General features: G+C 71.2%; 97 protein-coding genes and 7 pseudogenes (1 of these 104 only partly in view). 43 read left to right on the top strand and 61 right to left on the bottom strand.

The window, feature by feature from the left end; all coding sequences use genetic code 11:
• The 4 genes from AQJ58_RS22650 to AQJ58_RS22635 form a co-directional block, all read left to right on the top strand.
• On the top strand, positions 1-127 hold the end of the coding sequence (locus AQJ58_RS22650; RefSeq protein WP_067252837.1) for an acyl-CoA dehydrogenase family protein. Its footprint begins 1004 nt before the window's first position; 127 of the gene's 1131 nt are visible here — the last part of the coding sequence; the start codon falls outside the window, past its left edge; it ends in the stop codon at positions 125-127.
• Positions 128-181: 54 nt separating this feature from the next.
• Positions 182-661 carry a type II toxin-antitoxin system RatA family toxin gene (locus AQJ58_RS22645; RefSeq protein ID WP_067252836.1) on the top strand — a complete coding sequence of 160 codons (480 nt, stop codon included), beginning with the start codon at positions 182-184 and terminating at the stop codon, positions 659-661.
• Positions 658-2268, top strand: a complete 1611-nt coding sequence (locus tag AQJ58_RS22640; protein ID WP_067252834.1) for an MFS transporter — start codon at positions 658-660, stop codon at positions 2266-2268. The genes AQJ58_RS22645 and AQJ58_RS22640 overlap by 4 nt, the downstream gene beginning before the upstream one ends.
• Before the next feature lie 264 nt (positions 2269-2532).
• On the top strand, positions 2533-3051 hold the full coding sequence (locus AQJ58_RS22635; protein WP_234360235.1) for a flavin reductase family protein: 519 nt from the start codon (positions 2533-2535) through the stop codon (positions 3049-3051).
• A gap of 555 nt (positions 3052-3606) precedes the next feature.
• On the opposite strand, the gene AQJ58_RS22630 is transcribed toward AQJ58_RS22635, so the two are convergent.
• A complete protein-coding gene (locus AQJ58_RS22630; RefSeq protein ID WP_067252833.1) occupies positions 3607-4503 on the bottom strand; it encodes an alpha/beta hydrolase in 897 nt (298 codons plus the stop codon).
• A 40-nt stretch (positions 4504-4543) separates the two neighbouring features.
• Positions 4544-5767 carry an FAD-dependent oxidoreductase gene (locus AQJ58_RS22625; RefSeq protein WP_067252831.1) on the bottom strand — a complete coding sequence of 408 codons (1224 nt, stop codon included), beginning with the start codon at positions 5765-5767 and terminating at the stop codon, positions 4544-4546.
• Between the two features lie 153 nt (positions 5768-5920).
• Between AQJ58_RS22625 and AQJ58_RS22620 the strand changes: the two genes are divergently transcribed.
• The 5 genes from AQJ58_RS22620 to AQJ58_RS22600 all read left to right on the top strand — a co-directional run bounded on the left by AQJ58_RS22620 (position 5921) and on the right by AQJ58_RS22600 (position 11953).
• Positions 5921-6847, top strand: a complete 927-nt coding sequence (locus AQJ58_RS22620) for a LysR family transcriptional regulator (RefSeq protein WP_067252830.1) — start codon at positions 5921-5923, stop codon at positions 6845-6847.
• A gap of 245 nt (positions 6848-7092) precedes the next feature.
• Complete coding sequence (locus AQJ58_RS22615; protein WP_067252828.1) at positions 7093-8043, top strand: helix-turn-helix domain-containing protein; 951 nt, start codon at positions 7093-7095, stop codon at positions 8041-8043.
• A gap of 159 nt (positions 8044-8202) precedes the next feature.
• Positions 8203-9993: an FAD-dependent oxidoreductase gene (locus AQJ58_RS22610; protein ID WP_067252826.1), complete on the top strand. Its 1791-nt coding sequence runs from the start codon at positions 8203-8205 to the stop codon at positions 9991-9993.
• Positions 9994-9995: 2 nt separating this feature from the next.
• A complete protein-coding gene (locus tag AQJ58_RS22605) occupies positions 9996-11051 on the top strand; it encodes a maleylacetate reductase (protein ID WP_067253392.1) in 1056 nt (351 codons plus the stop codon).
• Positions 11048-11953: a dioxygenase family protein gene (locus AQJ58_RS22600; RefSeq protein WP_067252825.1), complete on the top strand. Its 906-nt coding sequence runs from the start codon at positions 11048-11050 to the stop codon at positions 11951-11953. The genes AQJ58_RS22605 and AQJ58_RS22600 overlap by 4 nt, the downstream gene beginning before the upstream one ends.
• A gap of 503 nt (positions 11954-12456) precedes the next feature.
• Here the strand turns inward: AQJ58_RS22600 and AQJ58_RS22595 are convergent.
• Positions 12457-12888, bottom strand: coding sequence for a tautomerase family protein (locus AQJ58_RS22595; protein WP_067252823.1), 432 nt, complete (start codon positions 12886-12888; stop codon positions 12457-12459).
• 138 nt (positions 12889-13026) lie between these two features.
• Positions 13027-14610, bottom strand: a complete 1584-nt coding sequence (locus tag AQJ58_RS22590; protein WP_079079118.1) for a sigma-70 family RNA polymerase sigma factor — start codon at positions 14608-14610, stop codon at positions 13027-13029.
• A 227-nt stretch (positions 14611-14837) separates the two neighbouring features.
• Here AQJ58_RS22590 and AQJ58_RS22585 point away from each other — a divergent pair, with 227 nt between their 5' ends.
• The gene (locus AQJ58_RS22585) at positions 14838-15155 is read left to right on the top strand and encodes a hypothetical protein (protein WP_199844652.1); all 318 of its coding nucleotides are present in this window, start codon (positions 14838-14840) and stop codon (positions 15153-15155) included.
• Positions 15156-15240: 85 nt separating this feature from the next.
• Here AQJ58_RS22585 and AQJ58_RS44610 read toward each other — a convergent pair whose 3' ends face one another.
• The 3 genes from AQJ58_RS44610 to AQJ58_RS22575 form a co-directional block, all read right to left on the bottom strand.
• Positions 15241-15531: a hypothetical protein gene (locus AQJ58_RS44610; RefSeq protein ID WP_234360234.1), complete on the bottom strand. Its 291-nt coding sequence runs from the start codon at positions 15529-15531 to the stop codon at positions 15241-15243.
• A gap of 319 nt (positions 15532-15850) precedes the next feature.
• Positions 15851-15982 carry a hypothetical protein gene (locus tag AQJ58_RS45425; RefSeq protein ID WP_267892083.1) on the bottom strand — a complete coding sequence of 44 codons (132 nt, stop codon included), beginning with the start codon at positions 15980-15982 and terminating at the stop codon, positions 15851-15853.
• 59 nt (positions 15983-16041) lie between these two features.
• Positions 16042-20790 carry a cation-translocating P-type ATPase gene (locus AQJ58_RS22575; RefSeq protein WP_067252817.1) on the bottom strand — a complete coding sequence of 1583 codons (4749 nt, stop codon included), beginning with the start codon at positions 20788-20790 and terminating at the stop codon, positions 16042-16044.
• A gap of 294 nt (positions 20791-21084) precedes the next feature.
• Here AQJ58_RS22575 and AQJ58_RS22570 point away from each other — a divergent pair, with 294 nt between their 5' ends.
• Positions 21085-21429 (top strand): hypothetical protein, encoded by a 345-nt coding sequence (locus AQJ58_RS22570; RefSeq protein ID WP_159056294.1) that lies wholly within the window; start codon positions 21085-21087, stop codon positions 21427-21429.
• Between the two features lie 409 nt (positions 21430-21838).
• On the opposite strand, the gene AQJ58_RS22565 is transcribed toward AQJ58_RS22570, so the two are convergent.
• Both AQJ58_RS22565 and AQJ58_RS22560 read right to left on the bottom strand, forming a co-directional pair.
• On the bottom strand, positions 21839-23155 hold the full coding sequence (locus tag AQJ58_RS22565) for a cytochrome P450 (protein ID WP_067252813.1): 1317 nt from the start codon (positions 23153-23155) through the stop codon (positions 21839-21841).
• Positions 23156-23203: 48 nt separating this feature from the next.
• On the bottom strand, positions 23204-24559 hold the full coding sequence (locus AQJ58_RS22560) for a glutamine synthetase family protein (RefSeq protein WP_067252812.1): 1356 nt from the start codon (positions 24557-24559) through the stop codon (positions 23204-23206).
• 348 nt (positions 24560-24907) lie between these two features.
• On the opposite strand from AQJ58_RS22560, the gene AQJ58_RS22555 reads away from it, so the two are divergent.
• From AQJ58_RS22555 to AQJ58_RS45685, 11 genes and pseudogenes are all read left to right on the top strand, one after another.
• On the top strand, positions 24908-25096 hold the full coding sequence (locus AQJ58_RS22555; protein WP_067252810.1) for a ferredoxin: 189 nt from the start codon (positions 24908-24910) through the stop codon (positions 25094-25096).
• 5 nt (positions 25097-25101) lie between these two features.
• Complete coding sequence (locus tag AQJ58_RS22550) at positions 25102-26322, top strand: NAD(P)/FAD-dependent oxidoreductase (RefSeq protein ID WP_067253389.1); 1221 nt, start codon at positions 25102-25104, stop codon at positions 26320-26322.
• A gap of 11 nt (positions 26323-26333) precedes the next feature.
• Entirely contained in the window at positions 26334-27140 is an 807-nt protein-coding gene (locus AQJ58_RS22545; protein ID WP_067252809.1) for an acetoacetate decarboxylase family protein, read from the top strand.
• 35 nt (positions 27141-27175) lie between these two features.
• On the top strand, positions 27176-28642 hold the full coding sequence (locus AQJ58_RS22540; RefSeq protein WP_067252807.1) for an aldehyde dehydrogenase: 1467 nt from the start codon (positions 27176-27178) through the stop codon (positions 28640-28642).
• A complete protein-coding gene (locus AQJ58_RS22535) occupies positions 28635-29564 on the top strand; it encodes a 3,4-dihydroxyphenylacetate 2,3-dioxygenase (RefSeq protein WP_067252805.1) in 930 nt (309 codons plus the stop codon). Before AQJ58_RS22540 ends, AQJ58_RS22535 begins: the two co-directional genes overlap by 8 nt.
• Before the next feature lie 10 nt (positions 29565-29574).
• Positions 29575-30420 carry a fumarylacetoacetate hydrolase family protein gene (locus AQJ58_RS22530; RefSeq protein WP_067252803.1) on the top strand — a complete coding sequence of 282 codons (846 nt, stop codon included), beginning with the start codon at positions 29575-29577 and terminating at the stop codon, positions 30418-30420.
• 81 nt (positions 30421-30501) lie between these two features.
• Complete coding sequence (locus AQJ58_RS22525) at positions 30502-31137, top strand: TetR/AcrR family transcriptional regulator (RefSeq protein WP_067253387.1); 636 nt, start codon at positions 30502-30504, stop codon at positions 31135-31137.
• Positions 31138-31343: 206 nt separating this feature from the next.
• Positions 31344-32525, top strand: coding sequence for a cytochrome P450 (locus AQJ58_RS22520; protein ID WP_067252801.1), 1182 nt, complete (start codon positions 31344-31346; stop codon positions 32523-32525).
• Positions 32526-32748: 223 nt separating this feature from the next.
• Complete coding sequence (locus AQJ58_RS22515; protein ID WP_067252799.1) at positions 32749-34206, top strand: APC family permease; 1458 nt, start codon at positions 32749-32751, stop codon at positions 34204-34206.
• Positions 34207-34526: 320 nt separating this feature from the next.
• Positions 34527-34894: pseudogene (locus AQJ58_RS45960) on the top strand (aldehyde dehydrogenase family protein); the annotation flags it as partial.
• Positions 34895-35438: 544 nt separating this feature from the next.
• Positions 35439-35885, top strand: a complete 447-nt coding sequence (locus tag AQJ58_RS45685; RefSeq protein ID WP_067252797.1) for a hypothetical protein — start codon at positions 35439-35441, stop codon at positions 35883-35885.
• A 157-nt stretch (positions 35886-36042) separates the two neighbouring features.
• Here AQJ58_RS45685 and AQJ58_RS22500 read toward each other — a convergent pair whose 3' ends face one another.
• From AQJ58_RS22500 to AQJ58_RS22460, 10 genes and pseudogenes are all read right to left on the bottom strand, one after another.
• Positions 36043-36897 carry a bifunctional methylenetetrahydrofolate dehydrogenase/methenyltetrahydrofolate cyclohydrolase gene (locus tag AQJ58_RS22500; protein ID WP_067252796.1) on the bottom strand — a complete coding sequence of 285 codons (855 nt, stop codon included), beginning with the start codon at positions 36895-36897 and terminating at the stop codon, positions 36043-36045.
• 20 nt (positions 36898-36917) lie between these two features.
• Positions 36918-37763: a formyltetrahydrofolate deformylase gene (gene purU, locus AQJ58_RS22495; protein WP_067252794.1), complete on the bottom strand. Its 846-nt coding sequence runs from the start codon at positions 37761-37763 to the stop codon at positions 36918-36920.
• 19 nt (positions 37764-37782) lie between these two features.
• On the bottom strand, positions 37783-38904 hold the full coding sequence (locus AQJ58_RS22490) for an aminomethyl transferase family protein (protein ID WP_067252792.1): 1122 nt from the start codon (positions 38902-38904) through the stop codon (positions 37783-37785).
• A gap of 360 nt (positions 38905-39264) precedes the next feature.
• Positions 39265-39776 (bottom strand): annotated as a pseudogene (locus AQJ58_RS41220) (transposase); the annotation flags it as partial.
• A gap of 338 nt (positions 39777-40114) precedes the next feature.
• Positions 40115-40975: a PaaX family transcriptional regulator gene (locus AQJ58_RS22480; RefSeq protein WP_067252788.1), complete on the bottom strand. Its 861-nt coding sequence runs from the start codon at positions 40973-40975 to the stop codon at positions 40115-40117.
• A 52-nt stretch (positions 40976-41027) separates the two neighbouring features.
• Positions 41028-42398 (bottom strand): alpha/beta hydrolase family protein, encoded by a 1371-nt coding sequence (locus AQJ58_RS22475; RefSeq protein ID WP_067252786.1) that lies wholly within the window; start codon positions 42396-42398, stop codon positions 41028-41030.
• On the bottom strand, positions 42395-43738 hold the full coding sequence (locus tag AQJ58_RS22470) for an MFS transporter (RefSeq protein WP_067252785.1): 1344 nt from the start codon (positions 43736-43738) through the stop codon (positions 42395-42397). Before AQJ58_RS22470 ends, AQJ58_RS22475 begins: the two co-directional genes overlap by 4 nt.
• Positions 43739-43917: 179 nt before the next feature.
• Positions 43918-44040: a hypothetical protein gene (locus AQJ58_RS45420; RefSeq protein ID WP_267892082.1), complete on the bottom strand. Its 123-nt coding sequence runs from the start codon at positions 44038-44040 to the stop codon at positions 43918-43920.
• Between the two features lie 129 nt (positions 44041-44169).
• On the bottom strand, positions 44170-44412 hold the full coding sequence (locus AQJ58_RS41215) for a DUF8189 domain-containing protein (RefSeq protein ID WP_079079115.1): 243 nt from the start codon (positions 44410-44412) through the stop codon (positions 44170-44172).
• Between the two features lie 198 nt (positions 44413-44610).
• Positions 44611-45819 carry a serine hydrolase domain-containing protein gene (locus AQJ58_RS22460; RefSeq protein ID WP_067253382.1) on the bottom strand — a complete coding sequence of 403 codons (1209 nt, stop codon included), beginning with the start codon at positions 45817-45819 and terminating at the stop codon, positions 44611-44613.
• A 753-nt stretch (positions 45820-46572) separates the two neighbouring features.
• Between AQJ58_RS22460 and AQJ58_RS22455 the strand changes: the two genes are divergently transcribed.
• Entirely contained in the window at positions 46573-48594 is a 2022-nt protein-coding gene (locus AQJ58_RS22455; RefSeq protein WP_067252782.1) for a LodA/GoxA family CTQ-dependent oxidase, read from the top strand.
• Positions 48591-49793: an NAD(P)/FAD-dependent oxidoreductase gene (locus AQJ58_RS22450; protein ID WP_067252780.1), complete on the top strand. Its 1203-nt coding sequence runs from the start codon at positions 48591-48593 to the stop codon at positions 49791-49793. Before AQJ58_RS22455 ends, AQJ58_RS22450 begins: the two co-directional genes overlap by 4 nt.
• Before the next feature lie 295 nt (positions 49794-50088).
• On the opposite strand, the gene AQJ58_RS22445 is transcribed toward AQJ58_RS22450, so the two are convergent.
• From AQJ58_RS22445 to AQJ58_RS22435, 4 genes and pseudogenes are all read right to left on the bottom strand, one after another.
• The gene (locus tag AQJ58_RS22445) at positions 50089-50277 is read right to left on the bottom strand and encodes a hypothetical protein (protein ID WP_234360233.1); all 189 of its coding nucleotides are present in this window, start codon (positions 50275-50277) and stop codon (positions 50089-50091) included.
• Positions 50274-50612, bottom strand: a pseudogene (locus AQJ58_RS41210) (NUDIX domain-containing protein); the annotation flags it as partial. The gene AQJ58_RS22445 and the pseudogene AQJ58_RS41210, both read right to left, overlap by 4 nt.
• 420 nt (positions 50613-51032) lie before the next feature.
• Positions 51033-51701 (bottom strand): response regulator, encoded by a 669-nt coding sequence (locus AQJ58_RS22440; RefSeq protein WP_067252779.1) that lies wholly within the window; start codon positions 51699-51701, stop codon positions 51033-51035.
• Positions 51698-52870: a sensor histidine kinase gene (locus AQJ58_RS22435; protein WP_067253380.1), complete on the bottom strand. Its 1173-nt coding sequence runs from the start codon at positions 52868-52870 to the stop codon at positions 51698-51700. Before AQJ58_RS22435 ends, AQJ58_RS22440 begins: the two co-directional genes overlap by 4 nt.
• A gap of 375 nt (positions 52871-53245) precedes the next feature.
• On the opposite strand from AQJ58_RS22435, the gene AQJ58_RS22430 reads away from it, so the two are divergent.
• Positions 53246-53656 carry a hypothetical protein gene (locus AQJ58_RS22430; protein ID WP_159056293.1) on the top strand — a complete coding sequence of 137 codons (411 nt, stop codon included), beginning with the start codon at positions 53246-53248 and terminating at the stop codon, positions 53654-53656.
• 149 nt (positions 53657-53805) lie between these two features.
• Here AQJ58_RS22430 and AQJ58_RS42705 read toward each other — a convergent pair whose 3' ends face one another.
• The gene (locus AQJ58_RS42705) at positions 53806-54195 is read right to left on the bottom strand and encodes a hypothetical protein (RefSeq protein ID WP_067252776.1); all 390 of its coding nucleotides are present in this window, start codon (positions 54193-54195) and stop codon (positions 53806-53808) included.
• Here AQJ58_RS42705 and AQJ58_RS22420 point away from each other — a divergent pair.
• A complete protein-coding gene (locus AQJ58_RS22420) occupies positions 54194-54466 on the top strand; it encodes a hypothetical protein (RefSeq protein WP_107122117.1) in 273 nt (90 codons plus the stop codon). The genes AQJ58_RS42705 and AQJ58_RS22420 overlap by 2 nt on opposite strands.
• Positions 54467-54702: 236 nt before the next feature.
• Positions 54703-55611, top strand: coding sequence for an NADP-dependent oxidoreductase (locus tag AQJ58_RS22415; protein ID WP_067253378.1), 909 nt, complete (start codon positions 54703-54705; stop codon positions 55609-55611).
• 51 nt (positions 55612-55662) lie between these two features.
• On the opposite strand, the pseudogene AQJ58_RS41205 reads toward AQJ58_RS22415, so the two are convergent.
• Both AQJ58_RS41205 and AQJ58_RS42700 read right to left on the bottom strand, forming a co-directional pair.
• Positions 55663-55803: pseudogene (locus tag AQJ58_RS41205) on the bottom strand (transposase); the annotation flags it as partial.
• Positions 55804-56159: 356 nt separating this feature from the next.
• The gene (locus tag AQJ58_RS42700; RefSeq protein WP_067252773.1) at positions 56160-57299 is read right to left on the bottom strand and encodes a lytic polysaccharide monooxygenase auxiliary activity family 9 protein; all 1140 of its coding nucleotides are present in this window, start codon (positions 57297-57299) and stop codon (positions 56160-56162) included.
• A 318-nt stretch (positions 57300-57617) separates the two neighbouring features.
• On the opposite strand from AQJ58_RS42700, the gene AQJ58_RS42695 reads away from it, so the two are divergent.
• A complete protein-coding gene (locus AQJ58_RS42695) occupies positions 57618-57935 on the top strand; it encodes a hypothetical protein (RefSeq protein ID WP_067252772.1) in 318 nt (105 codons plus the stop codon).
• A 1076-nt stretch (positions 57936-59011) separates the two neighbouring features.
• Positions 59012-59347 carry a hypothetical protein gene (locus AQJ58_RS44600; protein ID WP_234360227.1) on the top strand — a complete coding sequence of 112 codons (336 nt, stop codon included), beginning with the start codon at positions 59012-59014 and terminating at the stop codon, positions 59345-59347.
• Between the two features lie 459 nt (positions 59348-59806).
• Here AQJ58_RS44600 and AQJ58_RS41180 read toward each other — a convergent pair.
• From AQJ58_RS41180 to AQJ58_RS22360, 9 genes and pseudogenes are all read right to left on the bottom strand, one after another.
• Positions 59807-60179 (bottom strand): annotated as a pseudogene (locus tag AQJ58_RS41180) (SpoIIE family protein phosphatase); the annotation flags it as partial.
• A gap of 114 nt (positions 60180-60293) precedes the next feature.
• A complete protein-coding gene (locus AQJ58_RS22395) occupies positions 60294-60980 on the bottom strand; it encodes a DUF2238 domain-containing protein (protein WP_067252770.1) in 687 nt (228 codons plus the stop codon).
• Positions 60981-61312: 332 nt separating this feature from the next.
• Positions 61313-62896, bottom strand: coding sequence for an NADase-type glycan-binding domain-containing protein (locus AQJ58_RS22390; RefSeq protein WP_067252768.1), 1584 nt, complete (start codon positions 62894-62896; stop codon positions 61313-61315).
• Positions 62893-63456: a phage tail protein gene (locus AQJ58_RS22385; RefSeq protein ID WP_067252766.1), complete on the bottom strand. Its 564-nt coding sequence runs from the start codon at positions 63454-63456 to the stop codon at positions 62893-62895. The genes AQJ58_RS22390 and AQJ58_RS22385 overlap by 4 nt, the downstream gene beginning before the upstream one ends.
• Positions 63453-65411, bottom strand: a complete 1959-nt coding sequence (locus AQJ58_RS22380) for a putative baseplate assembly protein (RefSeq protein WP_067252764.1) — start codon at positions 65409-65411, stop codon at positions 63453-63455. Before AQJ58_RS22380 ends, AQJ58_RS22385 begins: the two co-directional genes overlap by 4 nt.
• On the bottom strand, positions 65411-65851 hold the full coding sequence (locus AQJ58_RS22375; RefSeq protein ID WP_067252763.1) for a GPW/gp25 family protein: 441 nt from the start codon (positions 65849-65851) through the stop codon (positions 65411-65413). The genes AQJ58_RS22380 and AQJ58_RS22375 overlap by 1 nt, the downstream gene beginning before the upstream one ends.
• A 128-nt stretch (positions 65852-65979) precedes the next feature.
• A complete protein-coding gene (locus AQJ58_RS22370) occupies positions 65980-67884 on the bottom strand; it encodes a VgrG-related protein (protein ID WP_067252761.1) in 1905 nt (634 codons plus the stop codon).
• A complete protein-coding gene (locus AQJ58_RS22365; protein WP_067252760.1) occupies positions 67884-68615 on the bottom strand; it encodes a CIS tube protein in 732 nt (243 codons plus the stop codon). The genes AQJ58_RS22370 and AQJ58_RS22365 overlap by 1 nt, the downstream gene beginning before the upstream one ends.
• A 12-nt stretch (positions 68616-68627) precedes the next feature.
• Positions 68628-69053: a phage tail protein gene (locus AQJ58_RS22360; protein ID WP_067252758.1), complete on the bottom strand. Its 426-nt coding sequence runs from the start codon at positions 69051-69053 to the stop codon at positions 68628-68630.
• A 2777-nt stretch (positions 69054-71830) separates the two neighbouring features.
• Between AQJ58_RS22360 and AQJ58_RS44595 the strand changes: the two genes are divergently transcribed.
• Positions 71831-72391: a hypothetical protein gene (locus AQJ58_RS44595; RefSeq protein WP_234360225.1), complete on the top strand. Its 561-nt coding sequence runs from the start codon at positions 71831-71833 to the stop codon at positions 72389-72391.
• Between the two features lie 366 nt (positions 72392-72757).
• Here the strand turns inward: AQJ58_RS44595 and AQJ58_RS43890 are convergent, their stop codons facing one another.
• From AQJ58_RS43890 to AQJ58_RS22345, 4 genes are all read right to left on the bottom strand, one after another.
• Positions 72758-72916 (bottom strand): DUF6760 family protein, encoded by a 159-nt coding sequence (locus AQJ58_RS43890; protein WP_199844651.1) that lies wholly within the window; start codon positions 72914-72916, stop codon positions 72758-72760.
• Positions 72913-73440 carry a hypothetical protein gene (locus AQJ58_RS22355; RefSeq protein WP_067252756.1) on the bottom strand — a complete coding sequence of 176 codons (528 nt, stop codon included), beginning with the start codon at positions 73438-73440 and terminating at the stop codon, positions 72913-72915. The genes AQJ58_RS43890 and AQJ58_RS22355 overlap by 4 nt, the downstream gene beginning before the upstream one ends.
• The gene (locus AQJ58_RS22350; RefSeq protein WP_067228587.1) at positions 73440-73883 is read right to left on the bottom strand and encodes a phage tail protein; all 444 of its coding nucleotides are present in this window, start codon (positions 73881-73883) and stop codon (positions 73440-73442) included. Before AQJ58_RS22350 ends, AQJ58_RS22355 begins: the two co-directional genes overlap by 1 nt.
• A gap of 67 nt (positions 73884-73950) precedes the next feature.
• Positions 73951-75528, bottom strand: coding sequence for a phage tail sheath family protein (locus tag AQJ58_RS22345; RefSeq protein WP_067252754.1), 1578 nt, complete (start codon positions 75526-75528; stop codon positions 73951-73953).
• A gap of 249 nt (positions 75529-75777) precedes the next feature.
• Between AQJ58_RS22345 and AQJ58_RS22340 the strand changes: the two genes are divergently transcribed.
• Positions 75778-77292 (top strand): RICIN domain-containing protein, encoded by a 1515-nt coding sequence (locus AQJ58_RS22340; RefSeq protein ID WP_079079110.1) that lies wholly within the window; start codon positions 75778-75780, stop codon positions 77290-77292.
• Between the two features lie 12 nt (positions 77293-77304).
• Here the strand turns inward: AQJ58_RS22340 and AQJ58_RS22335 are convergent, their stop codons facing one another.
• From AQJ58_RS22335 to AQJ58_RS22310, 6 genes are all read right to left on the bottom strand, one after another.
• On the bottom strand, positions 77305-79350 hold the full coding sequence (locus AQJ58_RS22335) for an ATP-binding protein (protein ID WP_067252751.1): 2046 nt from the start codon (positions 79348-79350) through the stop codon (positions 77305-77307).
• Positions 79347-80072, bottom strand: coding sequence for a Pvc16 family protein (locus AQJ58_RS22330; RefSeq protein ID WP_067252749.1), 726 nt, complete (start codon positions 80070-80072; stop codon positions 79347-79349). The genes AQJ58_RS22335 and AQJ58_RS22330 overlap by 4 nt, the downstream gene beginning before the upstream one ends.
• A 169-nt stretch (positions 80073-80241) precedes the next feature.
• Entirely contained in the window at positions 80242-80916 is a 675-nt protein-coding gene (locus AQJ58_RS22325) for a helix-turn-helix transcriptional regulator (protein WP_107122132.1), read from the bottom strand.
• Positions 80917-81323: 407 nt separating this feature from the next.
• Positions 81324-82562 carry an ABC transporter permease gene (locus tag AQJ58_RS22320; RefSeq protein WP_067252745.1) on the bottom strand — a complete coding sequence of 413 codons (1239 nt, stop codon included), beginning with the start codon at positions 82560-82562 and terminating at the stop codon, positions 81324-81326.
• Complete coding sequence (locus AQJ58_RS22315; RefSeq protein WP_067253375.1) at positions 82559-83257, bottom strand: ABC transporter ATP-binding protein; 699 nt, start codon at positions 83255-83257, stop codon at positions 82559-82561. The genes AQJ58_RS22320 and AQJ58_RS22315 overlap by 4 nt, the downstream gene beginning before the upstream one ends.
• Positions 83258-83298: 41 nt before the next feature.
• Positions 83299-83868, bottom strand: a complete 570-nt coding sequence (locus AQJ58_RS22310) for an efflux RND transporter periplasmic adaptor subunit (RefSeq protein WP_067252743.1) — start codon at positions 83866-83868, stop codon at positions 83299-83301.
• 147 nt (positions 83869-84015) lie between these two features.
• Here AQJ58_RS22310 and AQJ58_RS22305 point away from each other — a divergent pair, with 147 nt between their 5' ends.
• Together AQJ58_RS22305 and AQJ58_RS22300 are read left to right on the top strand one after the other, a co-directional pair.
• Positions 84016-84768, top strand: a complete 753-nt coding sequence (locus AQJ58_RS22305) for a response regulator transcription factor (RefSeq protein WP_067252741.1) — start codon at positions 84016-84018, stop codon at positions 84766-84768.
• Positions 84765-86564, top strand: coding sequence for a sensor histidine kinase (locus AQJ58_RS22300; protein ID WP_067252740.1), 1800 nt, complete (start codon positions 84765-84767; stop codon positions 86562-86564). Before AQJ58_RS22305 ends, AQJ58_RS22300 begins: the two co-directional genes overlap by 4 nt.
• Positions 86565-86581: 17 nt before the next feature.
• Here AQJ58_RS22300 and AQJ58_RS22295 read toward each other — a convergent pair whose 3' ends face one another.
• From AQJ58_RS22295 to AQJ58_RS22285, 3 genes are all read right to left on the bottom strand, one after another.
• A complete protein-coding gene (locus AQJ58_RS22295) occupies positions 86582-87193 on the bottom strand; it encodes a hypothetical protein (RefSeq protein WP_159056291.1) in 612 nt (203 codons plus the stop codon).
• A gap of 328 nt (positions 87194-87521) precedes the next feature.
• Entirely contained in the window at positions 87522-89606 is a 2085-nt protein-coding gene (locus AQJ58_RS22290; RefSeq protein ID WP_067252736.1) for an eCIS core domain-containing protein, read from the bottom strand.
• 176 nt (positions 89607-89782) lie between these two features.
• Positions 89783-90235 (bottom strand): DUF5707 domain-containing protein, encoded by a 453-nt coding sequence (locus AQJ58_RS22285; protein WP_199844650.1) that lies wholly within the window; start codon positions 90233-90235, stop codon positions 89783-89785.
• Between the two features lie 379 nt (positions 90236-90614).
• On the opposite strand from AQJ58_RS22285, the gene AQJ58_RS22280 reads away from it, so the two are divergent.
• The gene (locus tag AQJ58_RS22280; protein WP_079079108.1) at positions 90615-91616 is read left to right on the top strand and encodes a peptidoglycan DD-metalloendopeptidase family protein; all 1002 of its coding nucleotides are present in this window, start codon (positions 90615-90617) and stop codon (positions 91614-91616) included.
• On the opposite strand, the gene AQJ58_RS45680 is transcribed toward AQJ58_RS22280, so the two are convergent.
• Complete coding sequence (locus AQJ58_RS45680; protein ID WP_324613801.1) at positions 91519-92022, bottom strand: ATP-binding protein; 504 nt, start codon at positions 92020-92022, stop codon at positions 91519-91521. The genes AQJ58_RS22280 and AQJ58_RS45680 overlap by 98 nt on opposite strands.
• A gap of 70 nt (positions 92023-92092) precedes the next feature.
• Between AQJ58_RS45680 and AQJ58_RS22275 the strand changes: the two genes are divergently transcribed.
• Entirely contained in the window at positions 92093-92764 is a 672-nt protein-coding gene (locus AQJ58_RS22275) for an RNA polymerase sigma factor (protein ID WP_067252734.1), read from the top strand.
• A complete protein-coding gene (locus AQJ58_RS22270) occupies positions 92761-92991 on the top strand; it encodes an anti-sigma factor family protein (RefSeq protein ID WP_067252732.1) in 231 nt (76 codons plus the stop codon). The genes AQJ58_RS22275 and AQJ58_RS22270 overlap by 4 nt, the downstream gene beginning before the upstream one ends.
• Here the strand turns inward: AQJ58_RS22270 and AQJ58_RS45675 are convergent.
• The 3 genes from AQJ58_RS45675 to AQJ58_RS22260 form a co-directional block, all read right to left on the bottom strand.
• Positions 92960-93223 (bottom strand): DM13 domain-containing protein, encoded by a 264-nt coding sequence (locus AQJ58_RS45675; protein WP_324613815.1) that lies wholly within the window; start codon positions 93221-93223, stop codon positions 92960-92962. The two genes, AQJ58_RS22270 and AQJ58_RS45675, sit on opposite strands and share 32 nt — an antisense overlap.
• 115 nt (positions 93224-93338) lie before the next feature.
• Entirely contained in the window at positions 93339-93551 is a 213-nt protein-coding gene (locus tag AQJ58_RS45670; RefSeq protein WP_324613816.1) for a hypothetical protein, read from the bottom strand.
• A gap of 365 nt (positions 93552-93916) precedes the next feature.
• Positions 93917-94864 (bottom strand): ADP-ribosylglycohydrolase family protein, encoded by a 948-nt coding sequence (locus tag AQJ58_RS22260; protein ID WP_067252729.1) that lies wholly within the window; start codon positions 94862-94864, stop codon positions 93917-93919.
• 230 nt (positions 94865-95094) lie between these two features.
• Between AQJ58_RS22260 and AQJ58_RS22255 the strand changes: the two genes are divergently transcribed.
• Entirely contained in the window at positions 95095-96336 is a 1242-nt protein-coding gene (locus AQJ58_RS22255; RefSeq protein WP_067252728.1) for an IS256 family transposase, read from the top strand.
• Between the two features lie 288 nt (positions 96337-96624).
• On the opposite strand, the gene AQJ58_RS22250 is transcribed toward AQJ58_RS22255, so the two are convergent.
• From AQJ58_RS22250 to AQJ58_RS22240, 3 genes are all read right to left on the bottom strand, one after another.
• On the bottom strand, positions 96625-97023 hold the full coding sequence (locus AQJ58_RS22250) for a DUF4440 domain-containing protein (protein WP_067252726.1): 399 nt from the start codon (positions 97021-97023) through the stop codon (positions 96625-96627).
• Positions 97024-97140: 117 nt separating this feature from the next.
• A complete protein-coding gene (locus AQJ58_RS22245; protein ID WP_067252725.1) occupies positions 97141-98598 on the bottom strand; it encodes a flavin-containing monooxygenase in 1458 nt (485 codons plus the stop codon).
• Positions 98595-99545 (bottom strand): patatin-like phospholipase family protein, encoded by a 951-nt coding sequence (locus AQJ58_RS22240; RefSeq protein ID WP_067252723.1) that lies wholly within the window; start codon positions 99543-99545, stop codon positions 98595-98597. Before AQJ58_RS22240 ends, AQJ58_RS22245 begins: the two co-directional genes overlap by 4 nt.
• A gap of 58 nt (positions 99546-99603) precedes the next feature.
• On the opposite strand from AQJ58_RS22240, the gene AQJ58_RS22235 reads away from it, so the two are divergent.
• Positions 99604-100197, top strand: a complete 594-nt coding sequence (locus tag AQJ58_RS22235; RefSeq protein ID WP_067252721.1) for a TetR/AcrR family transcriptional regulator — start codon at positions 99604-99606, stop codon at positions 100195-100197.
• Positions 100198-101039: 842 nt separating this feature from the next.
• Here AQJ58_RS22235 and AQJ58_RS22230 read toward each other — a convergent pair.
• The 4 genes from AQJ58_RS22230 to AQJ58_RS22215 all read right to left on the bottom strand — a co-directional run bounded on the left by AQJ58_RS22230 (position 101040) and on the right by AQJ58_RS22215 (position 104354).
• Positions 101040-101930, bottom strand: coding sequence for a hypothetical protein (locus AQJ58_RS22230; RefSeq protein WP_234360224.1), 891 nt, complete (start codon positions 101928-101930; stop codon positions 101040-101042).
• A 626-nt stretch (positions 101931-102556) separates the two neighbouring features.
• Entirely contained in the window at positions 102557-102928 is a 372-nt protein-coding gene (locus AQJ58_RS22225; protein WP_199844649.1) for a MerR family transcriptional regulator, read from the bottom strand.
• 26 nt (positions 102929-102954) lie between these two features.
• Entirely contained in the window at positions 102955-103683 is a 729-nt protein-coding gene (locus AQJ58_RS22220; protein ID WP_067252716.1) for an SDR family NAD(P)-dependent oxidoreductase, read from the bottom strand.
• Between the two features lie 86 nt (positions 103684-103769).
• Positions 103770-104354 (bottom strand): hypothetical protein, encoded by a 585-nt coding sequence (locus AQJ58_RS22215; protein ID WP_067252714.1) that lies wholly within the window; start codon positions 104352-104354, stop codon positions 103770-103772.
• A gap of 571 nt (positions 104355-104925) precedes the next feature.
• Here AQJ58_RS22215 and AQJ58_RS22210 point away from each other — a divergent pair.
• The 3 genes from AQJ58_RS22210 (at position 104926) to AQJ58_RS22200 (ending at position 108413) form a co-directional block, all read left to right on the top strand.
• Positions 104926-106107, top strand: a complete 1182-nt coding sequence (locus AQJ58_RS22210) for an FAD-dependent monooxygenase (protein WP_067252712.1) — start codon at positions 104926-104928, stop codon at positions 106105-106107.
• On the top strand, positions 106107-107645 hold the full coding sequence (locus AQJ58_RS22205; RefSeq protein WP_067252711.1) for a hypothetical protein: 1539 nt from the start codon (positions 106107-106109) through the stop codon (positions 107643-107645). The genes AQJ58_RS22210 and AQJ58_RS22205 overlap by 1 nt, the downstream gene beginning before the upstream one ends.
• 504 nt (positions 107646-108149) lie before the next feature.
• A complete protein-coding gene (locus tag AQJ58_RS22200) occupies positions 108150-108413 on the top strand; it encodes a hypothetical protein (protein WP_067252710.1) in 264 nt (87 codons plus the stop codon).
• Between the two features lie 518 nt (positions 108414-108931).
• Here AQJ58_RS22200 and AQJ58_RS22195 read toward each other — a convergent pair.
• Together AQJ58_RS22195 and AQJ58_RS22190 are read right to left on the bottom strand one after the other, a co-directional pair.
• Positions 108932-109461 (bottom strand): annotated as a pseudogene (locus AQJ58_RS22195) (IS110 family transposase); the annotation flags it as partial.
• Between the two features lie 395 nt (positions 109462-109856).
• Positions 109857-111167 (bottom strand): serine hydrolase domain-containing protein, encoded by a 1311-nt coding sequence (locus tag AQJ58_RS22190; RefSeq protein ID WP_067252709.1) that lies wholly within the window; start codon positions 111165-111167, stop codon positions 109857-109859.
• 280 nt (positions 111168-111447) lie between these two features.
• Between AQJ58_RS22190 and AQJ58_RS45955 the strand changes: the two are divergent.
• Both AQJ58_RS45955 and AQJ58_RS45950 read left to right on the top strand, forming a co-directional pair.
• Positions 111448-112939 (top strand): annotated as a pseudogene (locus AQJ58_RS45955) (IS701 family transposase); the annotation flags it as partial.
• Between the two features lie 157 nt (positions 112940-113096).
• Positions 113097-113279 (top strand): transposase (locus tag AQJ58_RS45950; RefSeq protein WP_420712175.1); only part of this gene is annotated, 183 nt, incomplete at its 3' end.

Here is a 113279-nt window from a genome sequence, read left to right as displayed (position 1 = left end):
CTCCAGTGACGAGACGTCGTACCTGGCCGCGTGCGCGGCCGCCCTGAAATTCCACCCGCCGTCGCGCGCCTGGTCCAGCCAGGCACTGTGCACGGCCTTCGCCGGCGGACCGCTGGTCCTGGGCTGACCCCGGCCGCCGCCGGCCGGGCCCCTGCTGTACGAACTCCTGGAAGGAACCCCCATGCCCTGCTTCATACGTGTCGAAGGACTGCTCTCCGGTCGGAACGCGGACGAGGTGTTCGAGCGCGTCCGAGACTTCGAGCGGTACGCCGACCACACCGACGCCGTCCGTGAGGTCACGGTGACCGCCGACGACGCCGGCACCGTCGACTCCGCCTGGGCGGTGAACTTCCGTGGCGGTGTCCTGCACTGGACCGAACGGGACGTCGTCGACGCCGCCGCGCGGACCATCACCTTCGAGCAACTCACCGGGGACTTCGCCCGGTTCGACGGCAGCTGGGACGTCCAGCAGGCCGGCGACGACGTCGTGGTGCTGTTCTCCTGCGAGTTCGACATGGGCATCCCCAGCCTGGAGCCGATCATCAACCCGGTCGCCATGCGCGCCCTCATCGACAGCATCGGACTCATCCTGCGCGGTCTGCTCGGAGAGGACATCGAGCTCACCAGCAGCCACCGAGACACTGCGGTCGTCGGCTCGTGACGGCCCGGGCGCCGCAGGGGCGCGGCCCGCGCCCGTTGCGCCTGGCCTTCATCTGCGCCGGTGTCGTCATGGTCTACCTGGACAGCACCGTCGTGGGAGTGGCTCTCCCCGACATGCAGGAGAAGATGGACATCGGGGTGTCGGACCTCCAGTGGGTCTTCGACATCTACGTCCTCACCTTCGCCTGTTTCCTGCTGACGGCCGGCACGCTCGGGGACTCCCTGGGGCGCGGCCGGGTCTTCCTGGTCGGCCTGACCGGCTTCACCGGCGCGTCGGTGGCCTGCGCGCTCGCCACCGGCATCGAGGCGCTGCTGGTGGCGAGGGCCGTGCAGGGCGTCTTCGGCGCGGTCATGATCACCGTCTCGCTGGCCCTGATCCGTCAGCTCTACACCGAGGAACGGGCGCGAGCCTCGGCGGTGGCGACCTGGGCCGGGGTCGGCGGCGTCGCCCTGGCCGCCGGCCCGATCGTCGGCGGGCTGCTCGTCGACGCGTACTCCTGGCAGAGCATCTTCTGGATCAACCTGCCGATCGGCGTCATCGCACTGGGGGCACTGGCCGCTCTGCTGCCGCTCGGCCGGACCCGGCCCGAGCCCGGCACGGCGGGGGCCGGCCGGCGGGCCGACTGGATCGGTCAGCTGCTGTTCGTCACCGGCATCGGCGCGATGGCCTACGCCCTGATCGAGGCCGGCCGCCGGGGCTGGGGATCCCCCCTGATCGTCGGGCTGCTCGCCGGCTCGGTGCTGGTGCTCGGGGGATGCCTGCGCTGGGAGAGCCGCACCCCGCACCCCATGCTGCCGCTGGCCCTGCTGCGCCACCGGGTCGTCCTGATGACCTGCTCGGTGAACTTCTTCGGCTTCTTCGGCCTGTACGGGGTCATCTTCCTGCTCACCCTGTTCCTGCAACAGGTGAACGGGCTCACCCCCGTGCAGACCGGTCTGCGCCTCCTGGCGCTCACCGCCTCCATCACGGTGGCGTCCTTGCTGGCGCCGGCCGTGGCCGCCCGCCTGGGCACCCGGCTCGCCGTCGTGGCCGGTTCCCTGGTGGCGGTCGGCGGATTCGTCGGGCTGGTCGGCATGGAGGCCGACAGCGGTTTCGGAACGTACTGGTGGCCCCTGGTCCTGATCGGTACCGGCGTGTCCGTGGTCGGGGCACCTGCCACGGTGGCGCTGCTGTCGGCGGTCCCGCCGGAACAGGCGGGCGTGGCCTCGGGGATGTCCCAGACCTGCCGCCAGGTCGGGGCCGTCTTCGGTGTGGCCCTCTCGGGCACCGTGGTCCAGCAGCGACTGCACTCACGGCTGCCGGACGTGCTGGCCACGGTTCCGCTGCCGGCCGCCGCCCGGGAGAAACTGGCCGACGCCATCGAACACGGGCAGTCGGGCGGTGCCGAGGCCCTGCCCGCCGACATCAGGCAGAGCGTTCTGCGCTCGGTGGGTGACCTGATGGCGGACGGGCTGCACACAGCGGTCCTGGTGGCTGCGGCGGGTGCGGCCCTGGGCGCGGTCGCGGCAGCCGTACTGCTGCGGGGGCAGAGCAGCGGTACGACGGTGGCACCCGGCCCCGAGCCGGAAGCCACGGCGGGCGAACTCCGCCCGGAAGCAACGTCCTAGTGCCACGGGACGCGATCCGGTGAGCCGCTCCGGCGGCGCGGGAAGGTCACGGGCACGCCCCGCGGACGTACGACGGCACGGCACGTACGACGCCGCTCGCAGCACCACACGCCCCGAATCCTGTCGTCGTACATCCGGTGGGAGTGCGACGACAGGATCCTCCCGGCCCGGTGCCGGCCGCACGGACGGTTGCCGTCGACGGCCGGCCGATGCGATCACGAAGCCCGGCGGCCAGCGGCCGCTGCGATCCCCGAGGAGTGCACGGTGAGCACCAGGCCCGTCGAGTCGGCCCAGGCGGAGGACTTCCGCTCGTTGATGTCAGGATTCCCGACCGGTGTCGTCGTCGTCACCACGTTCGACCTCGAAGGCGGACCACGAGGCATGACCTGCTCCTCGCTGAGCAGCGTAGCCCTGGATCCCCCGACCCTGCTGGTCTGCATGAGAGAGGGGAGCCCCACGCTGCGCGCGGTCGAGCAGCGCGGATCCTTCGCCGTCAACCTGCTGCACGACGGAGGGAGGCCGGTGGCAGAACGGTTCGCCTCGGGCGTACCGGACCGCTTCGAGCGGGTGCCCTGGAGAACCGGCCCCGCAGCAGCCGGTCCTCACCTGCCCGACCACGCCCGCACGGTGGCGGACTGCAAGGTGACCGCCATCAAGCCGGTGGGCGACCACAGCGTGGTGTTCGGCGAGGTCCTGGAGGTGACCGCGTACCGGGACGCCGCCGCGCCACTGATGTACGGCTTGCGGCAGTACGCCGTGTGGCCGACAGCCGCGGTGGGCTGACCCCGGCCCGTCACCCTGGCGAAAGCCCTCACTGACGACGTGCCGTCGACCGGTGTGCCGCGCCGCGCAGGCGGCTGGAGTCGGCCGGTTGTCGGCGGTGTCTTCGGCGCACGGAACAGGCAGCCGATCGCGGCGGCCGGGACGACGACGCCGACCGCGATCAGCGAGGCGCTGAGGCCGCCCACGAGGCGGCCTTGACGCCGTCCGCCGGGGTCGGCGCCCCGGTCTCCGAGCCGTTCGGCGAGCTGGAGGCCGGCGACGGGGAAGTCGCGTGCGGCTCGGCGGCTTCTCGGTCGGGGAGCCGGTCGAGGGGAGACGGGCAGGTGGAGCGGTAACGGCTGCCGTGGACCGAGCCCGTGAGGGCGAGCCGACGGCGACGCCGACGGGGTCGCCGTCGGGGGCGCCGCGATCGAGATCGCCCACGGCGACGGCCTGGCCGGCTCCACGTCACCTACCGCGTCGGCGCGCCGATGACTAACGCGCCCGGGGCACCAGCCGACCCCTGCCGGTGACGAGGCCCACAGCCCGGCACCTCCGCGCATGAGGGGGCGGGCGTCACCGCTTCAGGGTCCGGCCGAGCCATCCCGCGCTGCGGGAGACGATCTCGGGAAGGTGCTTCGAGAGGATCTCGTAGTGCTGGCCCTCGTACTCGATGAGTTCCTTGGGTTCGGGAACCCTGGCGAACATCTCGCGGGCCTCCTCGGCCGGCGCCACGGTGTCCTTGGAGGCGAGGATCATGAGCAGGGGAGCGGTGATGCGCTCGGCGTAGGCGCGCACTTCCATCTCGAACAGGTGGTCCAGGGTGGAGACGGTGATCTCGTTGCTGAAGCTGGGCAGGCCCTGGATCATGTTCTCCACGAATTCAAGACCTTCCTCGTCGCTGAACATCACCGGCCTGCCGGGCTCGGGCCTGCCGTGCAGGCGGAGGGTGGCGGCGGTTTCACCGCGCAGTTGTGCCTGGCGGTCGTCCGGGATGAGGGCGTCCAGTTCGGCCATCGTGCCGGTGGGCTGGAGCTTACGGGCGCTCCAGCCGCTGACCGGCGGGATGAGGCTCACCACGGCGGCGACCCGACGGTCCATGGCGGCGGTGAACAGGGAGTTGGCGCCGCCGATGCTGATGCCCCACAGGCCGATGCGGCCGGCGTCGATGTCGTCGCGCAGCGTCAGGTGGGTGATGACATGGCGCAGGTCGCGGCACTGCTGCCAGGGGTCGAAGAGCTGGCGGGGCTCACCGTCGCTGTACCCGGTGCAGCGGTGGTCGTAGATCAGGCAGGCCAGTCCGGCGTCGGTGAAGCCCTGGGCCATGGGGAACACGGACTCGGCGGGACCGCCGAGTCCGCCCTGCAGGACCGCGACCGGGAGGGGGGTGCCGGCGCTGCCCCCGGGGCGGAAGAGCCTGCCCCTCAGGGTCGCTCCGGGCACGGCGAACTCGACGTCTTCCTCGATGGGCATGATGAATCTCCTCGGAGTGGGATGTGCGCGGAAGCCGCGGTCAGTCGCGGCTGGGGACGGCGAGTTCGTCCGGCAGGAAGTCGGCGTCGTAGGCGCGCGGGTCGGCGGAGGCACGCAGGATGGGAAACACCTCGGCGCGCATCTCGGCCTCGTACTCCGCGACGGCCTTGAGCAGAGGGACTTCGCCGCGTACCGCCGCCGTGAGCGCCCGGGTCAGGGCGGCGGCGTCCCGCAGCGCGTTGTTGGCGCCGGCGCCGAAGGTGGGCGGCATGGCGTGGATGGCGTCGCCGAGCAGCGTGACCGTGGATGTGGCCCAGGGGTCGGCCGGCTCCAAGTGCCGTACCGCCACCGGGAAGAGAGTCGAGGGGGTGATGCGTGCGACGGCCTCGGCCAGGGCCGGATCCCAGCCCCGGACAGCCCGGCGCATCACCCTGTGACGCTCTTCGGCGGACGCCTTCCACAGGTCCGGGACCTCGCGCCCGAACGGGCTCCCCGGCATGATCCCCAGGTTCACCATGAGGTACGGGTCGACCGGGTCGATGCGGGCACCCGGCGCCAGGTCGGCGGCCGCCTCGGCGACGGGGCGGCGGGGCTGGTAGACGCCGTAGACGATCAACGCTCCGTCCGGGCCGGAGGCGGCGGCGAAACCGTCGAAGAGGGCTTCCGGCAGGGCGGCGGCCAGGTCGGCGGTGAGCGGAGCGGTCGCGTACATGCCCAGAATGTGGGTCTCCACGACGGGTACCCCGGGCAGGAGTTGACGCCGGATCACCGAGTTGATGCCGTCGGCCGCCACGAGGACGTCACCGGTGGCCGAGGAGCCGTCGTCCAGGTGGACCCGCACCTGGCCGCCGTCGTGCTCGAAGCCGGTGACGGCACGACCGAAGCGGATCACGTCCTCCAGACCGACCGCCATGATCTGCCGCAGGGTGCGCCGGTTCACCGCGGTGTGCGGCCGCACCGGGTCGTTGGGCGGGCCGATGTGCGGGCGGGCACCCAACTCGTTTCCTTGGTGGTCGAGTTGAACGAAAACCTCCCGGCGTGGAGTGGTGCGGGAAGTCTGCATGTACAGCTCGTAGAGGGTGTCGGGCAGGCACTCCCGCAGTGCCCGGCCGCCCGCGCCGTTCATGTGCAGCCGGTAGCCGGCGAGCGCGATGTCCTCGGCGGCCTCGAACAGGGTGCAGTCGATGCCGGCCTTGCGCAGGCCCTGGGCCAGACAGAGCCCGCCGATGCCTCCTCCGGCGATCAGTACGTGAAACGACGGCATGGTCGGTCCTTTTTCGGGTGAACGGGGGGACCTGTACGTCCTTCAGGTCCTCAAGGAGCCCGTACCGCCACTCTCGTCCGCCCCGCAGGTATCGGGGAAGCCGAAGTTGCCTATGCTGCACATTGGGAACACCGATACCGTGCGGAGGGGCCGATGACCCTGGACCTGAACCTCCTGGTGTCACTGGACGCCCTGTTGCAGGAACGCAGCGTGACGCGAGCGGCCCAGCGGCTCGGCCTGAGCCAGCCCACCCTGAGCACGGCTCTGGCCCGGCTGCGACGCCACTTCGGCGACGAGCTTCTGACCAGAGTGGGCAACGCCTACGAGCTGACTCCCCTGGCCGAGCGCCTCTCCGAGAACACGACGGAGGCCCTCAACTGGACGGACCGGGTCTTTCGGACACGGGCAGACTTCGATCCCGCCACCGCCGAGCACGAATTCACCCTGGTGCTGTCCGACTGCCAACTCCCCACCTTCGGACGGACTTTGGCCGACCTCGTCAGCGAAGCGGCTCCTGGGGTGCGCCTGCGGTTCCGGCACAGCACCGAGGCCTTCGTCCAGCGCGCCCACGACAATCTGCGCACGGTCGACGCCCTCGTGCTCCCCCAGGGGCTCCTGGCGCAACTGCCGTCACTCGACCTGTTCCAGGACCGCTGGGTGTGCGTCGCCGCGGCCGACACCTCAGAGGGGGGCGTCACGAGCGTGACGGAACTCGCCGGGCGGCCCTGGGTGCTGCCGTTCTTCCATCCCACGGTGATCCTTCCCTCGCTACGCCGCCTGCGCGATCACGGCATCGAGCCGCGAGTCGAGATCACGACCGAAGGCTTCCTCGCCGTACCCCATCTCATCGCGGGCACCGACCGGCTGAGCCTGGTGCCCGAACGGATCACCCATCACTTCGACAACACCAGTGGCATGGTCGTCCTGGATCTCGCCATCGAACTGGGCGTACTGGTCGAGACCCTGTGGTGGCACCCCATGCACGAACGGGACCCCGCCCACACCTGGCTGCGTCGGACCGCGGCGCTGGCAGGCCGATTGCTCGCCACCGACACCGCGAGGGCGCAGCACCCCCGCTGAGCCTGCCGCCGCACCGGCGACCGCGTCCGCAGGCACACCACGTGCCGGGCGCCCTGGTGGCCCCCGGACGGCCCTGCTACCCCCGACCGCCCCCACGGCGACGTCGACAAAGGCCACCACCCTGGTGGCGGTGGCCGAGCGAGGTGCGCCGGGCGCCGCCCGCGGCGCCGCCTTGACGCCTGCTTTCGTCGCGCTCGTGGTCTGACGGGTTGGGATCCCTCGATCGCGGACCTACTCTCTGAACCATGCACACGGCACCCCCTGCAGCGCCCCGTCCGGCGAAGGTGTTCTCGACGGCACACCTTCCGCCGGCGGAGCGGCTGCGAGCCTGGGAGGAGCACAACGCCGACGCCCTGATCGCCCTGATGTGCCGTACACCGGGCGGCGGGGACTTCCGGGCGCGCGAGGACAACCTCGACCTCGGGAGGGTGCATGTGGCGCGTGTCCGCACCACGGCCCACATGGTCGAGCGTCCCGCCGACCTCATCGAACGGCGGCCCACGGGTTCCGTCGCGATCTACGTCTCCCTGCGCGGGGAGGCGCTGTTCCAGCAGGCCGGCCGGCGGCAGGTCATCCGCCCCGGTGACGTCCTGGTCTGCGACGCGGACGGCAGTTTCGTCCGGGGGTTCGGCCGTGGTCTGGACGAACTCGCGGTGCGCGTGGACCGCGGTGCGCTGCCGGACGGCGGGCACGTCGGAGAACCGCTCATCGTCCGGCGTGACGAGAGCAGCCCGTACGGCCGCGCGCTCGCCCGCCTCGTCGGACGCGCCATCGGTGTCGAGGGCGCGACCCGGCCCGACGAGCAGGCTCTCGTCGACCTCGCCTCCGTGCTCGTGAGCGACGGGGCCACCCGCCCGCCCGTCGTCCACCGCGCGCTCGCCTGCGCCCTTGTCGAGGACCGTCTGCACGATCCGCGCCTGTCGGCCCCCGAGGTCGCCGGCGCGGTCGGCATCAGCGTCCGTCAGCTCACCCGCGTCTTCGCCGACGCCGGCACGACGTTCCCGCGTTACGTGCTCGGCCGCCGCCTCGAAGCCGCCTACGGCCTGCTGACCGGACCGGACGCCGCCGAGGTGCGCACGGCGACAGTGGCGACCAGGTGCGGATTCAGCTCGGTGGCCCACTTCTCGCAGACCTTCCACGCCCGGTTCGGCATCACCGCGGGCGAGTTGCGCCGCACAGCCGCGAGGCGGGACTGAACCGAACGGACACGCGACTGCGGGCGTCACAGCGACGAAGCACCCTCGCGACACCGCGGCATACGGATTTCGGCCGTCCTCCGCCGCGTCCCGCCCCACGCGGTCGCGGCCGGGGGCACGCTGCCTTCAGAGCACCGCGAGAAGAAGGCGAGACACCCCATGCCCGAGTTCAGCGACGGTCAGCGAGAGACCGGACTCCCGACATCGTCGTACGTCGAGACCGATGTCCTGATCGTCGGCTCCGGCCCGGCCGGCGCCTCGGCGGCGCTGTTCCTGTCGACCCTGGGGATCGACAACATCGTGATCACCAAGTACCGCTGGACCGCGAACACGCCCCGGGCGCACATCACCAACCAGCGGGCGATGGAGATCTTCCGCGACATGGGCATCGAGGACCAGGTGCTGGCCGACGCCACCGGCCACGACCTCGTCGGTGACACCGTCTTCTGCACCTCCATCGCGGGCGAGGAGATCGGCCGTATCCACACCTGGGGCACCCGGCCCGACCGGGAGGCGGACTACCGGCTGGCCTCGCCCTGCCTCACCGTCGACATCCCGCAGACCTATCTCGAACCGATCCTCGTCAGGAACGCCACCGTCCGCGGCACCCAGACCCGGTTCTCCACGGAGTACCTCTCGCACGCACAGGACGACACGGGCGTCACGGTCCGGGTCCGTGACCGGCTCACCGGCCAGGAGTACGACATCCGGGCGAAGTACCTCATCGGCGCCGACGGCGCCCGCTCCCGGGTCGCCGAGGACATCGGCCTGCCCTACGAGGGCGCCATGGACATCGCCGGGTCGATGAACATCACCTTCAAGGCCGACATCGCCTCCTACGTCGGCCACCGGCCCTCGGTCCTGTACTGGGTGATCCAGCCGGGCGCCAACGTCGGCGGCATCGGCGCCGGCCTGGTCCGGATGGTCCGCCCCTGGAACGAGTGGCTCATCGTCTGGGGCTACGACATCGACTCCGAGCCCCCCGTGGTCGACGAGGCCGAGGCGGTCCGCATCGTGCGGCAGCTGCTGGGGATCCCGGACCTGGAGGTCGAGATCACCGGTACCAGTCTCTGGGGCAACAACGAGATGTACGCCACCCACCTGCACAAGGGCCGCGTCTTCTGCGCCGGGGACGCCATCCACCGTCATCCGCCGAGCAACGGCCTGGGCTCCAACACCAGCGTCCAGGACTCCTACAACCTGGCCTGGAAGCTCGCGGCCGTGCTGCGCGGGCAGGCCGACCCGTCGCTGCTGGAGACGTACTCGGTGGAGCGGGCACCCGTGGCGAAGCGGATCGTCAGCCGCGCCAACCGGTCCAGCCGCGAGTTCGTCGACATCTTCCAGGCCCTCGGCGTCCTCGACGCCGAGGACGAGGACGAGATGCGGGACCTGATCGAGGAGCGGAAGGCCAACACCCCCGAGGGCGCGGCCAAGCGGGCCGCGCTGGTGGCGGCGATGGAGACCAAGAACTACGAGTTCAACGCGCACGGGGTCGAACTCGGTCAGTTCTACGAGTCCGCCGCCGTCATCTCCGACGGCACCCGCCCCGCCCCCAGCAGGGACGAGGACCTCTACTACGTCATGTCCACCAGCCCCGGTGCGCACCTCCCGCACGCCTGGGTGGGCGACAACGTCACCAAGCTCGCCCTGATGGACCTGGCGCCGTACACCCGCTGGACCCTGCTCACGGGTATCGCCGGCGAGGACTGGGCCGGCGCGGCCAAGAAGGTCGCGCAGGACCTCGGCATCCCGCTCGCCACCGTGGTGATCGGCCCCGGCCGCGAGGTGACGGACCTCTACTACGACTGGGCCAAGCTGCGGGAGGTGGAGGAGTCCGGCGCGATCCTGGTGCGCCCCGACAAGCACGTCGCCTGGCGCTCGACGAGCCTCGCCGACGACCCCGAGGCGGCCCTGCGCGACGCCCTTGCCCAGCTCCTCGGAAGGGTGTGACCGTGCGGTTCATCCACGAGACCCTGCCGCAGCGGGTCGTCTTCGCCCCCGGCGCGGCGCCGGCCGCGGTGGCCGCCGAGGTGGCCGCGCTGAAGGCCACGAAGGTGATGCTCATCGCCGCACCGGCGGAGGCCGCCCTCGCCGACCGCATCGGCGCCGACCTGCCGGTGGGCGTGCGTCATGACGAGGTCGTCATGCACGTCCCGGTCGACGTGGCCGACCGCGCCAGGAAGGCCGCGACGGAGGGCGCCGTGGACGCGCTGGTGTGCGTCGGCGGCGGCTCGACGACCGGCCTGGCCAAGGCGGTGGCGCTGACGACCGGACTGCCGATCGTGGCCGTGCCCACCACGTACGCCGGTTCGGAGGCGACGAACGTCTGGGGCCTGACCGAGGGCGAGGTGAAGAGAACCGGCGTCGACGCCCGGGTTCTGCCGCGTTCGATCGTCTACGACGCCTCGCTGCTGCTGAGCCTCCCGGTGGAGATGTCGGTGGCCAGCGGTCTCAACGCCCTGGCCCACTGCGTCGACTCCCTGTGGGGGCCGCGCGCCGACCCGATCGACCGGGCCCTGGCGACCGAGGGCATCCACGCTCTGGCCCGGGGCCTGCCCGCTGTGGCCGCCGACCCGACCGGGCCGGCGGGCCGTGAACAGACGCTGTACGGCGCCTACTTGGCCGCTGTCGCCTTCGCCTCGGCCGGCTCGGGCATGCACCACAAGATCTGCCATGTGCTGGGCGGCATGTTCAACCTCCCGCACGCCCAGACCCACGCCGTGGTGCTGCCGCACGTGCTCGCCTTCAACGCCCCGGCCGTACCGGAGTCCGAGCGGCGCATCGCCCGGGCCTTCGGCAGCGCGACCGCGCTGGCGGGACTCACCGCACTGCGCGAGACGCTCCACGCCCCGCGCGCGCTGCGCGACTACGGCATGCCCGAGGACGGCATCGCCCGGGCGGTCGCGCCCGTCCTCGCCGCCGTCCCCGTCGACAACCCCACTGCTGTCACCGAGGAGAACCTCACCGCGCTACTGCGCGCGGCCTGGGAAGGAAGTGACCCCGTATGACCCTCTTGTCCACTCCTGATGTCTCCCTGGAGCAGACGGCCCGCGAGGAGGAGCTGGTCGCGCGTGTGCAGCGCTCCTTCGACTCCTGCCAGGACCCCCGTCTGAAGGAGTTGATGCAGGCGATCGTCAAGCACCTCCACGCCTTCCTGCGCGACGTCCGTCTCACCGAGGAGGAGTGGAGCAAGGGCATCGAGTTCCTCACCGCCGTCGGCCGTCTGACCGACGACAGGCGCCAGGAGTTCATCCTGCTCTCCGACACGCTCGGCGCATCGATGCAGACGATCGCCATCAACAACGAGGCCTACGGCGACGCCACCGAGGCCACCGTCGTCGGCCCCTTCTTCGTCGAGGGGTCCCCGAGGATCGAGCCGGGCGGGGACATGTCGTTCGGGGCCGCCGGCGAGCCCTGCTGGGTCGAGGGGTCCGTCTCCGACATCGACGGGAACCCGGTCGCCGGGGCGAAGATCGAGGTGTGGGAGGCGGACGAGGACGGGTTCTACGACGTCCAGTACGACGACGAGCGCGTGGCCGCCCGCGGTCATGTGTTCACGGAGGCCGACGGAAGCTACCGCTTCTGGGGCGTCACGCCGACGCCGTACCCGATCCCGCACGACGGCCCCGTGGGCAGGATGCTGGCGGCGACCGGCCGCTCGCCGATGCGGGCCTCGCACCTGCACTTCATGGTCGAGGCACCCGAGTGCCGAACCCTGGTCACGCACATCTTCGTCCAGGGCGACGAACTACTCGACTCCGACACGGTCTTCGGAGTCAAGGAGTCCCTGGTCAAGGACTTCCACCGGCATCCGGCCGGCACGCCGACCCCCGACGGGCGGCTCGTCGACGGCACATGGACACAGGTCCGCTTCGACATCGTCCTCGCCCCGGCCGACGGCCGAGGCTGATTCCGGGTCCGCGGCAAGCCGGCCCGATCGCAGGGCGAGGTCGGTCGGGCCGACACCCGCGGCCTTCACCTTCACCCTGATCTGCCCCTCGCCCGGCTGGGAAAGCGCGTACCGTCTCGTCCGGAAGCCCTGTAGCCGGGACGGCACTGGCGGCGTCGCCGAGCCGGTCGCGGACGGCGCGTGCGATCCGGTGCAGGGAGACGGCGTCGCCTGCGGCGGCGATGAACCGTTCGCCGGCTGCGGCGTCCTCGGCGTCGACGCTCACCGCGACACCTTGCCGCACCCGCCGTCAGTTCCATCGGCGCCGTCCTGGCCGGCACCAATATCCCTGGCCAACACCCGCGGCTGTCGGCGCCTGCTGGACTTCGCCCGCCAGCAGGTTCCCGGCCGGCACCTGGAGCGCCTGACCGGGTGGGCGAGCCCGGCGAAACAAGTGATCAGCCGGGGAGGGGTCACTGCCGGGTCCCGAGGCGAGCCGGGTTGAAGCACGTCGGCCGATCCTGTCACTCGTCGACGCGCTGCTTCTGGGCGAGGGCCACGAGGTCGGCGTGGCGGACGATCGAGCCTCCCGCCCCCCACGTGCCGTCGGGCTGCTCGTGCACCAGTACCCAGACCCGTGGCGCATCGGCCTGGGAGAGTCCGGCAGCGGACAGTACGATCCCGGTGGCCTCCGCCACGAGGCGGTCCTTGCCCTCCTCGGAGAGCACGAACTGCGGGACCGTCACGTCGATGAGGAAGCGCGGGGTGTCGTCCGCGGCGGTGGTCTGCGCCCCCTCGGGAAGTTCGACGAGGTAACTCCACAACTGGGCCCGGAAGAAGGCCGCGTCGGGCGCTCCCTCGCAACGCAGCAGCGCATCGGCCAGGTCGCGCTGAACGGTCTTGCGGCCCTCCGGAGTGAGGGAACCCGACGGGACCGTGAGCCGGATCATCGACATGACGCAATCTCCTGTCCGCCGTACACGGCATGGACGTACGGCAAGATCTACTACGGCCATTGTGCCCGGCGTCCGGCGGTGCTCCGGCCGCGCAGGCCATCCGCGGAGCCTTCGGCCGCAGCAGCGTGACGGGTCGGGTCAGGTCGGGGGTGTCACGAGGATGAAGGAGCGGCTGGCCCGGTACGCGGCTGTGTTCTGGGCGGGGTCGAGCCACAACTGGAGGTTGGCCCGGTGGCGGAGGTAGCGGCCTGGATAGTTGTAGGACTCCAGGGAGAGCGAACCGTCGGTGGAGCCGGAACGGGGGCAGAAGGTGGCGTCCTTGCGGAAGAGGGCCGATCGGTCGTCGGGGTCCAGCCGGATACGGAAGGAGTAGTGCCGGACGTATCTGCCGGTGGTGTCCCTGAGCGAGTAGCAGCTGGGGTCGGCCAGGCCGGGCACGAAGGTGAAGGTGGCCGCCTGCCGGGTGGCCGCCGAACTGGTGGGACCGGCCTGGGCCAGGATGCCGAGCCGGCCGGACTGGCTCACATAGTCGTCGGGGTTGTCCACCGACCGCAGGGCATGCCGGCCCGGGACCAGCACCCCAGCCGTCGTCGGGGAGGATGCCGTCGGCGTCGACTTCGGTGTGGGTGTGGGTGTAGGTGTGGGGGTGGGTGAGGGTGTGGGGGACGTTGGCAGGGGCGGAGGCAGGGACGGGACGGGGGGCGACAGCGGGGCCGCGACGGCGGGCCGCGTGGTGGGTTCGTGCGGTTGGGTGGCGGTGTGCCAGGCCACACCGGCGGCCGCGAGCGTGACGGCACCCATGGCCGCCGCCGCGGCCGGCTTGGCGGCCAGCTTGGCTGTCGTCCGCGCTCTACGGCTCGCACCGCTCGCCGTACGCATGCCCGCGCCGACGCTCGCCGCGGCCGAGTGCGCCGCCAGAGCCCTGGCCAGTACCAGGTCGGCCAGGGCAAGCGGTACCGGCACCAGCGCGAGGCCGGCCAGCAGCCCCTCCGCCGGTATCAGGTCGGAGGAGTGCAACAGGCACTGCGGACAGTCGCGGACATGGCGTGCCAGCCGCTTGCGCCACAGGGCGGAGGGCCGCCCGTCCCACGAGGTGAGCACGGCGGCCAGGTCCGGGCAGCGCGGCGAGGCCGTCACGGCTCGCACCACGGTGCGCGCCGCTTGCAGTCGTTCCTTGACCCGCTGGATGCGGACCGCCGTGTGCTGCGGTGTGAGGCCGCAGGCCGCCGAGAGCTCGGCGCGGGTGAGTTCACCGGCGCTCTCCATCCACCACAGTGCGAGTACCTCGCGTTCCTCGTCCTCCAGCCAGCGGGTCGCCTCCGCCGCTTCACGCCGCTGGCCGGACAGTGCGAGCCGGAGAATCGCCAGGTCGGTGAAGTCGGCCTGCGGGTCTGTTTCGTCTGCGGACTCCTCCAGGGGGTGCGCGGTGAGCCAGGTGCGCCCCGTGCGCCACCGGTCACGGATCTGTCGCACGGTGATGGCGACGAGCCAGGACCGGAACCGGTCCGGCTGCTGTAGCCCCGGCAGCCCGTGCAGGACCCGCAGCATCGTCTCCTGGACCACGTCGTCGACGTCGCCGTGCCCGTCCAGCGCCCGCCCGACGATGTTGTAGACCAACGGCAGACAGTCCCGTATCAGCTGTTCCGAGGCCTGCCGGTCCCCGGCCCGCGCCGCCGTGACGACGGCAGCGTCCGGCCGTTCCCGCATGTCGTGTGAGCGCACCCCGCCCCGCCTGTCCTGCCGCCTGCCGATGTGTCGAGGGCGACAGTGTGTCAGGAGCTCGCCCGCGGGAGGAAACCGGCACTTGTCGATCGGTGGCATGCCCGCTCGGTGGTGGGCGGTCCGTCGGCGGACAGTCTGGCGCCGTTCGGTACGCCGCTGGTCTCGGGCCCTGCCTATGGTGGAGGGAGGGGGAACCGTGAGGCGGATCGGGAAGGGATGAGGGCGAAATGAGCGCAGCGAGCGTTGCTCCCCGGGATGTCGGTCACGTTGGGCCCGGTGCCGCGCAATCGGGTGATGCGAGGAATGGCCGTGCGGCGGCCGAGCGGGCGGTGAAGCGGGGCGCTGTCGCCGTGGATGTGCTCGGTGTCCGTGTTGAGCTGCTTCCGGTGGATCAGCTCGCCTTTCTGGCCGGTGTGGGCGTTCTGGCGGCCCTGGAGATCGTCGAGTGGCCGGTAGCGCTGGTCCTGGCGATCGGGCACCAGCTCGCCCACAATCAGCACAGTCGGGTGCTCCGCGAGTTCGGTGATGCTCTGGAGGAGGCCTGACGCCAGGGGGCGGCGTCCCTTCCGGGGGTCGGCGTCCCTTCCGGAGCCGCGCCGAGCTCGGCGGGGGTCCGCGCGGACTCGTCGCTCACACTGTCGTGGTCTCCCGCTGGGCGGCTTCTGTCCTGGCGGAGGGCTCGGGGCCGGCCTGCCGGCGTGTCTCCTCCGCCTGCCGGGCGCGCCTGCGGGTGCCCTGCTCGCGGGTGATCACTTCGGTGGCGGCGCCGACGGCGACGGCGACCGGCCATTCCAGGGCGCCGGCCACGGTCATGGCGCCGAGGACGGTGTAGTAGGCGAGTTTGCGGGGCGCGGGCAGCAGGGACGCGGCCGTGCGGGCGTTGGTGAATATGTCGCCGGGGGTCACGTAGGGGATGGGCACCGTGGGGTGCGCGGTATGCAGGTGCACCACTTTGCCGCCGGCCGGCTCGTTGCGGCGCTGCGCGGCCTCATGCGGGTGCTCTGCCGAGGCCTCGGGTGTCGGTGGTGTCTGCGCCGTGCCTGTTTCTGTCCGGGCCGTCGCACCCTGGGCTGTCGGTTGTTCGTGGGGGGTTTCTGGCTGGGTGTGCGAGGCTGTCATGTCCGTCCTCCCGGTGCTGGGAGCGTGCGGGGAAGGGGTGTTCCCTTCCAGCCTCCGACCGTGGACGGCGACAGAACACCCCATTCCCTAAAAAAGGGAAAGATTGACGTCCCGTGACGGATCACGCGTGAGCGGTGACCGGGCGGCCGGTGCCCGCGAACGTCTTCCACAGGTGCAGGGACAGGCGGATCAGGGCGGCCTCGATCAGGGCGGCGGCCGCCTTGGTCAGGATCGTGGTCAGGATCTGCGGCATCGCTCGGCCGCCTTTCGTGTGTGTCGTGCCGGGAACCGCTCCTTTGTCCGGTCTCCCGGTCACCGGGAGGTGGCATCCGTGTGAACAGCAGGTGAACTTGCCCTTTCCTTTGCCGGGGCGGGACGCTCGGTGGGCCGTCCCGGTGCCCGTTTCGGTGCCCGTCGCGGTGGCCGTCCCGGGCGGGCGGAGGGACCCGCCGCGCGCCGGACCATGGCGGGCGCCACAACGGAGCCTGCCGCCGATGCCAGCGCGATCGTCCAGCCCGCGGGCCCCAGAGGGCGGCTGCCGAAGAAGTGGCTGAGCCCTGGCACGGTGACCACCACGCCGAGCACGGCCAGGGAGCCCGCGACGGCGGCTGTGACGACGGGGTCGCGGCCTGCGTCCTGCAGCGTCTGGAGCAGCTGGGATGTCACGAGGGCGACCAGCGCGACGGTGTCGGCCCGTCTTCGGGTGCCGGTCGCCCGGGCGATCGCCCAGGCGACGGCGGCCGCTGCCGTGGTGACGGCGGCCCGCAGCCGGATGTGGCGGGTGAGGGCGGTGCCGAGGGAGGCCTCGGGTCCTTCCGCGAGGAGTTTCGTCGTGTGGTCGGCCGGCGGCCGGGCGGCGATGGCCAGGGCGGGCAGCATGTCCGTGAGGAGGTTGACCAGGAGGAGCTGGCGTGCGTTGAGTGCGCTGCGCCCGGTGAGCAGGCTGCTGGCCAGGGTGAAGGCGATCTCTCCGAGGTTGCCGCCGAGGAGGATTCCGAGGGCCTTGCGGACGGACGCCCACATGGCGCGGCCTTCGACGATGGCGTCGACGATGGTCTCGATGCGGTCGTCGGTGACCACCATGTCGGCGGCGGAGCGGGCTGCCGGGGTGGCTCTGGAGCCGAGGGCGATGCCCACGTCCGCGATCCGGATGGCGGGTGCGTCGTTGGCGCCGTCGCCGGTGACGGCCACGACACGGCCGGCCGAGCGCAGTGCGGTGACGATGCGGACCTTGTGCGCCGGGGTCACCCGGGCGAACACGGTGATGTCCGGCAGGATCCGTACCAGCGCGGCATCGTCCAGGGAGTCCAGTTCCGCGCCCGTCATCAGCTGCGGTTCCTCGCCGGGCCGCAGTTCTCTGGCGATGGCGGCGGCGGTGCTGGGGTGGTCCCCGGTGACCATGACGATCCGGACCCCGGCGGCGGCGAGCCGGTTCACGCTGTCGGCCGCGGTGGCCCGTACCGGGTCCGCGAGCCCCAGCAGGCCCAGCAGACACAGTCCGTCGAGGCTCTCGTCGCTGACGTCCGTGAGCGCGGCGTCGTCCGGCAGGGTGCCGGGGGGTAGTACCCGCTCGGCGACCGCGAGGACCCGCAGACCCTGCCGGGCCAGCCGGTCGACCTGTGCCTCGATCTCCGCCCTGTGCTGGTCGTCGAAGGGCGTGTCGGTGGCGTCCCGGCGGATCCGGTCGCAGCGGGCCAGGACGACCTCGGGCGCGCCCTTGACGACGATCCGTGCCTGGGAGTCCGACCGCCCCAGTACCAGGTGGTAGCCGCGCGCCGGCTCGAACGGCAGCTCCACCAGCCGCTCCCACCTGTCCGTGCCCAGCCCGGCGGCCCGGGCGGGAGCCTCCCCGAGCAGTTCCGCCCCGGTGGCGATGGCGCGGTCGGTGGGGTGGGCGAGCGACGCGGCGGGCCCGGAGGGACCGGCCAGGGCCGCCGTGGCGACGATCCGCCGCAGCGCCGGGGAGAGCCGGTCCGGGGGACTGCTCTCTTGCCCGTCGCAGACCTGCTGGAGGCTGATCCGGCCCTCGGTGAGGGTGCCGGTCTTGTCGAAGCACAGCACGTCGGTACGGCCCAGTGCCTCGATGGTGGAGGCGCTGCGCACGAGGGTGTCGCGGGTGGACAGCCGACGGGCCGCGGCCAGTTCGGCGACGGTGGCGACGAACGGCAGCCCCTCGGGCACAGCCGCCACGCACAGGCTGACCGCGGAGCCCAGGGCTGCGCCCAGCGGCCGCCTGCGCAGCAGGTCGAGGGCGAAGAGGGCGGCACCGGACCCGACGGACAACGGCAGGAACCAGTGGCCCAGCGCCTTCAGCCGCTGCTGCGCACCGCTCTGCGGCAGTTCGTCCGGGGGGACCGCCTCCGCCGCTCCGCCCGCCTCGGTGGCGGTCCCCGTGGCGACCACCACGGCGAGCACATGACCGGCCGCGACCGTCGTGCCCTGGTAGAGCATGGAAGTCCGGTCCGTGACCGCGCGCGCCGCGCACGGCGCTGCGGACTTGGCGACCGGCAGCGACTCGCCGGTGAGGCTGGACTCGTCCGCCTCCACGCCCTGCGCCTGGACCACCCGGCAGTCGGCCGGGACCGCGTCACCGGAGCGCAGCTCGATCACATCGCCGCGCACCAGGTGCTCGGCGGCTGTTTGCACCGTCTCGGCCCGGCTCCCGCGGCGCACCCGTACGCGCACCGAGGTCGCCTCGACGAGCCGCTCGGTCGCCTGGTCGGCGCGCTGCCGCTGCACCCCGCCGACCAGCGCGTCCACCCCCAGGGCCCCGCCGATGAGCACGGCGTCCACGACGGAGCCGAGAGCCGCCGAGATGCCGCCGCCGACGGCCAGGACGGGCGTGAGCGGGTTGGCCATCTCCTCCGCGAACCTGCCGAGCAGTGTGAGGGCGCCGGCATGCCGGTCCAGGCCCTCGGCATGTCGGCGCCGGGCGGCCTCGGCCTCGTCCAGCCCACGGGAGGAGGTACCGAGCCGCGCCATGACCTGACGTACCGTCATGGCGTGCCAGGGCGTGCGCTCGACGGCCGCCGGAGCCGGGCGGCGTCGCAGCCGCCAGCCCGCCCACAAGCCCGTCGTGAGCCCGGCGACGGTCACCGCGTCGGTCACCGCGCGGGCCCGCGCCCAGGCCCCGGAGCGGGGCCCGAGCAGGGCGAGGGCCGAGCCCGCGAGCGCGCCGGCGCTCTCGACGCGGGTGGACAGCACGTTCACCCGCCGGGCCTCGGGCAGGGCGGCCAGCAGCACAGGGACGACGTCGGGCTGGGCGGCGACATCCGCCTCCCAGGGGATGTGCCGCGGACCGGTGACCACTCCGATCCCCAGATCCGCGCGCACCAGGGCGCGCCGGGTCCGCGCCGACACGACGGCCACACCGTGGCCCTGCGACTGGAGGGAGCGGACCAGCGCGGCAGTGCGGCGGTGGCCGGTGGGAACGGCCTCGGGAAGGCCGAACCGGCGGTGCAGCCCCACCGGACCGCCGGCCAGCCGCACCTGGCCGCACTCGCCCGCGGCGCGCACCAAGTGTTGGGCGAGAGCGTGCAGTTGAGGGACCAGGCCGGCCACGGCGAGCGGCCTGCCGTCCCGCAGGACGAGCAGGACCTGCGCCCCCTCCTCGGCCCAGCGCGCCGCCCGCGCGGCGGTCTCCTCGGACACCGCGCCGCCGCCGGGAACGTCGTCGGCGCCGGTGTACGGCCGCAGCTCCCAGCCCTTGCGCCGCAGCGGCCGGGCATGGCCGCTGCCGTGCCGGTGCCGCCGGTGCCGCCGGCCCGGCGGGCCGCCGGGCTCGATCAGCTCGAGGATCCACGCGTGGATCTCGTCCTCACCCGGGCCGTCCCCGGCGGCGCCTGGGCGGTGCGCGCCGTCCGGTCCGGCTTCCCCGCTGCCCGGCGGCCCGCCGGGCGGCTCCAGACGCACCAGGCTCTCGACCGTCCATCCGCCGGTGGCCAGCACCCGGGCGTCAAGGACGACCGTGTCGATCCGGTCGAGGCGGCGCAGTGCTTCCGGGCGCAGTACCAGCGCCCCACGCTCCGAGACCGTCCGCGCCACGGAGCAGGCGAACGACTCCCGGCCGAAGCGGGGGCCTCTCGGTGTCCCGGCGGTGAGCAGCCCCAGCCCCCGGTCATGGCTGAGCGTGCCGATCGCGGTGAGGCCGTATGCGGCGAGGGCGGCCGGTACCGCCGCATTGGCGTACCGCTCGCTCGGCGCGGACGGCAACGCGGCCGGCCGCTCCTGCGCCGGCACCGCGTCGTGGCGGTAGACGCCCTCGTGCGCGGCGAGCCTGCGTGCCCAGTCCCCCCAGGCCCTGCGCCGGGCCTGCACCTCGGTGTACCGGGCGACGGCCAGCGCGGTCGTCGCGGCGGCGCCGACAGGCCGGAACGTCAGTGTCGTCAGCAGCAGGTTCGTCGCGGCCCAGAGCCGCTCCGCGGCCTTGTCGCCGAGCCGGCCGGCGAGCCCCTCGCGCAGCCGGGGCACGGCCTCGGCAAGCTGCACCGCCGACATCACCACCGGAGGGAGGCCACGCAGCCGCAGTACGTTGCCGACCGACGCCACCCCGACCGCCGCCAGGCCCGCGCCGAGGTGCACGGCCGCCTCGATGCCCTGCCCCACCGCGCCGGGGAAACCGGCCGGACGCCGTGCCCGCTGCGCGCCGGCACCCGGCTCGCCCCCGTCGCCGGGTCCCGCCTGCGGTGCGACGGCGTCCGCCGCGCCGACCAGGGCGACGACGCGCTCCAGATCCGCCTCGGGCCCGCAACCGACGTACACACAGCCCAGCGCGCCGTTCACCTCGGCGCGGTAGACCCCCGGCATCCCCCGCAGCGTGCTCTCCAGCTCACGGGCCGCGCTCGCCGTTCCGGGCCGTCCCAGGCGCAGGACCTGGATCTGCACACCGCCGGGCGTCCGCCAGAGCCGGGGCGCGTCCGGCCCCTGCAACGGCCCTACGGCCGGCAGGGCCGCCGGCGCCGAGGCCAGCCACCGCGCGGCGGAGCGGACCGAACCGAACAGAGCGGAAGCGGGCGGCAGCAGCCGGGTGAGTACGGACGGGGAACGCGCTGGCCGGATCACATGGCCTCCACCATCGGCCGACGGGGGTCGTGGCCAGCGCCCCGAAGGACACACGGCTGCATCCAGTATGGGCGGTTTGCTCCGTATCGTCCCGCGCGCCCCGCGGCGGCTGCGCTGACCGGGTTGCCGCCCGGTGGTGCGGCGCGGAAGCCGAGCCGGGCCGCGCCTGTGCCGGCCGCGTCACCGCCGCACCGGCCCGCTCGCTTCACCGCGCTCGCGCTACCGCCAAAGCCCGGCAAGCGGCAGACTTGAAAGGAAGCATTCGTCGCAATTCATATGATCCGAGTGATTCGTATGGCCTCCAGCGCAGCTCCGATGAACTCCGGCGCGACTCAGACCTCCGAACGGGGCACGACCCCTGGCGATCTCAAGGCCAGGGCGGCGGGGATGGCGTCACGGCTGCCCGCCTTCCGGGGCAGGGATCTGGTCTTCTACGGCGGACTGGGGGCACTGGCCATCGCCGGTGCGCTCGAATGGCCGGTCGCCCTCGCCGTCGGCGGGGCCACCTACGTCGTGACCGGCGGCTGGACCCGGCAGGAGACCCAGGCGCGTGCGGGCGAGACAGCCGGGGCCGGCGAAACGGCCGAGGCCGGCAGGACCGGCACGGAACAGCAGGCCGCGGCACGGCGGGCAGGCTGACAGCCGCAAGCACGGGCGGTGGCCCCGTCCCGGCCACCGGGCCGGGGCCACCGCCCGCTTCCGTCCGTGAACCGACGCAGGCCAGGGCCCAGGTCGGCCACGCTGACGGTGCCCGTCCTGCCGGGCGGGGCGTAGTCGCGGGGGTTGCCCATCACGCCGCCCGCTGCGGCGCCGGCAGACCCGTAAATCCGCGCGGCCTGCGGTCATGGTCCGGTTCTCGCTCAGGACGAGCACGCCTGCGGGCAGGTGTCTTCCCGCTCAGGACGAGCCGCATGTGGGCAGGGGGCATCGTGGCACTCGTGGCACTCGTGGCACTCGTGGCGCTCGTGGCGCTCGTGGCGGCCGGGGCGCTCGTGGCGGCCGGGGCGCCCGGGCGGCCGCAGCCGTCCGGACGGCTTGGACCCGGCGCTCAGGCGAGGGTGACCTCGACCGGCAGCTTCTTGATGCCGTTGACGAAGTTGGAGCGGACGCGGGGGACGTCGCCGGCGAGCTTGATGTCGGCGATGCGCGGGATGAGCTCCTCGAACATGATGCGGATCTCGGTGCGGGCGAGGAGGTTGCCCAGGCACAGGTGGGGGCTGCCCTTGCCGAAGGTGACGTGGTCGTTGTTCTGCCGGGTCACGTCGAAGTCGTAGGGGTCGGCGAAGACTGCCTCGTCGCGGTTGCCGGAGGCGTACCACATGACGACCTTGTCGCCCTCCTTGATCCGCTTGCCGCCGAGGTCCACGTCGCGGGTGGCGGTGCGGCGGAAGTGGTAGACGGGGGAGGCCCAGCGCAGGAACTCCTCGACCGCCGTGGGGATCAGGGACGGGTCGTCCTTCAGCTTCGCCAGCTGCTCGGGGTGCTGCAGCAGGGCGAGCATGGAGTGGGAGATGGTGTGGCGGGTCGTCTCGTTGCCCGCCACCACCAGGAGCAGGAAGTAGTTGTCGAAGTCCTGGGCCGAGAGCGGGACGCCGTCGCGCGGCGTGGTGTTGACCAGCTTCGAGACCAGGTCCGTCCCGTCGCCGCCGCGCCGCTGCCGCGCCAGCTCCCTGCCGTACTCGAAGACTTCGATCGAGGCGGGGGAGCGGAAGGGCAGGTCGCGGTACTGCTCGCTCTCCGCGCTGTGCAGCAGGACGTCCGCGTAGTCGGGGTCGGTGTTGCCGATGATGCGGTTTCCCCAGTCGATGAGCTGCTGGTTGTCCTGCGGCGGGACGTCGAGGAGCCGGGCCAGGACGTTGATGGGGAAGTCGGCGGAGACGTCGGTGACGAAGTCGAAGGTGCCCTTGGCGAGGGCCGCGTCGAGCGTCCTGGCGGTCAGGCCGCGCAGGAAGTCGCTGTAGCTGTTGATGACGCCCGCGCCGAACTGCCGCTGGATCACGCTGCGCAGGGCGCGGTGGCGGACGCCGTCCATCTCCAGGATGGAGGCGCGCTTCTTGATCTGGTCGTCGTCGAGTTCTTCGAGGTTGACGAACCTCGTGGAGGTGAAGGTCTCCGGGTCGCGGTCGACGGTGGCGATGTCGGCGTGGCGGGTCACCGACCAGAAGCCGGAGTTGGGGGCCTCTTCGGGCTGCCAGTGGACCGGGTCCTGGTGGCGCAGGGTGTGGAACATGCGCCACGGGGTGATGCCGTCGGCGAAGTTGTCGAGGTCGGCGAGGTCCACCCGGTCGAGCGGCAGGGGCTCGTCGAGGGCTGCGCGCAGCTCGGCCCGGGTGGTGGGGACAGCGGGAACGGTGGGGCTGGTCATGGGGCGGTTCCTTCGGGGAGGTTCCGGGCGAGGGTTTCGGGGGCGGGCTTACAGGTGGTAGGCGTACTCGGTGAACTCCCAGTCGGTGACGTGCCGCCCGAAGCGTTCGGTCTCGTCCCGCTTGTAGGTGAGGAAGGACGTGGTGAAGTCCTTGCCGAGCAGGTCGGTCAGGGCGGTGTCCGACTCCAGCGCGTCGAGCGCGGCCGGCAGACTCTGGGGCAGCAGGGCGGCACGGGAGGTGTCGTAGCCGTAGCCCTGAAGCGGGGCGGGCGGTTCCTCGCCGGCCCGGACGCCGAGCGAAGCGGCCGCGATCGTGCCGGCGATCAGCAGGTACGGGTTGGCGCTCGCGTCGCCCAGCCGCAGCTCCAGCCGCGCCCCGGAGCCGCGCTCCGGCGGGACGCGGACCATGGCGCTGCGGTTGTCGAGCCCCCAGTCGATCAGCCAGGGCGCGAGGGTGTCCGGGCCGAAGCGCTTGTACGAGTTCACGGTCGGGTTGGCCAGGGCTGCCAGCGCGGGCGCGTGGGCGAGTATGCCCGCGATGGCGTGCCGGGCCGTGGCGGACAGGCCGTACGAGCCCGCCGGGTCGTCGAAGGCGTTCTGACCGGCGGCGTCGTTGCACGACAGGTGGAGGTGGAAACCGGAGCCGCCCGCGTCGCCGAAGGGCTTGGCCATGAAGGTGGCGAGGTTGCCCTCCTTGCGGGCCAGTTCCTTGACGGCCGCCTTGAAGCGGAAGGCGCGGTCGGCGGCGTCGAGGGCGGCGGAGTGGGTCAGATTGATCTCGTACTGGCCGCCGTCGAACTCGTGGTTGCCGGTGACGACACCCAGCCCCAGGTCGCGCAGCGCGCGCAGGGTGCGCAGCAGGTGGTTGTCGGGGTCGGCGCGCAGGCCCGCGGTGTAGACGGCGCCGGTGGTCTCCGGTGAGCGGCGCCAGCCGGTGGGCGAGCCGGGGGCGGCCTCCAGCAGGAAGTACTCCAGCTCGGGGCCGACGACGGGGCGCAGTCCCTGCTCGGCGCAGCGGACCAGGACGGTGCGCAGCAGGTCGCGGGGGGACTCGGGGGCCGGGGCGCCGGTCGCCGGGTCGGCGACCTCGCCGAGGCAGGCGGCGACACCCGGCTCCCAGGGCAGCACGGCCAGGGTGGACAGGTCGGGGCGTACGGTCACGTCCGGCAGACCGGCGTCCAGACCGCCGGCGACCGGGACGACGTCGCCCTGCGGGGTGGTGTGGTAGACGGCGCGGCAGAAGGCCAGGCCGTGCTCGCAGGCCGACGGCAGATGGTCCAGCAGCACCTCGCGGGCGCGGTCCGTGCCGATCAGGTCGGGGTAGACCACCCGGACCACGTCGACGCCCGCGGCGGCGAGCCGCTCCATGTGCCGGCGGATGTCTGAGGTGTCGGATGCGCTCACCGGTGTCTCCTTGGCGGAAGGAAGGGACTCCCTGTGCCCGGGCACAGGGGAGGGGTGCGGAGGGAGGCCGGGGCGGGGGAGAAGCGGTCCCGGCTGGTCGTTTGATCCCGAACGATATGGAGAGGGTTGCGAGCCCGCAAGGGGCTGATGGGGAAAAGTTATCCATCTGGACAGGTATTGACCAGGGGCGGGCGGCTTCCTATCTTGTTTGAAGCCAAACGAGTGAGGGGTGCGGCATCCGCTGGATTTCGCCCCCTTTGGCCGAGGGGCCCGGCCGCACCCGGGCCGGGCCCCTCTCTTTCTCTCGGCTTCTCTGCTCCGACGCCCTCACCCCTCAGGAGGACCGCCATGAAGGTCGTCGTCGACATGAACAAGTGCCAGGACCACGGCCAGTGCGTCTTCGCCGCCCCCGACGTCTTCTCGATGGACGACGACGGACACCTGGTGTACGTGTCCGACCCCGATGACGCGCTGCGCGACGAGGTCGAAGAGGCAGCCGACGTGTGTCCGCTGCAGGCCATCCGGATCGAGGGATGACCGCCATGACCGCACCCACGACCGGACGTGTCGTCGTCGCCGGCGCCTCGATGGGCGGCCTGCGCGCCGCCGAACACCTGCGCGCGGCGGGCTGGACCGGGACGATCACGGTCATCGGCGACGAGCCCCACATGCCCTACAACCGGCCCCCGCTGTCCAAGGAGGTGCTGGCCGGCAAGGCCCCCTTCGAGTCGCTGGCCTTCACGCCGAAGGCAGCCGCCGCCGACGTGGAGTGGCGGCTGGGCACGAGGGTCGTCGCGGCCGACCTCGACCGGAGTGTCGTCGCACTCGACGACGGCTCGGCGCTCTCGTACGACGGACTGGTCATCGCCACCGGAATGCGGCCCCGGCGCCTGCGCTGCCCCGGCCCGCTCACCGGCCGCCACACCGTCCGCACCCTCGCCGACGCCCAGGGCCTGCGCGACGAGCTGACCCGCCCTGATGCCCGCGTGGTCGTGGTCGGCGCCGGGTTCATCGGCTGCGAGGTCGCCGCCACCGCCGTGGGCCTGGGCGTCCGCGAGGTGACCGTCGTCGATCCGCTCCCCCTGCCCATGGCCGGGCCGCTCGGCGAACTGCTCGGCCGCGCGCTGCTGAAGCGGCACGAGGAGCGCGGGGTGCGCTTCACGCTCGGCACCGGAGTATCCGGTTTCGAGGGCGAGGACCGGGTCACCGGCGTCGTGCTGAGCGACGGCAGTGTGCTGCCCGCCGACGTGGTCGTGGAGTCGGTCGGCTCGGTCGCCAACACCGAGTGGCTGGAGGGCAACGGCCTCGACCTGTCCGACGGCGTCCTCACCTGCGGGCAGCTGCGGGTCGGGGGGCGGCCGGAGGTCGTCGCGGTCGGCGACGTCGCCCGCTTCCCCAACGCCCGCTACGACGGCGTACCCCGGCGCGTCGAGCACTGGTCGATCCCCACCGACACAGCCAGGCATGCCGCGAAGGCCCTCGTCGCCCATCTCACCGGCGCGGAGGGGGAGCCGGCGCCCTTCGCCCCGCTGCCGACGTTCTGGAGCGACCAGCACGACTTCCGGCTGCAGTCCTTCGGCGCGCCCGTCCTGGGCAAGGACGACGTACGGATCCTGGACGGCGACCCCGACGGTGACGTCCTGGTCGGATACCACGCCGCGGACCGGCTCGTCGGCGTCGTCGCGCTCGGCGGCCAGGCCGCCGCGACGGGCGCCGCCCGCTATCGCGCCCAGTTGCTCAAGCAGCCCGCCCTCACCGCGTAAGGAACCCCTTCATGTCCCCTCTCCGTGGTTACTTCCACCCCAAGACGGCGAGCGGCGCCTCCTCGCTGATCCCGTCCCCGCCGTGGCGCTACTCCGGCGACCTGCTCACTGTCGAGTACCGCACGGATCCCGCGCGGGTGCGTGAACTGCTGCCCGAGCCGCTGGACCTGGCCGACGAGGACCCGGGCGCGGTCGCTTTGATCTGGGCCGACTGGCAGTCCTGCTCGGCTTCCGGTCAGGAGCTGCTGGACCCGGTGCTCGCCCAGTACAAGGAGGCGTTCGCGGTCGTGCGCTGCACGTACCGGGGCCAGACCTACACCCGCTGCGTGTACATCTGGGTCGACAAGGACTTCGCGATCGCGCGCGGACTGCACCAGGGTTACCCGAAGAAGCTCGGCTCGATCCACCAGACCCGTCCGCATCCGTACGGGCCCGCCCCGCGCATCGAGGCCGGCGCCCGCTTCGGGGCGACCCTCGCCGCCGCCGACCGGCGTCTGGCCCAGGCCGTGGTCACCCTGCGGGAGCCGTCCGAGACCAACGGCTTCGTCAACGGCCACCCCATGGCCCACCACCGCTGGCTGCCCTCCATCGAGAAGGGCAAGGGGCTGGCGCTGGACGAGCTGATCGAGTCCGGTGCCGCCTCCTTCGAGGGCGGGCAGGCGTGGCGCGGCGACGCGGAGCTGGAGCTGTTCGAGGCACCGACGGAGGAGCTGGCCCGGCTGGAGATCGGCGAGCCGATCGCCGCCTACTACCGGCAGGTCGGCGTCGTCTGGGACGGCGGCCGGCTGCTGGAGTCCGGCACGTCCGGCGCCGAGTGACCCCGCACCCACCACAGGACTTTTGGAGACCGGACATGACCGAGCACACCCTCACGGTGGCCGGGGTCGCCGTCGACACCCGGCACTGGATCGGCGGCGAGCGCGTCGCCTCCACCGACACCTTCACCGATCTCTCGCCGATCGACGGAAGCGTCCTCGGTGAGATCTCCCGGGGCACCGCGACCGAGGCAGCGGCCGCGGTGGCCGCGGCGAAGGCCGCCTTCCCCGCCTGGGCCGCCACCCCCCGCGCCGAACGCGCCCGTATCCTGCATGCCGTCGCCGACGGCGTGGACAAGCGCCTGGAAGAGCTCGCCATCGTCGAGACCTGCGACAACGGCGCCCTGCTCCGCTCCCACCGCCGGGGCGTCATGCCCCGCGTCGCCCACAACTTCCGCTTCTTCGCGGACTGGCTGCTGACGCTGGAGCACGAGGACTTCGAGACGCGCGGGCACACCAACCACGTCAGCTGGGACCCGGCCGGCCCCTCGGTGCTGATCACGCCGTGGAACGCGCCGCTGATGCTGGCCACCTGGAAGGTCGCCCCGGCTCTCGCGGCGGGCAACACGGTCGTCCTCAAGCCCGCCGAGTGGACCCCGCTGACCGCCTCGCTGCTCGCCGACATCGCCGCCGAAGCCGGGCTGCCCGCCGGGGTGCTCAACGTCGTCCAGGGCTACGGCTCGGAGATCGGCGACGCCCTCACCTCGCACCCCGACGTGCGCCGGATCAGCTTCACCGGCTCGGTCCCGACGGCCAAGCGGATCACCGCCTCGGCCGCCGCCAACCTCACCCCGCTCAGTCTCGAACTCGGCGGCAAATCACCCCTGCTGGTGTTCGCCGACGCCGATCTGGACCTCGCCGTGGACCTCGCCGTGGAGCAGTACGACAACGCCGGGCAGGTGTGCCTGGCCGCCACCCGGATCCTGGTCGAGGAGTCGATCGCCGAGGAGTTCACCCGCCGCTTCGTCGAGAAGGCCGGGCAGCTCAGCCAGGGCGACCCGCGCGACGAAGCCACCGACATCGGCCCCAACATCCACCCCCGGCAGTTGGAGAAGATCGACGGCTTCGTGCAGCGGGCTCTGGCGGCCGGGGCCCGCGCGGTCATCGGCGGGCACGGGAAGGACGGCCAGTACTACGCGCCGACCCTGCTCACCGCTGTCGCCCAGGACAGCGAGATCGTCCAGGAGGAGGTCTTCGGACCGGTCCTGACCCTGCAGACCTTCGCCGACGAGGACGAGGCGGTCCGGCTGGCCAACGACACCCGCTTCGGGCTGGCCGCCACGGTGGCCACCGGCTCGCGCGAGCGCGCCGACCGCGTCACCACCCGGCTCGTCGCGGGCACGGTATGGGTCAACTGCTTCTTCGTACGCGACCTGCGGGCGCCCTTCGGCGGCTCCCGGCACTCCGGCGTCGGCCGGGAGGGCGGGACCTGGAGCTTCGACTTCTACTGCGACCTGAAGAACACCGTCACCGCACCGACCGGATGGAGCCGCGACCATGGGTGAGATCGTCGGGGCGGGGCTCCTCGCCCATGTCCCCACCATCGTGCTGCCCGAGGCCGACCGGCTGGAGCTCAACGAGGGCAGGGAGATCACCCTCGTCACCGGCCTGCGGCAGCTGCGCAGGGACGTCTTCGAACGCGACGACTACGACACCGTCGTCGTGCTGGACTCCCACTGGGCCACGACGGTCGAGTTCGTCGTCACCGCGCAAGCGCGCAGGGCCGGCCTGTTCACCTCCGAGGAACTGCCGCGCGGCATGTGCCGGATGCCGTACGACTTCCCGGGCGACCCCGAACTCGCCCGGAACATCGAGAGGTTCGCCGACAAGCACGGCACCTGGATCACCGCGATCGAGGACGACTACCTGCCGATCTACTACGCCACCATCAACCTCTGGAAGTTCCTCGGCGAGGGGCTGCCGGACAAACGGTGGGTGACCATCGGGGTCTGCCAGACCGGGGACATGGAGGACCATCTGCGCCTGGGCCGCGCCCTGGCCGACGGGATCGCCGCCACTCCGGGGCGGCGCGTGCTGCTGATCGCCTCCGGGGCCCTGTCGCACACCTTCTGGCCGCTGCGTGAGCTGCGCGACCACGAATCCAGCGACCCGGCGCACATCTTCACCCCGCAGGCACGCGCGGCTGACCACGAGCGCATCGGCTGGTTCAAGGAGGGCCGGCACGACAAGGTCCTCGACACCATGGACGAGTTCTGGAAGTACAGGCCGGAGGCGAAGTTCTTCCACTACCTGATGATGGCCGGCGCCCTCGGTGAGCAGGCCTGTGTCGCCCGGGCCCGCCAGTACGGCGAGTACGAGAACTCGATCGGCACGGGCCAGGTCCACCTCTGGTTCGACCGGCCCGCCGACGGCTGGACCGGCGCCGGTCTCCCGCAGTCCCCACGCACCCCGCACAGCCGCATCTAGGAGTTCTGCCATGCCCGAGTACCGCCGCATCCTCCTCGACGGCGCGGTCGTCCAGGTCACCGTCGACGGGGACGAACTCGTCGCCGGGGACGGCCGCCGCGTCAAGACCGAGGACGCCCGGCACCTGCCGCCGGTCGTCCCCTCCAAGGTGATCGCCGTCCACCTCAACCACCGCAGCCGTGTCGACGAGTTCCGGATCGACCTGCCCGACACGCCCACGTACTTCCACAAGCCGACCTCCGCCCTCAACTCCCACCACGGCGCGATCGTGCGCCCCGAGGGCTGCAAGTGGCTCAACTACGAGGGCGAGGTCGCCATCGTCATCGGGAAGACCGCCCGGAACGTCTCCCCGGCCGAGGCGGGCGAGTACATCGCCGGCTACACGATCGCCAACGACTACGGCCTGCACGACTTCCGCGACACCGACGCCGGTTCCATGCTGCGCGTGAAGGGGGCGGACACGCTGTGCCCGCTCGGCCCGGGCCTGGTCACCGACTGGGACTTCCACGGCAAGCGGCTGCGGACCTACGTCAACGGGCAGGTGGTGCAGGACGGTTCCACGGACGAGATGAAGTGGGACATGCACTATCTCGTCGCCGACATCGCGCGCACCATCACCCTCTACCCGGGCGACGTCCTGCTGTCCGGCACCCCCGCCAACTCCCGGCCGGTCCAGCCGGGGGACGTGGTGGAGGTGGAGGTGGAGGGGCTCGGCCGACTGACGAACCACATCGTGACCGGCCCGACCCCGGTCCGTACCGACGTCGGCGCACAGCCCACCGAGTCGGAGGAGGTCCTGTCCACCGCGCTCGGCGGTGACTGGGAGTTCCGCGGCATCCGCCCGCCCAGGCGCTGACCGACGCCCGTGAACGGCGCCGCACCGGGCCTGCCGACCGAGGCGTCCGGTGCGGCCGCCCGCCCGGGTAGGGTCGCCCGCATGACCGAGTCCGCCGACGCCCCCCGGAGCCGGCCCGCCCGCAAGCGCCTGCACTACGGCGAGGGCCGGGAAGCGCTGCTGCACGCCGCCGTCCGTGTGGTGGCGCGGGGCGGCCTGCGCAGGCTCACCTACCGGGCCGTCGCGGAGGAGGCCGGGGTCACCCACGGTCTCGTGGTACACCACTTCGGGTCGCGCGACGCGCTGATCGAGGAGACCCTCGCCCACACCATCCGCACCTCGCTGAGCACCAGTGCGCTCGAACCGGGCACCGGCAGGGTCGCGGACTTCTCCGCGGGGCTGTCGCAGATGGTCACGGCGGACCCGGACATCCAGGCGTTCCAGTACGAGCTGCTGCTGGAATCGCGCCGCCGCCCGGAGCTGCTGCCCCAGATCCGCGCGTTGTACGACGAGTACTTCGACGCCACCCGGCGCGAACTGACCCGCATGCTGCCCGCCGGCGCGGACACGGCACTGACCCGGCTGGTCTTCGCCGCGCTCGACGGCCTCGTACTGCACCAGCTCGTCCTCGGTGAGCCCGAGGCCACGGATGCCGCACTGGACGAGCTGCGCTCCTTGCTGAGGCTCCTCGACGCAGACGGTGACACGGTCGGCGACCGTAGCGCCGAGGACGGCTGACCACCCCTGTGACCTGCTTGTTCCAAGGCTCCGGACGTTCCGCGTCCGGAGCCTTTCGCTGTCCGGCGCCACGATCCCGTTTGATTCCGTACGAGTAAAGAGTCGGTTACGGCCACCGGAAGCATTGACGCAGCTTTCCAGATGGATAATTCTCGCCTGCATGGCAGGGACCGCCCGCGGCCGCCATGCATCCCTAGGAGATCCCCATGACCATCGAGGCTCCCGCACCCGAGCTGCTTCCGTTCCGCGACCCCGGCTACCGGGCGGACCCCGCCCCGTACTACGCCCGGCTCCGCGCGGAGGCGCCCGTCTACCGGCATCCGGCCGGCGTGTACGTGGTGTCCCGCTACGAGGACGTCGCGAAGCTGATCCGCAATCCCACCCTCAGCGTCCGCAAGCTCGATTTCGGCGTGGCCGATCCGCTGCACGACACGGTGCTCGGCCAGGACGCCCCCGACCACACCCGGCTGCGCCGCATCACCAACCGCTGGTTCACGCCCAAGGCGGTCGAGGAGTGGTCCAAGGTGATGCAGGCCTCCGTGGACGCCGTACTCGACAAGGCGGTCGAGGCGGGCGGCACGCTCGACGCGGTGGACGACCTCGCCCTGCGCTCCACCTTCGAAACCATCTGTCACATCTTCGGTGTCGAGCCCACGAAGATGCTGGAGATCCAGAAGGCCACCTACGACATCGGCGTCAGCCTCGGGCCCGGGTCCGACGAAGACGACTGGCGGGTCACCGGTGAGGCCTTCGAGTGGTACGAGCGGCACAACCGCGCCCTCATCGCCCACAAGCGCGCCCACCCTGGCAGCGGACTGATCGACCACTTCCTCGCCGAGCAGGACGCGGGGAACATGACCGAGAACGAGGTCGTCTTCTCGGTCCTGCTCTTCTTCGCCGTCGGTCACCTGGACATCAAGCACCTCATCGTGCAGGGCATCCGGCACATGGCCGAACACCCCGAGTACATCGGGATCTACCGCGACCGGCCGGACATCCGGCCCGGCTTCATCAACGAGGTGCTGCGCATCGAGACCCCCGAGCAGATGGTCTCGCGCCTCACCACCCAGGAAACGGTCATCGGTGACACGATCGTGCCCGCCGGCGAGGTCCTCGTCCTGCTCATCGGCTCCGCCAACCGCGACCCGGAAGCCTTCCCCGACCCGGAGCGATTCGACCCCGGTCGGCCGGACGCCGCGAGCCGGCACCTGGCCTTCGGCGCCGGCCAGCACGGCTGCGCGGGACAGGTGCTCGCCCGCGCACAGGCCGACGTCGTCTTCACCGCGCTGGTCAACCGCTTCAGCGCGATCGAACTCGCCGGTGAGCCCGCCTTCACCCACACCGAGTTCCTGCGCAGCATCGCCCACCTGCCGATCCGGCTGCGCTGACCGCGCGCCGGCCGTGCGGGAAGCCGCGGACGTCTGCCCGCTGCAGGCCATCACCGTCCACGAGTAGGCGGGCATCGGCAGGTCACCGACAACCCGTCGCGCCGCCGAAGCGTGAGAACATCGCCCAGCCCCTTGTCATGTGGATAGTTCCGCCTCACTATGAGGCAACTCGTTTGGCTTAAAACCACTCTCGTTCCCCCTCTCCTCCAGGCAGGTGATCCGCGTGGACAGTCAAACGGTCCAGAGAAACCAGACCGTGCAGGACGAACCCACCGCTGGCCGACTCAAGCCCAACTCTCTCGGTGTCCTCGGCATCCTCTTCTTCGTCCTCTCCGCGCAGGCGCCCCTGACCGGCATCGCCGGGGCCGTGCCCATCGCCGTGGCCATCGGCAACGGCGCGGGTACGCCCGCCGCCTATGCCGGGGCCGGCATCGTCATCCTGCTGTTCTCCGTGGGCTTCGTCGCCATGGGACGCCATGTCGTGGACGCCGGCGCCTTCTACACGTACATCGGCAAGGGGCTCGGCCGCCCGACCGGGTCCGGCAGCGCCGGTGTCGCGCTCTTCGCCTACTGCGCGGTCCAGGCGGCCATGTACGGGCTCTACGGATCGATCGTCAGCGCCCTGGTGGAGCAGCACACCGGCCTGAACGCCCCGTGGTGGGTCTGGAGTCTGGTCACCATGGCGATCGTCCAGGTCCTCGGCGCGGCCGGCATCGAGATGGGCGCGAAGGTGCTGGCCGTGTTCGTCCTGGCGGAATTCAGCATCCTGCTCGTCTTCGCCCTGGTCACCCTGTTCAAGGGCGGTGGCCCCGAAGGACTGGGCTTCACCGACAGCTTCTCGCCCCACGCCGCGCTCCAGGGCGCTCCCGGCGTCGCGCTCATGTTCGCCGTGGCGTCTATGTTCGGCTTCGAGGCCACCGCCATCTACGGCGAGGAGGCGCGCGAGCCCCGCAGGACAGTGCCCCGGGCCACATACCTCTCCGTCGTCGTGATCACCGGCTTCTTCGCCTTCACCTCATGGATGCTGGTCTCCGCCCACGGCGCCTCCCGCGCCACCGCCGAGGCAGGCAAGGCGCTGGCGAACGGTGACGCCACGGCATGGGTCTTCGCACCGATCACCGCGCAGTTCGGCGCCTGGGTGGGCGACGTCCTGCCGATCCTCCTGGCGACCTCCCTCTTCGCCGGCGTCCTCGCCTTCCACAACTCCGCCAACCGCTACCTCTTCTCCCTCGGCCGCGACGGCCTGCTGCCCCAGGGGCTGACCGCGATCAACCGGCGTCACTCCCCGTGGGTGGCGGGCAGCGTCCAGACCGTCATCTCCCTGCTGCTCGTCATGCCCTTCGCGCTGCTGGGCAAGGACCCGGTGCTGACCCTCTTCTCGTGGTTCAGTGGGGTGTCCGTGCTGGCGATCATGCTCCTGTACCTGCTGACCTCCGTGTCGGTGGTGGTGTTCTTCCGGCGCGAGCGGCTGGACACCCGTCCCTGGAACACTCTGGTCGCCCCCATCCTGGGCGCGCTCGGCATCGCCGGTGCGATCTGGCTCATCCTGGCCAACTTCACGACCCTCATCGGCGGCGACCCGACCACGGCGAGCTGGCTCGAACTCGCCGTCCCGGCGGTCCTGGTCCTCGGCGTCGCCGCCGCCCGCATGACGCGTGACCGGGCGACCAACCAGGTCTGAGGACGCTGCTTCCCGCAGTGTGAGGTGCGGCTGCCTCCCGCTCCCCCCCGGGGACCGGGGCCGGCCACGTCCGGCTCTGGTCCCCACCCGCCCACGGAGGATCCACCTGAGCACGGGGATACGTGCGGCAGGAGGAAGAGGCAGACGTGGCCGTGGCCGCCGCCCGCCGGGCCTTCGACCGCGGCCCCTGGCCCCGCCTCGCACGGCCGACCGCGGCCGGATCCTGCTGCACATCGCCGAGCTGCTCGAAGAGCACCGCGAGGAACTGACACTGATGGTCAGCCCGGAGACGGGCAAGCCCGTCACGGACGCGTACGGGAATCGAGCTGCGCGCCGCCATCAGCACCTTCCGCCGGTACGGGCAGCTGGCCGACACGCTCACCGACGCCTCGCCCCACACCGCCCCCGACGCCCTGGCGCGGGTCACCCGGGAGCGGGCCGGTGTCGTGGGCGCGGTGGTGCCGTGGAACTTCCCCCTGACGCCGACCGTGCCGGTTGGGCGGTGGCTCCGGCACACGCGGCGGGCTGCACGGTCGGTCGTACGGAAGCCGTCGGAGAACTCGCCGCACTCCGCCCTGCTGCTCGGCCGGCTCGCCACCGGTTCGGCCTGCCGCCGGGTGTGCTCAACATGGTGGGCGCCAAGGGCTTCGTCGGCGGGCGCGCCCTCGGTCTCCACCCCGATGCCGACGTCCTCGCCTCCACCGGCTCGACCGCCGTGGGCCGTCACTTCCTGCGCCGCGCCGCTGACGCCACCTCAAGTGGGTCTGGCTCGATATCGGCGGCAAGTCTCCCAGCATCGTCTTCCCGGCTGCTGGCGAACTCCTCCATCGCCGAACGGGTCACCGATGCGATCGTGCGCGGGCCCGGGAACCGGTCGTCGGGGAGCCGCTCGACCCGGCGACCGAGAGGGGTGCGACTCTCGGTTAGGGCGCCCGCCTGCGCCTCGGCGGCGGCCGTTCGCCGGCCGAGACCGGCGGCAGTTTCCTGCACCCCACGCCGTCGAACCGGCGAGCATCCACCCCGCCTGCAAGGACGTGGCCGGGCGTCTGGCTCGCTTCGACGGCGTCCTGCTGGCCGACGGCGGAGACTTCGCCCCGCACCGCGACGGCGCGATCGGCCCTCACGAGTAGCGTCTACGACGTCGATGACCTCCAGGACGACTTCGACATCGAGGGCCGCCCGCCAGGCCATCGACTCGGGCCTGCCGCTGCTGGCGGTCCGCCGAGAACACCATGGTCGTCAACGTCGCCCTCGGCGGCCCCCTGGATCACGGCCAGAGCGGGTTGCGGGACGTCGGCGCCGACGTCGCCGACGTCATGCCACCGGACGCTGCGGCGGTATGCCTGCCGTCCACGGCCGCCGTGCCGCAGGACCACCGCGACTTGGACGGCGGAGGAGTCCGGGCGCTGGGGACGAGCCGCCACTGCCACTGGACACCACAGCACGTCGCGCGATGGGTGGATCAGGCGCGCCGGCCGCCTTGGCTGAGCCCTGGGCACCTGCGCCAGGCCGCCGCCGTCGCCAGCCTTGGGCTGCTTGCCTCCCGCCTGGTGCGCGCCGGCCGCACGGGTGACGCCCGCCCCGTGTCCGCCACGATCGACGGCCTGGTGACGCCCTGGCCGTGGGGTCACGAGGGAGAACCGCTGGAGCGCTACACCTTCTATGCCGGCCGCCTGTGATCGTGCGTACGGCTCGCCGGGCCCTGCGGGCCGGGGCGGACGGCGAGCACGCGCGCGTACTGCCTGCCCGGCCCCGGCGCCAGCGGTGCCTTCCCGCCGGCGCGCACACGGCTGCGGGGCCGAGTCCGGACAGGCTCGGCCCCGCAGCTTTCCCCGGTTAGGGCCGGCCGCGCTCGGCGGCTTCGACGATGTTGGTCAGCAGCATGGCCCGGGTCATCGGCCCCACCCCGCCCACCGGCGGGGCCAGGGAGCCGGCGACCTGCCCGACGTCCGGGTGGACGTCCCCGAGGATGCCCTCCACGGTCCGGGTGATGCCCACGGACAGGACCGTGGCGCCCGGTTTGATCCAGTCGGGCCCCACGAGGTGGGCCACGCCGGCCGCGGCCACGACCACGTCGGCGACCCGGGCGTGGGCCGCGGTGTCCTCGGTGGCCTCGTGGCACAGGGTGACCGTGGCGTGTTCGGTGCTTCGGGTCAGCATCAGGCCCAGCGGACGGCCCACCGTGATGCCGCAGCCGATGACGCAGAACTTTCGGCCGGTGATGGCCACCTGGTTGCGGCGGAGCAGGTCGATGATGCCGCGGGGTGTGCAGGGCAGCGGCCCGGGAATGCCGAGCACGAGGCGCCCGAGGTTCGCCGGGTGCAGCCCGTCGGCGTCCTTGGCGGGATCGATGAGCTCCAGTACGGCGTGGGTGTCGATGTGGGCCGGCAGCGGCAGCTGGACGATGAAGCCGGTGCAGGCCGGGTCCGTGTTGAGCCGGACCACGGCGGCCTCGACGTCGGCCTGGGAGGCGGTGGCGGACAGCTCCACCCGGATCGACGCGATGCCGACCTGGGCGCAGTCGCGGTGCTTGCCGCCGACGTAGGAGTGGCTGGCCGGGTCGTCGCCGACGAGGATGGTGCCCAGGCCCGGGGTGACGCCCCGTGCCGTCAACGCCTGGATGCGGGCGGCGAGTTCGGCCTTGATCTCGGCTGCCGCGGCCTTGCCGTCGAGCAGCGTCGCGGTGGTCATGATCGTATCGCCCTCTCGGGTCAGGAGAACACGACGGTGCGGGAGCCGGTCAGCACGACCCGGTCCTCGGCGTGCAGGCGCACCGCCCGCGCCAGGACGACCCGTTCGACGTCCCGGCCGATGGCGACCAGCTCCTGCGCGGTGTGCCGGTGTCCGACGCGCACGACGTCCTGCTCGATGATCGGGCCCTCGTCCAGGTCGGCGGTGACGAAGTGGGCGGTGGCGCCGATGAGTTTGACGCCCCGGTCATGGGCCTGGTGGTACGGCTTGGCACCCTTGAAGCCCGGCAGGAACGAGTGGTGGATGTTGATGACCCGCCCCGAAAGTCTGCGGCACAGGTCGTCGGAGAGGACCTGCATGTAGCGGGCGAGGACCACGAAGTCGACCTGGTGCCCGGCGACCAGCCGCACCAACTCGGCCTCCGCCTCCGGCTTGGTGTCGCGGGTGACAGGGAGGTGGACGAACGGGATGCCGTAGCGCTGCGCGACGGGCGCCAGGTCGGGGTGGTTGGAAACGATGAGCGGGATGTCGACGGGCAGTTCGCCCAGCTGCCAGCGGTAGAGGAGGTCGGCCAGGCAGTGGTCGAACTTCGACACCATCAGCAGGACCCGGCGCCGCTGCTGCTCCGGCCGCAGGGACAGCACGGGGTCGAAGCGCGCGAGGCGCAGGGAGAGCTCGTCCCGCAGGCTCTCGACGTCGGCCTGCGGGGTCTCCAGGAGCACCCGGATGGTGAAAGTGCCGGTTCCGGGATCGGAGAACTGGGCGCTCTCGAGAATGTTGCCCTTGGCCCCGGTGATGCCACCGGACAGGGCGTGCACGATGCCCGGCTGGTCGGGACAGGTGACGGTCAGGATGTAGCGCTGCATGGCTGCGGTACCTTCCGGCTCAGGCCCGTACGCGGGTGCGCTCGGGGTCGTACACGGGGGTGGGCTTCACCGTGGCGTCGGCCTTGGAACCGTCGGCGGCGACCGCGGTCAGCGCGGTCCCCGGCCTCACCGCGTCGCGGTGCACACGGGCGAGCCCCAGGGTGGCGCCGTCGAGTACGGGCGAGGGCACGGCCATCGTCACGTAGCCGACGTCCCGTCCGTCCAGCTCCAGCCGCGCCCCCTCGGCCGCCTCGGGCGCGGTGTCCAGGAGGACGCTGACCACGCGCCCCGGTGCGGTGCTCTTCTTGGCGAGCAGTGCGTCGCGGCCCTGGAAGGGGCCCTTGTCGAAGTCGATCGCCCAGCCCATCCGGCACTCGAACGGGGTGACGGTGTGGTCGTACTCCAGCTCACCCATGATCATCCCGGCCTCGGTGCGGCACGTCAGGAGGGCGAGCGCGCCGGCGGCCTTCACCCCGAGGTCGGCCCCCGCGTCGAGGACCGCGTCCCACAGGTCCAGCGCCCGCTCGCGCGGCACCTGGATCTCGTAGCCGAGTTCGGCGGTGAACCCGATCCGGCTGACCTGCGCACCGGTACCCGCGACCAGGACGTCCCGGACGAACGTGTAGTAGGGGAAGGCGGCGTTGGAGACGTCGATGTGCGTGAGCCGCTGGAGGACCTCGCGGCTGCGTGGCCCCTGCAAGGTCAGTACGGCGAACTCGTCCCGTCGCTCGGAAACCGTGGTGCCGTCGGGGGCGTGCGCGGTCAGTGATTCCTGGGTGGCCGGGTGGCCGCCGGTGACGACCACATGGCCGGGCGCGAGGACGGCCACGGTCACGTCGTCGATCATGAAGCCGTCCGGGTCGACGACCACGCCGTAGGCGATACGACCGGCGCCGAGCCCGCGGACGCTCCGCGAGAAGACGGCGTCGACGGTGGCGAGCGCGTCCTCGCCCTCGACGTGCCACTTGTAGAGCATCGAGTAGTCCAGTGCGCCGGCGGCGGTGCGGAATGCCTCGTACTCCTCGGCCGGGTCCGTGATGAACAGGGGCACGGCATGGCCGTAGACGTCCATCCACTGCGTGACGCCGTCGTCGTAGCGCGGGGAGAACGGGGTGCTGCGCAGGCCTTCGGGCAGGGCCATGGGAACTCCAGGGAGGCGGAGGAAGTGAGGCACCGCCGAGAATCTATCCATCCGGATAACTTGTCAATAGGATAGATTTCCTTGTGGGAGGGCGTAAGGGGAGAGGAAAGGGGGCGTATGACCGGGACGGCCCTCGACGAGACGGTGGTCGAGGAGGGGGCCCCGGCCAGGGCGATCGGCCCGGATACGGTCAGGGACGGGAAGCTCTGACGGTCGCGGCCGTCAGCTTGTCATGTATCCAGTTCATGCCGGGTGGCGGCGCGGCGGTTCTTCGAGCCGGGCGGCCTGACGGGGTCGTCCTCCCTTACGGGCGGGACGAGGAGTACGGGGATGAGGACACCGTCTCCATCAGCGAGGCGTTCAGGCTCGTGAAGCACATCGTGGGTACGGGATCCTGGCCGACGGACGCGTGCTGGGTGGTCGATCGCTGAGCACGGGCTGTCGCCGTGCCTCGATGAGGATGGCGGCGAGGCGGAGTGCGGCCTGGTAGGCGAGGGCGAGCTTGTCCGTTCGCATGGCCAGGCCGCGCCACTGCTCGAGCCGGTTGATGCATCGCTCGACCCCGTTGCGCTGCTTGTACGACTCGGCGTCGAAAGTCGGTGGGCGACCGCCGGCGCTGCCTCGCCGCAGACGGGGCGGCCGACCTGGTCGGACGGCTGGGGGACGACAGCGCGGATGCCGCGTCGGCGGAGGTGACTCCGGATCGCGCGGGACGAGTACGCGCGGTCCGCCAGGACGACGGCCGGGCAGGTCCTCGGGCTTCCGGGTCCGCTCCGCGGAACACGGATGGCGGCCATGACGGTCTCGAAGGCCGGGGCATCGCGTGCCTGGCCGGCGGTGACGCGAAGGGCCAGGGGTCGTGCATGGCCGTCGCGGCATCAGCGGCCCGATCCGGTCCCACATCGCATCACTGATCACTAGCCGGACGGACGGACATGTCCGATCAACTGTCCAGCTCACTGGAGAGTCTCGCGCCCCTTACGAGTTCCGCAACAGTCAACCCCAGACTTTGGGGAATCGGCATGCTGTTCATGGTCTCCAGCCTGGCCTTCGTCTCATGGAGGCCCTTCATCATCGGGCTCGGGATCACTGTGACCGGACACTCCGTCAAGCCCACCGGGTGACCCCAGTCCGTCACCTATGCGACGGCACCAGGGCGCGGGGAACCGCGCGACCAGCCACGACGCACCCGCACCCGCACCCGCACCCGCTAGATCACCCGTTTCGGCACCCCTCGTAGGGGGGTCGTCTCCAGTGCCGTACGTGCCGCCGCCAGCGCCGGATGGGTCAGTTCCGCGACCCGGCGGAAGGTTTCCTGGGCGGTGCGGGCCGGCCAGTCCGGGGGCAGGTGGCGGGCCGGGAGCCTCGGGTCGGTACGGATGGTGCGGAGCCAGTCGCTGACCAGAAGCAGACGGGTGCCGATCGGGTCCTCGTCGGTGCCGTTGCCCAGGTGGGCGCTCCAGCGCTTGTCGAAGGTGACATAGCGGGCGGCGATGGACTCCAGGTCCCAGGTGTCGCGGATCATCTGCTCGATGTCGGTCACCTCGGCTGCCTGCGCGTGGAAGATCTTCACATGCGCGGTGAGGCCGAGTTCGGCGACCACCGCGGAGACGTCCACCCGGCCCGGCGCGATCCACAGGCCGCTGTACAGGGCCCCGAACCCGGACCAGGTCAGCCGGGAACGCAGGTCGTGGCGCTGGCGTTTCCAGGAGTCGGGCAGGGAGAAGCCGAGCAGGGTCCAGGAACCGTCCCAGTCGTCGTTGACGGCGCCCTGGCGCCAGATGCGGGTGCGGCCGTCGAGCAGGACGCGGGTGGCCTGCGGGGTCAGCCCGAAGAACATCTTGCGCCCCTCGCGCTGCCGCTGGAGCAGGCCCCGGTTGACCATGCGGGTGAGGGTGGAGCGCACGGCCTGTTCACCCACGCCCACGCGGCCCAGGAGGTCGATGATGCTGCCCGAGGAGACGCCCAGGTCCCCCTCCTCCAGGACGTGGTTGCCGAAGAAGGTGAGCATGAGTGACTGCGGGCGCGGCAGCGGCCCCTCTGCGGTGCCCGGGATGTCGTCGTCGTCCACGGGGGCAAGGGTACGACCGCCCGCCGACCGTGCGGCAGGCGGTCGTACGAGGTCACCGGCGGTCGGCTGGGTGGGCAAGGTCGTAGGGGCGGAGGTAGGGGGTGGGGTGGTACCGGACGTAACGCGCGGGGGTGGTGGGGTCGGCCGCGGTGGCGCGGGCGTTGAGGGACGCCGGGTCGGTGTCCTGCCACCTGCCGGTGGTCAGGCGGTCCTCCAGGGCGTGGAGGGCGGCGAGTTGTTCGGCGGGGCTGAAGGTGCAGTGGCCGGCGTTGTCGACGTACGCCTGGCGCAGGAGGGGGGCGGAACCGGCCGCGGTGACCGCGCGGCGCAGGGCGCTTTCCGTCTGGACGGGGACCAGGGCGTCGCCGATGGTGTGGACGGAGAGCTGGGGCTTGGTCAGTTCGCCGGTGAAGCTGCTGGTGGCGCTCATCCAGGCGACGGCGGCCGGGTCCGCGGTGATGCGCGGGGCCCGGTTCAGGGCGGCGAGGTCGGCGGTCAGGGACAGGCCCGCCTTCCGGTACAGCTCGGTGACCTCCTTGCGGACGGAGGACCGGCCGAGCAGCCGGGCGTAGTCGACGCCGGTGTTCCAGGACGTGTTGCCGCCCGCGCGGGCCTCGGCCTCCTGGCGCCGGTTGAAGGCGGCGATCTTCAGCAGGCCCTTGACGGCTTCGTACTGGTTGGCCTGCTGGGCGTCCCAGTCGGTGGCGGCGGGGCGGGTCTGGCCGGGCGCGTTCCAGACCGGGATGTTGTGCACGGCGGCGGCGAGGGCGATACGGGCCCGGCCCGCGGCCGTCGACTGGGCGGAGTCGACCGTGGCGGTGAGGGTGTTCGCCGCGTCGGTGGCGGCCTCCTGGCCGGGGAGGTTCACCAGCGGAACGTCGGAGCCGAGGAGCGTCTTGAGCACGAACGCCGGGTCGAGGGTGTTGTTCCAGTTGGCGACGCCGCCCTGGACCAGACCGCACAGGGAGAGCGAGCCGTCGATCTCCTCCGGGTGGCGCTCGGCGATGGCGGTGGTGACGAGTCCGCCGTACGACCGTCCCCAGGCGAGGGTGCGGGAGGCCTGGCCGAAGCGGGTGGTGAAGGCCTTCAGGGTCGCCATTTGGTCGGGGACCGCATCGGTGACGGCCCAGCCGGTGGTGGCGTACGAAGAGCCGATGAGGGCGTAACCGCCTTGCAGAAGAAGGGACTTGGTGGCGTCGTCCGGGGCGTCCTGGGCGGGGTTGGCGGGGCCGGAGGCGTAGCCGTGGCTGAAGAGGAGGACGGTGCCGTTCCAGGCCGTGGGGACGTCCATCGTGTACGTGGCGCCGGAGGGGAGCCGGCCGTCCACGTGGGCGGTGCCCGCGTCGGCGGCGCCGGCCGCGGGCGCGCTGGTGAGGGTGAGCAGGAGGGCCGCCGTAGCGGCGACGCGGGTGGCGTGCTTCATGCGGTGATCTCCTCGGTGCGCGGGGTGGTGGGGAGTGCGGAGGCGGGGTCGTCGCCGAGGGACGTACGACTGGTCTCGCGGACGAACCACACCGTCAGCGCGGTGATCAGGGAGCCGCCGCACAGCAGGAGGGCGACGGGGGTGCCGTTGCCGCTGCTCGCGACCAGGCTGCCGGCGATCATCGGGGAGAAGCCGGCGCCCACCAGGGTCGCGCCCTGGTAGCCGAGGGAGGCCCCGGTGTAGCGGACCCGGGTGCCGAACATCTCGCTGAACAGGGCGCCCAGCGGACCGTACATGAGCGACTGGGAGATGCCGTGGCCGATGACGACGGCCAGGATCAGCGCTCCGGACGACTTGGAGTCGACCAGCGCGAGGACGGGGAAGGCGGTGGCGGCGGACAGGAGCGCGCCGGTGAGGACCACCGGGCGGCGGCCGATCCGGTCGGAGAGGGCGGACGCACAGGGCAGGACCACCAGGGCGACCGCGGCGGAGACGGTGAGCGCGGTGAGCACCTGCGGGCGGGGATGGCCGATGCCGGTGGCGTACGCGATGAGGTAACTGGTCAGCAGGGACTGGGCGGTGAAGGCGCCGATGCCCACGCAGCACGCCAGCAGGACGGGCTGGGGGCGCTTGAGTACGTCGAGGATCGGCAGCCGGGACTCCGCGCGGTCCTTCTTCACCTCGGCGAACAGGGGGCTCTCGACCACGTTGAGGCGGACGAACAGGCCGACGCCGAGCAGCAGGACGCTCAGCAGGAACGGCACCCGCCAGCCCCACGCCGCGAACTGGTCCTTGGGGAGGGTGGAGACCATCGCGACGACGGCGGCGGAGATCAGGGAGCCGAGCGGGGCTCCCATCTGGGTGAAGCTGGACCACAGCCCGCGGCGCTTCTCGCCGGCATGTTCGACGACCATCAGGGTCGCGCCGCCCCACTCGCCGCCGATGGCGATGCCCTGGAGCACCCGCAGGGTGATCAGCAGGACCGGCGCCCAGACGCCGATGGTGTCGTACGTGGGCAGCAGGCCGATGAGGAAGCTGGCGCCGCCCATCAGGCCCATGGTGAGCAGCAGCATTTTCTTGCGGCCGAGCCGGTCGCCGAAGTGTCCGAAGACGATGCCGCCGATCGGGCGGGCCACGTATCCGGCGGCGAAGGTGCCGAACGCGGCGATCGTGCCGACGGCGGGGTCGGCACCGGGGAAGAACAGTTCGCCGAAGACGAGCGCGGCGACGGTGCCGTAGACGAGGAAGTCGTAGAACTCCACGGCGGTGCCGAGCAGGCCGGACAGGGCGACCCGGCGGAGCTGGCGGGTGCGTTCTAACGCGGTGGGGGACGGGGACATCGCGGTCTCCCTTGAGCGGGGGAAGGGACACCGCGAAATTAGGCTGTCTGATGACTGCCGTCAATAAAATGCACAACATCAGAGAGAGTCTGACGTGTATCACTCGCAGGGGCTGGTGCCGTTCGAGGGCAACGTCCACGCGGCCCACCGAGCCTGCCCGGGGCCAGGGTGCTGGTCATTCACCGCTTGGGCGAGGACTTCGCGAACATCGCCACCCGCCGCCCGGGCGGCGATCGCTCGTCACCGGCGGGCGGTCCCGGGGCCGGGCAGAGCGTCCGCGACGCCAGCCATGTGATCGCCATGGAACGCAAGGTGCTGGAGTCCTTCTCCGACAGGGCGCCCTGCAAGTCCAAGGTCCGCGAACGGGTGTCCCCCGCGATGAGTCGCCGCGGGGGACACCTCAGGGTGCTCGCTCCTGTCGGGCCGTCCGCTCAGGGAGCGTTCCCGGCGACGGCCAGGCGGTCGATCCAGCCGCCGAGGGATTCCCAGCCGGACCAGCCGTTGCTGGGGGCGGTCTGCCACTTGTGCCATACGGCGCCGTCGGATCCGCGGGCGAAGATCTCCAGCCGTCCAGTTTGTTGCAGGTTCTCCCAAGGCCGGCGGATCAGAGTGCTGCCGTAGCTGACTCGTCGTATGCGCGCGACCTTGACGCCTATGGCTATGGCTGCTGCCACCGGAGCCCTCGTTGCCACCGGAGCTCAGGCAGTCCCGACCACCGCCTTGTCCGATTGCCGACGTCACCGAGCTGATCGCGGCTTTCGCCAGGTCGAGTTCGCCAACGAGCCGCTCCGTCGGAGAAACACTTGGCGAGGACAGACACGGCGTGACAGCGGTGCCGCTCGGGGCGGCCGGCCCGGTTGTGCCTGTCCGCTCTACCGCGTAGCCGCCGCCGGCTTCGTGACCGCATCCGCTATCCGCAGCGCCATCTGCACCTGGCTGGCGTCGCGGTGCGTCGGTGTCCATGAGTACACCGCGCTGCGCCGGAGGTCCCGCGTCGCCATCATGGCCGAGTTGTAGCCGTACCGCTCTCCTGTCTTGCCCCACAGGGTCACGCCGTTGACCGTCACCGTCTGGAGGCCCGCGCTGTAGCGGGCCGGTGAGCCGTCCACCATCCGTACTTCCGGTGCCGGCAACTCGAACATCTTGTCCAGCGTCGTCCTCGGCAGAACCTTGCCCGGCGTGAACAGGGCTGTGATGAAGCGGTCCAGATCGCGTGTCGTCGAGATGATTTCGCCCTCGCCCCATGCCTCGGACTGGTTGTATTCCGTCACGTCCTGCAGGGTGCCGTCCGACATCGCCAGGTAGCCGTGGACGTGCGGGCCGTGGATCTTCGGGTCGTCGCCGGGGAAGGATGTGTGACACAGGCCGAGTGGGCGCAGTATGCGGTCGCCGATCACTTTGCCGTACGGCTTGCCCGTCACCTTTTCGAGCAGCAGAGCCGCCAGGACGTAGTTCATGCCCCGATACTCCTGCTTCGTGCCCGGCGTGAACTTCATCGGGGCGTCCTCGGGGAGAGTGGCCACCAGCTGCATCGGCGTCCACCGGTCGTAGCGGTGCTCGAGGACCTGCTCCGGGGTGTCGGTGCGCTGGGAGTCCGGGATGTACTCGTCCGGCAACCCGCTGGTGTGGTTGAGGAGTTGGGACACCCTGATCGGGGCGTAGCCGTCGGGAAGCAGGCCGGGCAGGTAGTCCTGAACCGGCTTGTCCAGGTCCAGCCGACCCTCCGCCGAAAGCTGCAGCACGGCCGTCGCCACGAAGACCTTCGTGATGCTGCCCGCCCGGAAGGTGTCGTCCTGGCGGACCGGTGCGCCCGTCCTTCTGTCCGCCACGCCGGCCGTGCCGTACCACTGTCCCGCCTTGCCGCTGACCAGCAGCTGAGCTGCCGTCGCCTGCGGGTGGTCCAGGTCGGAGATCGCGGCGCGCAGCGCCGCCGCGTCGAGCGGCGGGAGCGTGGTGGACGCGGGCGAAGCCGCGGGCGACGGTGTGGAAGCCATCGCGGCAGGGGCCGCGGCGGCCGTGAGGAGGGTGGCGGTCAGAGCTGCGCCCACGAGGGCCCGGCGGGACAGAAAGGTCGAAGTCATGACGATCATGATTTCGTCACGCCGTCGCCGTGCCATCAGGGAACATCCCCACCCTTCCCCTAAGCGTCCCTGACCACTGATCAGGGTTGGCACCCTGTGACCTCGCCGGTCGCATGCCGCGAGGCGAACGGGTGCTGCTGCCGGCAGGACCTCGACGACGATGAGCGCTTGCGCGTCCACCAGGAACCGGAGGGCCTGCGGTCTGGATCCGACGGAAGCCCTCGACGGCCGACCAGGACCGACCGGACAGCTCACCGGATCCGCACCGTCCGGCAACCTGCGGACAGTGGAGCCCTGGACGGAGGTTCTGGAGCAGGCTCGGGCGGAGGTGGATGCCGCGCGGGAACAACCCTGCTCACCGGCCCCGAAGCGGCCGCCACAGCGGCGAACACCTCCTGTTGCAGGGCGCTGAGCACCTCCTCGCCCATGCCCCCGAGGGAGAACTACCGGGAGAGGGAGCCGCCGGGGTGTTCCTGCCTGTAGCTGTTGATCATGTCTGCATGTCGTGCGCGCCGTATTCTCCCCGGGGCGGTGAGCTGATCGAGACCGCGTCGGATGAGGTCCGCCGGTGATCTCCTCAGGTGCGGCCGCGCACCTCCGACCGGGGCGAACGCGCTTGCGTACGGCAGCAGTTGGCGGAAGGCCGGTGAAGATCGGACGTCGATCCGCTCCTGCGCGGTGTGACCTCCGGGCGGAATTGCACGTCTTACGTTCGAGACCGCATCCCGGCGGCCCCCAACGGAAGGTTCTTCGATGGACAGTCAGATCGTGCAGGTGAAGATTCACCCCGCCATCGGTGTCGCCCGGGTCGGCAACAGTGTCGAAGCACCTTTCATCGGCCCGGAGTCACCGGACCAGAAACCAGCCGGCCCCGGCTCCTACAAGGACGGTTCCGGGGCGCTCCGCAGGCAGGCCGCACGGTTCCGTGTGTACGGCTACAACGCCGCGGGGGAGGTGGTGAGGGAGCTGAAGCCGGGCGCCGAGGGTGTCTCCGAGATCCAGTGGACGGTGCATCTGGCCAACAAGAAGGCCGCCTGGTACCAGTTCCATCTGGCGCTGGACATACCCGAGGGCACGACGCTCGCGGCAGAGCAATACGCTCTGCGCAACGCCGACGTCGTGGGCGCCGACAGGAAGAAGCTGGTCAACGACCCCGGAAGCCGCACCGTCCGCGGCTCGAAGACCGAGACGCAGAAGTTCGACACCGGCAAGATCATGGGCAAGGCGGTGTACCTCGGCGAGATCTCCACCCGTTCCGACGGCCGCCTGGTGGTGCTCGGAGGCCGGGGAAACTCCGCCTCCTACACGAACCAGCCGATCACCGGGGTCGCCAACAACAACACCTGGTACGACGACGTGTCCGACGGCCCGGTGACGGCCAAGGTCCGTATCGACGGCAGGGATCTGACCGCCGCCCCGGCCTGGGTCGTGGTGGGGCCTCCGCACTACGCCCCCGGCGTCAAGTCCATACGTACCCTTCACGACCTGCTCTTCGACGTCTTCGTCCAGGCCGGTTCGCTGACCCGCCCGCAGCAGATCTCGTTCACCGATCACATCGAGCCGATCCTCCGCCGGTTCTGCGATCTGCAGTGGGTCAACCAGGGATTCGCGGCACAGTTCGGCTGGAACGGCCCCCACTTCTTCCTCTCGCCCGCCCTGCGGAAGAGGCTCGCCGATCCGTCCGACCGGAACCGGGAACTGCGCCGCCAGACGTACGCCGCCCTGCGCGACTACGACCGGGACGGAAAGTCCCCGCTGCCGTGGCCGTGGATCTACGGCGACGCCATGGCCAGCAAGCCCAAGTCCGTGCGTCAGCACCTGGTGCTGTCGCCGACCCAGGACTGGATGCTTCAGCGCTGGGCGGACGGGGCTTTCCGGGCCGGACCCCTGCGGCAGCCGCGCCCCACGGTCGACGACGCCCCTGTCGGCGAGCAGCCGGGGCTGCTGGACCGGGGGGCCCTGGAGAACTGCGCCGCCGACGCGTTCCACCCGGGGTGCGAGGTCACCTGGCCGATCAGGCACGCGAGCATGTTCAGTGAACCCTTCCGCATCCGGCACCGCGCCACCGGCACCGTCGAACCCGACTACGGGCCCACCCTCACCCCGCAGGAGGCGGTCGCCGCCAATGGCCCCCTGCACGCACAGGGGCCCGGAGACCTCACTCGCTGGATGGCCGCCCCCTGGCAGGCGGACACCGCGAGCTGCCGCTCCGGCTATGAGGTGCTGGCCAACCTGGGGCCCCGGTACAGCCCTTACCTCCCGACCTTCTGGCCTGCCCAGGTACCCAACCATGTCCTCAAGCTGGAGGACTTCGAGAAGGTCAACACGCCGCCCACCGGGAGCGACGACAGCGCCCGGGAAGAGGCGTTCGAGCGGCGGGCGACCTGGCTGCGCGGCCTCAGCGGCACCATGAACCAGCAGCGCACACAGATGATCAAGGACTGGTCCAAGCTCGGCATCGTCGAGGCGCGCGACTACACAGTGGGCGACGGGAAGTTCCCGGAACGGATCCTGGTGGAGTCGCGCCCGGGACAACCGCTCGATCAGGCACCGGACACGGCGAACCTCGTCAACCTGCACGTGCCCGAGGCGGGCCCGCACGTGTTGTCCGCGGCGGCGGGCATCCGGCCCGAGGAAAGGCTCGCCCCCGAAACCGCCGAGGCCGAGTCCGCGGCACGGGTGATCGGCGAGGCGGCCCGGGCGACCGGCTACCGCGAGGAGGAGATCACCGCCGGATACCTCGAGATACTCGACCCCTTCCGCGACGCGCGGTGAGCGCCGCACTCGCTCCCGGCACGGACACCTACGACGTCGTGGTGGCGGGCGGCGGCCCGGCCGGCTGCGCCGCCGCGCTCGTGCTCGCCCGTGCCGGCCGTACGGTTCTGCTGGCGGACGCCGGCACCGGGCCGCCCAAGGTCGGCGAGACGCTCGTGCCCGCCGGGCGGGTTCTGCTCGGCGACCTCGGCGTCGCCGACCGTGTTGTCGACTCCGGACATCTGCCCTGCTACGGGAGCCTCTCGGCCTGGGGTTCGGCCGACCTGCACGCCGTGGACTTCATCAACGACCCGTACGGCCATGGCTGGCACCTCGACCGGCGGCTGTTCGACCGACGTCTGCGCGACGCCTCGCGCGCGGCGGGGGCCGAGGTCGTTGAGGGCTCGGCCGTACGCGACACCGCGCGGACGCCCGACGGCGGCTGGACCCTGGTCCTGCGCGGCGGCACCGGCCCTGCCGGTACCCGGTCCGGTGGCGAGCGTACGGTGCGCTGCCGCTGGGTGATCGACGCCACCGGCCGCGCCGCCGCGATCGCCGTCCGGTGCGGGGCCCGGCGGCGGGTCGGGGACCGGCTCACAGCTCTGTACGTGCCCCTGGAGGCGGACCCGCTGGACACCGACCGCCGTTCCCTCGTCGAGTCCGACGAGGACGGCTGGTGGTACACCGCCCCGCAGCCCTCCGGCGGGCGACTGGTCGCCTACTTCACCGACGCCGACCTGCCCGCCGCTTCCCACACCGCACGCCACTTCCGCCGACGGATGACGGCCACCCGTCACGTGTCCCGGTGGGTCCACCGGGACGGACCCCTGCCCACGTCACCTGCCGCGCCCCGCCGGGCCGCCGCGCACACGGCGCACCTGGACACGGTGTACGGAGACGGCTGGACCGCCGCCGGGGACGCGGCGGTCGCGTTCGACCCGCTCTCTTCCCAGGGCGTGCTGACCGCTCTCTACACCGGGCTGGGCGCGGGCCTGGCCGTCGACACCCGCCTGGGTCGTGCCCCCTACGGCGCGGAATCGGCCCTCGCCGCATACGCGGACAAGGTCGCGGCCGCACGGAGCGCGTATCTGCGCGGCCACCGTGTCATCCACGCCCGGGAGGCCCGCTGGACCGACCGCTCCTTCTGGGCGCGGCGCCTGGCCGACCTCCCCGACGCGTCCCGCCGACCGCAGGAAGGGCCCAGTGTCAGGGAAGGTTGAGCATCCTCACCGATTCCTCATGCGGTTTGGCAAGCGGCGAGAGCGGTGAAGCGTGCGGGCCAAGTCCGGTCCCGTCGGGGGTTACCTGCGCTCAGGTGTTCGGTCAGACTCGGCTCATGGGAGATGGCGCCCGGTGGTCGCCGGACGATGACTGGGATGGGCAGATGCAATGCGCACGGGCCCATGATGCGTGGGTGCGTGGCACGACCTCGTGGGTGCCTCCTGTTGAGGAGGAGCTGAAGGTGGCCGTCCGGGCGACCGCATTGAGCCTGCGGTATCCATCCACCAGTCACAACTACCTCCGGTTCTCGGTGGGCGCGCCGATGTGAAGGACGGCGTCGCCGCGCATCCACAGGGCCCGCCGATGGTCGGTGGCGGCGCAGGCCAGCGTGGTGACGGCCTCCAGGCGGTCGCGGCGGACCGGCTCGCCGTGGGTGACGCGCACCTGCCGTTCGGCGGCGCGCTCCTGGAATCGGCCGCTCACGATCGCGCCCAACAGGGTGGCGACGATGGTGAGGACGGCGGTGACTCGCGTGGGGTTGGTTCAGGAGGCCGTGGCTGCGCTGAGGATGTCGGCGTGGTCGAACGCCAGCTGGTCCGGCAGGTCGGCCAGGGGCACCAGCGGGCGGTGCGGGCGTCGTCTCCGGCGGTGATCCGGGTGGTTGCGGGGACGACGGTCGCGTACGCAAGGGTGACGAACCGGCCGCGCGGGTCGCGCCCGGGGGAGTCCCGGACGCCGATCTGACGCAGGTCGTCGGCGGCCACCTGGACGCCGGTCTCCTCCGCCAGTTCGCGGGCGGCCGCGGCGCGGCTGGTCTCGCCAGCGTCGACGTGACCGCCGGGCGAAGCAGGCGGGTTCGTCGATTTCGGCCGGTGAGTCGCAGGAACCGACGCGTGAGTGGTTCACCGCCAGCAATGAACCGCTCAGCCTTGCGGGCCAGAACACCGAGCGTGGAGGACTCGCTCGAGTGGATGGGCGTCGAGCGTATCCACGTGCTGTTCCCGCACGATTCGTAACGGTCCGTGGCAAGACCTCCCGAACACCGGAGGCCACACCCATTCCCAGGGAGAGCCATGCCCGAGACTTTCCCCATCCCCGAACCTGACCTGACCGCCGGGGCCCGGCCCGATCTCCGGATGCTCGCGGGCCGCCCCACTTCGACGCCACGTGTACGCCGCGCCAACGCTCGCGTCACCAACCGAACCTGAGCGTCTGCGGTCGCGTGCCGCGCTGCCCGCCTACCCTCCCGGGGTCACCAGGCCTGTCTCGTAGGCGATCACTACCGCCTGGGCCCGGCTGTTCAGGCCGAGCTTGGTCATGACGCGGTTGAGGTGGGTCTTGACCGTCGCCTCGCTGATGGAGAGCCGGTCGGCGATCTCGGGGTTGGACAGGCCGCGCGCAATGAGTTTGAGGACGTCGACCTCGCGGGGGGTCAACATGGCGAGGCCCGGCAGAGGGTGGGCGTCGGGCGTGGATCGGTCCCGTTGGGCATACGCCTCGACGAGCCGACGAGTCACGCTCGGGGCGAAGAGTGCGTCGCCGCCCCCGACCGCGGCCACGGCTGCCAGCAGCCGCTCGGGTCCTGAGTCCTTGAGCAGAAAGCCGGAAGCCCCGGCGCGTAATGCTCCGTAGACGTATTCGTCGAGGTCGAAGGTGGTCAGGACCAGCACCCGGGGGGCGGGGTCGACCGCGTCCGTGAGGATGCGCCTGGTGGCCTGGATGCCGTTCATGCCGGGCATGCGGATGTCCATCAGGATCACGTCGGGCCGCATCCTGGCGGCCAGCCGCACCGCGGCCTCGCCGTCCCCCGCCTCGCCGGCGACCTCGAAACCGGGCGCGGCGTTGAGAAGGCCGACGAGGCCGGCGCGGATGAGGAACTGGTCGTCGACGACGAGGACTCTGGTCATCTCCTACGCTCGTCTCCCCTCCGTGCGCCAGTTGTCGACGTCGGCAGGGTCAGACGGACCGCGAAACCCCCCTCGGCGCGTGGGCCGACGCTGATCGTCCCGCCGTAGAGCTTGGCCCGCTCCCGCATGCCAATCAAGCCGTGTCCGCCGCCTCCCAGGAGTCCGGCCGGAATCAGCCCGTCTGCGTTGCCCGTTCCGTTGTCCGTGACAGTGACGGTCAATTCATGCTGCCGGTAGTTCAGTCGCACCTGTGCGTCGGCGTGGTGCGTGTGTTTGAGGACGTTGGTCAAGGCCTCCTGGACGACGCGGTACGCGCACAATTCGACGCCCGGGGCGAGCGGACGCACGGTGCCCTTGATTCTCAGCTCGACCGGGACGCCACCGGCCCGGATACGCTCGAGCAGGTCGTCGAGTCGGGCGAGGGTGGGCATGGGGGAGGCTGACTCGGCGCCGCCCAGATCGTGTTCCCGCAGGACATGCAGGATGCGCCGCAGCTCCTCCAAGGCCTCGCCGCTGGTGTCCTCGATGGTGCCGAGGGCGCCCCGGGCAGTGGCGATATCGGAGTCCAGGACGAACCGGGCCAGGCCGGCCTGCACAGAGATCACCGACATGTGGTGGGCGACGACGTCGTGCAGCTCCCGCGCTATGCGCCCACGTTCGGCGGCGACCTCACGACGGGTCCGTTCGGCCTGCTCGACGCGCAGCTGCCGGGCGAGTTCGCGAGAGCGGTGGGCCAGCGTGCCGGACCACACCAGCACCAAGCTGAACACCAGGGCCTGGCTCACCACTAGCGTCATGGACAAGCTGTCGCTGATCACACCCACAAACGCCCACTTGGCGATCATCACGGCCGCACAGCCGACGGCAATCCGTGCCGAATACACCGACGCCACCGTGTACAGGGCAAGCATCGAGCCCAACGCCGACGCCACCGGCCAGTACCCCAGGCTGATGTAGGCGACGCCGGCCAACTGCACGGCCGCGAACACCACCATCGGTACCTTGCTCCGAAAGGCGACCGGCAGATGCGCCAGGGCGAGCAGCACATAGGCAGGGGCGTCGAGTTCCGGCCAGCCCCGCGCCACCGACACCTGACCCAGCCGGACGGCCACCCACGTCATGGCGAGCGCGATCAGCGTGTCGAGGACGAGCGGGCGGGGCGTACGCATGCGCATCGCCGCAGCCTAACGCCGGTGAACGCGCGGCGGCGTCAACCTTTCGCGGTACCCAGGAAGTTGTAGGAACCACTACAGCCGAAGTCGCACGAACCGCGCGGCTACCGCGCTCGGTGGGTCAGAGTTCCACCCGGCGTGAGACGCGACAACTGCACCGCCGCCCCTACTGTCATGGCGCAGCGGCACCGCCCGACCAGCGGCGCCGCACAACTCGCGGGCTGAACCGTCTCTGCGGCGATGCGCCGGAGGAGGCCCGCCCATGACAGGCCGTCTTAGGTCAGGAACGGTGCAACTCACGTGTGCGGAGTGCCGAAGAACCGACACCACGCCCGTGCAACTTCCAGCCTCCTCAGGCGTCCTGATGCGTACATGCTCATAACCGCTGAAAGAAACAGGAGTAAGAAGTTGAAACCTGGACTCGCTGTCGTAAACGGGACGCGTCGAGCTCTGGCGCTGGCTGCCGTTGTGGCTGGTTTCTCTGCCCTGGCCATCGCACCGGCATCCGCGGAAACTCTCATCAAGGTCACACAGGGTGACGACTACGCCTATCTGTACCAGAACAGCTGGTACGACATCGTCTATGTATGCGACGTCGAAGCGGACGGCCACGGCGTCTACGTCAAGGTCTGGAAGGAGAGTGGGTATGACGAGTTCGGGGACGCCAACGGGTCGGCATCCCCGTGCAGCTCCAGGAGCTACAGCATCGGGGACGTCACATCCATTCAAGTCTGTGAGAGCGTGACCGGGCCTGACTGGTGCTCCGACAGGAGATACCGGTAAGACCGGCAGAGGTTATGGATGGCCCCCTGCGTCGGCCAGCGAGCGCGGTCGTGTCAGGGGGCTGCCCAAAGGGCACTGGCCCTCAGCCGGTGAAGGGGTGGCGGTGTACCGGACGCGTTGAGCGTCCATGAAGAAGCCGTGGCCGACGGTCACCCCAGGCCGTCGCTGCCGTCCAGCCCGAGGTCGGTGTCGCGGGTCTCGCTCAGCCGCCGCAGGAACGGCTCCAGGCGGTAGAGGTTCTCCGCGAGGACCTTGTTGAGTCCCTCCCCGCGCAGCGACTGGTGGGAGTGGACCCGGGCCTTGTGCTGCGCGCGGTCGGTGTTGTCGGGCGGTCCGGTTGTCCGGGCGCGGGACCTGTCGGGCCAGGCGCACGTCCTCCGGCGTCGCCAGGACCACTCGGGGGCATGCCGTGGCGCTTGGCGGCGGCGACCAGCGGGGCCCTGGCGGTACTGGACACGTTCGTCGCGTCGATCAGCACGGGAGCAAGGCCGCCCTTGATCTTGGGGCCGGACGCTCGTGGCGGACAGCTGGATCGGCATGACCTGTGCCAGCGGGATGAGCTTCCGGCAGGCATGGAAGTTCCAGGGGTGGCTGCAGGGTTACAACGGCGGACCGCTGCGCCAGCCGCGCCAAGAGCTGCTCCCGCTGGGGACGTTGGGGACAGGACGACGTACGGGGCAGATCGGCGACCGGCGTGAGATCGGGCCCGAGCTGACCGGCAATCCGCTGGTCCGCAAGGTCAGCTTCACCGGGTGGACGCCGAGTTCGGTCCGCCGGAGTTCCCGCACGGCATCGGCGCATCCGGGGTGAGCCGCTTGTATGCTGCGGGCCGCAGTGCTCAAGGGCCGGCGTCCTGTCGCCGAACTCGTCGACAAGCACAAGAACCGCACTCAGGGTGTCCGTGAGTAGGTAATCCTGGCGCTCCGGCTGGTGTGGCTGACGATCCTGGCCGGACTGGCCCGGTTCCCGCGCTCGGCCCGGAATGGCGCCGCTTACTAGGATTGCCCCGTCCTGATCACAGGGTCGATACGGCCAACCTCGGGCGACTGCTCGGCGGTCCCGAGGTGCTCACCATCGTGGACGCGCCCGAGCCCCAGCCCCTTCCGACCGAGGTTCTCGTCCGCGTCAAGGCGATCGGGCTGAACCCGCTGGAGGCGCGCCTGCGCGCCGGCGAGTTCCCGCTGATCGGCCAGCCGCCGGTCATTCTGGGCTGGGACATCAGCGGCGTGGTCGAGGAGGCACGGGGGACGTGGCGGTTCAGGCCCGGCGACGAGGTTTTCGGGATGCCGCTGTTCCCGCGGGCGGCGAGCGCGTACGCCGAGGTCGTGTCGGCGCCGGCGTTGCACCTGGCACGCAAGCCGGCGTCGCTCTCGCACGTCGAGGCGTCGGCGCTGCCGGTCGTCGGGCTGACGGCATGGCAGGGCCTCGTCGACCTCGCCGGCGTGAGGGAGGGCGACCGCGTCCTGGTCCACGGCGGTGGTGGCGGGGTCGGTCACGTCGCGATCCAGATCGCGAAAGCGCTCGGTGCGCAGGTGATCGCGACCGCCGGCGGGAGCAAGCGGAAGTTCGTCGAGGGGTTCGGCGCCGACGAGGTGATCGACTACACGGCGGTCGACTTCACCGAGGCGGTCCGCGACATCGACGTCGTGCTCGACACGATCGGCGGCGACACGGTCGAGCGGTCGCTCGAAGTGCTCCGGCCGGGCGGTCACCTGGTGACGGCGGTCGCCGAGGAGGATTCGGAACTCATCGCCAGGTACGAGGCGGCCGGCATGCGCTTCAGCGGCATCGCGGTCGAACCCGATCCGGTCGCCCTGCGAGGTCTCGTCGAACTCGTCGAACAGGGCAAGCTCCGGGTCCACGTGCAGGAGACGTTCCCGGTCGAGCGCGTCGCCGACGCGCACCGGCTGCTCGACGGCGGTCACCTCCAGGGCAAGCTCGTCCTCACCGTCTGATCCCGTCGTGGGGCTTCGCGCACGCGAGGCCCCACTGAGGTGTCCTCTGAGTCCTTCCACCTCTGCGTCAGCTTGGACAGCCCGGAGAACCTTCTCCCACGTGCCATCCGCCGACCACCGGCGATGCCTGTCGTGCACTGTTTTCCACTTCCCGAAGCGCGTCGGCAGGTCCTGCCGTGGGACACCGGTCCGCACGTGACCCAGAGGCGCCTTGAGGTCCTAGGGGTCGAAGCCAGAGGCACCGACCTGGTGGAGGTGCTGGGTGAGCACGGCAGCGACCGCCTCCCACTGCGAGCCCGGTTCGTGAACGCCTCCGCGGCCTGCACGCTGCGGTAGTTCGTGCTGAACAGTGCCCTGAGATCCCGGCCTGCCACATCCACCAAGGGGTGGCGTGTCACTGCGTGCGGCCCGCCCCGGCGTGGCGCCGGGGCGGAGTCGGGGAGCAAGGAGTGTGAGCGTGAACGGGTCCGGGTTTCGGCACCGCCGGTGCACGCTCGTCGCGGCAGCCCGCGGTGCCGAAGCCGGGCGGTGAGCGGCTCCCCGTCAGATCATTCGAAGACGACGTCCGAGACGGACACGAAGAATTCACCGGTCATCTGCTGCTCCTGGTCGACGTGGTCGCAGCACCGCTCCGGGTTGCCGGTGGTGCAGACGCCGCCGTGCCCGCCCCAGATGTTGACGATCGCGTGCCGGCCCCTCTTGCGTCCGGCCAGCGCCGCCGTGGTCCATGCCTCTTCGGGGTTGCGGCCGTGGACGACCACCATGAAAGGGGTCGGCTCCAGGTCGGCCCAGGACAGCGGGGCTGAGGCGTTCCAGCCGTCCTTGGTGACGAAGAACTGGTACGTCCACGTCGGTCCTGTGTGGTTGGCGGTGTGCTCGTAGGAGAAGGTGAGGTCCTTGGCGGCGGTGTCGAGGACGGTGGTGGGCCAGTCGCCCACGAGGTCGAGGCCGGCGAAGCGGGGGTTGCCCGCGGAGGCCACCTTGCCGTCGTCGCCGCCGGTGCTGAACTTCCGGTACTCCAGGTAGTGGCCGTGCCGGTTCCACGGGTAGTCCGCGCACATCCGTTCCTTCCCGGGGACGACCTCCGCCCACCACGCGTCCGGAGCACAGGCCGCACGGACCTGGTCGCAGAAGGCGCTCGTGCAGGCGTGGCCCCCGCCGCCCTCCGCGGATTTCAGGGTGAGCAGGGAGCGGCCCGGCGGGTCGGCCATGTTGCCGTGCCTGGGCTGCGCGAGGTCCCCGCTGCGGTCGTCGGCCACCGCGACGGGGATCGGCTGGTACGGGGCGTCGGAGCGGCCGGGAACGGTGCACTCCTCGGAGAACGGGCTCCAGCTGCCGTCGCCACGCCGGGCCCGGATTTTGACCTGGTAGGTGTCGCCAGGATCGGTTCCCAGAGTGACCCAGTGGTTGGCCGCGAGCTTCCAGCCGCCCCACCAGGTCGGCCAGTCGAGATGGAGGGTCTGGGTGGGCCGGCCGTTGAGCCACACCTCGTACTCGTGCGGGTACGGGGCCCGGCCGTCGTCCCAGTCCGGCGGGGTGGTGTCACCGCCGGAGTTGCCTCCGGTGGTCCATCGCAGGGAGATGCCGTGGAGGATCTCGGAACCGTCGGTCCGGTAGGTCGTAGCGGCCGTGAGGTCCTTCGGGTCGTAGTAGTCGCCGTTGACGGGAGTACTGGAGTTGGGGGTCACCCGCAATCACCTCGGTCTTTCAGGGCAGCGGAGAGCTGGCAGAGGACGGAAGGGTGCTCTTCAGTCCCTCACCTCCAGCTCCCTGAAGCCACCCGGATTAGCCCCAACGGGTGACGTTTCAGACGGGACGAAGAGTGGTCCGTCGCACCCGCCATGGATCTGCTCGGGCACGGCTCCGTCCCCGGGGTTGCGCCGAAGAGCGGCGGAGGTTCCAGGACAATGGCCCCTTCCCAAGGTGATCAGCGTTCAAGGAGGTTGCCATGTTCGGTACACCGGATCAGCCCGGCTTCTCCGGCCCGGGCGGGGGAGAGGACCAGCATGCGGCCGAACGACATCGTGCAGGAGATAGTGCACTGGTACACCGAGCAGATCGCTGCCGAGCGGCGGGCCCCACTGCCCGATGAGGAGCGTCTTGCGCAGCTGACGGCGGGCCGTACGGCTGCCTACCAGGACCTGCAGCGTCTGGAGGACGCCGACCCGGAGGAGGACCGCCTTGCTGTGCTCTACGCGGCGCGGCTGAGGGACCTGGAGTCGTGGACCGTCCGCGGCAGGGGGCAGCCGTCGTATGTCCGGGCGGTGAGCGGCGATCCGCACACGTGGAGTGGCCGTCGCGGCGGATCACCGTCACCGCGGTGATGGCCGGGTGGGTTTCGGCGACCGCCGTGAGGTCGGCGACGGCCCGGTAGCAGCGGTCGTGCCCGGCGCGGGTGGAGCCGGACTATGACCCGCTGAGAGCCCAACGGCCTTTCATGCAGGTCGCGTCGGTACGAGCTGTGCGTGCGCCTCGCCTGTTTCCGGCAGTCCGGGCACCGGCCCGGGCGAGCGGTGGACACCGCCTCCATCACCAGGACGTCGGAGGAGTCGCTGATGCGCTCCAGTCGCACATCAATCCCGGGAAACAGCACAGCCTCGACCGTCTCGCTCGCCATGCCGGGACATACTCTGCCGAAACGATCCCTTCGCTCACTTCGCTGACCTACGTCCTCCACCGACTGAGTCGTGGTCTTCAACGCGGTGGCCAGGCGGGCCTGGGTGATACCCGCAGCCTCACGCAGCCGGTCACGCTCCGCCGGAGGCGGAGGCGGGACGGAGGCGGGACGGAGGTGGAGGGCGAGATTCGGCCGCGTGGTCCGGCCCTCACACGTCCTGACGCGCGCCTCGGACAATGGGCGCGGTCCGAGGCACCGACTGCCCGTCCACCACGTGGTGCCAGGACGGATGAGGTTCCCGGACGCGCGCCCCGTGCCACCGGCGACTGTCACCAGTTGGCAGCCACCTGCGCTTGCCGCAACTACGGTTGGCCTGAAATCGTCCGTGCTTGATACAGGAAGGCCCCGCTTCGGGCCGCAACCAGGAAGGCATCCGCCGTGGCAACGACGAGCAAGTCTCCCCATCACAGACCCACCGCCGCTCTCCGTACGGCCACGGCCGGTGCGTGCGCAGTCGCCGTTCTGGCGGTGACGCTCACGGCCTGCAACGGAGACGGCGACGCCACGGCATCACCGACCACCGGGCACACGACGACGGCCCAGCCGACAGGCACAGGCACAGGGACCGGCGCGACGACCGCCGGGACCCAGCCCAGCGCGGAACCCACGGCGACCGGCGCCGCCAAGGCCTCGTCCCCGGCCCCTGCTCCGAAGCCCACCCCCGCCCCCGCCACGGCCGCCGCGCAGTCCCCTGCTGAGGACCCCGACGGCTGCGATCACAAGATGCCCATCTCTCCTGATGAGATCGCGGTCTACCGCTACACCCCGGAGGGTGGCTCGCTCAACCTGATCGTCAAGTACGGCAACTGGGGTTGCGCTCCCAAGGACTCCGACGGCGCACCCTTCGTGACCGTAGGCAAGGAGACCTACCTGCCCATGGACCAGGCGGCATACGTCACCGCCACCGATCCCATCGTGCAAAGCACCGAGAACCAGCACATCGGGGTCCAGGAGTTCCTCGACTGGCTGGAGGCCAACCCCAACAGCGGGCTGGTCTTCACGTACCACCTCGGCGACGACGGGGCCGTCGACCGTCTGGAAGAGGTCTTCACCCCCTGAGCGCCCGCCCGGCGGGCCGCCCGACATCCCGCGGTCGGGCGGCCCCGGAGCATGGCTCTTGAACGCCCCCGTCATGACCGCTGGTGGGCGGCGAGCAGGAGAGCGAGCGACGGGCGCCGATACGGCTCGGTGATCGCCGGTGAACCTGTGGTGATCGCGCGTTGAATCCGGCGAACTCCCCGAGAACCCGCCGCCGGTGGTTCGGCTTGTGGTCACCGCGACCGAGCACCGGGCGGTCAGCCACTCGCTCCTGGTGGTGGAGCCGCCGGCCTATCCCACCCGCGAGCAGCTCGCGGCCCGGTACCTCGCACGCTGCGGTGGGCCCCTGACGCCCGGCGAGCTGCGTGACGCGCTCGCCCGGCGAGGCCACACCGTCTCCGCCGCGCAGCTGAAACGGGACATGCGCCCACGGCGCGTCCGTCCGCGCTCCCGGCGACCTTGTCCTGGGCTGGGGCGATGCCGGGGCAGCTGCCGGGCTTGTCCGGGTGCGGCGTCCTCCGGCTCCAGGAACCGGTACGCCGCGTCACTCGGCGCGATCCCGTCGAAGCGGGCGGCGAGCAGCGCGATGTCGTCGTCCCGGCCGCCCGGACCGAGTATGTCGAGCACCTCGTCGCACAGCGCCGCAAGGGGCGGCGGGTGGTCGGGGTCCGTCGGTTGGGCGCTCGCTTCGAGCTTCTCGCGCAGTGCTCGATGCCGGTGGCCATGTCGCGCAGCCGGGACTCGACCAGGCCGTCGGTGTACAGCAGCAGCGTCGCCCCGGCGGGTCGTCGAGCTCTCCTGCCTCGAAGTCGACCCCGCCGACGCCGATCGGCGCGCAGTGAGGCACCTGCACTCGTCGCACCTCTCGTCAGCCGGTACTACATGTCTTGCGAGCAGATGTGGGCAGGCCTCGCGGCTCTCACCACGAGGCTCCTTGCTCCGCACGTCACATCGGGCTGAGGGAGGTTCAGTCCCTCACGGGAAGCGTCAGGTGGGTGAGGCTGCGGTCGTGCGGGCGGCTGAGGAGGAGCACTGAGCAGGTCGCGCCGATCAGCGCGCAGAACATGTCCCACTGGGTGTCCCAGACGTCGCCCTGGGTGGCCAGGAAGGCGTCGGCGGCCTGTCCGCCGGTCACGGCTGCTGCCCACTCGAGCATCTCGAAGACCGCGCTGAAGGCGAGGCAGGCGCAGACGGTCAACGGTGCCAGCCAGCGGCTGTCGCGCAACGGCGAGGTGCGGACGAGGAGTTCGCGGACCAGGACCGCCGGGACAAAGCCCTGCATGAGGTGGCCGAAGCGGTCGTAGGGGTTGCGCTCCAGGCCGAACCAGTCGCGGGCCCAGTTTCCGGCGGGGACTTCCGCGTAGGTGTAGTGTCCGCCCACGATCAGGACCAGCGCGTGTGCGGCCAGCAGAGCGCACAGCAGGCCGCTCAGGGGGAAGCGTCGACGCAGCAGGATCGCCAGGGGCAGGCCCACCATCACCCAGACCGTTTCCAGCAGCCAGGTGGTGGGGTCTTTGGCGTCCCACGCCGATGCCGCGAGCGCCGCGGCGACGGTGACCGCGAGAACGGCGGGCAGCCGGCGGCGGGCTGCGGGTTGCGGTGTGCCCGGCCGTGGGTCCTGCGACGGGCTGACGGTCGGGTGGATGGCGGACATTGCTGGCTCCTCGTGTCTGGGTATGCCCTCATCCTCGGGTCCGGCCGAGTCCCCGGCATGAGTGCGCGTACTCAATCGCCGTGCCCGAGTGGCCAGTTGGCGCGCTTCCCGAGGGCAGGTGTTCTGCGATCCTCTTGGCCCAGGCGCCGGTCTTCGCCGGGTCGTTGGGAGTGTCCGCCCGCTCGCGGGGGGAGTTTGTGGTCGGCCGGGGCCTGCTTTGAGCGCGATGGGGTGCGCTCTGGCGGGTGCTCGCCTCTTGCGCGTCGTGCGGGGACCTGGTGGATCGGAGTGCCCATGGATGTTCCCGTTCGGCTTGACGCCATGACCGCCGGCTACTGGTGTGTGCCGCTGTTCGACGGACCGAAGAACTCGATCTCGGCGATGGCGACCTGCTTGTCGGCGGAGACGGCGTAGGACGAGCGCACGATGAGGCGTACCGCGGTGACCTCGCCGACACGGAAGGCGCGGCGCTGGCCTCCCGCGGCTTGGTCGAGGGTGAGGAAGCGGGATTCCTTCGTGCCGTCCGCGGTGGTGATCACGGCCTCGACGCGTCGGGGGAGGGCCGACTCGGCAAGCTGGTCGGCGCGTGGGGAGACGCCGGGGGTGATGATGACGTCGAGCAGCTGGGTGGGCTGGTCGAAGCGGGCCTCGATCCATTCCCCCGCGCCTGACTGGTTGACCCCCGGGCCCCACCAGGTGTTGCTGAGCTTGTCGAAGGCGAGTTCCGGACCGTGCCGCGGATAGGAGCGCGAGGCCTTGACACTGTCCGGTCCGACCGGGCCGCGCTGGGCGAAGTGGTCGCGTACCGCGCTGACGGCGTTGTCGGCGTTGACGACGGCGGTGACCAGGAGGGTGAGCGGTACCGCCCAGAGCGCCCAGGTCATCAGGTACCCGAAACCCCGCCTCAGGCGTGGCCGGTCGCCCGCCCGCGGTGTCTCCCGGTTGCGCGGGTCCAGCACGCGGTGCCACCAGGGGCGGGGGCCGGTGGCCTGGGGAGCACGGGACTGCGGCATCGCGCACAGGCCGCAGAAGTGGCGGTCCGCACGGTTGGGTGTGCCGCACCACGGGCAGGGCACGCCGCCGTCGGTGCCGGGTGCCCGGCCGGGCGTGCGGACCTGAGGCCGGTGCGTGTCGGGTCGGCCCGGCAGCACGGCAGGGACGGACGGTGCCGGTGCGGTCCGGCGTTCGGCGTCGGCCACGGGCACGAGCAGGGACCTGGCCCGTGCGATGGTGTCGTCCGGGACACCGGAGGCCGCGGGGGGTGTCGCAGGCGGCTGTGCGGTGGGTGCGTCGTCGTCGAGCCGGCCGGTGCGGGCTCCGTCGTCGGCTGGCCTGGTCGTATGCGGGCCGTCGTCCTGGCTGTTCATGTCCGGTGCGTTCGTGTCCGGGCCGGTCGTGTCTGGCGTGCTGCTGGCGAGCGTGTTCGTCTCCGGTTCACGCCGGTCCGGTCCGCGCTCGCCGGAGGCGGGTGTGCGCGGTGGGGCACCATCCGGTTCCGGGGCGCGTGTACCGGTCGAGGGGGCCTCGCCGAACGAGGCCACGACGTCCGCGTATGCGCTGTCTCCGGGTGTGGTGTCCGGCCCGTCGTCGTGGACCGAGCCCGGTGACCGGTCGCTGTTCACGGTGGCCGGTACCCCGAGGGCTTCCGGCGGGTTCCTGTCCCCGGCAGCAGGCGCCGGCTCTCTGCCGGACCGGGAGGCCGGCCTTCCTGCCGTCGGCCCGGACTCCTCGGTGGGCTGTTCGTCCGCCTCGCGGGCGTCTTCGGCCGTACCGCCGCGCGCCGTGCGGCGGGCCCAGCGCAGCACGGCGCCGCAGGAGTCGCAGAAGAACTGGCCGGGCGCCGCCCGGGTGCCGCACTCGGCGCAGCGTGCTGCCCCGTCCCTGCCGGATCCGGTGGCGGGGGGCTGGCTGGTCATCTCTCGGGAATCCTTTCCGCGGCGGTCACCTGGACCGTGTAGGGCATGTGGGCGGGGCGGGCCGCGGCGACGAGGCTGTCGAGCCGGTGTGTGTCCGCGGGGGTCGGGTCGGGCAGCCGCAGGGTGACGTGCAGCCGTGGCCGGGGCTCGCCGGGGACGGGGCCGAGTGGCCCGGCGCTCCAGTCGGCGGCTCCGCTCTCGCTGATCTCCGGCTCCACACCGAAGGCCAGCCGGACCGTCTCGGCCAGTCCGCGTCGCGTGCCGCGTACCCGGTGCAGACGCGCGGCGGTCGCCACGGCGGCCCGCAGCCACTGCTCGGGCTCCGTGCCGTCGGTCTCGGCGCCGACCCAGCCGCCGAGCCAGCGGGTGAAGTCCGCAGGGGCGAGCGCGGGGGTGAAGTAGGAGTCCAGGCAGTCCAGGACGTTCAGGATCGGAGCGAGGACCTCGTCGAGACCCGCGACGAAACGCTGTGCCAGGTCGTCGTCGGCGAACACGGCGGGCAGCATCTCGCCGAGCGGTGCGGAGGACCTCAGCCCGTCGACGGAACCCCTCGCGCTCATGCGCCGTCTCCCAGGACGCGCACCCGGTGGTCGAAGGAGAACACCAGCGCCGCGGGGTCCAGGTCGATCCGGTCCGTCGTCTCGCCCCGTTTTCCGGTCAGTGGGTCGGCCGGGTGCAGCAGCACCTCGTCGACGAGTTCCACACCGGCCACGCGCTGAAGCACCGCGAAGATCTCGCCCGCCTGGACCCGTCGGCCGAACGGCCAGCCCGTGCCGTCCGCGCCCCCGGTCAGCGGGTCGAGGTGGCGGTAGAGGGCGTCCTGCGCTTGCCGCCGCACCCGGTCGGCGTCCACGTTCCGGAAGGCGTGGACCGTCGCGACGACGGTCACGCCCTGGTAGAACGGCGGCCCCACCGCCAGCCGGGTCCCGATGAGCCTGCGCTCGTCGAGGAAGCGGGTGATGCGTCGCAACAGGCCGTCCCCGGGGACCAGTTGCTCGAAGCGCAGCCTGCCGCCCGGGTCCGCTACCGCCTGCGGGACCACCAGCACCCGTACCGCGTACGCCCCGTGCTCGCTCTCCTCGCCCTCCAGGCAGGAGATACGGGCCGTCTCCGGGGCGGCACGCCGTGCGAGTTCCTCGTAGTCGCGCAGGGTCACCGCGCGCTCCTGGGCCCGCAGTGTGATCGGCGCCCGCGTCTTGGCCTCCTCCACCGTCTCGCCCTCGACCCCGCCCCGCGCCGCCTCCCGGTTGACGACCGAGGAGACGTACGGGACGGAGGTGCGCAGCACCCGTAGCGCGCCGCGGGCCACGTTCCCGGCCCGGCCGCCGCCGACCCGGTAGCGGCGCACCCGTACGGCCGCGCCCTGCGCGGGCACCGCCCCGTACTGGCGCAGGGTGCCGTCGGGTTCCCGGACCGCCGGTCCGAAGGCGATCTCCCCGGTCGTGGCGTCGACGGTGATGTGCCGGTCGTGGGGTCCGGAGGCGGCGAAGTGGGGTACGACGTCCCAGTCCTGCCAGCCGTCGCCCTCGGCGCACTGCAGCAGCACCGGCGGATCGTCGCCGACGACGGGCGCGTGGGCCAGCCGGAGCCGCTGGCCGGGCAGACCCGTGGACTTGCCGAGGGACTCGTCGTACACGGTCTCGGCGTGCACCACGCCGGTGGTGCCGCCCACGGTGAACGCCTCGGCGGAACGCACGGTCGGCGAGGTGGTGTAGAAGGGCTGGCCCGGCAGCGGCTCGGTGACCCGGCAGCGCAGCCAGCCGGCCTCCCGCCCGCCGGTACGGGACAGCACATGCCCGCCGGGGACGAGCAGGACCGCCTCGCCCGGCCGGTTGAGGCCGCCGGTGCCGTCCCGGTCCACCTCGCAGGCCGCCCAACCGTCCTCGGTCCACGCCTCCCACACCAGCGGCGGCTGCCGCGGGTCGACGCCGACACCGTCGACACGGCTGTCCAGCCCCAGCGCCACCGCACAGTGCGGCACGGCGGCGTCCAGCCCGAGCAGCATGCAGTCACCGGGGCGCGGGGCCTCGGCGAAGCACCTCACGTCCTTCGCCTCGGCGAGATCGGCGGTCAGATCGGTGACGGGCTCGCCCTGGCGCTGCACCATGAGGTGGCGCAACGCGCTGGGTACGACGACCAGTTCACGTTCGGTCGCGAAGACGACCGCCTCCTCGCTCTCGGTGCGAGCGGTGGCGACCTCGGTGCCGACGGGCAGCACCACCGGTTCCTCCTGCGGGGCGGAGAGCCAGAAGGTGACCTCGGCCCGGGCGGCCGACGGCGGGAACAGCCGGATGCCGACCAGGTCGAGGAAGGCCACGTGGTTCTTCTCCGGCACCCGGTTCAGCCGGTAGACGATCTGGTCCGCCATGTGGGCGACCGTCTCGACGAAGGTGATGCCCGGGTCGGAGACGTTGTGGTCGGTCCACTCGGGGGCGCGCCGCTGGATGTAGCGCTTGGCGTCGTCGACGAACTGCTGGAAGCGCCGGTCGTCGAGGTTCGGGGAGGGCAGGGCCATCAGCGGGGGCCTTCCGGGAAGATGTCCGAGCCGCCGTCGCCGGGCTCGTCGTGGGAGGGGATGACGTAGAACGGGAAGACCAGGCTGCGCGGGTTGTTGGTGCCGCGGATCGCGTAGCGGACGTCGATGAAGAGCACCCCCTGGCCGGTGCTCGCGGTGACCTCCACCTCGGTCACCTCGATCCGGGGCTCCCACCGGTCGAGGCTGACGTACACCTCGTGCTGGATGCGGCCCGCAGTGGCCTCGTTGACCGGCGCGAACACCAGGTCGTGGATGGCGCAGCCGAACTCGGGCCGCATCGGCCGCTCCCCCGGCGCGGTGGACAGCACCAGCCGGATGGCCTCCTCGATCTCCCGTTCCCCGCTGACCAGGGCGATGCCCCCGGTCGGCCCGATGCGCAGGGGGAACGCCCAGCCGGCCCCGACGAACTGCTCGGCCATCAGCAGACCACCCGCTCTCTCTCCCGCTCCTGGCGGACTTCACCAACATCACGAACGTCATGGACTTCACGGAATGCATGGACCCGGCGGCTCTCATGTACTGCGCGGACCGCGTTGAACCCTCGCCGTCACGGGATCGGATACGGCTTGTTGTTGACCAGCACGACACCTTGCAGCGTCAGCGTGGCGGCCCGGATGCCCACGGTGGCGACGGAGTTGACCTGGACGGTCCCTCCCGCGGTGACCGTCGCCGCGCCCGCTGCCTTGAGGCTGAGCGCGCCCAGCGCGTCCACGTTGACGGCCCCGGCGAGCGACTTGAGGTTGACCAGGCCCCGGCCCTGGAGGGTGAGGGGGCCGCCGCTCTTGATGGTCAGGGATCGCCGCGCGCTCAGCGTGAGGTCGGTGCCCGCCTCCACGGACACCGACCCGCCGCCCTTGATGGTGACGGAGCCCTTGCTGTCCACCGTGATCTCGGTCTTCGTCCGGTCGAGGGTGATGGTGAGCCGGTCGTCGCCGCTCGCGACGCGCACGCCCTGCCGACGGGCGCCGGTGGTCTGGCTGAGCAGGTCCACCCGGTTCCCGTCCCGGTCGGACAGCGTGTGCCGGATGGCCTTGTGCCGCAGTCCGTCGTGCAGGGGCACGTCCGGGACAGGGGTCGGCACGTCCCGGCCGTTGTAGAGGCCGCCGATGACGAACGGATGGTCCAGTGCCCCTCGGTCGAAGGCCACCAGCACCTCGTCGCCGACGTCCAGCGGGAAGATCCCGCCGCCTGACGTGCCGCCCCACTGCACGGTGCGGGTCCAGTCGCTGACGTAGGTGTCGTCCAGCCATGGGAACCGCAGCTTCACCCGGCCCTGCTTCAGCGGGTCCTGCACGTCGGTGACCAGGGCGTTGGCCACGCTCGGCAGCCTTGGCGCGGCGGTGCCGCCGGCGCCGGAGGCGAGCCCGTACAGGGAGCGCCACTGCCGGCCGCTGACGGTCACCCAGGTCTGATAGTGGCTGTCGTCGCCGAAGACGTGCCGTACGGAGGTGACCGTGTACTTGCCCTCGAAGGGGACGCCCACGTCCCTGAGCGTGACCGGCACACCGGGGCGCAGCTTCGGGTTGCCGCGCACGGTGACCTCCAGCTCGGCGAAGGAGGACGCGATGTCGTCGGCGAGCGCGTCGGCGGCGTGGCCGACCTCGGACTGGCGGTCGTACGGCGTCTCGGTCTCGACCAGTTTCCCGGGCGGGAACGCTGAGGCGGCCGCGCCCGGAGTGGTGCCGATGAGGGCGGCCGGGGTGCTCGTCGCGGGTGCCGTCGAGGTGAGTGTCTTCTTCGTGGTGACGTCCCAGCCCCGCGACTCGACCTTGCCGATCTGGTCCGCGGAGGTGACCGAGGCCCGGCAGCGCAGCACGTCCTGCCCGGCGTGCAGCACGAACGGGCTCTTGTCGCCGTCGGTGCTGGTCGGTGGAGCTCCGGACGCCGGCGCCGCCTCGACGAACTGGAACGTGCCCCGGGAGCCAAGCGACATCACCATGCCGTTCTCGTCGGCGAGCCGGGAGAGAAAGTCCCAGTCGGTGACGTTCGACTGGCTGATGAACTCATAGACGGTCCTGGTCGACTGCACCGTGCCGATCGCGATGCCGCTGCGCGCGGCCAGTTTGCGGGCGATGTCGGCGGCGGTCTGGTTGCGGTACGCGGCGACCCGGCGCTGCCGCATCAGACGGTGGCCCAGGTCGTAGCCGCGGATCACGGTGAACGTGCCGGTGCCGTCGTAGTCGGTCTCCATGCCGGTCACCTCGCCGGTGAGCAACGGCGATGCCGCGCCCTGGCTGTCCGAGACCGGTGCCACGACCACCTTGGTGCCGAACCGTACGTTCAGCTCGCCCAGGAGCAGGCCGTGCGGGTCCCGGAAGGTGAGCCGGAACGCGCCGGGGACGCCGGACCCGAGGTCCACCCACGCCCCGACGAGATCGTCGGCGATGTGGTCCGGGAGCTTGCCGCCGCCGATCGAGACATGGACGACGTTGGAGAAGGAGGCCTGCGCCATCAGTGACCGGCCACCTCGTCGGCCGCCGGAAGCACCACTTGCGTGCCGGTCCGCAGCCGGGACGGGTCGTCGATGCCGTTGGCCTCGGCGATCGCCCGCCAGACGTTCGCGTCGCCGTACTCCCGCCACGCCAGCGACTGCAGCGTGTCGCCCGCGACGACGCGGTGCACCCGCCGCGCGTTGAGCGCTCCCGAGGTGGGGTTCTGTCCCCTGGTCCGGCTGGGGATCTCGTGCAGCTGGACCAGGCAGGTGGCCCGGATCGGCACTCCTGTCGTGCCGAACAGCGAGTAGGCGGCGTTCACGGAGGAGACGTACGCGGTGAAGCGGGCCGTCGAGAAGGATCCCCACTGGAAGACGACCCAGGGGGTGGAGGGCTGCTTGGCGGCGATGCTCTTCGCGGTCACCTCACAGCACGAGAACAGCGCCTCCACCTTCTTCAGCACGGTGTTGCCGCCCGGGTCGGCGGAGGAGTCCAGGAAGATCTCCACCGTCATCTGCCGCGGCTCGGGCCCCATGAACTCCGGTACGGAACCGTCGCGCACCGCGGCGGTCGGGGTGCTCTTCCACTGCGCCTGCCGACTGAGCGCGAGCTGGGACGGGTTGAACCCGAAGGTGAAGTTCCTGATCAGCGCGCCCGGAGTGGTGCTGCGGCCGATCGGCGGCTCGTGAATGGCCAGCGAGGCCCGCACCAGGCTCTTGCCCGCGCCGCCTCTTCCTGCCTTGCCTGCCATGTGCGCTCGCCCCTAGTCCGTGAACCCGTGATGCGTGATTTCCAGAACCTCCGTCGCCACGGCTGGACTCGCCGGATCGAGGGAGGGCCCCTGCCAGCTGACCGGCAGCACGTCGATCAGCCCCCAGCGCGCCACCTGCGAGCCGTCCGCGCGCAGTGCCGCGATCTGGCCGGTGGGCCGGGTGATGCCCGTGCTCACGGAGGAGATCCAGGCCGCGACCTTCGCCGTGTCGGGGGTCAGGGGCCGGGTCAGGCGGATCGTCGAGAACGTGACCCGGGACGGGAGCTGCCAGACGAACCCGTTGTTCCCGCCCTCCTGGCGCTGCTCGATCTGGACCGTGGAGGCCAGCCCTTCGCACCCGTTGAAGGAGCCGAGGCTCTCGCCGTCGATGGTGAGGGTGAAGAAGATGGTGGATCCGGGGTCGAGATCGCGGGGCATCGGGTGGGCCTTTCTGGGACGCAGCCGGTCGGTCGAGCCGTGGGGCGGGGACGGGGGCGGGTCAGTCGCGCGGATCTCGGAGCCTTCCGACGCGCTCCCGGTCGAGCCGGAGTTCGGTACGCAGGTGCCGTGTGATCCGGCCGACGAGCCGGTGCGTCAGGTCGTCGAGCTGGAAATCGGTCAGGGAACGGGGATCGAAGACGGGGCTGGGCGCCGGGGTCCGGTCGGTCGGACCGGCCGTGGACGCAGGGGAGTCGGTGTGCCGCGAAGGCGACGGGGGCGTTCTGCGCGAGGCAGGTGCGGCGGATGTTCTGTTCGGCCCGGGTTCAGGGGCGCGCTGAACGACCGGAGGACTCGGCAAAGGCGCGGGAGCCGGCGCCGGACGGGTGACCGGCGGCACGTACGGGGTGGACGGGAACCGCTGCACCGGCAGGACGGGGGCGGCGGTCTGAGGCGGCACAGGTGTGACGACGGGCATCGGGGCGCGCTGCACGAAGACGGGTACGTCGCCGCCGACGGGCGGTCGCACGGGTGCGCGTGGACCTGCCGACCGGACCGCAACCGCCTCGCCGTGCGTCCTTGGCGCGTGGTGAGCGAGCCGTTGGACGGCGAAACGGCGGGCGGACGGCTGGGGATCGCCGGACGCGGTCAGGGCCGGGTGGTTCGGGGGAGCGGGTTCGGTCCCGGGCTGCCGGCGTTCCCCGCCGCTGGGGAGCCGGGCGGGGTGGTGGTCGGTGCGGGGGGTCACCGAAGACGTGCCAGCGGTCAACCGCTGCACGGGGAGGGCGGGGGCGGAGGACACCGTGCCCGGCGGGACGGCGGGGGAAGGGGAATCGGTGATCGGGGCGAGGGCGCGCCGGACTGCTGGATTCGCGTCGGGCGGAGCAGGCAGCGCGGGACCTTTACGTGAAGGGACGGCAGGGGCGGGAGAGCCGATGACCGGGACGGGGGTGCGCTGGACTGCTGGATGCGCGCCCGTGCGTGGCAGAGGTGCGGCTGCCCCGCCCTGTCGGCGGGGCGGGAGGGCAAGGGCAGCAGCGTCGGCGCCTGGCGCGAGGGCGCGCTGCAGCGTCGGACCGGGAACGGTGCGGCGCAGTGGTACGACTGCCCCGGCCTGTCGGTGGAGTGGGGCAAGGTGGGCCGGTGCGGGCGGGACGGCGGAGGTCAGCGCTCGTTCGGGAGTGAGCGCACGCACGGGCGGAGGCACGGGCTGGGGGCGGCCCGTGCCTCCACCGGTCATCCTCGTCCGGCGGTCTGGACCGTGTTCGGACACGACGAGGGCGCCTGGAGCGGCAGCACGTTGAACGGCGTGTCCGGGCCTGTGCGGCCGTGTGGGTGGCGTGGGTGCGGGGAGGGGTGTTCCGGTGCGGTGAGCCTTCTGGGGGGCGTCCGATCCCGGGGGCACCGATCCACTCACCGCGCGTGGGACGGTGCCGGCTTCGGGCGGCGTCGGCCGGTGGGATGTCCCGGCCTCGACGCTGCTGTGCTCGGTGAGGGCGACGGCACTGTTGACCGATACGCCTGTCTGCCCGCCCGGCGCTGGGCGCATCGGTGCTGCGGCCCCGTCCGGGGCCGGCCGGGAGAAACCTGTGCCGCCGGAGGTGCTTCGCTGAACCGGTGCCGTACCGACGGCCGGAGCCCTGTGCGACTGCGGACCTGGACCCGTGGCCGGCGCGGGCGCGGGCGCGGGCATGGGCGCGGGTGTCGGGGCGGAGGCGGCAGGCGGCGGGAGACGACCGGGTGCTGTCTGTGTCGCGCCGTCGACTGCGGTCCGCTGGACCGAGGGCTGCCCGGCGGGCGACGAAGAGCTCCGGGATGTGGAAGCGGTGCCGGGCCGACCGGACCAACCAGACGGGGACTCGGAAGGTGGGGGCGGGACCGGGATCGAGGCCGAGCCGGCGGCTGTCGGCGCGCCGAGCCCCGCGCGCCGAATGTCGTCAACGGTGCGGCGCTGCACCGGAGCGACGTCACCGGCTGGTGACGTGGTGCGGGACACTTCCGCGCCCTGGGCCGGTCCGCCGGACACCGGTATGCCGAGGCCCGTGCGCCATACGCCATGGGTCGGCGCCGTGGGCGGTTCGGCCTGGCTCCTCGTGGTCACGGGCACACTGCGCCGGATTGGGCCCGCCGTACCGGAGGACGGGGATGCCACGGCAGTCGCCTCGCCGACGGGCCGGGAATTCGACCGCTCCCCAGGCACGGGCACGGACGGGGCCGGGCCGCTGGACGTCGGTGTGCCGAGCCCGGCGCGTCGCGCGCCGCCGCTGGGACCGGCGCCTGCGGGGGCCTGCCGACCGGTCGGCGAGGTGTGGTGTGACGCGGCCGCGGCCGCCGAGGCGGAGCTGGTGCCTGTGCCTGCCGAAGAACCGGGCCTTGTCCAGCAAGCCCGGTCGCCAGCGCTGCGCTGGACCGGGGCCGGCGCACCCGCTGTCGGTTCCTTCCCGGGCGTGGTCGCGCGGTCCACACGGGCAGCCGGAGTCGGAGCCGGACCGAGGTGCGAGGCCGCCGAGTCGACCGGGGTAGTCCCCGTCCGACCTGCCGCGCTCCGCTGAACCGGCGCAACCGCACCGGCGGACGGCGCCCTTCCTGACGCGGCATCGGAGGAGGACACGCCGGCGACGGGAACCGCGCCCGAGCCAGTGGACGACTCCCGCGTGGGGCCCACGGCGGGCGTACGCCGCTGGACGGGGTCCGGCTCACTGCCGGCCGTCAGGGCCTGGGGCGAGCCCGTGGCGGCCGTCCGTCCCACGCCCGCGGCAGGCGTACGCTCGGGCGCCGTGCTCCGCTGGACGGAGGCCGACGCACCCTCGGCCATCGGGGCCCGGAACGGGGCTGCGGAGGCACCCCCGGACGCCGGGGAAGGCGTACGCCCCGCTACCGCGCTGGGCTGGACCGAGGCCGAACCTCCAGGCGAGGCCGCGTCAGGGATCGGAGTGCGCAGCGGGTTGCCCAAGGACCCCTGGGCGGGGGCGGAGGCACTGTGCTGGACGGCGGCCGACGGTGTGCCCGAGGAGCGGGACGCACCCGCCGCAGGGGCCGGAGCCGGGGCCGGGGCCGGGGCGGGGCCGTCCGAGGGCTCCCGGTCGGGGCCAAAGGGCGTAGCGGCCGAGGGCGCCGGTGCACCCTGGCTGCCGGCAGCCCACGCCGCCCGCCGGGCCACCGGGAGTGCACGGCGCTGCACCGGGGGCGCCTGCCGGGACCTGGTCAGTGTGGTCGGCGGGGCGGCCGAGGGCTTTGCCGGGGTCACCGCGACGCCGGTCGGGCGGGACACCGGAACCGCAAGGGCCGCCTGTTGGAGCGGTGTGGTGCCGGAGGAGAGAGCGGGCGTCTCGCCGTAGGGCACCACGGGCAGGGTGAGAGCGGGCAGTTCCAGCCCGGAGCCGGGTGCCGCCGACGCGGTCAGCGCGTTCCTGACCAGGCCGCCCGGTGCCTCGGCGAGCACGGCGTGGGACATTTCACCGCGGAACGACGGGTTGCGCCAGGTGGTCAGCCGACCGCCGAACCCCGCGTCCGCGACCGGTCCGGCCGTGTCGGTGATCGCCCGCTGAATGGGGTCCAGCGTGGGCCATCCGGCCGGCCGGGGCATCCCGGGAGCGGGCCGAACCGCTGCGGTGTCCGGTTCCGCCGCGCCCGTCGACCGCTCCCTGCCCTTTGCCGGTTCACCTGTCAGGGCGTTCCTCAGCCTGTCGAGAAGTCCCACGCCGTCACCCCTGCGCCGAGGCACGGGCGACGAACCCGGCGATCTGCTCGGTGTACCGGCGGCGGTCACGGTGTTCGAGGTCCAGGATGTCCTCCAGGTTCCAGTGGAAGTGGTAGGCGATGTACGCGATCTCCTCGTGCAGCCGGTCGGTCGCGTACGTCACGATTCCCCCAGGCGGCTCCCGCCGAGTTCGACCTCGAACGGCTGCTCGCAGTGCGGGCAGGTGACACCCGCCCGGGTGTGGCCCTCGGCGTTGATCTGCCGGTAGAAGTCCTGGAGGAACGCGAGGTCGGAGGCGAACATGTTCTCCACCACCCCGTCGTGCACCACCGCCAGCGTGCCCAGCCGGGTGACCACCCGGCCGAGCAGTACCACCGACAGATAGGCCGGGTTCTCCTGCACCCGCAGGTCCCGCAGCGGGATCAGCTCGTCCCGCGCGGTCGCGAGCCGCATGGTTCCCTCCCGGTGCACGACTCCGGCCTCGTCGACGAATCCGCGGGGCAGCTCGAAGGCGAACTCCGTGAGCAGCCGCTGTGGCGCCGGGGCGGCGGCCAAAACGCCGGTCTGCCGCCCCGGCACCGTCGCCGCCACGGCCTCCGCCGGTACGGCTCCGGCGGCCGGGACCGCATCCGTGGCCGGGTCCTGCTCGGCGATCGTCGCCCCCGCCCCGCGTGCCGAACGACGCATTACTCGATGACCAGTTCTTCGAACGTGATGGTCACGGTCTCGGTGAGCGCGGCGGCCTCACCGGCCTTCACCGTGCTGGTGTCGACCTTGCTGCACCAGGCGTTGCGCATGTTGTAGCGCTTGACGGGGTTGTCCTGGTAGTCCATCACCAGGATGGTGGCGTTCTTGCGGGCGCTGCCCATGTTCCCGGCGACCGACTCGCTGATCCACTGGTTGAAGGCGGCCGACTGTGTCATACCGCGGACTACGGTGCACGTGCCTGCCTTCTTCACGCCCGGCAGCTTCTTCGTCACCGCCCTGCCCTGCGAGGAGACCTGCTGGTACTCGATGACGTCCTGTTCGAGGCTGAGGCCACTGACCTCCGCGAGGTACTCCACCATCACGCCGTCGATCTGGAGGCCGAAATTGTGTGAGGTGAGGGCGTCACCCGGCTGCAGACTCATCTGCTCTGTCCTTCCGAGGGGTACTTGCTACGTGCGGTGCGGGGAGGATGGGGCGGGTGGTCATCCGCTACTCCTCCAGCTCCCCGCTGCCGCTGGAGAACTGGGCCAGGCGGAAGATCACGAACTCGGCCGGCTTGACCGGTGCGATGCCGATCTCGCAGACGACCCGGCCGAGATCGACCGACTCCGGCGGGTTGGTCTCCACGTCGCACTTGACGTAGTAGGCCTCTTCGGCCCGGGAGCCGAAGAGGGCGCCGTTGCGCCACTCGTTGACGAGGAAGGCGGAGATGTTGCGCCGGATGCGGGCCCACAGGTGCTGGTCGTTGGGCTCGAACACCACCCACTGGGTGCCGATCAGGATCGACTCCTCCAGGTAGTTGAAGTAGCGGCGCACGTTCAGGTACCGCCAGGCCGGGTCGGAGGAGAGCGTGCGGGCGCCCCAGACCCGGATACCGCGTCCGGGGAAGGCGCGGACGCAGTTGACGCCGACGGGGTTGAGCAGGTCCTGTTCGCCGCGGGTGATCTGGATCTCCAGGTCCACCGCGCCGCGCACGATCTCGTTCGCGGGCGCCTTGTGCACGCCGCGCTCGGCGTCGTTGCGGGCCCAGATCCCGGCGATGTGGCCGCTCGGAGGCATCGTCCGGGACTGGCCGGTGGCCGGGTCGAACACCTTGATCCAGGGGTAGTACAGGGCCGCGTACTTGGAGTCGTAGCCGGCCGTTTCCTGGCGCCAGACGCGGATCTGACGGGCATTGAGGCCGGGCGGCGGGTCGATGACGGCGACGCGGTCGCCCATCAGCTCGCAGTGCGCGATCAGGCCGAGCTGCACGGCCTTGACCGCTTCCAGGTCGATCGCGCCGCGCTGGTAGGCGGCCATCAGGTCGGGAACCGCGACCATCGAGACCTCGTCCACCGCCTCCAGACCACCGAAGCCGGTGCGGTCGGCGGAGTCGCCGAGGTACTCGGCGGGGCCGGGGTGCGCGGTGTCCGTCTCGGGCGGGGCGAACGGCGCGGGCGCCGGGGCCGGCAGGGCCACCGTCTGGTTCTCGGGCCGGACCAACTGTGCGGCGGGCGCCGCCTCCTGCACGGTGATGAGCTTGGACTGCTCCTTCACCTGCGTGACGACGTAGTTGCGGCCACCCTTCTTGGCGGTCACGTCGAAGGTCTCGGCGAGCTTGCCGCCGTCCTTGACCATCAGCCTGAACCGCTCGGCGGGGCCGTCGCCCTCCGGGTCGGACACCTCGACGCTCAGCGAACCGGGAGCAACGGCCGTCACCGTGAAGGTGCCCAGCCGCTGCGGCTCGCCCGGCGGCAGCGCCGCCGGGGTTGAGGAGCCCTTCAATGCCGCGGCGGCGGCCGAGTCGCCGGACGCGCCTGCGGGGACGCCGCCGACCCGGACGACGTAAGCGGCCGAACCGCCGTTGTTGAAGAAGCCGTAGACACTGTGCGCCAGGTAGTACCCCTCGGTGAAGTCGCCGAAGGACGCGACGTACTGGGTCCAGTTGGTCACCAGCGTCGGCACGTTGAGCGGGCCGGTCGGCGCGAGACCCACGAAGGCCGCCACCGAGGTGCCCACCCCCTCGATGGGGCGGGAGCCGCTGGCGACCTCCTCCACGTAGACGCCTGGCGACAGGTAGGACGGCATACTCGGCTCTCCTCGGGGTTCGAGACAGGTCGTCCCTAAGCGTCGGTCGCGGGCCGGTCCCCGGGAACGTCCTCGGGTACCTGTTCGAGGGCAGAGGCGTTGCCCGCGCGGCTGCCCGCCGGGACCGAAGCCCCGCGGACCCGCGCGGTCCGGCCGGGGCCCCGGCTCCCCCCCCGGTGCCCGTAAGGGCAGCGAAGGCTGCCCCAGGGCCTCTGACCGGCGCTCGGTGCGTCCGCTTAGCGTCGCGGCGTGAGCCTATGGACTTCCCTGGAACCCGCCTCCGCAACCGTGGACCCGGGCGGCACCACCACCGTGCGGCTGCGGCTGCGCAACACCGGTGACGTCGTCGACGAGTACCGCTTCGAGGCGGTCGGCGACACCGCACCGTGGACCACCGTGGAACCGGCCACGCTCCGGCTCTATCCGGTGACCACCGGGACGGTGGAGCTGACGTTCGCGCCGCCGCGCACACCCGACGCGACAGCGGGCCCCCACCCGTACGCCGTACGCATCACGCCCACCGAGCATCCTGAGGCGGTCACCGTCCCCGAGGGCAACCTCACCATCACCCCGTTCAGCGAGGTCCGCGCCGAGCTGGTGCCGCCCACCGTCAAGGGCCGCCTCCGCGGACGGCCCAGGCTCGCCGTCGACAACCTCGGCAATACCACCGTGACGGCGTCCGTCAGCGGCGCCGACAACGGTGACGAACTGTCGTACGACATCGTTCCGGGCAACGTGCAGATCGAGCCGGGACGTGCCGCCTTCGTGCGGGCGACGCTCAAGCCGCGCCAGATCATCTGGTTCGGCTCGAAGCAGCGGCGCCCCTACACACTGACCGTGCAACGGTCGGGGACGACGCCGCTGGAGGTCGACGGCACCTACGTCCAGCGGGGGTTCCTGCCCGGCTGGCTCGCCACCTCCCTGGGCGTCGCCCTGGCACTGGCCATCACCTTCGTGATGCTCTGGATCGCGTACAAACCACAGGTCCGCACCGCGGCCGTGGAGCAGCTCCAGAAAGCCGGCGTCAGCACCCTGCCGCCGCCCGACGCCGAGGAGAGGGACGTGGCCGGCGAGCCTTCGCCGTCCGGCCCGGAGCCGACCGCCGAACCGCCGCTGGAGGAGGCTCCCGAAGGCTCTCCGCAGGGCAGCGGAGGCGGGGGCGGGAGAGACGACGGGGAAGGCGGGGGCGGCGGCAAGGAAGGCGGGGGCGGCGGCGCAGGCGGAGCCACCTCCCCGACGGCCGAGAAGGAGACCGGCCAGCGGACCGTGAACAATGTCCTGCTCAGACTCAGGTCGGTCAAGCGGTGCGTGGACGTCCCGGGCGCGGCCGAGCCTCAGCGGGGCGATCTGGTCACGATGAACACCTGCGACCCGGGCTCCGGGAGGAACGAACGCTGGAACGTCGAGGTGGTGAAAGCGAAGAGCGGTCCCGGTGACACCGCCCTCTTCCAGATACGCCAGGTCAAGGGCGGGCTCTGCATGGACCTCAACGGGTTGGGGGCCAAGCCCGCGGCCAGCGCGGTGTTCACGTACGGCTGCAATGGCACCACCGGGGACAACCAACTGTGGTGGCTCGACCAGCAGGACAAGGACACCTACTGGATCCGCAACTTCGCCAGCCACGGTGCCTGCCTGGACATGGCGGGCACCAGCGTCAGGGGCAATCCCGACAGGCTCGTCATCAGAGATTGCGTCGAGGGCGAGGCCCAGAGGTGGCAGATCGTCAACCCGACCGTCCCGAACTGGACGATCGTGCACCCCTGAGGTCCGCGTCCGCTACCAGCCGCCCTCGCCCGGCACCAGGCGGCCCGCCTTGCGGTACTCGCGGCGGGCCCCCTCCAGCAGGTCGGCCGTGGTGACCGGTTCGCCGCGGCCGACGGCGGCGTAGGCCGCGGTGACGACGGCGCTGCGGATCGACCCGCCGGACAGTTCGAAGTCGCGGGCGCACCCGCCCGGGTCGGCGTCCGCCGCACACGGCACCCCGGCCAGGCTGTGCCGCCACAGCGCCAGCCGCTGCCGCGCGTCGGGGAACGGGAAGTCGACCACCAGGTCCAGTCTCCGGGTGAACGCCTCGTCGATGTTGGCCCGCAGATTGGTGGTTAGCAGCGCGATACCGTCGAACGACTCCAGGCGTTGCAGCAGATAGGCGCTCTCCATGTTGGCGTAGCGGTCGTGCGAGTCCTTGACTTCGGAGCGTCGGCCGAAGACGGCGTCGGCCTCGTCGAACAGCAGGACGGCGTCGGTGCGGTCGGCCTCGGTGAAGATCCGCTCCAGGTTCTTCTCGGTCTCGCCCACGTACTTGTCCACGGTCGAGGAGAGCTGGACGACGTACAGGTCGAGGCCCAGTTCGGCGGCGACGACCTCGGCCGACAGCGTCTTTCCGGTGCCGGACTCGCCGGCGAAGAGCCCCAGCACGCCGCGGCCCCGCCCGCCGCCCGCGCTGAGCCGCCAGTCGCCGAGGACCCGGTCGCGGTGCCGGGCGCGCAGGGCCAGTTCACGCAGCTGGGCCAGCGGCTGGTCCGGCAGGACGAGGTCCGCCCAGCCGACGTCGGGCCTGATCCGGCGGGCGTGCCGCTCCAGACCGGACGCGGACCGCTGGCGGGCGGCGAGCCGCAGGTGGGCGGCGGTCATGGGGGTGCCGTCGAACGCGGCGAGTTCCCGTGCGGCTCGCGCGACCCGGGCGATCCCGTCGGCGCCGAGACGGTACGGCGCCACGGCCGCCGCCAGCTCGAACGCCGGTGGCCCGCCGAGCGCGGCCGACCACTCGGCCCCGGCCCCCGCCGAGCGGCGCGGCACCTCCAGAACCAGCGGGTCACGGTCGCACCACTGGGGATCGTAGGGCCGCTCACCGACGAACAGCACCGGGATGTCGGGGGTGGTCAACTCCCGGATCAGTGGGGCCGGATCGTCGGGGAGCCGGGACACGACGAGCGCGCAGCCGCGCAGCAGGGCCTCACGGAGCAGCTCCGGGAGCGGCACTCCGCCGGAGGCGCTGACGTGCAGCGCGTCGAGTCCCGCCGCGCCCAGCGCGGCCGCGGCGAGGGCCGGTCCGTCGCCCGGGCGGTGTTCGCGCAGGTAGGCGACGAGTGGAGCGGCGCTCAGGCGCGCGGCGAGTCGGTTCGTGAACTCCTCGTCGTAGGGGCCCGAGGGTTCTTCGAGCGGGCGCAGGTGCGCGGTGAGGGCGGCGTCCGGGGTGTCGTCGCCCAGGAGATGAGCCACGAGGCGGTCGGGGACACGCAGCGTCCGGCTGAGGAAGGGCCGTTCCGGTTCCTCGACCTCGACGAGTCCGAGCGCGCACAGCGGGGCCGACGGATGGAACCTGGCCCGCGCCCACGCCAGGTGCACGGGTGCCCCGCACACGTCGAGAGCGAGTCCGGTGGTGGCTCGGCGGCGGCTCACATCGTCGTTCAGGTATCCGTACAGCGCCTCGAAGACGCGGTCGACATCGGGCGCCAGGGCAATCAGGAGCAGGGCGGTGTCCAGTTCGGTGAGCGCGTGCCGCTCCACGAGCAGTGCCAGCCGGTCGCCGCCCGCCGGCGTGGCGGCGGGTGCCATCGGGTCCACAGGCTCCGCCACACCCCGGGTGTCGGCCGGCTCCGCGTCCGCGCGGCCCAGCAGATGCCGTACCGCGTCCTCGGTGAGGTACAGGCCACGCAGTGGGTCGTCCGCGGCGGGGTCGGTGGCGCTGCGCCGCTCCACCAGCAGGGCGGCCCGTTCACGGACCAGGTCCAGCCGGGCGAGCAGCGCGCGGGAGACGTCCGGTACGGGGTCGCAGGAATACGGCGGCGCGTCTTCGGAGAGCGCGGAGGTGTGCGGGGTCATTTGCGTACCGGGTCCGCATCCGGGTGGTCGGCCGCCGTCGCGGTCGACCCGTGTTCGCCCGGCAGACCACGTGCGGCCGCCCTGGCCGCCGCGGCCTGCGCCACCTGGCGCGGGCGGTGCCGCCGCTCCGGCGAGTTCTCCGCGCTGCCGTCGACCGCGCGTACCCGGAAGGCGGCGCCCTGCGTGGCCGGCGGCCCGACGTCGTACTCGGGGTAGGCCGGGAACGGCGCGGTCACCACCAGATCCAGGGACGGCTTGAGTTCACCGCCGAGCGCGGACCAGATCTCCGCCAGCGACCGTGCCTCGGTCTGGAGACCGGCGACCGTGAGGGGCATCGACAAACCCAACGCACCGAGCGCGCCCGGGAGTTCGTCGACCGCAATGAGCTCACGGGGGAGTAGCGTCGCCAACACTGCGGAAAGCAGTCGGTGTTCGTCCTTGGGCTGCTTCGTCCAGGCCGTGACGAGGTACGACAGCCGGAACCAGCGCGGCGGCTGGCGCCGTTTCAGCACGATGCCGCGGGCGTCCTCGACCGGGGCCGAGCCACGGTGCCGCCGTCGCACGTCCTCACGGATGTCGTACAAGTAGGCGTTGACCGCAGTGGTGTTGCGTCGGGCGGCCCAGTCGCGGGTCGGGGCCTCGAAGGAGACGTCGACGCCGGAACCGGCCAGCGCGCCCCCTTTGAGAAGCCCTTCGATGACTTCGTCCACCTCGTGGATCATCGTCGTCCCCCGTTCCTGGCTCAGGTACCGCCATGCCGCTTTGTCGAGTCCGCCGAACGGGCGTGTGCGTCCGATTCTCCGCGTCCGCGCACCAGGTGCCCAGGCACGGAAGGGACGGTGCCGGGGTGGAGCGGAGTGTCCGGGCGGCCGTGCGTCGCTGCCCTCGCGGTCAGATGAAACCCTCGCGCAGGGCGTACGCCACGGCATGTGCCCGGTTGCGCAGGTGGAGACGGGTGGTCAGCCCGTGCAGCACGTTCTTGACGGTACGTTCGGAGTACGCGAGCTTGGCGGCGATCTCCGTCGTGTCCAGTCCATCGGCGACCAGCCGCAGAACGTCCGCCTCGCGTGCCGTCAGCCCCGTCACGGGGGCGCCGGTGTTTCCCGCGGCGCAGCGCTGGAGCGTTCCCACCTGACTCATCAGCCGGCCGAGCAGATCGGCGGGCAGGTCGCCGTCGCCGCGCGATGCGGCGATGACGGCCTGTAACAGCCGCTGCGCGGTCGCCTCGTGACGCCAGACGACGGCTCCGACACCGCACTCGATGACCGCGAGGAGTTCACTCTCCCGAAGTGCGCTCACCACGAGGACGGTGTGGGCGCCCTCTGCGCGCACGAGTCGGCGCAGCCGCGCGAAGGTCGTCTCGTCCGGTCTCTCCTCGATCAGCACTGCCACGGCCCCGGCCCCGGGCCGGGCCTCGTCACGAAGGTCGATCACCGGATGCTGCCGCAGCTGACTGACCGCCCCCGCCGCGGAGATGGGGTCCCGCGCGTGGACCACGACGCCGATCCGGTACCCGGAACCCCCCGGTTCCTTGCCCGTGGTCCCGGCCGAACCGGTACTCGAAATTCCCGATATACTGCTCACTTTGCCCCCATGCTTCTGTGTGGCCTGTCTTACAGAGTCATGACTGGCCGACGGCGTTACATTTCTGCTCCTGCCGCACACGGACCATCGTGGAGAACCACGAGGCGCGCGACGTGACCACGGCACGTCCACGACGGCAGGAGGCAAGCAAACTCGGCATCCGGCGACGCCCGGAACTGCGTGGTGACGCTCAACCGGTTGGTGGTGGACACCGGCATGGGAGCCGGGCTGCGGGCCGTTCGGTGACGGCAGCCGCGGGGGATACCCGCGCCGCGGGGCGGCCGTGGAGCGTTCGAACGGCCACGCGCGCGGTCCCAGCCGTGCTCGGTCATGTCCGGCCACCCCCCGGTGGCCCGTCTCAACTCGTCGAAGAGGGCCCGACGCGGGTCTCAGGCCGACGCGAGGGCCTCGTTGGGGGTGAGAAGGGATGCCTTGACGGAGGGGTAGACGCCCGCGATCACGCCGACCGCGACGGCCCCGCCGAAGCCTTCGGCCACCGAGGCGAGCGGGATGACCACGGGCCAGTCCTGGTAGGTGACGTAGCCGATGGTCACCAGGACGCCGAGCACGACGCCCGCCAGTCCGCCTGCCCCGGACAGGATGACCGATTCGGTCAGGAACTGGTTGCGGATCTGGCCGCGGCTGGCACCCAGGGCGCGTCGCAGGCCGATCTCCCGGCGGCGTTCGAGGACGGAGATGACCATGGTGTTGGCCACTCCGATGCCGCCGACGAGCAGGGCGACTCCGGCGAGGCCGAGAAACAGGGCGGAGAAGTTGGCCTGCGCGGCCCGTTTCGCGGCCAGGGCGTCGGAGGGGCGGCTGACCTGCGCCATGCCGGGGAGTTGGGGGTAGACCGTGGCGGGCAGGACGCTTCGGACTGCGTCGATCGCGTTCTCGCGAGCCTTGACGTAGATGACCGTGGGATGTCCGTCGAAGTGCAGCTCGGTGCGTGCGGCGTCCCAGCCGACCAGAACGGACCGGTCGATGTCCGGGGACAGCGGTGTCGTGGCGAGGATGCCGACGACGGTGAACCAGCGGTCGTTGACGAAGATTTGCGGATTCGGCTGCCCGGGGGTCAAGGGCTCGATGCCCAGGCGCGTTGCGGCGACCGAGCCGAGGACCGCGGTGGGGAACTTCTGGATGCCCGGCGTGAGGAACGAGCCGGAACCGACGGTGGCGTTGATGGCTGACAGCAGGTTGGACTTGCTCGCCAGGACGGTGAGGCCTGCGTAGTCGTCCGGATCGATCCGGTCGGAGCGATGAACGGTGGCATGCGTGTTGGCGACGGCACTGGCGATCGTGACCGGGCCGATGCGGGCGGCCATGTCCACCGACTCGGGCGGCAGCAGGACCGGCGGCTGCTGTCCGGGGACCGGCTGCACCCGGAGCATGTTGGTGCCGAGTGCGGTGAGTTGGTTCAGCAACGCCCGCTGGCTGGAGGCCGGAATGCCGGTGACTACGAGCATGGTGGCGATGCCGATGGAGATGCCGAGCGCCGACAGCGCGGCCCGCATCGTGCGCGTGCGGACACCGAGCAGTCCGAGGCCGAGGACGTCCAGCGGGTTCATCCGTACCGGGGAGCTGTTCAGTTCCGCGACAGTCGGTCGCGTCGTGACGTCGGTGGTCATGGCCGGCCGCCCTCGTGGGTGTCGGCGACGAGTCGGCCGTCGCGTATCTCCACCTGGCGGGGAAGTTGCATGGCGATGTCCTTGTCGTGGGTGATGACCGCGATGGTGGCGCCCTCATGGTTGAGTGCGGTCAGCAGGTCCAGTACGGCGTGGCCGTTGGCGGTGTCCAGTGCACCGGTCGGCTCGTCGGCGAGGATCAGGGCAGGGTTGTGCACCACTGCGCGGGCGAGGGCGACGCGCTGCTTCTCGCCTCCGGACAGATGGTTGGGCAGGTGATCGGCGCGGTGAGCCAGACCGACCCGGGCCAGCGCCTCCAGGGCGAGCGGACGGCGCCGGCGGCGCGGCACCCCGGCGTAGAGCAGGCCGGTGGCCACGTTCTCGGCGGCTGACAGTCCGTCGGTGAGGTGGAACTGCTGGAAGACGAAGCCGAGCCATCGGCCGCGCAGCGCGGACAGCCGCCGGTCGGAGTAGGCCGTGACGTCCTGGCCGCCGATCTCCACGGTGCCGCTGGTCGGCCGGTCCAGGGTGCCCATGATGTTGAGCAGTGTGGACTTGCCGGACCCGGACGGTCCCACGATGGCCAGCAGTTCGCCGCTCAGGACGGTCAGCGAGACGTCGTCGAGGGCCCTGACTCCGCCCGGATACAGCATGGTCGCGTCCCGGACCGCCAGTACGGGCCGGGGGCTGTGGGGCATGAGCGTGCCCTCTCCGACGGCGGCGTCGTCGACAGGGACGGTCATGACGTCGTCACCACTTCGGTGCCGGGGCTGATGTCCGCCCCGCTGATCTCCACCTGGCCCTTGGCGAACAGCCCCGTCCTCACCGGCACCAGCGGGCCGCCGGGGATCTGGACGGCGTAACCGCCCCCGCTCAGCGCCAGCAGCGCACCGACCGGTACCGCGAGGACCCCCTTGCGGGTGCGGGTGCTGAACTGCACCTGCACGGGCGCGGAGGTCAGGTGGCGCACCGCCTCGGTGTTGTCCAGCGCGACGCCGACGGCCACTCGTGTGGTCCCCGCGTCGCTTCCGCTGTCCCCGGCGTCCCCCGACTGCACCACCGTGCTGATGGCCGTGACGCTGCCGTGCACGGTCGAGTTGTCCGGCAGGGTGACGGTCACCCGGTCGCCCTGGTTGATCGAGCCGACCTCGGTCGCGTCGACGGGCACCGTCACGGACTTGCGCGTGCCGGTGACCGACATCAGGGCCGTGGTGGCCGGGTCACCCGCCTGTGCCTGCACCGAGGCGACCCGCACCGAGCTGTGGGTGACCGCTACGTCGCCCGGGCCCAGAACGCCGGTGGGGAGCATGCCGACGTGGGTCTGCCATGCCTTGATCGCGGCGACGAGGGCGCCGGTGAGGACCGCCTCTCCATCGTGGTCGAGCGATATGAAGCTCCTGTCAGGTTGCCATCAAGAGCGTGTTCGAGGTCCCGAGGGTGTCCTAGGGTCACCGGCGTGAGCGCACATATTCTGATAGCCGAGGACGACATCAGGCAGGCGACGGTCATTCGCCGCTATCTCGAGCACGACGGCCACACGACCGTCGTCGTGCACGACGGACGCGCGGCGATCGAGGAAGCTCGTCGGCGCCGCCCCGACCTGCTGGTCCTGGACGTGATGATGCCCGGGACGGACGGCCTGCAGGTCTGCCGCGTGCTACGCCGGGAGTCAGACCTCCCGGTCCTGATGCTCACGGCCCGCACCACCGAGGAGGACCTCCTCCTCGGTCTCGAACTGGGCGCCGACGACTACATGACCAAGCCGTACAGTGCCCGGGAGCTCATGGCGCGCATACGCACCCTCCTGCGCCGGGCCCGGCCCGCCGAGGTCCCGGAGCAGCCCGCGCATGATCGCGTCCTGCGGGTCGGCGCCCTCGTCGTGGATCCGGCGCGCCATGTCGTCGCCCTCGGCGGGCGGCGGGTGGAGCTGACCGCGGGCGAGTTCAAGGTGCTCGCGTTCATGGCGGCGGCGCCCGAGCGCGTCTTCACCCGTCGCCAACTGCTCACGCACACCCGGGGAACCGACACCTACGTCACGGAGCGCACGGTCGACGTGCACATCCTCAATCTGCGCAAGAAGCTCGAACCCGACCCGGCACGGCCCGTCCATCTGGTGACCGTCTTCGGCGTCGGATACAAGCTGACCGATGGCTCAGCAGGATCGGACCCATCCGAGGCCCCTGGTGACGAGCCGAAGGAATACCGGTGAGGCCTGACGCCGCCACGGCCGGTGTCCCGCTGCGCAAGAGCCTTCTGACCAGGCTGCTGGGCGCCTCGTTGCTCATCGCGGTCTGCGCGCTCTCGGCCACCGCCTGGCTCGCGGTGCAGACGACGGCCAGTACGATCCGCCAGCAGAGCGGGCAGGCACTGCGCGACGACCTCACCGTCTACAAGACGTTGATGGACTACGCCGCGACCCACCCGCGGTGGGACGGGGTCGACCGGACGGTTGCGGCCCTCGCCCGCCGGACGGATCGCCGCATCATCCTGCGCACCGTCCAGGACGCTGACGGCCGGACATTCGCCGACTCCTCACCCGGTGCGTCCTCGACGGCGTCCCAGGCGCTCGCGGTCATCGACCCGCTCCAGGCCGACCCGGCCCTGATCCCCGCCACCCCCGCGGACCGCATCTACCCCCAGGCGCTCGGACCGTTCCGGTTGCCGGCCGGGCAGCGCCAGGAACTCCTCGCCGCGGCGCAGAAGGCCCTGCGATGCCTGCGCGGGCTGCCCTTCACGGCCAGGCTGACCCATCTCCCCGGCGGTCACCCGAGGATCGAGATATCCGGAAGCAGCGACGACTGGAAAAAGGGCGCGATCACCTGCCCGCTGGCCGCCGTCAACGCCCCCACACCGGCCGAGGCCGAGGCGCTCGGCCGCCTCAACGCATCGATCAAGAACTGCCTGGACCGTCAGGGTCTGCCCGCGGTGAAACTCGGACTCGACCTCGCGCCCACGCGTCCCCTCCTGGCAGACAGCGCGTCCGGCACGGCCGCGCAGAACTGCGTCGACACCAGCCGACGCGAACAACTCGCCCCCTACGTCGCACCCGCGGCGCGGCTGTTCGTCAGTGAGTCGACCGGCTCGGCAGCGGTGTCCGGTTTCACCTTCTCCCGAGAAAACACCATGCGGATCGTGGGCGTCACCGCGCTGGTCCTGGCGCTGACCACGGCCGTGACGGTCGTGGTCGGCCTGCGTCTGGTGAGACCGCTGCGCGCGCTCACCGACGCGGCCCGGCAGCAGGGACGGGGGCACGCCCCCGTTCCCGTGACCACCGACGACGAGATCGGCCACCTCACGGTGGCCTTCAACGACCTGTCGGAGTACCGCGAACGCATGGAGGCGCAGCGCAAGGCGATGGTCAGTGACATCGCCCACGAACTGCGCACCCCGCTCACCACCATCCGCGGCTGGCTGGAGGCGACTCAGGACGGCATGCTGTCCGACGAGGATGACGTGACCGCCGCGCTGTTGGAGGAGACCCTGCTGCTCCAGCACATCATCGACGACCTCCAGGACCTGGCCGCTTCCGACGCCGGCACGCTCCAGTTGCACCAGGAGTACCTGGAGGCGAGCACGATCCTGCAGCACGTCGCCACCGTGCACGGCGGCCGGGCACAGGCAGCGGGAGTCGCCGTGGAGGTGTGTGCGGAAGGCGACGCCTGGTTGTTCGCGGACCCGCTGCGGCTGCGTCAGGTCGTGGGCAACCTGGTGTCCAATGCCGTCCGGCACACCCCTCCCGGCGGCAAGGTGACCCTGCGCTCCCGACGGACCGGAGGGACGGTCCTGATCGAGGTGGCCGACACGGGCAGCGGCATCGGCCCGGAGGACCTGCCGCGGGTGTTCGACCGCTTCTGGCGGGCCGAACAGTCACGCAGCCGCCGGACCGGCGGCAGCGGCCTGGGCCTGGCCATCGTGCGCCAGCTCGTCGAGGCCCACAAGGGTGAGGTCACCGTGACGAGCACCCTGGGCACCGGGACGGTCTTCGCGCTTCACCTGCCGACCTGACCCGTCGGGCGGCACCCTCAGCTGCCGCCGCCGAATGCCTTGGGGAGGCAGGCCCGTTCAGCCGGTTCGTAGGTGGGCAGGCCCATGTCGCTTCCGTGCACCAGCGCCCAGCCGGGACCGCCGTTGGGGGCCGCCTCGGTCTTGATGCCCTTGCTGTTCATGCACTGGATCATGACCCGCACGTCGTCGTTGTAGTGGGGGTTCTTGGCCGGATCGAGTTCCGGCGGGTCGAGCGGGAGCTTTGAATGACACGCCGTCCCCGCCGGGGTTTTCCCGTCCTTCTTCTTGTACTCCAGGAGCGCGTTCGGGCCGCCCTTCTCCTTCAGGCAAGCCTCCCAGGCAGCCATCATGCGGTTCCGGTCGTCCTGCGAGCTGTCCAGCCGTATCTGGGGACGGCCGGCGTCCGGGTCGGTGGTGGCCGTCGCCGACCCGCCGGCGGTTCCCGACGAGGGCAGCGAAGCGACATCGCCGCCACCGGCCTTGCCGCCGTCGTCCGTGCCGGCCGAGCCGCCGCACGCGGTCAGGACGGCGATCGCCGTCGCAGCGGCCGCGATGAGCAGGGCGCCCCGTGCCGCACGACGAGGCAGGCGAGGGGACCCGGGCAATGATCGAGAGGTGAGATTCTGCATGGCGCCCAGCCTGGCCGCACGATGTGAAGCTCTGGTCAGCCGGCTGTAAGCGCGCTGTCTGGTCTCGCCGCCGCCACAGTCTGCGCCACGGTCTGCGCCAGGGGCGCTTCCCCTTGCGCTTCCACTTCGTCCCTCCCCCGTCGAGGGTGGCCGGCAGGCTCCCCAGCCGCGCCGTCCGACGGCCGGCCTGCCCCTCGGTGACCCGGCATCGCTTGGGGAGTTCACGGGCCGTCAGAGCAGCGACGTCGGCATGCGCGGCCTCGACGGCTTCGGGATACGCCTTGCGCTGACCGGCACGGACAGGTACCGGGTCTTTCACCCGCAGATTTCAGAGCGGAGTGACCCGGCCGGCAGGCCTGTGGGCGATGTGACCGACATAGATTTCCTGGGCCATCTGGTCGGCATTCTCGACTTCGACCTCGCCGTCGAACGTATTGCCGCCCACGAACACTGCGTTGCCTCGGATGATGATCCTGTCCGCCGAGAAGGAGTTGTGCAAGTAGACGCCACCGGAGAGGGTGATGGTGCCACCGAGGATTCTGAATGTGTTGCCGATATACAGATCTTCGCGTGTGTAGTCGGGAAACCCGCCCTCAGTATGGTCGGCGCCTTGCTCGCCTCTACGGCCTCCTTGCCGCCGGCTCCACGCACTGAAGTTGTCAGCGTCGAAAACGTTCCCGATGAACATCGACGCGTCCCCTTCCACTGTGAAGTCGCCCTCGAAGTTCAAGACCGTTGGCCTCTGTGTTCGGAATTCTTCGTCCGGGATTGCTGGAGGGGATATGGCACCTTCACGGATGGAATCTTCGTCGCCGAACATGTCGAAGGTGCTTCCGGTGATTCGACTGCCGACGATGAAGTTTGCGTTGTACACACCCCCTCCACCTCTGTGTCTGAAATCCTCACCGCCCGTGTCGACGTCATTTCCTATGGTCAAAACCGATCTACGGTCAACCCTTTCGAAATCGCCGGCCGTGTCTCCGCCGTCGAATACGATGGACCCGTCGCCCGCGTTGAAAGTGTTTCCGTGGTACTGCATCCGACCATGAAAATTTTCCGTGGGGGAGTGAAATTCCCAGTTGGTTCCCCGGTCCCGGTCGGTGTCGCCGGAGCGGCGCTGGCTGATGTAGTTAGCGGCGAGCAGATTCCCTGTACCAAGGTTGTTCATGGTGCTCTGAGACAAATCCATGACATGCAGACCACCCGGGTGGCTCACCCTCCCTTGGTCAGGGATAACCCGGCCTCCCCGGACCCGAACAACCGCACCCTGGTGCAGGATTTCTGACCCTTGGGTGCCGATAGTCGAATCATAGTTCGAGAAGTTGTTGGTCGCCGGGGCGTTCCCGCCGCGTACCACCCTCCTTCTACTCCGAGAACCCGACCCCAGGTACTGGGTCACCGTCGATCGGTACTGGGTATACCCCTGGTTGAGGATCGCCGCCCCTTGGTTCAGGTAGTTGTTGCTCGCCGTTTCGGTCTCGCCGGTTATCACCCCCCCTAGGTACTGGATGACCGACCTGTCATACCGGACACCCCCTTGGTGCCCGATAGCCGACTCCTGGTTCAGGAAGTTGTTGCTCGTCGGCCCGGTCTCGTCGTGGGGAGAATGCGCCGGACTCGAGGGCCTGGAGACCCACACCCGGAACCCGCTGCCGCGTCCTTCGATCCGGCATTCCGACACGCTCGGGCGTTGTCTCCTCTCCCTTTGCGAGCCGCTCGACGGCATCCGCTGGACGGCGACGCCCTGGGCGGACGTGTGGTTCAACTCCGGGGCCACGGAACGCTGGACGCCTGCCGGCCTCTGCCCCAGCTTGGTGGCCGTGCTCTCCGCGTCGCGCTCCCAGGCGTCGGTGGGGTCGCTGATGCCCGAGGGAACAGCCCCCGCTCGCTGCTGGCGGACGTGCTGCAGTTCGTGGCGCATGGTGTGGTCGTCCATGTCGGCCGCGCTGCGGAAGACGATGTGGTGGGTCTTCGTGGTGTACGCCCTGGCGCCGACGGCCTCGGCCGAGCTGCGGTCGACGTGGACTCGGACGTCGCTGAAGTCCTCGCCGCCGTAGTCGCTCTCCATCCGGCGCCTGACGTCCGTCCGCAGCGGGCTGCCCGAGGCCCGCGTCACGGCATCCACCCGTTCCAGGGCGTCGCGCTGCACGCTCTGGTCGTCGACGCTGCGTTGCACGGTCGCGCCATGGCCGCAGTCGGCACTGTGCTGATGGCGCTCCCGATCCACCAGCCGGGCGACCGCGGCGTTGCCGATCGCCCGCTGGAGAGACAGCGCGGTGGCGGGCGACAGGCCGCCCGCGAGCCGGGCGGCGGCCTGCTGGGGGCCCGCGCTTTCCGGGGGCTGGACCACACGCTGGGGAAGCCCCCGGCCGCGATCGGGATCTGCGGCGTGTCGCTGCCGGTCGGCGTGCATGGCTGTCTCCTCTTGTGCGGACACCCAGGGATCAAACCCCTGATGCTGCTGGGGCGGCCGTTGCGGCGGCAAGGGCGAGGAGGGCAGCCTGGAGGGCAGACCGGACTGCCTGACGGTTCCCTGTTCCCCTGGGCCCCGCACGACAGCCCGGAACACCGCCTGACGCGCAGCGGTGTTCAGCCGACGGTGAAGGTCGCGGTCTTGTCGGCGAAGGCGGTGTCGCCGTTCTTCGCGGTGGCGAGGGTGGCGACGTGCCAGAGGCCGGTCCCGGACTCGGCGGCCTCGGCGGCGGTCACGGTGACCCTGTAGGTGCAGTGGGCGGTGTCCTCACCGGCGGGCTTGCACGTGGCCGACTCCGCGGCGGCCAGCTCTTTCTCGGTCAGCGGGGTCTTGGCGAAGGGGCCGTCGGCGGGCCAGGCCAGTACCTTGAGGCTCTTGACGCCGGAGGCTGCCTTGACGTCGGTGGTGAAGGTGAAGGAGCCCTTGCGGTCTCCCGCCGGGGCCGTGTAACGGGCGGTGCTGTGGTTCAGGGTGGGCGGCTGGTCGCCGGCGTAGCTCACGGCGAACGCTCCGGCGCCGCCCACGATGACGAGTGCGGCGGCCGAGCCCAGGATGATGCGTCGAGACATGTCAGTTCTCCTCGTGATGGTGTCGATGTGAGCGGCGCCTCTGGCTGCGCCGCTGCATCAATGATCACCGCGCGGGGCGGGCCGGCCGTGAGTACGCATACTCAACTACGGACGGGCACTTGAACCTCAGGCCTTGCCCCTTCGTGCACGTCTCCCTGCGTGGGCTCTCGTGATGAGCCGAGTCCCCACGGACATGGAGCCTGGGCCGCACCCACGCCCACACCACGTGTGAGCTCCGGAACTGCCCTTTGGGGCAGTGTTCTTGGCTTCGAGGACCTGTGGGGTCCCAGGGTTTCATCACTACGCTCGGAGCGTGACGGAAGGAACTGCCGAGCGACGTCCTCGGCGACGTGGGCCCGGTCCCTTCGCGCTCGTCATCATGCCGAGTCTGGTGGCGGTGGCCGGAGTGTCGACGTTTCTGGCGCTGCGGAGCGATCAGCTGTCGCCCGGGCCGTCCAGCGGGTCCAGTGGTACGGACATGGTGAGTGACAAGGTCAACGGCTCCTACGTCCCCTGGCTGCGCAGGGCGACCCGCGACTGTCCGGTTGTCACGCCCGCGGTCCTCGCCGCCCAGATCGATCAGCTCTCCGGGTGGAACGAGGACACTCCGAACGTGTCGACGCAGGGGATCGCACGCTTCACCGACGTCCAGTGGAAGAAGTGGGGCCGCGACGACGACGGCAGCGGACGTGCCTCGCCGCGCGATCCGGTGGACGCGATCATGGCACTGGGCCGGCAGGACTGCTCGCTCGTGCGCGAGATGACCGCCCTCAGGACCCGTGGCACCGTCAACGGGGACCTCGTCGACCTGACCCTCGCCGCTCACACCGTGGGTACGGACGCGGTGGCCCGAGCGGGCCGGGTTCCCGCCGCCGCCCGTGACGTCCTCGACGAGGTCGAGGCGCGGCGTGCGCAGTACGAGTCGCTCGTACGGCAGAACCCCGAAGCGACCGAGGGCCCGACCGCGTCGGCGCTCATGTCCCCTCCTCTTCGCACCCTCACCGTCACCTCGGCCTTCGGGACACGCGAACATCCGCTCACCGGAGTGACCAAGCTGCACACGGGAGTGGACTTCGGCGGGCCTCAAGGGGCGCTGGTGTCCGCCGCGCGCACCGGCCGGGTGGAGTTCGCCGGAATGACCCCGGCGTATGGAAATCGTGTGGTGATCCACCACGGAACCATCGGGGGCAAACGGCTGGAGACGACCTACAGCCACCTGTCCGTGGTCCTGGTGACCCCGGGGCAGTCGGTGTCGGTGGGCTCCTCGGTCGGCCGGGTCGGTTCTACCGGCCTGTCCACGGGACCCCACCTGCACTTCGAGGTTCTCCTGGACGGGCAGTACGTGGACCCGATGCCCTGGCTGCGGGCACCGACCGGGTAGAGGACCCGTGCCGCTGTCGGGGCAGCCGTACCGTGACCACGGTGCCGTGGGCGGGTGCGCTGGTGGCGGTCAGCGTGCCCGCGTGTGCCTCGGTGCGTTTGCGTGCGATCGCCAGGCCGAGGCCGAGGCCGAGGCCGCTGCCGCCGGTGCCGCTGTTGCGGGACCTGTCCGTGACGCCCGAGCCTTCGGCGGCGGTGCGGTGGACCGCGGCGACGTGGTCGAGGACGCCGCGCACATCGACCTCGATGATGTGCCGGAGCAGCAGGGTCTCCGTCCCGGCCCGCGCCACCGTTGCCGTCGGTGCCCTCGCCGGCGTCCACCCCTCGGTGAGAGCGTCCCGCCTGTCCCCGACCGAGGCGCTCGGTGCATCCGCAGGGCTGTCTCGTTCAAGCCGGGTGACGGGCATGACCGGTACGCATGGCCCTCTGGTCACCCCGTAGGCTGAGGCTCCCCGTTGACAGCCAGGAGGAGAGACGATGGCGGGCGTACTCGAACTGCCCCCGGACGAGGTTCTGGTACAGCGATTGCGTGAGGGTGACGAGCGGGCCTTCGCGCTGGTGCTGGACAGTTGGAGCGGTGGCATGCTGCGGGTCGCGATGGCGTTCGTGTCGACGAGGGAGTCCGCCGAGGAGGCCGTCCAGGACACCTGGCTGGCGGTCATCAAGGGTATCGGCGACTTCGAGGGACGCTCGAGTCTGAAGACGTGGGTCTACCGGATACTGGTGAACACCGCCAAGGCGCGCGGCACGAAGGAGAGCAGGACCGTCCCCTTCGGTGATCTTCTGGCGGAGGAGGAGGGCCCGACGGTGGATCCCGCACGGTTCCGCGGCCGTGGTGAGCCGTATGCCGGGCACTGGGCCGTGGGGCAGGAGCCGCGCCCCTGGCACTTTCCGGAGGGCCATGTGCTGCGGGGTGAGGTCCGCGGTGTGATCGAGAAGGCGATAGACGGGCTTCCGCCCCGCCTGCGCACCGTGATCACGTTGCGCGACGTCGAGGGGTACGGCTCCGAGGAGGTGTGCTCCCTGCTGGAGATTTCGCCCGGGAACCAGCGTGTACTGCTGCATCGGGCGAGAGCCTTGTTGCGCGGCAAGTTGGAGAGGTATCTGTCGGGAACCCATGAGGTCGCTGTCGGGAGGGGGCAAGCGTGAACTGCGACGAGTTCGTGGAGTTGGTGACTGATTTTCTGGACGGCGCCCTGTCCGAGGAGGACGAGCATCGCTTTGTGGGACACCTGGCCGAGTGCTCCAAGTGCGAGCTGTATCTGGACCAGTTCCGGCAGACGATCGCCACGACGGGCGAGCTGACCCCGGAAGCCATCTCCGACAAAGCCCGGGGCCTGTTGCTCACCGCGTTCCGGGACTGGCGACGGCCGTGAACCGGTCCTGACATCCGTCAGGCCGCCCGGTCCGGTTCGGACGAGCCGGGGACACGCTGAAGCGTTCGCACCAGATCGTCACCGTGGAGAACCTGCCGAGGCCGGCGCTCGCCGGGATCGCATGGTTCTGGTTGCCCGCGTTGCCCTTCAGCGAGCCCAGGTAGATGTGCTCACCGTCGTCGAGGTTGCCGCCGTCGCCCTGGACAGGCTGGTCGCTGAGCCATACGGGCAGCGCTGGGCCGCGGACGTGCGCAGGTCCGACAGACGCAGCGTCCGCGCCCCGTCCGCGGACTCCGCAACCGCCACCGAGCCGCTGGTCTCGTGCCCGTGCGAGACGAACGTACGGCTCAGCGGACGCTCCGCGGCGACGGCGGCCGGCGGTGCCTCGTCCACCGGACCGTGGTGAACGCCCGCCACGGCTGGAAGGGGTAGACGCCGACGGCCACGGCCACGACGGCCAGTGCGGTGATGATCCAGCGGGCGGGGCTGCGGCGCTTGCTGCGGCACAGGGGAGTTTCCGTCTCTGTTCGGTGGTCGCCGTGACCCGGCGTCGTGGTCACAGCGCCGTCAAAGACGGACGGGGCGCCGAACGTTACACACCCACCGAGGAATTCGCCCCCCGAGGCAGACGCGGAACCGACGCCGGATCGGCTTGTCACGTTCGGCGGTTTCGGACGACCTTCGCCGAGCGGTTCCGGGAGGCGGCCGGTGCGCCACCGCTGACCTACCTGGGACGGTGGCGCATGCTGTTCGCCCAGCGCGCGCTCCGGGACGGTGACGCCCGCGTCGCGGCGCTGGCCGAGGAGTCGGCGCGGTCGACGTCATCTGCGCCGGCCGACTCGAACCCGTCCTCGGCGCGGGCCGGAACGAGCACGAGAAGTCATCGTCTGACGCGAGACGAAGGCCTCGCCATTTATGCGGGCTATCACGCCTGTCTCGACAGCCCCTCTGCGAGGCGGTGTGCAAGGCGGAGCAGGTCGGCCAGGTGCAGCACTCGGCCCTCGAAGCCTGGGAGGGGGACATGCAGCGGCTGCGTCCAGCGCGCGGGGATTGCATCCAGTCCGTAATACGCCCCTGCGAGGCCTCCGGTCACCGCGGCGACGGTGTCCGTGTCACCGCCGAGGTCGATTGCCGCGCGTATCGCGTCTTCGAAGCTGGTCGTGGTGCGCAGGGCCCAGACGGCGGAGCCCAGGCAGGGCCAGACGGCACCGTTGAACTCGGTCGCCTGACCGGGGTGCCAGTCGGGCGCGAGGACGGTGTCGTAGCGGTCGCGGTGGTCGGGGTGGACGAGAGCCAGGACGTCCGGCAGCGCGGTGAGGGGGTCGATGTTCTCGAGCGTGACGCGGATGAGTTCGTGGAAGATCGCGGTGCCTTCCCACGCCGCGCGATCCCCGTGGGTGAGGGCAGCGATACGGCGGGCCGCGTCCAGGGTGGCTTCTTGGCCGGCGGCCGCGAAGTGGACCGCAGAGGTCGATGCCCGCATCAAGGAGCCGTTTCCCGCTGCTCGTTGGTTGACCTGGAAATGGATAGCGGCGGCGAGGTCCCAGGGCATGCCGTTGGTCAGGACGTCTTCGGTCTGCAGGCCGATGTCCTTGGGGTCCGATGCTGCCCAGCGCTGGAAGCGGGCGAAGATGTCCGGCAGATCGAGTCCGCCCCGCTCCAGCAGCGACTCCGCGACCAGGACGGCCATCTGCGTGTCGTCGGTTGCCTCGCCAGGGTCCCAGCCACCACCGCCGCACATCTCGCCACCGGCGCCGGGAGCGGGAAACCGCGCGGAGAACGTGCCCTGGGGACCGAACTCGAAGGGGGCGCCCAGGGCGTCACCCACCGCTGAGCCGACGACCACGCCTGCGGCCCGCTGAATCCGCTTCATCCGCGCAGGTTATCTGCGTTGCGCCGACGGCTGCGCGGGCCTGTTCCTTCTTCGGCTCCCCGAACCAGATCGTCGCCCGCGCAGATGGCGTCCCGCTTCGTGGTGTAGCCGATCAACGTTGGGGCGTACGCCCCGGGGCGTGTGTCGATGGGGATTCCGCTCCCTGCCCGGCAGGCGGGCCACCATGCAACTCTCCCTGGTGAACGGCCAGTTCAACTAGGAGGTGCATGATGGCCCTGTCCCAGCATGACTTACTTCGGCTGCTGGAGTCACTGCGTTCGGCGGACGGACTCGAACTCGTCCGGTCCGTGGCCGAGCGGATGCTGCAGGAGCTGATCGAGGCCGAGGCGACGTCGAGGATCGGCGCGGAGTGGAACGAGCACACCGAGACACGCACCGCGCTGCGCAACGGGCACCGCGACAAGACGCTGACCACTCAGGCCGGTGACCTGGACCTGGCCATACCCAAGCTGCGCTCGGGCAGCTTCTTCCCGAGCCTGCTGGAGCGTCGCCGCCGCATCGACCAGGCTCTGTTCGCCGTCATCATGGAGGCGTACGTCCATGGGGTGTCCACCCGCTCGGTCGACGACCTGGTCAAGGCGCTGGGAGCAGACAGCGGGATCTCCAAGAGCGAGGTCTCACGGATCTGCGCGGACCTGGACACCCAGCTGACCGCGTTCCGCGGCCGGCCCCTGGATCACACCCGTTTCCCCTACGTCTACCTCGATGCGACCTACTGCAAGGCACGGGTCGCGCACCAGATCGTCTCGCGGGCCGTGGTGATCGCCACCGGCATCACCGAGGACGGCGGCCGCGAGGTGCTGGGAGTGATGGTCGGCGACAGCGAGACCGAGGTGTTCTGGACCCAGTTCCTGCGTCACCTGCGCGAACGCGGCCTGGGCGGTGTCCGGCTCGTGCTCGGCGATCACCACTCGGGCCTGGTCAAGGCGATCCGCAAGGTCATGATCGGCGCGGCCTACCAGCGCTGCCGGGTTCACTTCCTGCGCAATGTCTTCGGAGTGATCCCCAAGGACGCCGCGGAAATGGTCGCCGCGACCATCCGCACCATCTTCGCCCAGCCCGACCAGGACGCCGTCCGCAACCAGCTCGACACGGTCGCCGACATGCTCAGCGCACAGTTTCCCCAGGTCAAACAGATGCTCCTGGACGCCAAGGACGACCTCACCGCCTTCGCCGCCTTCCCGGAACGGCACTGGAAGAAGATTCAGTCCACGAACCCGCTGGAGCGGATCAACCGCGAGATCAAACGCCGCGTCGATGTCGTCCAGGTCTTCCCCAACGACGACTCGCTGCTTCGGCTGGTCACCGCCGTGCTCTTCGAGATGCACGACGAGTGGATCGCCTTTCCCCGCCGCTACCTGCCCGAAGGCAGCATGGACCAGATCTACCCCACCGAGCCCGGCGAAAGCGCCCCCGCACTCCCCAACACCACCAACACGACCGACGATTGATCGCCTACACCACGTCAAGGGACACGACCCCCGCGCACGCGGGGTGAAGGAACACCGAGCGGACCCCTACCCGCTCTTCGGCACCCTCGGAGCGACGCCAGGTTGTCCGCCTGCTACAGAGGTTCCGGACACTTCAACCCGTCGGCACGTGAGTGCTGAGGCACATTCACTGCGCGAGCTCGCCGAATCAGGAGATCGACGTCCTGAACCGTCGCCTCACAGATACTTCTGAACGGACCTGGCAAGAAGGTAGGGCGGTATGCCTGCACAGCCCGTGTTCGACAGGCTTCAGGGCTGATCGTACCAGGCGAATGCTGCGATCCGCCAGCCGTCCGAGGTGCGGACGAACTGGATGGTCTTGGTCCCGCCACCCTCGAACAGCTCACCGTCCAAGATCCCGGACTTTCGGTACTCACCGAACCGCGATGCGATATCGCCCGCGATCTCGGTCCGTTCGGAGACCTCCCACTCGGAGAACTCGACCAGCCGACCGTCCGTCAGCAGGCGCTGGCGGGGCTCGATGAACTCGTCCACGGTGTAGACCGTGAACTCCGGGCCGGTCTTGACGATCACGCTGCTGGGAAGAACCAGCCGGCGGATCCGGCCCACCTCGGCAGTCTTGCCGCCCCGGTTGTCGAAGGCGCCGAAGAACTCGGCGGTCACCGCGTCGATCTCGGTCTTGGACATGGTGCGACGGTAACACCCCAGGGGCGCAGGCATTACGCCGTCGCCGAGACCCCTGCAGGCTGTGGCCCGCGGCGGTTCCATGGGGTGCGCTCCCGTGCTGTCGGCGGTGCGCGGCTGTCAGTGGTGGATGACGGTGAAGTCTCGGGTGTCGAAGCGTGCCACCTGTTTGCGGAGCCTGCCGGTGGACCAGGGCCAGCTGAAGCTGTTGCGGCCGTTGGGGTCGAGGTAGTAGCTCCGGCATCCGCCGGTGTTGTAGACGGTGCCCGCGAGGGCGGCCTGCAGTTCGGTGTTGTAGGCGCTCTGCACGTCGCGGCGCACCTCGAGCGACGCCCACCCCTCGGCGCGTGCTGAGCGGATCGCGCCGAAGGCGAGATCGAGCTGTGCTTCGAGGATGGTGAACGCGGAGCTGTGTCCGGTGCCCAGGCCGGGACCGAGAAGCAGAAACGCGTTGGGGAACCCGGTGGTGACGGTGCCGAGGTACGCCTCGGGGGAGCCCTGCCAGTGGTCGGCGAGGGAACGTCCGGCGCCGTCGTGGATGAGGTTCGACAGCGGCATGTCGAGGATGTGAAAGCCCGTACCGAGGATGATCGCGTCGACTTCGGCGCTGCTGCCGTCGGCGCCGAGCACGGTGGTGCCGTCGACCGTGCGGACGGCGCAGGCGTGCACGTCCACATTCGGGCGGGTCAGGGCCGGGTAGTAGCGGTTGGAGAACAGGATGCGCTTGCAGCCGATGGTGTAGTCGGGGGTCAGCTTGCGGCGCAGTTCACGGCCCCGCACGGTGGCGCGCAGGTGTGCGCGTGCCACGGCCTGTACGCCGCGCAGCAGCGAGGGCCGGCGAAATCCGTGGCCCAGCATCTCCATTGCCCGGTACTCCACTGCGGCCACCGCGGCCCGGGCGCCGGGCACGTGCCGCATCACCCACCGTTCGGCCTTCGGTATGCGATGGTCCGGCTTGGGCAGCACCCACTGGGCAGTGCGCTGGAACAGGTGGAGCCGGTCGACCTGCGGGGCGATGGCCGGGACGAACTGCACGGCCGATGCTCCGGTGCCGAGGACCGCGACCCGCTTGCCGCGCAGGTCGTAGTCGTGGTTCCAGCGCGCGGAGTGGAACAGCTCGCCGGGAAACTCCGCAAGGCCCGGGATGTCGGGGATGAGAGGCTCGTTCCACGGCCCGGCACCGGCGATCAGGAACCGGGCGGTGAACTCGCCGGCATCGGTGCTGATCCGCCACCGTGCCGCGTCGGGCTGCCAGTGCGCCTCAGTCATGCGCACGCCGAACCGGGTGTGCTCGCGCAGCCGGTGCCGGTCGGCGACCCCTTTCACGTAGGCGAGGATCTCCGGCTGATGCGCGTACACCCTCGTCCAGTCCGGGTTCGGCGCGAACGAGTAGCTGTAGAGCAGGGACGGCACATCGCACTGGCAGCCCGGATAGGTGTTGGCCCGCCACGTGCCGCCGAATTCGTCGGCGGCCTCGATGATCAGGAAGTCCCGGATCCCGGCCTCCCGCAACCGGACCCCCGCGCCGACGCCGGAGAGGCCGGCGCCGATGACGATGACCTCGAAGTGGGTGCTCATGCCGTGGTGCTCCTGTCCAGGGCTCGCTTGACACGGTCGGGCGCGGTACGCAGGGAGACGTCGAGGGTGGCCGGGCGGCGGGCGACGTCCATGAAGTTGAAGCCCATAACGGCCAGTTCCTCGGCGCCGGGCTCGATCCGGACGACGCGGGTCCCCGCTGCCCGAAGCAGGAGTTCCTCCGCGTCGAGGGTCCGGGTCATCCAGCGCCTGGCGACGCGTTCGAGGCGGCTCAGCCCGGTGGCGGGCGCGCCCCCGGACGTCGCCATCGGGGCGACGATCACCACCTCGCTCAGGCCGAGCGGGGCAACGAGGTCGGCCGACGTCGGCGACACCACCCCGCCATCGAGGTAGGTGCGCCCGCCGATCCGCACGGGAGGGAACCAGCCCGGGATCGCCCAGGACGCGGCCAGCGCGCTGCCGATGTCGGCGACCGGGGTATCGGGCGAACCGAACGCGACCCGTCGGCCGGAGCGCGTCTCGGTCGCCACCAACCACGTACGTGACGAGGCGAGCCACGAATGGCCGTCCGCCAGCGCGGCGCCGAAGTCCCGCAGCCACCCCGCATCCCCACGGCCGCGTGGCAGGAGGCCGAGCAGCCCCGAGCCGAGCGGGACACGGCCCCGGGCTGCCGCCGCCGTGAGCCCGGCGCCCGGCAGGCCCGGCCACGGAACCGGTGGCAGGGCGCCCGGGTGCGCGCCGAGGTGCCGCAGGAGCAGCGGGTCCGCGTCGGACCGGCCCTGCAGTGCACCGAGCAGGTCGCAGACCGACCGGCCGGACCCGAGCGCGGACCCGAGTTCCGCCCCCGCCGACGTCCCCACCAGCACCTCTGCCGTGCGGGCATCCCAGCCGAGCCGCTTCTCGACCGCGGCCAGCGCCGCGACCGCCCATGCGAAGCCGAGGGTGCCGCCGCACCCGACGACCAGCCCGCGTCGTCGACAACCCGCCATGGATTCTCCCGGTATTGGAATTCCAAGGGAATCCGAAAGCTAGCGGTATCCTCCGGGTGTGGCAAGACTGACCCGGGCCGAGAGCCAGGCCCGCACCCGCAAACACGTCCTGGACACCGCGTACACGCTCTTCCTGGGCGAGGGCTTCACAGCGACGTCAATGGAGCGTGTCGCCGAGGCGGCGGGCTACTCGAAGGGGGCGGTGTACTCCAACTTCGCCACCAAGAACGAGCTGTGCCTGGCCGTACTCGACCGCATCGCTGCGGAACAGGTGACACAGCTTGCCGCCGCGATGGGCGACGCGCCCCGCTTCGAGGACCGGATCGCGGGATTCGCCCGCTGGGCCGACGAGACCATCGGCGACAGCTCGTGGACCTCACTGGAAGTCGAGTTCGCCACCGCCAACCGCCGCGACAAGCAGGTGTGCGAGCAGCTCGCTCAGCGCCGACGCACCGTCACCGACGCGCTCGCAGAGCTGATCCGGACGCAGGCGGACGAACTCCGCATCACACCTGCCCTGCCTGCCGACACCGCCGCCCTGACCCTGCTCAGCCTCGGCATCGGGCTCGGCGTCCAGCGCGCCTTCGACCCGACCGTCCCGGTGCAGCCCATTGTCGACCTGCTGCGCACCGTCATGAGCGGGCGCCCCTGAAGGCGTCCATGCTGCCGCGCCGACGGTGCGGGCACCCGGCAGGAAGGGCCGACTCGGAGGCGAGCGGCGCGAAACGGCGTTGCCGAGGGAGCGCTGGCGCGCTGCACCATTCACGCCGTCGCCAACCCGGGACCCCTGCGGAGGCCCTTGGGCGCGCCGCACCGTGGGGCCACAACCAGTGGGCCGGGGCGGAGCGCTCGCGCGTGAGTGGGCCGAGCCTTCGCGTCACCGGCACTCCCCGACGGGCTCATCACCCCAGCAGCCCACGAAAATGCCGCAGTTCCAGCCGGCCATGCCGGTCCAGGACCTCCGTCGACCGCCCTGCGCCGTCTCTCCTCGATCCTGCCGCAGCGTGCCAAGCAGTCAACGCGGCCGCCAACGACGATGTCTCCTCATACGCTGTCAACCGCAGCATCACCCCTGTTGCCGCAAACACTGGGTATCAGCAGGTCAACCTCACGGTCAACGGCTTCCGCGACGCGAACTACCAGGGTTACGGCACACGAAGCTCCGGATCGCACTTCGGCCTGCGCCTCCTCCAGGTGAGCTTCCCCGGCTATGACCTTCAGGAACTGACCCGGCGCCTCCGCGAACACGCCGCAGGCCGTACAGTGCCGCCCGCCCCCGCCGATTGGAGCACTGTCGGCCGCTAGCTTCTGGGCCGGGCCCGGTCTGCACTGCCAGCTCCGGCTGAGCACCTACCTGGCCAGACGGGCCCACTACAGGACTCAGCCACAGCGGCGGTGACTGAGCACGGTGGTTGGCCCCGACGGCCAACCGCGATGCACAGAACGCGAGCTATGCGGGGCCGGTCAGGGCCATGGGGCCCAGGGGTCGTCGCTTTACGGTTCGGGCTCTTCTGGGTGGAGCATGCGGCGGACGCAGCGCAGGAGCCCCGGCTCGTTGCCACCGACGGCGGCCATCCAGGGCAGGGCCTCCATAGCGCGGGCGCGTTCTTCGGTGGCCAGGACGTCGACGGTGGTGTGCAAGACGTCGGGGGCGGGTTCGTCGGTGAGGCAGAGCCAGCCGATCGCAGCGGCAAGGCGGACTTCGGGGGCCTGTGCCCGGTCCTGCCACATCTCGCGGATCCACGCGATGGCCGGTCGGTGTGGGTGGGCACGTGTCGTCTCTGCGGTCGCGAGAACCAAGGCGGCCAGGACCATGGGGTCCTGCTCCTTGGCGAACCGGGCAGCGAACGCGGTTCGGACCGAATGGTCGGGGTCGGCCGCGGGGGCGAGAGCGTAGGAGGCGTCGATGCGCACGGCAGGGTCAAAGTCGTCGAGGAGCGGCAGGAGCAAGGGAGTTCCAGCGGTGATCGCGGCTCGGGCAGCGGCCACCGACCAGCCTGCCGGGTAGCCGGTCACCTCGACGCCGTAGTCGTCGTAGTCGTCGTGCCGGGGGCCGGAGCGGTGGAGGAGGAATTCGGCGCGGGAGGCGACACCGAAGTAGCGGGCGCGGGCGGGGGTGGCGAGACCGCCGAGGGCGACGGTGCGGTGTGGATGGTGAGGGTCGGTGGCGATCCGGATCAGGAACGGGACGGCAAGAGCGACGGCGGCCCGGCTGTCGTTGGCGCACATGCCGATCAGCGCACCCATCGCGTTACGTGCCGCCCCCTCTTTGGTGCGCAGCAGGTGAACGGCTTTCCGGGCGTCCTCTCCGTGAGGGAAGTTCCCCCAGGGAAGTTCGTCGAGGACGGCTCCGTCGATGGTCTCGGGCCGGATGGTCGCCGTCACCGTCCTGATGTCGAACGGGCCTGCCGCGAACGATGACAGATCCGCCCCGTTGACCAGGGCCCTGCACATTGCGAACGTCGGATCGGTCCGCCAGTCCCCCACGCCACACTCCCGTCGAATCCACCAGGGATTGGATCATGCGCGATCCGGACTGGGCAAAGCCACCGGGCAGACGGGGCACTCCACGCCGCAGACCATCATGAACCCACAAGGCACGTGGTGTGCTGCCCTGCGTTTCCGAGCCTGTGACCAGTGCCAACGCCCGGTCCGTTCCCGGCCATTCTGGCGGGCTGGCGTCTGCGTCAGTCCTCAGCCCCGTCCTCGTCGTCGAGCCCGGCCGCGTCCGGGTTCCGCGCTCTCCTGGAACGGCCCCTGGAAGCCGACCCCGCGACTTCACCCCGAACCTACCGGTCCACCCCTCAACATCAGAGCATCGGACCCAGGGGTTCACGGCGAAGCGCCTTCAGTTTTCGCGAACTCGCGGGGGTCTTGGGGTGTGAAACTGGCGACCTCGCGTAATCGAGAGGCGCGTATTCCTTGGCCGGTGAGGGCTCGTGGTCACCGTGAGTGGCCGTGGGGAGCGTAGCGACTCCGGGCTTCTCCGGCTTCTGCGACGAGGTGGGCGTTCAGGCCACTGGGCGGATCCGACCACCGGTTGCCTGTTGCAACGCGGCCTCCAGTCGGTCGCGGGCCTCGGTCTGGGCGGCGATCCGTTCGTTGAGGACCGCCAGCCGTTCCAACGCGACCCGCAGGCCCTTGTCCGAGGGCGGTGCGGCGGCCACATCGCCGTCCAGGCACGGCAGGAACACCCGCACGTCGTCCAGGGTGAGCCCGGCGGCCAGCAGGTAGCGGATGCTGCGGACCCGCACCACCGCCCGCTCGTCGTAGACGCGGTAGCCGTTGGGGGCCCGCTGCGAGGAGATCAGTCCGGCCTGCTCGTAGTGCCGCAGCGCACGGGCGGTTGTCCCGGTCGCCCCGGCCAGCTCACCGATCCGCACCCATCCCACCTCCCGGGCCACTCCTATCACGCCACCACCGCTCCGCCGTCGACCGGGAGAACCACTCCGGTGACGAACGACGCGGCCGGTGCGGCAAGCTGGGTGACTGCCCAGGCCACCTCCTCGGCTCGGCCGATCCGGGCCAGTGGGGTGTGCGCCAGCTGCCACTCCCGCACCGCTGCCATCCGCTCCGGCGTCAGGCCCTGGTGCTCGCCGATGGGAGTGTCGATCGCGCCGGGGGCGACCGCCACCACCCGGATCCCGCGGGGTGCCAGCTCGACCGCCCAGCTGCGGGTCAGCAGCTCCAGAGCGGACTTGGTGGCCGCATAGACCGAGCTGCCGGGCCAGGCGCGCTGCCCCACCGACGTACTGACATTGACGATCACCCCGCCCGACTTCTCCAGGAGTGGCAGCGCGGCCTGGGCCAGCAGGATGGGGGCGACGAGGTTGGTGGCAAGCTGAGCTGTGATCATCTCCGGCGTCAGCGTGCCGAGAGCGCCGCTGCGCACGATGCCTGCGTTGTTGACCAGCACGTCCAGCCGGCCGTGTGTCTCCAGCGTGGTCCGGATGATCCGATCCGGCTCGCCCTCGGCGGTGATGTCGGCGGCCAGCGGCGTGATCCGGTCGTGCCCGGCCCCGGTCTCCTTCAGCGGCTCGGCCCGCCGCCCGATCGCGACCACGTGGGCGCCCTCAGCGGCGAAGGCGCGGGCGGTGGCCCGGCCGATCCCGGTGCCGGCTCCGGTGACGGCGACGATCCTGCTGCTCTGCGGTGCTGTTCATGCCGGTCATCGTGCAACCCTGCCGCCAGCGGCAAGGTCAAGCAGCGCCTGTCGGGCGGTAGTCACCGCCGGTGGTCAACGGAGGCACAGTGGCGCCAGGTTCCTCCGGCCTCTTCGGCGAGGCGGGCTGTGGTGTCGTCGTGGTAGCCGAGCATCCGGGCGACCACCGGGGCTGGGGTCTGGAGGACGAGGTGGCGGATCGCCGCTGTGCGGCCTCGCTGGGTCGGGAAGCCCAGGTGGCGGAGCCGAAGTTCCGGAGTCTCCGGGGTCATAGGCTGCCCGGCCCGGCGGCCGGGGAAGAGCCATCGGGCGTCGGGATTTGTCGCGGTCATGGTGTTCGGCCGCTGCCCCAGGTAGTCCAGCAGTATCCCGGCGAACGGGGCCGGGACAGGCGACGGCGGGTCGCCGAGCCGGACGAGGACTTCGCCGTCCTCGTGCTGGACGTCGCCGGTGCTGAGCTGTGCAATCCGTGTCAGCGGCTGCGCGTAGAGGAGAACGAGCACGGCAGCCACGCGATCCTGGAGCGGGACATCGTCGCGGTCCACGAGCTGTCGCAGCAGCGCGAGCCGCTGGTGTTGGGCGATCGGTGCGGGGTCGCTCGTCGAGCGGTGTGGGACGGAGAGGACGGGCACCTGCTTGGACCGCATGACCGAATGAGTAGTCGACGGAGAGTCAGGGGCTCACTGGAACGGACGCCCGCCCCGGCGTCGACTCGGTCGCCCGGCGCGTCGCGGAGCGCGACCCCGCCGCACGTCGCAGGAACCGGTAGCGGAGGTCGCTCCTTGCCCTGTGGGTCAGAGATAGGAGACCGGGGGCCGGGCAGACAGGAGGGCCCTGGGGTCTCCCAGGGCCCTCCTGCTGCGCGCGGGCATCTACGTCGCCACCTCCCCGCGGTTCGCCTACTGCACGGCCAGCGAGACCAGTGCGCCGAGAATGGCCAGCTCGCTCCTGATCGTCGCTCATGGTCGTGTGGCGGGGAAGGCGTTTCGCGCAGCGATCATCAGCGACCGGAGGATCACGGCCTGTCGGGAGGCAACAGCGCGGCGGTGATGGGCCGGTACCAACCTGGCCGGTCCCCTTCGGTCCCTGACAGACGTCTGTCAAGATGTTGCCATGAGGCGCTGCTCAGCCCACCTGCGTGGCGTCGCATGCCGCTCGGGGCACCGGATCGACGGCCACTTGACCGGGACGGCGTCCCCGAACCCAGAGTGAGGACTCATGTCACAGCGCGCCGTGGCCATTGTCGGTGGCGGGATCGGCGGTCTCGCGGCGGCCGTTGCCCTGCATCGCCGGGGCTGGCGCGTCGAGGTGCTCGAACGGGCCAGGGAGTTCACTGAGATCGGCGCCGGCATCTCCCTGTGGCCGAACGCGCTGCATGCGCTTGAGGTGCTCGGCCTGGCCGGTGCCGTGCGGGCGCTCGGAGCAGTCGAGGCCGTAGGTGGCGTACGCGACCGCCGGGGCCGCTGGATGTCCCGTACGGACAACGCGGAGCTGGCGCGCCGCTTCGGCCATCCCTTGGTGGTCTTGCACCGTGCGGACCTGTTGCGTGTGCTCATCGAGGCGCTGCCCGCTGACAGTCTGCGGTCGGGCTGCGAGGTGTCCGCGGTCCGCGAGGACGGCCACGGTGTGGTCGTCGTTCACCGCGGGGGCGAGTCCCGGCCCGATCTCGTGGTCGGTGCCGACGGGCTGCGCAGTGCGGTCCGCCGCGCGCTGTGGTCCAGCGGGGCCGGCCCCCGGTATGCCGGTTACACCGCCTGGCGCATGGTCACCGAGCCCCTCGCCGAGCCGCCCTGCGAGGGCGCGGCGACCTGGGGCCGTGGGGCGAGGTTCGGCTACACGGCGCTCCCGGGCGGGCGGATGTACTGCTTCGCGACCGCGTCTCTGCCGGCGGGAGCAGCCTCCGGCTCGTCCGAGTACGCCGAACTGCTGCGCCGCTTCGGGTCCTGGCCGGATCCCATCCCCGCCCTGCTGGCCGCCGTTCCCGCGGGCGCAGTGCTCCGGCACGACCTGTACGACTTGCCGCCGCTCCCCTCCTTCGTCCGCGGCCGGGTCGCGCTGCTGGGCGACGCGGCCCATGCCATGACCCCGAATCTGGGCCAAGGCGCCTGCCAGGCGCTGGAGGACTCGGTCACCCTCGCCCACTGCCTCGGCGGCACCCCGGACGTGGCCGCCGCGTTGCGCTCGTACGACCTGCTTCGCCGCTCGCGGACCCAGGCCATCACACGCCGCTCCGCCCGGCTCGGCGCAGTCGGCCAACTGTCGTGGCCGCCGGCGGTGCTGCTGCGCGACACGGCCGCCCGGTTGACGCCGACTCGGGTGACGCTGCGTTCCATGACGCCTGTGCTCGGCTGGACCGCGCCCGGGGACCCGGTGACCACGACGAACAGCGAGAGCCGCTGATGCCGGACTGGACGTATCACCCGCTGCGCGGCCTGGCGGCCGCCGTCCTCGGCCGGCGCCGTTCGCAGCGCACCGCGCTGCGGCTGCTCGCCTCGATCGGCTCACGTCCCGCTGGCGCGCGGCTGATCGCCCGAGGGTTCGGCCACCGTCATCCGCCCAAGCGACTCGCCGGTGAGATCGCCGGCGTGCCCGTGACCGTCCGCCTCGGTATATCCGTCCCGCCCTCGCTCGCCCACGAAGCGGTACGCGCCATGCCCCCCCTCGGGGCCGGTGTCGTCGAGGTGGCGCCCGTCTCGGCGGTCGACGCGGAGACCGTACGCGAGGCTGCTGCCGACCGCTCGATCCCGCTGGTCGTCCGCGCCTGCGACGCGGCCGCCGAGGCTGCCCTCAAACCCTATGTCGACGGGTTCACCAGCAGCGATGACCCGCACCTAGTCCACGTCTCCGACCCGTCGGCCACCGCCGCGGCCGTCGCGCTCGAGGATCCAGGCGCCGTCGTGCTCGCCCGGCCCGGGGTGCTCGTCGCGGCGGGGCCCGGCTGGTTCGCACGGGTCACCGAGGCAGCCACGCCCACCGAGCCCGCCCCAGCGTTACGCGACATCGGGCGCGATCCGCGCCGCTGGCCCGCCTGGTGGTGGGCGCTGCTCGTCGGGCTCGGTATGACGGGCGCCGGACTCGGGGCCGCAGCGATCACGCTCGGGCCGGTGCTGCTCTGGTACGACCGCGACTATCTCGGCATGACGCTGCGTGAACTGCATGCCACGAACCACCACCTCGTGCACTTCCTCCAGCACGACCGGATCACCATGGCCAGCACGATGGTAGCGATCGGCGTCCTCTACACCGGCCTCGCCGTGGGCGGGATCAGACGCGGCTGGCCCTGGGCGCGCGAGGTGTACCTGCTCTCGGGGGCGATCGGCTTCCCCACCTTGTTCTACTTCCTGGCCACCGGCTTCCTGGAACCCCTGCACACGGCCACCGCCATCGTGCTGTTCCCCATGTTCGTGGCCGCGGTCCGCCGGACCCCGCACGCACCGCGGTGGCGCCTGGCGCCCGAGGGGCCGGAGCCGGAGCGCCGACGGGCGCTGGTCGGCCAGCTGCTGCTGATCGTCACCGGAGTGGGGCTGCTCGTCGGCGGAGCGGTGATCTCACTGGTCGGTCTGACCGATGTCTTCGTACCGACCGACCTGGCCTACCTGGGCACCAGCCCGCAGATGCTGGAAACCGTCAATCCCCGGCTTGTGCCGTTCATCGCCCACGACCGCGCCGGGTTCGGCGGCGCGCTGATGGCCGCCGCGGTGGCCATCATTCTGCTCAGCGCGTGGGGCTGGCGGCGGGGCGAGGCCTGGGTGTTCTGGACCCTGGCCGTGGCGGCGGCCGCTGGCTTCCTGCCGACTGTCGTGGTACACGTCGCGATCCACTACAAGGACTTCACCCACCTCGCGCCGGTCTACATCGGCATCGCCATGACCGGCACCAGCCTGCTGCTCGCGCATCCGTACCTCTGCGCCAAGGCGTCGTCGAGGTCGACGGACTGACAGGCCGCCCCGGCAAGCGTTCCGCCACCGATTCGTGGGTTCTGTCCGCCTGTTAGGCGGCTATACCTTAGTTGATCTTATGTCGCATACCCCGGCTTGCGAAGTCGGCACAGCAGGGCCGTGGTTTGCGGCTGGTGACACGGTTCCTACCGGCACCCGACGATCCCCGCAAGTTCGCGGAAACTGAAGGTTCTTCAACACGAACCCGGGGGTGCAGTGCCCCGATTCTGGGGTGCGGACCCGCGAGTTCGCGTCAAGGCACGGGGCTGGGACCGGCGGCTTCTTCTCCAGGCGCCGTGTCGAGACGCACGCGAGCGAGTGACCGTCAGGCGGAGTTCGCAGATCCTCTGCGGTCAGCCGCGCAAGCCGGGCCCCACCGTGGCCACCACAATGAACCTCATGAGAAACGGATCGAACTGGCCTGCGGACAAGCTGTCGGCACTACGGCTCGGCAGACGTCTCGTCACAGAGGTTCCGGCATCAAGACCGGACCGTCGGGCGTTCGTGGACATCACCCCGAGTTTGAGCGCACCCGATGCCCAGGCCCGCGAGGAGGGCTGGGCTCGCAGCGATTCGGGCCGGAGCTTCCGATTGGAACACTGGGAGTACGAGGCCGATCGCCTCGAGGGCTTCGACTACGACATCGGTGCGGAACTCGTGCACACCGCTTCCGCAGCGAACGAGACCGACCTGGACAGCATGCTCAACGCATGGCAACTACCTCCGGACCGCTTCGTCCACCCTTGGGCCAGCGAAGATCCCAAGTAGCTTCGGCGTCAAAGCAACCGGAAACCGCATCCGTCCACAGGCCTTGACTATGTACTCGCCCGACGGTCGCCGGGAAGGACTGCTGATTCGAGTCGAGACACCGGATCGATTTCGGTAGCTCGCTCAGGCAGCGCGCGTGCGGAATCCGCATAGCGGATGGCTGTCTTCTCGTCGAGTCCGAAGACTTCGGCGAGGTGGAGCGGGTCGGGCCGTGGACGAGGGCTTCTTCAAGCTGGCGGTCGACGCGGAGCCGTTCGAGGGTTGCGGTCTGGCCGCGTAGGGCGGCGGAGACGGAGACGCCGCTGATGGGGCCGGTCTTCAGGGCGGTCTGCTTGTTGGTCAGCAGATGCGGGTTGACGGTGTCGGGCCAGCGCCGTCGCCGGTGTTCCAGCCAGACGAGGGCAGCCTGCAGGGTGAGCTCGTCCAGTGGTCGGATGCGGCCGTCGATGACGAGCCGGCGGTTGCCGATGTCGAGGTCGTCGACCTGGAGGCGGCGGATCGCGCCGGGCCGGGCGGCGTGGATGGCTGCGAGGGCGGACGCGTTCCAGGCTGGGGTGGAACTGGGTGAGCAGGCCGCGTATCCGGTTCGATGTGCGGGTGGCCTCGGCGGCGAGGTCCTGGTCGAAGCCGACCCGCACGGTCAGCTAGGCGGTGATCTCGTCGGTCAGTTCCAGCGACGCAAGGTGTGCGGCATCATCCGGGCGGCGTCGGCGATCACCGCGGCGTCCTTCGCGTCGGTCTTCGCCTCGCCCGGGTAAAGATCGGCGATCCGCCGCATGGACAGGCCGGGCAGGTGGGCGACCTTGCAGCCGGCGTCCCGGGCGACGGTCAGGGGCAGGGCTCCTATCGAGGCGGGCTGGTCCACGATCACCAGAACGGTGCCGAACTTCGCGGCCAGCTTGTCGAAGACGGCCCGCAGCTTCGGCTCGCTGTTGGGCAACTGCTTGTCGAAGACCTTCTTCCCGGCAGGGGTCAGCCCGTGCCCGTGGTGGGCGCTCTTGCCGACGTCCAGGCCGAGCAAGACGCCCAAGTCGTCGATGTCGTCCAACCCATCCTCCCGAACGGGGTTCGTGCGGTGCCGGCCAGGGCGTTGGCGTCGTATGCGCGCATCCACGTCATGCAGACCTGCCACCCGTAAGCGGCCGGGCATTGCGCCAGGCCAGGCGGTAGTCGGACCTCTCATCAGCGTCTCCAACGGCGCCTCCCAGGCCCGGTGACACCACCCCCCAGGTCATCCGTTCGACAGGAGGGAACAGTCATGCCGGGCCCGGAGGCCAGCGGTCCTCTTGCAGGACCGCGGAAAACATAACGGGGGGGGCTGACGCTGCCGGGCAGCTGGCTCAAGGCCGTGTCTTTGCTGCGGAATCTGTCGTCACACGGGAGGCCGTGAGGAGGTCAGCTGGGCAGCGGCCTCGGCCTGCAGCGCGGTCAGGCGCCCGCGTCTCAGCGCAGGGTCCCGGCCGACGCCGTGGGCGCCAGGTCCACGCCGGGCAGTACCGTCCGGGCCGGCCCGGTCACCGAGTGGGAGCCGGGCGCCGGGAACGTCGTGCCCGCCGGGCACAGTGCGCGGACGATGTACTGGTTGAGGGCGTCGTCGATCGGGTTCGGTTCGACACCGGAGCCGTCGGCGGTGAGGCGTTGGTATTTCATGAGGTTCCAGCCCATGGCGACCTGGCGCCTGCCGTCGGGGCTGGAGAGGGCGATGGTGCCGGCGCCGAAGACGGCGCCGTCGTGGCCCCAAAAGCGGCCGCACCCGGGGATGTCGATGGCGTAGATCCCCAGGCCGTAGATCCTGCCGTCGGCCGGGACCGTTCGCTGCATCTCCGTCAACGCGGCCGGGCCGATCAGCTTGCCTCCGAGCAGGGTGCGGTAGAAGCGGTTGAGGTCGTCGGTGGTGGAGACGATCGCGCCGGCGGTGTACGCCCAGGACATGTCGTAGTCGCTGTAGTCGCGCGGGGGGTCGATCAGGCCGTAGAACGACTCGTACATACGGGGGTGCGGGCCCTGGATATAGGGGGAGCGCGGGAACGACGTGTGGTGCAGTCCGGCCCGGGCTATGACGTGGTGGGTGATGTACGCCTCGGCGTCCTGGCCGGTGACCTTCTCGAGGAGCAGCCCGGCGATGACGTAGTTGGTGTTGGAGTACGACCATTTTTCGCCGGGCTCACCGGTGGCCGGCGCCGCCAGCCCGAGGCGGACCAGTTCCCCCGGGCGTATGGAGCGCAAGCGCTCCTCGTCGAGGCTCGCCGCCGAGCCGTGGGCGAGGGAGGGGAAGGCGCCGATGACGTAGTCGCCGATGCCGCTCGTGTGGTTGAGGAGCATGCGGACGGTGATCTCGCGGCCACGTTCGCCCGGGACCAGGTCGGGGAGGTAGTCACCGATGGGCGCGTCGAGTCGGACGTGGCCCTGCTCCACTTGCTGGAGGAGGGCGACGGCGGTGAAGGTCTTGCTGATGCTGCCCACCCGGTGGAGCATGCCCGGCCGGACGGGACGCCAGGTGTCCACGTCCGCGACGCCAGCTGCGCCGGTCCACCACTCGGCGCCGTCGCGTACGGAGGAGTAGACGCCGTACATGCCCGCGTCGTGGGCGGCGCGGAGACCGGCGCCGAGCGCCACGGGGTCCAACGTCCCGCGGCTTAAGGGGGATTCGGACGCCTTCGTGGCCGGTCTGGCGTCCGCCTGTGCGACCGGTGCCGTGGCGGTCAGCAGAAGCGTGGTGCCCACGACGGTTCCGACGAGCCGGTGGATGCGCAAAGGGTGTCCCTTCCTCTGGTGCGGACTTCGCCCGGTCATCGTCGTCGATCATGGATGCTCCTTACATCCTTCCTGCGGATGATCACAGGCGGCGCACAGTACGACCAAAGGGAGGCCTTCGCAGTCGGTCGACACCGGGTATGGCTTGCCCTTCCCTCGCGAGCTCCCCGTAAGGCCCCTAGGTACGCGGCGGGTGTCCTCCACCCACCGCGATGTACTGGGCCTGAGTACGGCGCGGCCGCGGTGAAGGGCCGCTGACGGCTTCGCCGCGGCCTTTCGGGAGGCGGACGGAACCTGGGCCCGCCTGCTCGAACAGGTCCAGGTCCGGGACGACTCTGTCGGAGCGGTGGAGTGGACGGTGTCGGTCGACTCCACGATCAACCGGCCCCACCAGCATGCCGCCGGGGCCCGTAAAAAGGGGCCGCGACGGGGGAAGAACGGGAAGATCCGGCACGCACGGCGGCTGACCAGGCGCTCGGCCGGTCCCGCGGCGGGCTGACCACCAAGATCCATCTCGCCTGCGACGGCCGGGGCCTGCCGCTGACCGTCGCCGTCACGCCCGGCAACGTCAACGACTCCACCGTCTTCGCCACGGTTCTGGACGCGCTGAGGGTGCCCAGGACCGGCGCCGGGAGACCGCGTCGCCGACCCGATGCGGTCATCGCGGACAAGGCGTATTCGTCGCGGGTGATCCGGCAGAAGCTGCGGAGCCGCGGCATCCGCGCGGTCATCCCGGAACGGGCCGACCCAAAGGCCAACCGTCGGCGGCGCGGAAAGGCCGGCGGTAGACCGCCGACCTTCGACCGCGAACTCTATACGTCCCGCAACGTGGTCGAACGCTGCTTCAACCACTGAAGCGGTTCCGCGCGATCGCGACCCGCTTCGACATCCTCGCCGCCCGCTACGCGAACTGCCAGGTCGCGGTCAGCGTCCATGGCGCCACCGACACCGCCTCGTGCCCGTTGGAGTGGCAGTTGTATCTGCCGCGTGAGTGGACGGACGAGCCGGACCGATGCCGCAGGGCAGGAGTCCCCGACGACGTGGTGCACCAGGAGAAGTCGCGTCTGGCGCTCGGCCTCCTGGACACACTCGCCCAGTGGCAGTTGAAGGCGCCGGTCGTGGTCGCCGACGCCGGCTACGGCGTCAGCACCCCGTTCCGGCTCGGTCTCGAGGAGCGAGGGCTGTCCTATGTCCTGGCCCTGAACGGGAAGGAAGTCGCCCACCCGGAGGATGCCGAGCCGCACCAGCCTGCTTATGGCGGACTGGGACCGCCCACCCTTCCCCGTTACCGCACCCCACCGCGAGCCGTCTGCGTCCTCGCAGCGCAGGCGGGTGCGGAGCGGTTCACCGAGGTGACCTGGAGGCAGGGCAGCAAAGGTGCGATGACCTCGCGGTTCGCGGTGCTGAGGGTGCGGCCCGCGGGCAAGCAGTCCCTGGCCGCGGCTCAGGAGGCGGGCGGTGGCCGCAACCGGTGGGACGGCGTCCTGCCCGTCAAGACGCTCCTCGTCGAATGGCCGGACGGCCAGGACACTCCGACGGACTACTGGATATCGAACCTGCCCGCCACCACACCGGCCGCCGGCCTGGTGCGGTGGGCCAAGATGCGCTGGCGGATCGAGCACGATTACCGCGAGCTCAAGCATGGCCTGGGACTGGACCACTTCGAGGGCCGCACCTGGCGCGGCAGGCACCACCACGTCACCCTCGTCACCGCCGCCCAGGCATTCCTCACCCTCAGGCGGCTCGACCCAAAAGTCCGCACACCGGCCTGACCCTCTACCAGGTCCTCGACGCTCTTCAGGACCTGCTGAGGTGCTGGACCGGCATCTGCACCACCTGCGGACGCCCCCTGCCCAGCCCCCGGAGCATCCGCAGACAGCCCAGAACCTAACGAAGCACTACTAGGGTCCGTCTTCAAAGATCATCCGGGTGGGAGATCATGGTGTTGTGGTACGTCGTCATGAACTCACCGACCAGGAGTGGGAGTTACTCGCTCCGCTGATACCCCGGGCCGCGACAGGGCGGCCCCGCGTGGAGGACCGGCAGGTCATCAACGGGATGGTCTACAAGATCCGCACCGGGATCTCCTGGCGTGACCTGCCGGAACGCTAT

Source organism: Streptomyces sp. DSM 15324, from assembly GCF_001514285.1.
GTDB lineage: Bacteria > Actinomycetota > Actinomycetes > Streptomycetales > Streptomycetaceae > Streptomyces.
Note: the sequence above shows the minus strand (reverse complement) of the source record. Positions and strands in the feature narration are given on the sequence as shown.

What these genes read in the sequence shown, in the direction of transcription:
- AQJ58_RS22545 (WP_067252809.1), top strand. Translation starts at nt 26,334, where the DNA reads ATGTCCCCTCTCCGTGGTTACTTCCACCCCAAGACGGCGAGCGGCGCC.
- AQJ58_RS22550 (WP_067253389.1), top strand. Translation starts at nt 25,102, where the DNA reads ATGACCGCACCCACGACCGGACGTGTCGTCGTCGCCGGCGCCTCGATG.
- AQJ58_RS22315 (WP_067253375.1), bottom strand. Translation starts at nt 83,257, where the DNA reads ATGCCCCACAGCCCCCGGCCCGTACTGGCGGTCCGGGACGCGACCATG.
- AQJ58_RS22355 (WP_067252756.1), bottom strand. Translation starts at nt 73,440, where the DNA reads ATGCGTCGTTCGGCACGCGGGGCGGGGGCGACGATCGCCGAGCAGGAC.
- AQJ58_RS42705 (WP_067252776.1), bottom strand. Translation starts at nt 54,195, where the DNA reads ATGCCGATCCAGCTGTCCGCCACGAGCGTCCGGCCCCAAGATCAAGGG.
- AQJ58_RS22375 (WP_067252763.1), bottom strand. Translation starts at nt 65,851, where the DNA reads ATGGCCGAGCAGTTCGTCGGGGCCGGCTGGGCGTTCCCCCTGCGCATC.
- AQJ58_RS45425 (WP_267892083.1), bottom strand. Translation starts at nt 15,982, where the DNA reads ATGCCGCAGATCCTGACCACGATCCTGACCAAGGCGGCCGCCGCCCTG.
- AQJ58_RS22320 (WP_067252745.1), bottom strand. Translation starts at nt 82,562, where the DNA reads ATGACCACCGACGTCACGACGCGACCGACTGTCGCGGAACTGAACAGC.
- AQJ58_RS22370 (WP_067252761.1), bottom strand. Translation starts at nt 67,884, where the DNA reads ATGGCGCAGGCCTCCTTCTCCAACGTCGTCCATGTCTCGATCGGCGGC.
- AQJ58_RS22585 (WP_199844652.1), top strand. Translation starts at nt 14,838, where the DNA reads ATGAGCGCAGCGAGCGTTGCTCCCCGGGATGTCGGTCACGTTGGGCCC.
- AQJ58_RS22435 (WP_067253380.1), bottom strand. Translation starts at nt 52,870, where the DNA reads ATGCGTACGCCCCGCCCGCTCGTCCTCGACACGCTGATCGCGCTCGCC.
- AQJ58_RS22600 (WP_067252825.1), top strand. Translation starts at nt 11,048, where the DNA reads ATGACCCTCTTGTCCACTCCTGATGTCTCCCTGGAGCAGACGGCCCGC.
- AQJ58_RS22330 (WP_067252749.1), bottom strand. Translation starts at nt 80,072, where the DNA reads ATGATCCACGAGGTGGACGAAGTCATCGAAGGGCTTCTCAAAGGGGGC.
- AQJ58_RS45685 (WP_067252797.1), top strand. Translation starts at nt 35,439, where the DNA reads ATGGTCGTCAACGTCGCCCTCGGCGGCCCCCTGGATCACGGCCAGAGC.
- AQJ58_RS22595 (WP_067252823.1), bottom strand. Translation starts at nt 12,888, where the DNA reads ATGTCGATGATCCGGCTCACGGTCCCGTCGGGTTCCCTCACTCCGGAG.
- AQJ58_RS22535 (WP_067252805.1), top strand. Translation starts at nt 28,635, where the DNA reads ATGGGTGAGATCGTCGGGGCGGGGCTCCTCGCCCATGTCCCCACCATC.
- AQJ58_RS22390 (WP_067252768.1), bottom strand. Translation starts at nt 62,896, where the DNA reads ATGACCAGCCAGCCCCCCGCCACCGGATCCGGCAGGGACGGGGCAGCA.
- AQJ58_RS22350 (WP_067228587.1), bottom strand. Translation starts at nt 73,883, where the DNA reads ATGAGTCTGCAGCCGGGTGACGCCCTCACCTCACACAATTTCGGCCTC.
- AQJ58_RS22345 (WP_067252754.1), bottom strand. Translation starts at nt 75,528, where the DNA reads ATGCCGTCCTACCTGTCGCCAGGCGTCTACGTGGAGGAGGTCGCCAGC.
- AQJ58_RS45680 (WP_324613801.1), bottom strand. Translation starts at nt 92,022, where the DNA reads ATGCCCGTCACCCGGCTTGAACGAGACAGCCCTGCGGATGCACCGAGC.
- AQJ58_RS22260 (WP_067252729.1), bottom strand. Translation starts at nt 94,864, where the DNA reads ATGAAGCGGATTCAGCGGGCCGCAGGCGTGGTCGTCGGCTCAGCGGTG.
- AQJ58_RS22620 (WP_067252830.1), top strand. Translation starts at nt 5,921, where the DNA reads ATGACCCTGGACCTGAACCTCCTGGTGTCACTGGACGCCCTGTTGCAG.
- AQJ58_RS22215 (WP_067252714.1), bottom strand. Translation starts at nt 104,354, where the DNA reads ATGCGGTCCAAGCAGGTGCCCGTCCTCTCCGTCCCACACCGCTCGACG.
- AQJ58_RS22365 (WP_067252760.1), bottom strand. Translation starts at nt 68,615, where the DNA reads ATGGCAGGCAAGGCAGGAAGAGGCGGCGCGGGCAAGAGCCTGGTGCGG.
- AQJ58_RS22470 (WP_067252785.1), bottom strand. Translation starts at nt 43,738, where the DNA reads ATGTCCCCGTCCCCCACCGCGTTAGAACGCACCCGCCAGCTCCGCCGG.
- AQJ58_RS22645 (WP_067252836.1), top strand. Translation starts at nt 182, where the DNA reads ATGCCCTGCTTCATACGTGTCGAAGGACTGCTCTCCGGTCGGAACGCG.
- AQJ58_RS22250 (WP_067252726.1), bottom strand. Translation starts at nt 97,023, where the DNA reads ATGTCCAAGACCGAGATCGACGCGGTGACCGCCGAGTTCTTCGGCGCC.
- AQJ58_RS22565 (WP_067252813.1), bottom strand. Translation starts at nt 23,155, where the DNA reads ATGACCAGCCCCACCGTTCCCGCTGTCCCCACCACCCGGGCCGAGCTG.
- AQJ58_RS22360 (WP_067252758.1), bottom strand. Translation starts at nt 69,053, where the DNA reads ATGCCCCGCGATCTCGACCCCGGATCCACCATCTTCTTCACCCTCACC.
- AQJ58_RS22280 (WP_079079108.1), top strand. Translation starts at nt 90,615, where the DNA reads ATGCCGAGTCTGGTGGCGGTGGCCGGAGTGTCGACGTTTCTGGCGCTG.
- AQJ58_RS22335 (WP_067252751.1), bottom strand. Translation starts at nt 79,350, where the DNA reads ATGACCCCGCACACCTCCGCGCTCTCCGAAGACGCGCCGCCGTATTCC.
- AQJ58_RS22245 (WP_067252725.1), bottom strand. Translation starts at nt 98,598, where the DNA reads ATGAGCACCCACTTCGAGGTCATCGTCATCGGCGCCGGCCTCTCCGGC.
- AQJ58_RS22540 (WP_067252807.1), top strand. Translation starts at nt 27,176, where the DNA reads ATGACCGAGCACACCCTCACGGTGGCCGGGGTCGCCGTCGACACCCGG.
- AQJ58_RS22500 (WP_067252796.1), bottom strand. Translation starts at nt 36,897, where the DNA reads ATGACCACCGCGACGCTGCTCGACGGCAAGGCCGCGGCAGCCGAGATC.
- AQJ58_RS22310 (WP_067252743.1), bottom strand. Translation starts at nt 83,868, where the DNA reads ATGCTCCCCACCGGCGTTCTGGGCCCGGGCGACGTAGCGGTCACCCAC.
- AQJ58_RS22380 (WP_067252764.1), bottom strand. Translation starts at nt 65,411, where the DNA reads ATGGCCCTGCCCTCCCCGAACCTCGACGACCGGCGCTTCCAGCAGTTC.
- AQJ58_RS45420 (WP_267892082.1), bottom strand. Translation starts at nt 44,040, where the DNA reads ATGGCGATCACATGGCTGGCGTCGCGGACGCTCTGCCCGGCCCCGGGA.
- AQJ58_RS22570 (WP_159056294.1), top strand. Translation starts at nt 21,085, where the DNA reads ATGGCCTCCAGCGCAGCTCCGATGAACTCCGGCGCGACTCAGACCTCC.
- AQJ58_RS22205 (WP_067252711.1), top strand. Translation starts at nt 106,107, where the DNA reads ATGCCGGACTGGACGTATCACCCGCTGCGCGGCCTGGCGGCCGCCGTC.
- AQJ58_RS22210 (WP_067252712.1), top strand. Translation starts at nt 104,926, where the DNA reads ATGTCACAGCGCGCCGTGGCCATTGTCGGTGGCGGGATCGGCGGTCTC.
- AQJ58_RS22275 (WP_067252734.1), top strand. Translation starts at nt 92,093, where the DNA reads ATGGCGGGCGTACTCGAACTGCCCCCGGACGAGGTTCTGGTACAGCGA.
- AQJ58_RS22285 (WP_199844650.1), bottom strand. Translation starts at nt 90,235, where the DNA reads ATGTCTCGACGCATCATCCTGGGCTCGGCCGCCGCACTCGTCATCGTG.
- AQJ58_RS22490 (WP_067252792.1), bottom strand. Translation starts at nt 38,904, where the DNA reads ATGGCCCTGCCCGAAGGCCTGCGCAGCACCCCGTTCTCCCCGCGCTAC.
- AQJ58_RS22295 (WP_159056291.1), bottom strand. Translation starts at nt 87,193, where the DNA reads ATGCAGAATCTCACCTCTCGATCATTGCCCGGGTCCCCTCGCCTGCCT.
- AQJ58_RS22455 (WP_067252782.1), top strand. Translation starts at nt 46,573, where the DNA reads ATGGACAGTCAGATCGTGCAGGTGAAGATTCACCCCGCCATCGGTGTC.
- purU (WP_067252794.1), bottom strand. Translation starts at nt 37,763, where the DNA reads ATGCAGCGCTACATCCTGACCGTCACCTGTCCCGACCAGCCGGGCATC.
- AQJ58_RS22240 (WP_067252723.1), bottom strand. Translation starts at nt 99,545, where the DNA reads ATGGCGGGTTGTCGACGACGCGGGCTGGTCGTCGGGTGCGGCGGCACC.
- AQJ58_RS42695 (WP_067252772.1), top strand. Translation starts at nt 57,618, where the DNA reads ATGCGGCCGAACGACATCGTGCAGGAGATAGTGCACTGGTACACCGAG.
- AQJ58_RS22530 (WP_067252803.1), top strand. Translation starts at nt 29,575, where the DNA reads ATGCCCGAGTACCGCCGCATCCTCCTCGACGGCGCGGTCGTCCAGGTC.
- AQJ58_RS22555 (WP_067252810.1), top strand. Translation starts at nt 24,908, where the DNA reads ATGAAGGTCGTCGTCGACATGAACAAGTGCCAGGACCACGGCCAGTGC.
- AQJ58_RS22440 (WP_067252779.1), bottom strand. Translation starts at nt 51,701, where the DNA reads ATGACCAGAGTCCTCGTCGTCGACGACCAGTTCCTCATCCGCGCCGGC.
- AQJ58_RS22525 (WP_067253387.1), top strand. Translation starts at nt 30,502, where the DNA reads ATGACCGAGTCCGCCGACGCCCCCCGGAGCCGGCCCGCCCGCAAGCGC.
- AQJ58_RS22520 (WP_067252801.1), top strand. Translation starts at nt 31,344, where the DNA reads ATGACCATCGAGGCTCCCGCACCCGAGCTGCTTCCGTTCCGCGACCCC.
- AQJ58_RS22420 (WP_107122117.1), top strand. Translation starts at nt 54,194, where the DNA reads ATGACCTGTGCCAGCGGGATGAGCTTCCGGCAGGCATGGAAGTTCCAG.
- AQJ58_RS22610 (WP_067252826.1), top strand. Translation starts at nt 8,203, where the DNA reads ATGCCCGAGTTCAGCGACGGTCAGCGAGAGACCGGACTCCCGACATCG.
- AQJ58_RS22290 (WP_067252736.1), bottom strand. Translation starts at nt 89,606, where the DNA reads ATGCACGCCGACCGGCAGCGACACGCCGCAGATCCCGATCGCGGCCGG.
- AQJ58_RS22460 (WP_067253382.1), bottom strand. Translation starts at nt 45,819, where the DNA reads ATGACTTCGACCTTTCTGTCCCGCCGGGCCCTCGTGGGCGCAGCTCTG.
- AQJ58_RS22395 (WP_067252770.1), bottom strand. Translation starts at nt 60,980, where the DNA reads ATGTCCGCCATCCACCCGACCGTCAGCCCGTCGCAGGACCCACGGCCG.
- AQJ58_RS22630 (WP_067252833.1), bottom strand. Translation starts at nt 4,503, where the DNA reads ATGCCCATCGAGGAAGACGTCGAGTTCGCCGTGCCCGGAGCGACCCTG.
- AQJ58_RS22615 (WP_067252828.1), top strand. Translation starts at nt 7,093, where the DNA reads ATGCACACGGCACCCCCTGCAGCGCCCCGTCCGGCGAAGGTGTTCTCG.
- AQJ58_RS22255 (WP_067252728.1), top strand. Translation starts at nt 95,095, where the DNA reads ATGGCCCTGTCCCAGCATGACTTACTTCGGCTGCTGGAGTCACTGCGT.
- AQJ58_RS22625 (WP_067252831.1), bottom strand. Translation starts at nt 5,767, where the DNA reads ATGCCGTCGTTTCACGTACTGATCGCCGGAGGAGGCATCGGCGGGCTC.
- AQJ58_RS44600 (WP_234360227.1), top strand. Translation starts at nt 59,012, where the DNA reads ATGCCCATCTCTCCTGATGAGATCGCGGTCTACCGCTACACCCCGGAG.
- AQJ58_RS22430 (WP_159056293.1), top strand. Translation starts at nt 53,246, where the DNA reads ATGCTCATAACCGCTGAAAGAAACAGGAGTAAGAAGTTGAAACCTGGA.
- AQJ58_RS22475 (WP_067252786.1), bottom strand. Translation starts at nt 42,398, where the DNA reads ATGAAGCACGCCACCCGCGTCGCCGCTACGGCGGCCCTCCTGCTCACC.
- AQJ58_RS22385 (WP_067252766.1), bottom strand. Translation starts at nt 63,456, where the DNA reads ATGAGCGCGAGGGGTTCCGTCGACGGGCTGAGGTCCTCCGCACCGCTC.